Origin of the sequence: Acinetobacter sp. NIPH1876 (assembly GCF_022808535.1) — a bacterium.
In the GTDB taxonomy this organism is placed as follows: Bacteria; Pseudomonadota; Gammaproteobacteria; order Pseudomonadales; family Moraxellaceae; genus Acinetobacter; species Acinetobacter higginsii.
Genome location: NZ_JALGBR010000005.1, coordinates 115,343 through 230,685 on the forward strand (window position 1 = coordinate 115,343; position 115,343 = coordinate 230,685).

Below are 115,343 nucleotides of genomic sequence, written 5' to 3' on the forward strand. Positions count from 1 at the left end.
AACATGAAAGTCGTTACCAGTTTAATATTACGGTCAAGCAAGGATATGAAAAACCAGTGCTCTTGCCTGTGGCAGCACAGCAATTACGGGAAGGTGAACGTTTTAGTTTACAACTGGCAGGTAATCTACCTCATGGACTGATGCAGTATTCTGGACAGGAAATCAAACTAAGCTATAGTGCAGAGTGGCTACCAAGTGGCGCTATCCTGAATAAAGAAACCGGATGGTTAGAATGGACCCCAGGTTATGCTCAGGCGGGTAACTATGAGATCCCAATTCGTTTAGTGGCAACTTATACCCCAACTAATGGGGGCATTCCTGTACGTACTGTTGTAACTCAAACACTCACATTGGTGGTAAACAATGCCAATGCTGCGCCACAGTTCGAATCTAGCCCGACATGGACGGTATTGGAGGGGGCAAGTCTCCGTTTAAGTGTTTTTGCATTTGACCCAGATAACCCTGGCTTTGAACCCGCGTTTAAATCACACCCTCAAAGCCAGGCTGTTCAGATGTCTGATGTGCCTGCCTCGGTCACATATCAAGTGACAGGTTTACCTGAAGGTGCGACATTTGATCCTGAAACCTTGGAAATTTATTGGAATCCGACCTATCAACAGGCGGGTATTTATAAGGTGAAGGTCATTGCAACAGATGATGGCAATGGAACAGGTCAAGTACTGTCGACAGAGCGTACCTTTAGCATTAATGTGCTCAATGCAAACCGTACTCCAGAGATCGGTGCACTTGAAAGTGTAATTGTGGATAAAGGTGCTGTCATTGAGATTCCTGTCTCGGCAACGGATAAAGACGGTAATCCAATTGAACTACAAATTGAAGGCTTACCAAACTTTGCAACCTATACCCAAGTCCAGTCTGGTAGTCATGTTAAAGGGGTGATTCGTTTTGCACCTCAAGCCGGACATCGTGGTGATTACACCATTACCGTAACCGCAAAAGACAATGGTGATGGTGATATTAATCAAGTTCTGATTGAGCGTAAGAGTTTTGTTGTGACGGTAAGAAGTTATAGCGAAGCACCTAGCCTCAGTGTGCCTACACGAAATGTCGCTGTGGTGGGGCAACAAATTCGTATTCCAGTCGCAGTAATTGATTTAGATCAAGATACCTTGAATTATATCGTGCAGGGTCTACCTGCAGGTGCTCAACTTCTGCAAAGTACCACTTATGGTTATGCTGAAATTGTTTGGACTCCAACTGCGAGCCAAATTGGCCAATATGATTTAAGTGTCCAAGTTTCTGATCAGGGCTTACCACCTAAAGATTTAGGCTATGCCGTGCCTGAAGGCTTTGTTGCTGTACCGAATGTAGTAGCACAGGATATTCGTATTGTCGTACGTGCAAACAATCTTGCACCAGAATTGCTTGATGTTCAGGTACAACAAGGTGGTAGCGTAGAACAGCAAGCTGATCAAATTATTCTGAAGGCCCAAGAAGGTCAGCAGTTGACATGGACGATGACGGTCAAGGATGCAGACTTAGATCAATTGTATTGGTCCTTTAGTGCCTTACCTCGAGGGGTCAATGTTACAACGCAAGCACTAGGGAATGGTCAAAGCCAGCTTGTATTTAAGTGGTTGCCATCCATGTTTGCTGCACAAAGCAGTTTAGGGACAACGCAATTAGGTCAATATAACTTTAGTGTTCGCGTGACGGATGGGAGTGCGCAGCTCAATCGTAATATTCAAATCCAAGTTGCCAATGTGAATCAACAGCCTGTATTTACCAGCGTACCATTACAACTGGTATATGAAGGTGAAACCCTTTCATTTAATTTATTGGCCCAAGATGGCGATAATGATGCGTTACGTTATCAGTTAGTACATGATGCGAATACACCAGCGGGCATCTATGTCGATGCAACCACAGGCTATGTTGAATGGACACCTGCACAAGACACGGTAAATAATGCTTTAAGCGATCAGAAAGCGTTTGATCTTACTTTTATGGTGAGCGATGGTCAGCTTTCAGTACTTAAAACGGTTCAAGTCCGTGTATTGGATATTAATAAAGCACCTACCATTCAGAGCAGTAATCGAACACTATTGGTCGGCCAAGCGTTCCAATTAGATGTGCTGAAAGCTGCTCAAAATAGCCTAAGCGACAAACGTAATATCTATGTTTCAGATGTAGATGGTACAGTACAAACCCAAGCGCTTACGGTCAGTTTTGAACAGTTACCGCAAGGTGCTTACTACGATGCGACTTCAGGGCGTTTGTCATGGACACCAAGTGCGGGTCAAGTTGGAAAATTTGTATTCTATGCACGTATTTCAGATGGTTATGATACGGTCCGCCAAGCAATAACCTTCAATGTTGTTGCAGAGCAGAAAGCATATCAACCCGACTTACATATCGAGACGACCCCAGCTATTCCTGTTGTTGCAGGACAAATTGTGACAGCAACGGTACGAGCAGATAGCTTCAGTGCCATTGCGAATACTGTGATTGAAGTACGTGGTAGTGCATTAGGTACGGATCAATGGCAGGCAGTCACTTTAGATTCGACCGGTCGTATTAAACTGACTGGACAGCAACCAGGATTGATTGAAATTCGGGCGACAACTATTGATATTGATGGATTTAGTCAGCAACGAACTGAAACAATCCGAGTCAAAGATCCATCGGATAACGTCGCGCCTGTTTTAACATGGCAAGGCCAGCTGAGTGGTGCTGCAATCACTACAGCACCGATTGTGATTGAAAGCACGACTGAGCTGATGGCGTTTATCAAAGAACAGCAGTTGATGGGCTATAAGCTAGAAATAGCGCGTAACAGCACTGGGACATTACAATGGCAGAGCCTACAAGAGATTGCACTTAAAGCAGTACAAACTAATCAAAACCTCAATATTTTTGCTTTAAATCCAGCATTACTTGCGAATGGTGTTTATCAGTTACGTTTGACAGCGTGGGACCTTGTTGGTCGTGTTGAAGAACTTTATGCCAATATTGAAATTAGCAGCAGTGCAAAACAATTGAATCAAGCCAGTCATGTGGATGCAACGTTACAGATTGGGTCACAAACACTTGATTTAGTTCGTTCAATTACCGCAGGTGTACAGGGCGATTTCTCTAACTGGAGCAGTGCATTATTTGATACTCAGTTGACACATAATCAACGGTTGACCAATAGTGTGGGCGGCGTTGCAGCATGGCAAACTGGAGCAAAAGTCTGGCTGCAAATTCCTCAGGCAATGACAGGTGCCCATGCAATACAAACGCAATATCTAAGCTTTAGCTTGAATTTACAGACCCAATATGTAAATGGGGCAAGTACTGGTATTCGTCAACTCACTCCACAATTTAGTAATGACCAAGGCTGGCGTTTAACCGCACATACAGCATTTGATTTACATACAGATACGCTTGTTCAACAAGGGCAAAGCTTATATAACGAAACGACAGGACTCGCATGGGCACCAAGCTATTTCAGCTTAACTGCACCAAATGGTACGCGTTATGTACTAGATCAAACTGGCAAAGTATTGTCTGTCACATTCACCAATGGTGAACAATGGTTGGTGAGCCAAAACAATATCGTATTGGTCGGTGGTCAAAGCTCACAAAGTATTGAGTTTAAACGTGACAGCCAAGGGCGTGTCAGCCAAGTGATTGGTCTAGATGCGCAAGCGAAGGCGATCAGCTTAGTCTATAAATACAATCAATCGAATCAGCTGGAATTGGTGCGTAACCTGATTACAGGTGAAGTGGTTCAACGCTATAGTTACTCATCTACAGGTGAAGTCCGTCTGGAAAAAACCACAGCTTATTTGGGTGCAAGTGTAGATTGGCTCAACCAAAACCAATCTTTGCCGCAATGGCAGGGTGAGTTGACCAGTCAAACACAGTATTTTGACTTTGCGATTCGTGAGTCAGAATTGGCATCTACCATTAAAGCAATGGGTGCTACTGGTGCTGTGTTAGTGGCAATAGAAACACAAGGTAATGTTCAAGACATTGTTGTTGCAGATACAAACATTGTGTCGCAACAGCGACATGGTGATCGTACCATTACCTTGGTTCGAATCACTTCGGCAGGCTTTAAGCAGTTGGCTGTAAAAGGAACAGGTTCAGTTGCGGTTCGTTTATCTATAGTGGGTGATTTAAATCGTGATGGCTATGTCGATGGCTTAGATAGTGCGTTGTGGCAACAAGCACAAGCAGGACAACAGCAATTTGATTTAAATGGTGATGGCGTTGTCAATAATACCGATTTACAAGTTCTCTATGCCAACTATGGTTGGAAATCAAACCAAGCCCCAGTCAATGTGGTCGAACAGGGCAAACAAGCTTTAAAAACGCATACAGATTTATCGGTGAGCGGTGCATTGGAGCAGATTGCAGTTGATCGTGAGGGTGATACGGTTTACTGGAATATTCTAGGTAATACACATGGTATTGCTCAACTTTCACCAAATGGTAAGAATCTTAGCTTTAAACCAGAAGCAGGCTTCTCAGGTTATGCGACAGTAACACTACAAGCAGATGATGGTTATAGCAAAGGTCAGCCAATTGAACTGAAAATCTATGTGAGTGATGCCAAGTTAGTTTTAATTCATGTCGAACGTTTGGCGGCATTGGCGCTGGGTAATGGAGCAACCTTACAAGTCAAAGGTGACTTTGAAGATGAAAGTGGCGTTATCTTAACGGCTGATTATTTGCAGTTTGTCAGTGATAACCCGAATGTGCTCACTGTAGATGCGCAAGGTAATATCACGACCAAAAAAGCTGGTATCGCAACAATTCATGTATCTGCTCGTGGTATTGAAGGGGTGAATGCAATTTCAGTCAGTTTATATGGTGATGAACCAGAGCTGGATGACAATGGCTTTGAAGTGGATGTTTATCCAAAAGCAGTGACTTTACCACTCAATGGTGAGCGTCAACTTAAAGTGACCGATGTTGATGGGAATAAGGTTTCTGCGGCTTCTGCTGGTACTAAATACTATATCAGCGACAGCAGTATTGCAGAAATTAGTGCTGATGGTCTGATTCATGCAAAAGCAACAGGTATTGCACAAGTTACAGTGATCAATAAAGGCCACCAATATACCTTTAGCCTGATTATTCAACAGCCTGAAATTGGTTCTGCGGTCGTAGATGCCAAGAAAGGTGCTGTGGTTCAGGATGAACAAGGCAATATTTTAATGGTTGCGCCAGGTGCTGTAAAAGAAGGTACTGAAGTTTCGATCAAGGCTAGATCATTGGATGAGTTGGGAATTACTCCTCCAGCTAAGGATTACTTAGCTGCGTTAGCTGCAGTTGAAATTAATGTCGGTGATAGCCAAGCCAACTTACCAATTCAGCTATCACTAAAAGTTGGTAGTGAATATATTAATCCTATGACAGGTAAGGCTGAAATTATACAAGAAGGAATGGAGGTACAGTTCTGGAGAAAAGGAGTCATTACTGATGAAAATGGTATTGAAAAGGAGATTTGGTGGTTAGTCGATAATGGCTACATTATGGCAGATGGAACAGCGAAAACTGCCAGCCCGCCATATACTGGTGTTCAAGTTAGTGGAACATTAGTTGTTACTACAGCAGTTTCATCTATAAATAAACAGAACGGTGAAATGAAAGTAAGAGGTGCTTCTTTTGATTATGGAGTATTCATTAATAACCTCATGAATATCGCTTTTGGTGGGGGGTATTTAGCTCTCATGGGAGCATTTATGTGGGATTATTCAACTAATTTTAATTTTATAAATTATACGCTAGAAGGAAGCTATCATTCCAAGCCAATTATAGAAATGAAAGACAATGAAATTTCTGTTGAAATTCCTAAAAGTAATATTCAGAGAAACACTCCGGAAATAAATAAAATTACTTATAAAATTAATGAGGATAAGGATAAAAATACAATTAAACTTTCAATGGATAAATTAATACCATTGGGTGCTAAAATTGATGATTTTAATTTCAAAGTTTGGATTATTCCAAAAGGTGAAAGTGGTGTTATTTCAACTGAAGAAAATCCAGACAGAGGGTTGATTAATCACATCTATGATATTGGTAGAAATAATATTAATTTGTCTAAATCGGAAATAGAATTAGATGTTAGTAAGAAAATATCTTTATCTCAGCATTATATTTTAGTACAAAGATACTCAATTTATGTTGATGAGAATGGAGTCAGAAAACAATATAGTGTTCCCGTTAATAGTGAGCTTGTATCCTACTACAGTGAAGAAAATATAAAAAATTACTCTGTATTAACTTCAGGGCGAGATTCTATAAAGATTGTCAAACAGACTAATAAAGTCGATGAGCTTGAGGTGGTTAGAAAAATTACTGAAGATGAAAAGGGTCAACCTTTAAATTTTGTCAGTCATTACGATGATCAAATAGCATTTAGTCTTGATGGTTCTACTGCATTTATTGCAGGTGTTAAGGGGTTAATCTATGTAATGGATATGCACTCTCATAATATTGTATATACCATTCAGTTAAAGAATATCAGTAGTGTTCGAAGTCTTATTGCCACCCAATCTTGGTTATATATAGCGGAAGGAAATGATGGTAATTCGTTAGTTCGTGTGAATATAGATACGTATGGTGATGATTATTTAAATACTGAGCAAAAAATTAACGTAAAACTCCCATCTAAGTTTGGATTGTCTGATATGGCTTTAAGCTATGATCGCTATCTTGCTATAGCTGCAACCAATATCCGTGAGGCTCTAGGCTTTAAAACAAATTTTGACCAAGGCAATATTTATATTCTGGATCTAAATAGAATCGATGTTGATGGTAATTATGTAGATGAAGTAGGGCTATCTAAAGATCCATTTGTTGTTGATAGTTCTAAACTTCCATCTTATAAAGGTAGAGGTCCAGATAAGTTAATTACAGGAGTATTACCAGGGGAGTTCCTATTATCAACTACGAATGATCATGGGCGAGGTTTTATGGCAATAAAACTAGATCTTGATGTACGTACTGGCGATATTAAAGATGCAACAACTCTAGCACCGAACTCGCTTCGACCTGAAGTACCTGGAACGAGCTATTCTTATAGAGATTATTTCATGAGGTTAGATATACAGCGAGCAACAGATATGGTGCTAACTGTATACAAAGGTAAATTATATGCCATTGTAGCTGATTATAATTTTGACTTTAATGAATTTGATTGGTTAAACCAAACTAAACCGGTCCAATCAGGAGGTAAGCTTGGAATTATCGAAGATCCTTTTGGTGTTCCTGTATATTTAGGTGCTACAACTCCAATTGTTGGTGGAGCTGTACAAACATTAGCAGTTACTGCACAAGGTCTGTTACAAAGTATTGTTTGGCAATATGATGAATATGTACCAGAAGAAAAAGTCTGGAGATCTTATAAAACGCTATATTCATGGGATTTGAAGGGGCTTCTCGATGCAGCAATTAACCATCGAGATAAAGGCTTAGGAATGGACATTCCGCTTGATCGATCTGGAAAAAAACGAGTATTAAATGAACTAAATCGTTACGAAACACGTTATATAGAAATTCCAGAAGCTATGCCGAAAAAATTTGATTTAACTGAAAACCAGCAAAGTGTTTTTGAATGGCACAGAAGCTATCAAAATTACTATGATGATCAAATCGGTATTTTCTCTTTAGATGATCTTGAAGATAAAGATGGCGATAAACAGAATGAAGAGGATGATAATATTGAGTTAACTCAAGAAGAGGAGGTTAATTTAATCCGAAATCAAGCTTCTACAATGTATTTCATCGCAGCTGTTCAGAAAGAAATTCTGAAACTAATTCATACGGACTATACAGCTGAAGATGAAAGAATGGTTTTAGCATTAAAGCTGCTAAAAACAATTACTGTTGATGCTGATAAGTTACAAGAGAATACTGAAGAAATTGTTTCTCATACTCGAGAGTTTTTAAATCAGTTAAAGAATACTTTAACTAATGATTTACACACTGCTGCAATATTAATGGAGTTCCTACATCAAAAGGAAAAAGAATTACTCGCTTATATCATTAAGAAATTTAATATTGAGATTCCTAAATCTAAGCTTAAAGTTGTAGATGATTCGGGGAATCCACTAGATTTTTCTAAAATCTCACTTGAGCAAGTTATTGAAGATTTTAAATCGACTAGTGATTCTGATGTTCAAAAGGCTTCAATCGCACTTGGGTTCCCTGCTGGAAAAATTGTTGGTTCTACTGGAACTGGTAAAACATCATTAGGCATTTTTAGACCAACAGAAATGTTGATCAACCAAGCGAAGAATGTATTAAAAGCTAAAGAACTCCAAGATGCTATGAAAAAGGCTGGACAGCAAATAAAATTGGCAAGAGAAATGCTGGTAAAAGCAGGAAAGGCTGTGGATTATAAAGCTGCTCTCCAGATTATCAACAAAGCAAATTATAAGCGGGTCCTAACCGTTGGAGCTGTAACAGGTACAGGTGTCATTGTTGGTGGTCCAATTTTAGATAATAAAGATCTTAAATCACTACAGATTTTATTACTTGCATTAACTGTTGGAACTGTTCTTACAGATGTTACGACTGGGGAACCAGAAGCGAAAAAGAAAGAACCTAATACTATTTCTATAGGTGGTACTTTCTATCTTGAAGAACAAGGATATCAGGCAATTTATAAGGAAAATGGGGAAAAGAAAACTCTCGAAACCATGTTGGAAAGTGCGAAAAAGGAGCTTTTTGGATTTGCCTCAATTGGGGTGACGGATAAAGAAAATATATCGAATCCAAGTACTTCTAAAAAAACAGCGACCTTTCAGGAGGTTAGTTATGATGTAACAATAAGCTTAAAACAGCTTGCTGATCATATGAATACAACTGCTGAGAGTTTATTTAGTATTTTTATTAGCTTGAAACAGTATTTTAATGACTATTTACCTGATGAGCTAAAACAGTTATTAGATCAGTTATTTAAAGATGATGTTAAAGGGAATAAAGTAGCGATAGAAGCTTTGTCTTATACAATAAAAGTTGTGTTTGAAGAGGATCGTTCTGACGCTATTTTAAACCAATATGTTACAAACAATGAGTTTTTAGATGAAAAGAGAAAAAATGAAATAACTGCAAAATATAAGAGTGGTCAAGCGACGTTATTAGCAGGACATTATTTACGTTTTACGAAGTGGGGCGATTTTATTAACCCCTTACAATTTTTCTTGCAACCATTAAAGATTAGTATTAGTACTGTGGCTCTTAGTAATCAAGAACGATTTAATTCAATTTTAACTCATGAATTTAAAGAGATCGTAAATAACTTGGGCTATGTTGTTGATAAGGCCTTTAAGTACTCTTCAATTGTGAAAGGATTAAATGCAAAAGAAGATGATAAAAACCATAGTGACGCGGCTGCTTATGCAGACTCGTATTGGGCTGAGCTTGAAGCTGAAGCGAAGATAAATGGTGATGATGTTTCAAAGATAAATGGTCAATGGTTCTCAGATCTAGCTTCAATCAGTAGAGAAAATGAAAAACTTACAGCTAAAGCTTTATTAATTTCACAAGTTGTAGGTAAAGCATTTGAAAATGACTTAGAGAGTATTTATCAAGGGAGTGGTCGTAAAATATTATCTCAGATTGGTTATACTTTATATGAGAATGGCAGTAATGTTATTCCTTATCAGACGAAGAATGGACAAGAATCTTCGGGGATTTTTGATTTCCTTGAATGGAATAGCACTGAGAAAAAATTTACCATTATCGAAGCGAAATCAACTCGTGATGATCGTATGAAAAATATAATAGATGGTAAGAAAGATGGTAAGGATATTTATGATGCAGTTGCTTTTACAGACAATCAACGTTATTTATATCGGGCTTTATTAGATTCCAGTAGGAATTTACAGCTAAAGCTAAATGTTAACTCAATTGATTTAATTGAAAGATTAATTAAAAGTGATAGTGGCTTGAGTGATATTGAGCGTCAATTAATTTTACAAGATTTATTTATTGATGGAGTTTATTTAAATATAGGGAAATACCTAAGTCGGAAAGAAATTAAACTGGAAGTCAGAGCTTATGATTTAAATAAAGCAGCGGCAGATTCAATTGCAATTGCAGCTGGATTTAGTTCGGATGCAGCAGAAACAGCTGTTCAAATCTATGTCAATAATGCAAATTCACCGCATAAAAGCTATCTCTTAGATGACTACAGCAAAATCAAACTACCTAAAAAGTCAGGGCAAGCAATGTCATTGCTGAGCTTGAATAATGGCGTTGTGGATATTATGCAATGGTCCGAGATTGAGGCTGTATTTGAACAAGCCAAACAATATTGGGTAGATATTGGTATAGATGCATCGTTATTGGAGAATATTCGACTGCAATTAGACCAGAGTCTTAATGATAGTACTATTGCCTATACAACAAAAGATAAGGAGATTTACCTTTCTCAGAATGCAGGGGGATGGGGATGGTTTATTGACCAGACCCCAGGTGAATCTAGTGAATTTAATTTTATTAACTCTTATTATAGTGTGGCAAATCGGGCAGATTTAGGAAAACAAATTGATTTGTTAACTGTACTGATACATGAGTTGGGGCATGTTATAGGTTATGCGGATAATTATAGTCAAAATAACATTATGACAGGTCTGATTCAGCCAGGAGTGCGGATATTACCAAATTTAAATGATCTGAGTCATATGCATGAGTTAGATAATCATTTCAAAGTTGGACATGAATTTGTAATTAGCCGTTTAGTTGTACCAAATTTAAATGCAAGAGAATGGGGTGAGCAACATCTGAATATTCAGGATATGTTTAACAACGTAAGTTCTACATTAACCGGATGGAAGCATCTAGGTGCGGTGCAGATACAAGGCAATGAAGATATTATCCTTACTGAAATTGAGCAGACTCATACCAATCTATCCCAAGCCTTTAAACTCGGGGCACAAGATCGAGTCCTTACATTTACGGTAAAAGATCAGCATCTAACAGACTATAACAATGGTCCAGATGATGCCTTTGAGGTTGCGCTGCTGGATGCAAAAACAGGCGAAGCACTATTTAAAGTGAATGATCTGAGTCAATCAGATGCACTCTTTAACCTGCAAGCCAATGGTCAAAACTATTTGGCACAAGGAATTGAGCGAGTTATTAACAGTGATGGTAGTCAAACATTCTTTATCAACCTAGACCAAGCTTTAGCTGGTAGAGAAGTTCTATTATCTTTTGATTTACTTGGCTTTGGGGCAGCAGATAGTTCAGTCACGCTTAGCAATATCCGTTTAGTTGCTGAAGCATTGGCAATGAATGATCACTACCAGTTTGATGAAGATACAACCCTCACGGGCAATGTGTTGGATAATGATTTACTGATTGGTAAATCAATTGAAAACGTGGTACTCGTGACTGCACCGCAACATGGTGAGCTGGTCTTGCTTGCCAATGGTGAATTTAGCTATGTACCGCATGCCAACTATTTTGGTGCGGATCAATTTAGCTACTACTTTGTCACCCTCGATGGGCAGCAGTCTAAAGTTGCGACTGTACAATTTGATATCAACCCAGTAAATGATGCACCGATTTTTAGCCAACAACCAAATTGGGAAATTATTGCGGGTGAACCACTGGTCTTAGATTTTGATAGCTACGTTAAAGATGTCGAAAGCAATCTAGTGACAGTACAAATCACCCAACAGCCACAATACGGCACAATTAGTTATGATGCTGCGACAGGTCATTATGTCTATTTGGTTGATAAGGATTTTGTGGGTGATGACACATTTACGGTTATACTCAGCGATGGTATAGATTCTTCCCAACCTTATACCTTTAGTATTCATGTTTTGGCATCAAATACGGCACCCGTATTAAATACACAAGATATAGAGATCGATGAAGATCAAGCGGTGATCTTTGATCCATTGGCAAGTGCTTATGATGCCGATGGTGATGTACTTGGCGCGCATATAACGCTACAGCCGCTATATGGACGTTTAGAACAATTGGCGGATGGGCGTTATCAATACGTACCAAATGCCAATTACTTTGGTACAGACAGCTTTAGCTACTATGTCACAGATGGAAAACTGGATTCACAAGTGGTCAGCGTGACGATTCATATCAAAGCTGTGAATGATGCTCCGATGCTACAAGCACAAACGCTGATCACAGACGAAGATACTGCGGTCTTCATTGATTTACTGGCGACAGCACAGGATATAGAAGGCGATGTATTAAATGCCGTAATTGTGACGGAACCTGTCCATGGACAACTGGTACGATTGACGGATGGACGTTATCAATATGTGCCACATGCAAATTATTACGGTACGGATAGCTTTAGCTATTATGTGACTGATCATGCACTAAACTCGCAGGTTGTAACCGTATCGATTACTGTAAATGCAGTAAATGATGCACCGACATTGTTTGCACAACAGATAGTGACGAATGAAGATAGTGCGGTAACGATAGATCTTCTTTCAACAGCTCAAGATGTGGAGCATGATGTCTTAACGCCTGTACTAGTTTCACAACCTCTCAATGGTCAGTTGAAACCATTAGCAAATGGACAATATCAATATGTACCGAATGCCAACTACTTTGGTGCAGACAGCTTTAGTTACTATGTAACGGATGGTGAGCTTAAATCTCAGACGGTTGTGGTTGCTATTACGGTTAACTCTGTAAATGATGCCCCAACTGCAAACGCTCAAACTGTTCAAGGTTTAGAAGACCAAGTCCTGATTTTAAAATGGTCTGATTTTGCTGTGCTCGATACAGATGGCGATGTCTTAAGCATAGAAATTAGTGCTCTCCCTCAAACTGGTTTATTACAACAGTTTATCCATGACCAGTGGGAGTTAGTGAGTGTAGGCACACGTTTCAATCAAGCCGATTCTAATGCTGGGCATATTCGTTTTGTGCCAAGTTTGAATGAGGCCAGTGATCGTGCAATTGCAGGTATTGGTAATCAAAAAGCAATTTATGCACAAGTTGGTTATAAAGCTTTTGATGGGCAGCTTTACAGTGCAATGACCTGGTTGAATATTGAAATCGAGGCTGTTGCAGATCAACCGATTCTAAATATTGGTTCGACTACTAATCAAGAAATTTTGTTCCAGACCAGTTGGGAAACTGCAGCAAACCCAGACCTGACTTCAACCTTGATCGAACAGAATATGTTTGAGGGTTGGACATTACTTAAAGGATTGGATTGCAACCTGTTTGGTACAGATGGTTTTGAAATCTGGGGCAATGGCGACCGCATGGAGAATGCCTATGGTCAGCTTAAAACAGTTCAAGCAAAAGCTGGTAATGGTAATAACTGGTTAGAGCTCAATGATGCAGGCTTGTTCCAAGCTCAAACCTTGGGGATTGCGCGTAATGTACAAACTGAATTCGGGCGTAGCTATAATCTCAGTTTCGATTATGCAGGGCGTTTAGGCTTTAGCGAATGCTTTACCCAAATTGGTATTTATGTTGATGGTAAACGTATTGCGACTTATGCCAATACCAGTCCGAATGATCAGCTGAATTGGCAAAATATCCAATTTAGTTTTGTGGGTACGGGTAAACTGCAAAATATCCAAATTCATATTGATGCGCCATTGACACATTTAAGTGGGCGAGGTGCGATGATTGATAACATTGTACTTTCGACCAATAAGCCACTGAATCGAGGCAAAGAAGACTTGGCAATGCAGTTGTCTAGTATCTCAGCTCAGTTGCAGGACAAAGATGGTTCAGAACAGCTTAAACTTGCGCTTGCAGGCATGCCATTAGGTAGTAAGTTAACTGATGGTTCACACCAGTTTGTGGTGACCGATCAGCATACGGTTGCTGACATCAGCACTTGGAATCTCAACACACTACAGTTCACACCACCTAAAGACTTTAGCGGTGAACTGAAGTTACAAGTGGTGGCAAGCAGTATTGAAAAATCTAATGCAAGTCTTGCGTCAGCGATTCATGAGTTAACGGTATATATCGAAGCTGTTGCAGATGCGCCAAGTTTAGAAACTCATCAATCACAAAATGCTTTAACGAGCCGTGAGATTTTCCATACTGAATGGGGAGGTGTTTATAATGCCATTCTCAATAAAAACCCGTCAGTGGTGTATGGCTGGAGTTTAGATGGTTGGATGACTCAAAAAGATCAGTTACTTAAACTCGATGCTTTTGAAGTATGGCACTCTGGCGATCAAATGAAGAATGCTGCGAATCAAAATATAAGCTTACAAGGCGTGGGTTCAAATGCTTGGATTCGTTTGAATGATGGTAAGGATGCACTGTATCAGCAAACTGCGATTGAACGTCAGGTAAATACGGTCAACGGGACGACTTATACCTTAAGCTTTGATATGGCAGGCTTGTTAAGCCAAACTGCAAATATGGGGCGTGTCGGGGTATATGTCGACGGACAACAGATCGCTGTGTTTGACGCAGCGAGTGGACAAACCGCATTGAACTGGCAGGAGTATCAAATTAGCTTTGCGGGTAATGGGTGTGACCGAACTATCCGTTTGCAGCTTGAAGGAAATCTGAGTGGTCGTAGTGCCTTTATCAACGATATTCGTTTAGTTGAAACCTATACTTCAACTGCAAACCAAGTCTATGCTGTTGTCGGCCAGACTACGTATTTACCAATTATTGCGGCACGTAGTAATGATCTCGATGGTTCTGAGCGAATGAAATTAGAACTGACAGGTTTTAGTCAAGGTACGGTCGTGACGGATGGAACAAACTACATCACGATTAACTCAACTCAGCAGTGGATTGATATTAGTACATGGGATTGGACGCAGTTACGCTTTGCAAGTAGCCGTAATCAAGATATGGCGATTCAAGTAAAAGCGACGGCAATCGAGCAGAGCAACCAGCATAGTGCGAGTAGTCTCAAGACGATTGCAGTGAAAATGTTGGATGGACAAGCGTGTATCAACCCTTGGCGATTGGTCAACGGTTTTGTATCGACATGGGTCAACCATATCGCATCGATTCCTTTGACGGTGAAAGCACAGTGGGCTTGTTCAATTCCATTGCTTTCAACTCAGTTAGAGTTGAGCATCTTACCAAAAGACGAAGATGAGGATCTGATTCTACTCCGTCAAGAAGAACAGTCAGATGCATGGTTGAAATCTTTGGAACAAACTGCACAACAGAACTGGAAACAATTGTTTTAATTGAAAAGATTGGCCTCATGCTTTTAAAAGTATGAGGTCTTAATTAAATTAATAAGATTATTTAATTTAAGGACAAAGAAATGTCATTAGGTGCAATTTATTTATGGGAACCTGAGATTTTTACAGCTCAGATTCCTTCGCTGAATGAATCTGAGCGCGTAGCTTATGAGTTATACCAACAGCATCGAGATACGCCTGCAGCGGGTAAAAAGCTGCAAGATTGGGCGGAATATATGGTTCAAAAAGTCACCAATTCTGACTACAGCGAATATTTTTCAAAGGAAGTTCAGCAGTGGTGCATTAATTTACAGCATGGTCTCACCGCTGAGCCATGTGCGATATTAGAATTAGAACATTTTGATATAGTTGCACAGGGCGATGCTTTGTACAGGGTATTTTATGAGGCTGTCCAGAATTCAGGGGTTGGTTTTTATGAACCACGCTTTTCAGTGTGGGGAATCGGTCTTGTACAAGTTCCTGATCATGCAGTCACAGCTGTTTTAACGTCTTTTCTGAAACCTCTGAGTGCTGAGCAGCAGTCTTTTGAGCTAGACAAAATTGAAGCACCTCGCAATATAAAGAAAGCAGAAGAATTGTTTAAGTTATGGTGTTTACATCATCCTATTTTAAAAAATCTGGAGTTACATCGGTTTTATCGAAACTATGATTTTATTGAGCCTCAATGGAATCGCCCTGATGCTGAAAATAATATTAATAGTGGAATGAGACATTTCATATTTATTAGTGATAAAAACAGTATTTTTTATCAACTTAAAGTTATATTGTGGAGTTTAACTCAATCTCCAGACATTGATCTGACTTTGGATATTACAAATCATTTCTTAACAGAGGAAATGAAACATAAATTTGCGAAGAAACTTAAAATTAGAATAGATATCCCGGATATTAGAAATACTATGCAAAGACTATCAGGTGCTGAACAATTTTATGCATTAAATTTTAACTTGAATTCTAGATGGGAAAGCAGTTATGGGCTTAAAATATTTTTTCAGGAGTTTGATCGATTTATAAACTTTTTGCATCAGCATTTCGCAAACGGCAATTTAAGAAGTCTACAAACCTGGGCATATGGAGATGTTATTGATCATATTCTCGTGCAAATGCATTGGTCACAGGAACTCATGATTATTGCACTTGGGTTAGATAAGGATTATCTCGAAAAACGTTATCAATATCATTGTGAAATTCTTCGTAATGAAAAAAAAGACTCTGAGCTTGATTATTTAAACAATAGTTATGCAGAATATAAAGTATTAATGACTCTTGTTGAAGAGGCGGGTACTGCATTACCTCCATATCAGAAAATAGTTGGTTAAAGTTTTTAGAAAAATAATCATTCTTGGGTAAGATGTATTTTTATAAATACATCTTACAACGAATCCCACTCGGGAATTTAACACTGTTACTTTTGATGGTTGCACCCGCACTAAATGTACCAGAGCTTGCATCAATGACCTGATCGACATGGTCAAGCTGAATGATTGCTGCATATTTTTCAAATGGAGCTTCGGGAATCAATTTTAGCTTTTGTCCCTTTCTAACTGTATTAAAATACTTTAATGGAATAATTGCATTAATTTTAAATTGGTCTGTTTGTGCAATTTTTAAAATTGGATTTTTTCCTTCGGTTGGATTTACCAGACTTCCAGCATAAATATATTGTTGTATCACGACGCCGTTAAAAGGACTATAAATGGTTCTGCGATTTAAATCGGCCTGACTTTGTTTGTATTCATATTCAGCCTGTTTAATATTTTCCTGTGCAGTCTGCAATTCTGAACGGGCTTGCTGTAGCTCACTATATGCATCGTCATAGGCTTGTTTTGAGACAAAATTTTCCGCCAGTAGTTGTTTCATACGATTTACTTTGCTTTCGGCATGTTCGATTTTAGAACGTGCCGTATTGGCTGAACCGCGTAATTGCGTTCGAAAATATGCAGTTTGCGTAGCGGATTTTTCTACACTTGATTCGATTTGTGCCAGAACTTGTCCTTTTTTAATTGGCATACCGGATTTAACTGGAATATTTTGCAAAATACCTGTAATCGGGCTGCGAATTTCAACAATTTGTGCAGGCTGTACCATACATGCAAAATTTAATGAATCTGCAAGCACTGAGGTAGAACAGCTGAGAGTGGCGAAGAAAACAAGTGCGTATTTCATTTAATAAATTTTTCCAGCAAAGCCAATTTGAGAGTTTAATTTTTTATCTTGTTTAAACATTGAGATACGATTGCGATAAGCTCGTTTCTGACATTTCTTCTGCATATGTTTGACTGCAAGACTTAAAAAATAGTGTCTAAGTACATAGATAGGGATGAGATTGAGTAGATAGATTAACCCTTGGATATTTTGTTGCATGAGTTGATCTTCACCTGAAACATAGGCAACGCATGAGCCTTGATCTCCCTGACGTCCAGCTCGACCATAGAGTTGACGGTCAATACGAGCGGATTCATGAAATTCAGTTAAAATGACATGTAGACCACCGGCTTGTTTAGTTTCTGGGCGCAGTTTAATATCGGTACCACGCCCAGCCATGTTGGTCGCTACCGTAATTTTTCCGCTGTGACCCGCTTCAGCAATGATGGCGGCTTCCTGTGCATCTTGGCGCGCATTTAATACAATATGCTCAATGTTGAGTTGTGTCAGGGCCTCGGAAATAGCTTCTGAGGCTTCGATACTACGCGTACCCACCAAAACAGAACGATTTGCATCTGCCATTGTTTTTGCATGCTGGGCAATCGCGATATATTTCTGTTGATTATTTTTAAAATAATGATGTTTAAATTGCTTACGCTTAGATGGAATATTCGGCGGGATTTGGCAAACTTTTAAGCGATAAATCATCCAGAGTTCTTTTGAAACTTCTAAACCGGTTCCTGTGAGCCCAGATAACAGTAAATATCGTCTAAAAAAACGCTGAAAGGTCATGCGCGCTAACGTATCTCGACCTTTAGTCAGTTCTACCTTTTCTTTTGCTTCAATCAGTTGGTGTAGACCTTGCTCCCAAGAACGATCAGCCATGATTCGTCCTGTGGATTCGTCTACAATCTGAATTTTATTGTCTTGAATAATGTAATGTTGGTCTTTATGGTAGAGGTGTAATGCCGTCAAAGCTTGTTTAATCAGCAGCATTTTCCAAGCATGGTTATACCATATTGGGCGTACATTCTGAGGAAGTGGAATTTCTTTATTGACAGGGATTTTTTCAATATCAACATGATGCTCAGCTTCGAGTATTGAAAAATCAACGTCTGCAACAAGCTGCTGTGCTTGTTCAATTGCCCAGTGAATTATGGCTGCTTCAATAAGCCCTTCAGCTTCTTGAGAGATAACCATAGGGGTTTGAGCTTCATCAATAAATACGCTATCCGCTTCATCCACGATACAGAAGTGCAGTGCAGGAACAATCATCCCGTCATCAGAAGTTTGTCCCGTTGCCAATGCACGTAAGTTTTCAATTTGGCGTGGTTGAGTACCTTTGCCTGAAATATGGTCTTTTAGATAATCAAAAACAATTTCATTGGCACTCACATAGCAAATTTGCTTGTGATAATTTTCCTTTCTTTCTGGAATTTCCATTTCACCATAAATGGCAGCGCTACTCAGTTGAAAAAACTGAAATAAAGAACGTAATTCCTCTTCGTCACGTTGTGCTAAATATGCATTGGTCGTGAGAACATGAACAAAATTTCCTGTTGCCGCCATAATAGTTGCTGCCATACCAGCAACCAGCGTTTTACCTTCTCCAGTGGGCATTTCAGCAAGGCGGCCCGTTAGTAGAATATAGGCACCCATAAATTGAACAGGATGTGGGTAAATATTGAAGACACGGGAGATGCCTTCTCCTACGCAAGCAAAAATTACAGCGATTGCGGTATCATGTGAGGGCTGTGTTGATAAATCGTGAATGGCTTGTTGAAATTTTTGTATGAGCTGTTCTTGATCAAGCTGTTTTAATGCGTCTCGGAGCGGTGAAATTGCTTGAGCAAACTTTTGAATATGTGTTCTGGAAATTTTTTTTGCGGGAATCCAGCCTAAAAGGTTGGCAAAGAAAATTTCTAATTTATGCAATTCCTGATCTTTTTGTTCTACACGCGCAACGTTAGATAGATGAAAAGGGCGCAAGGATAAGCTCTGAACCACCCGTAAATTAGACATAGAACTGCTCCAAAAATAATTGATGCAATTTTCTGATCCACTGCCATGCCAGTGGCGAATAACCTAAATCATAACGAACGTATGCGACATCACCAAATACGGAAGAGTCCAACGGTTGTGATAATTGAATATCGAGATCGAAATAGTTTTGTAAAGCTGTTGTACCTTCCTGATCATTGGGGTCAACGGTGATGTTTCCTCCCGCCTGACTACCTAATGCTGAAGAGAGAAGTTTCTTTTGTGTTTGTGGTGTACTTCGAATAATTTTGCCTGTATAAACCACATCAAAATGGTTTTTAAATCGGATTTCGATTCCTTTTAACCTTGTTTGAATCAAATCATAATCTTGTTGTAAAACGGCACCACGAACAATCTGAGCGGGTTGATTGATGACGTAACCAATGATATCCCCACGCTTGTAAAATCTTTGATTGAGTTCAATGCTATCTTTAGCAAACCAGTGACCAGCAAGTGGGCTATAGACTTGAAGTTGTTCAAATTTGGTCTGATATTGTTGAAGTTGCTGCACAGCACCTTGTTTTTGATACTCTAATTTACGTTGTTGCGATATATCATCAAGTGAAGCTTGTCTGAGTTTATAATCTAATTCTTCAACCTGTAGTTTTTGTAGTTCATATTTTTCGGTGAGTTCAGCATTAGACAGTTGAAAAAGCATTTGGTTTTGCTGAATTTGATTGTTTTTCAAATTGATTGTTGCAATATGACCTGATTCATTGGCTCGAATGATTGACTCTTCAGGCATCCATACGATGGCCTGCTGAGTACTAAAATAAGGAAAGGGGAGAATAAAAAAAATCACGATAAGCGTGGCAAGAATTCCCCAGAAACGTCGGACTGCCTGATCACGATATTTTGACAATGTCGCTCCTTGATAGATATGTTTAATGCCTTTATAGAGAGGTAAAACAATGGTCATAAATCCAGAAATAAAGGCCAGAATGACACCAAAGAAAAAATATTTCTGAGCCACAAACCAAATTAAGCTCACCATGATGGTGATGCGGTAGATTGGAGAGATAAAACCATAACTAATTAGCCAAAATTTTTCATTTTCAGCAGCATAGGGAGGTTGAGCTGTTTTAGCGCCCAAAAGATAACGGTCAGATAAATAAACCCAATATTTTGTTGCTCGACCTGCTAAATTTGGAATTTCAAGTAAATCAGACAAAATATAGTAACCGTCATAACGCATCAATGGATTACCATTGACCAACACGGTGGAAACAGTTGCGATAAAGATGACGTTATAAGCAAAAGCATGAATGAGTCCAGATTCGGTGGAGACCCATAGGTAAATGGCAATTGCACCCAATAATAATTCTGTCAATATGCCTGCAATAGATACAGCAATCCTTTGCCACTTGGAAATAAAGTGATAGGACGAGGTGGCATCAACATACGGGATGGGAATAAATAGAATGAACATCAAGCCCATTTCTCGAACATTACCATTCCATGCTTTTATGGCTAAGCCATGAGCGAATTCATGAATTAATTTAACAATTGGATAGGTAAACCAAAGAATTAACAGGTTACTTGTAGACAATACCCGATCTGACAAATTATTGGTTAGGCTTTGCCAATGTTCGGCAAGCAATAATAAGGCCGGGCATACGATCATCAACCAAATGAGTAGACCCCAGATGCTAAAAACTGATTGAGCGACTTTTTGTAATTGATTAAAAAACCGATCTGGATAAACCAATGGTATTTTGAGACTCATCGGATTTAAGAACGATTGCTTTAATTTATTGAATTTATGCTTCTTAAACCGTTTAAACATTTCCTCTGCATCAAAAGATACTTCAGTTTGTAGCAGGTCGTTGTTATAGAGCTGAGTCAGAAGCTGGACTAATTCATTTTGGCTAATTGCTCGATATTGTTTATTTAAATGAATATTTTGTTGTTCGATATATTCTGCTGCTTTATCCCAAATTTGTTCTACATTGGATTGGCCGTCTAATAAGGTAATGACATACCATGTTTCAGGGTTAACTCGCACAAACCGCTGCGACATGGGTTCAAACAACAGAAACCACGCACGACCTCTTAGCGTGCGTGGTAGAACCTCAATATTCTGGCGTAATTGGGGTCTAAGATGCCGCACCAGATGCCAATGTTCAGAGAATAAGCTTTGCATCGCTTTACCAGTTCGCCCAGATTTTTAATTTCATCCAGTTGATGAAATCTCGTGACCAGCGAAGCAGTAGGTTGGTTTTACCAACCGTAATTTTTCCAACACCTTGCATACCTGGGGTCAGGGCAGGGGGAGAATCTAACCAAGCAGCCTCAACTTTAAAGCCATTCACATTACTTTGAACAGAAGCGACTGGTGTAATACGGGTAATACGAATAGGGAAAGTTTGATCTGGCAAACCTGTCAGTTTTAAATTTCCCTTTTGATCTTTTTCAATCAAGTGAATGTCTTTATCTGCCACATGTAAGATCACTTTATAGGCATCTTGTGATGCAATCTGGAAGAGTTCCTTACCATCTTCAATAGGGGTTCCAATTTGTTGAATCCAGTCTCCATCAATAACTGTTCCTGTTATTGGGGCGGATACTCGGGTTTGATTGATCTTTCTTTGTAGTGTTTGGATTTTGGTTTCTTGCTGTTTAATTTGATTTGCGGCTAAACCACTATCTGTTAAATTTTGATCTGCCATTGCGATGCGAAATTGATGCTGTGCTTGATCCAATAGGCTTTGTTGTTCAGCCAGTTGAATTTTTAAATCGGTATTATCGAGTTGAATTAAGGCTTGGTCTTTTTGGACTTTATCTCCAGGACGAACAAATACCTTTTCTATAAAACCTTGCGTTGGTGCAGGAATAATCCAGCGAGTTTTACCTTCAACATTTAGGTTGGCAGTGACGAGTTTGTCGACAGGAATTAAGGTGATACAGAGTAAAAATAAGATGATAAGACTGGTGAGAATTTTCCAAGTATAGTGGCCATCTGAACTGTATTTTTTGAATAAATTACGACTAGATTGAAGGCTATGGCCAATTAAACTCTGTTCTGATTGATACCAATGTTGAAGTAGTGGCTGAATTAAATCACTGTTACTTTTTAAATAGATACTTAACTCTGCTTGAGTATTTTGGTGTTCAAACGCGCGGTCATTTGCCACAAGTATTGCTTGGATCTTTCCTTGGTTAAAAATAGGGTAACCAAACCAACTATGCTCATGTAATTCATGTTGTAAAAATAAGGTTTGCAACGCAATTTCATTTAATTTTTGCATATCGGCAGCGCCTTTTTCTGTCCAAGACAGCTCAGACGAGACGATCCATTTGACTTTATGTGGGCCTTCGACCATTAAATAATTTAGTTGAATGTTCGTATGCTGGGGAAACCGATGCCGAATATAACTTGTTGTTTGATTAATCCATTCTTGTGCGGCAACCCTAAATTGGTCTTGATTCACGACGTGAGCAAAAATCTCAAGTAACTGTTCTGCTTGAAAAGCGTGCTGTAGTTTTTGGCTTTGCTGTTCGTAGAATAACCAGCCCATACTGGTACGTATTAGTTCCAGAGTGACTTCATTAATAGGAGGAGCTATTGATAGGCCAATAATAGATGATGTATTGGAATATGTTAATAAATAGCCAATGATGTAAGTCGACTCATTTTTTTGAATAACAACTGGCTGTTCTGCTGTTAATTGAAGTTTGAGTGATGCCCATAACTCCTGTAGCTTCTGATCCTGAAAAGCATGCGTACCTAGATCGATTAAATTTTCAAAGCATATATCTAATACATTGACGTTTAAACGCTTTAAGTTAAGTATCCAAATCTGAATAGAATTAGGTAAGTCATTCATTTTATTATTGAGCATGGTTGTAACTTAATTCTGTAGAGTAAGGGAGGGATGGAAAATTTGATCAAGATCAAAAATTTCTTGTTCTATCAATGTGCCTGTCGTTATTTTTAACTTGAGATAGTTTTGCCATGCTTCATACCATGCAGATACGCGTTCTTGTCTTGCTTCAAAATATTTGGCTTGTGCTTCTAAAACCTCAGCATTAACACGCATGCCAACCTCATATGCCCGTTTGTTGGCTATCCATGCTTTTTGAGATGAAGATTCAGCATCTTGCATGCCTTTGGTTTTTGATATAGCAGCTAGCGAGCTGTAAAAGTTATCCAGCATTTGGGCTTTCTGCTTTTGAGTCGTTAACAATAACTCATTTTTATTTTTTTCTAATGACGCTTTTTGCTCTTTAATTTTGAAGTAGTTTTCGGAATTATACATCGGAATGTTTAATTCAAGACCATATAAATAATCTAAGCCATTCTGTTTATTGGTAAATGCGGAATCTTGAGAGTCAAAATTTCGACTCATTTTCGCGGAAAAATTAAGTACAGGATATTTTTCAGCTTTGGATTGTTTTATTTCATTTTGAGATACTTTTAAGTTTAGCTCAGAGATTCGAATTTGATGATTATTTGTCAGCAAAAATTGGTTATATAAGGATTGATCCCCATAGGATAACGGTGGCAGTGTTTCAACGGGAATCTTATTTTTAGTAAACGCAACGTCATCTGTACCTATAAATTCAGCCAGAATACTTAATTCTTTATAGATCTCGAAATTGGTACTTTGCTCTTGACTTTGTAAGGTTGAAAACTTGGCTTCTGCTTCCTTTAGATCGGTAATGGACACCATACCTTGATTAAAGTTTGCAATTGCCATTTGCTTTTGTTCTAGAACCAAAACTTTTTGTTGCTGTATCAGTTCAAGTTTGGACTTTAGGCTGAGTATTTTAAAATACTGGTCTACAATATTCTGCAATAATTCGTTATAGCTCACTTGGAATTGTTCTAAAGAAATTTCTTCCCCAATTTTGGCTGTTGAAATCGTTTCATCTTGTATTTTATTGTAAACAGGTATTGAAAACTGTATTGCATAATTACGTACACGGTAATCTATTTCACTTTGCCCTGGGCGTTTATTTTGGCCCATTTTTTCTTGAGCACTGAAATTAATCTTAGCCTCTTTACTTGCTCGCGCCTGATTTAATTTTTGCTTGGCTATTTCCTTTTGTGCTTCAGCGAGAGGTAAATGAGGAGAATAGAGTTTTGCTTTCTGGAAGAGTGTAAATAAATTATCTGCACAGGCTTGCTGTGTAAACAAGATTGTTGCCATTGCACAGAGGAGACTTTGTGTAAAAAAATGTCGGTTTTTATTCATGATGTAATGAATTGTATGTTTTTGTAATTTTTGCATAAAAATTAAGAATTGAATAGAGGGCTTTATAAAAGATTTACTGAAGCTATGATCGTAGATAAATTTTATGAGAATTCTTCACCATTAAATTAATTTGATACTTTGATTGTTTATTATTTTTAATAAAATATTTAATTTTTGATTGTTTTAAAGACTAAAGTGTTGTAATTGGAGGGGGATATTAAATTTTTTATTTAGTGGCAAACTCCATATTTTTATTTTATCAATTTGGATTCTATTAGTGGGTGTTTTTCAACATCAAATTTCTGTAAGGGTTTATTCATCTGTATAATCTTTAGATAAGTAAACCAGCATCTAAAACTTATGAGTGCAACTAATTACCTTCCTTTAACAATTTGGTTGAATCTTGGTTAGGTATGGTATTGTGAATTAAGCTAAGGCCTATACTAAAAGTCTTTAACTTTGTGGGTCAAAGAGGGGTAATTTTGAATTCTGATACAAATAAAATCTGATGTTATTGCTATAGTTTAACTAAGGCCATCTCTAGAAAATATCTAAATTTATATACCGGTATACAGACTTAACTAGTAATAGGCTGGGATTTTTATACCTATTGCATAACTTTATATGCCAACTTATAGCGTTATTTTCTGTATATCGCTTCCTGAGTGGATTGCACTCTCTAAAATTTAGATGGTAATACTATTCTGTGAAACAGTATTACCATCTAAAGACAAAAAATCTGGCTTTGTATAGAGCTTAAGTCAGAATTACGGAATTGATGTTATTAAACAATTTTCTTTGTTTACCTATCCAATCTAAGAGTTAATGGTCATACAAATATCATAATGTTTTTTCATAAATTTTTTAATAAGCTCTTTCTTTTCGGCTTTGCTTTTACCCATTTTCTCCTGGTAAGCCATTGTTAACAATGAGTTATAATAGCGGTAATTTTGTGTAGAAAGTCTCCCCATTCCATATACAATGTCTAGATTTTCCCTACTTTCCTTCAATGTTTTACCTGTAGTCCGCCATCCCATAACTTCTCCAGCCACGTTTGCATGTTCTAAACATGCTTGATTAGCTGCCTGAACCGTTGTCACTGTAAAGTAAAACAAGACAGATAATAAAATTTTAATTAAATTCATAGGTTGTTCTATTTTCTAGCCGCTTCGCACATCATTAAGTTCAATTGACCAAATGCTTTGGCACGTTCTTCCTTAATCTTTTCCGTTTCACCTACTGAACTTTCCCAAGCGAACTCCAGCATCTGATTAACATATTCATGTTCAAGTTGGCTTAGTTTACCATTAGCATATCCTTGATCATTAGCCGTTTTATATGCTGCCTTAGAATTCTTGTTATCCTGGCGTAACTGCATTATTGCTTTAGCTAAACTTGCCACTTCATTACAATCTTCTGCAAGTTTATCAGCCCCTTCAATTGGGAATGGCGTTGGGTTTTCTGTTGGCATCTGTACTTCTGCATCAGCCGTAGTTTTTCCTGGTGGAAGTGTTTTGCTACAACCAGCCAAAGCAAGCATTAATCCAATTATTAATAATTTTTTCATGTTTTACCCATTTTCTAATGTTTAAAACCCCATACCTTAGTCGGGATGTTTAAATTTGTCACGAAATTTTAATTAAATAGAAAACATTGTTTTTTATTAAAAATAATATGTTTTTGCATGTAAACTTAACCACTTGATAAAATAAATAGATCGAGAATATTTAAGCTAAGAGTTTTTTTGTAGATGGTTACAACAGGTTCAGTAACGATTTGGGTAAGTGCTGTTCACTTGTCATGCCTTACTCTCATTCCTCATCCGCCACATAAACAGGCGACATCTGCCTGGCATCAAGAGGCTGCTTGCAACAATCACAAGTTAGGCTTGGGCTGGTCACATGCCCACAGCTTTTGTGCAGATAACGCAGCTCAGGAAATTGCTTATTTTCATTCTGCCAAATATTGCCCCATGTACTCATGGTGACAATAATCGGATATAGCGCTAAACCCTTTTCAGTCAGCTTATACTCATAACGCTTCGGTGCTTCGTGATACAGCACTTTCTCAAAAATCTTGTGCTCCACCAAGCGGTTAATACGTTCGGTCAGCAAATGACGGGTGATGCCCAACTGCTTTTGAAAATCATCAAAACGACGGGTTTTCATAAAAGCATTACGAATAATCAGCAGGGTCCAACGGTCGCCAAAAATTGACAAAGTCCGTGCAATTGGACAATTCATTTCACCGAGTTCATGCCATTTCATCGCAATACCATCTATATGTCTTTACAGGAAGCAGGCTGTCATTTTAGGACAACTTGAACGATTAAGATATCCGCTTTATTGACAACTTATCATAGCAGCTATATTTTTCAATTAAGTTCTTTTTTGGAACTTAATATTTTGAGATCTATTCTTGAGGTGAGTTATGTCTGCGTCAGCGTTAAAAGAAAAATCAAAGCAAAAGATACCTGCATCATTTCCAGTCCGCCGTATGGATTATGAATTTCAGGATATGCCTAAATATTGGTGTAATGATGAGCCAACCTTTACTCATTATTTCACGGGACTTTCCACTCTATTTCCTGAAGGAGAGTCTTACTTTGTCCGTTCAGTCAGGGCTTTGCGTGACCAAGTCAAAAGTAACCCACAACTGGATCGTGATATTGGTGCATTCATTGGTCAGGAAGCCATGCATTCCAAAGAACACCATGCCTTTCATGTTAGTGCACAACAATATGGGCTAGATCCTGAATCATTGGAAAAAGCGACAGGCATCATCCTCAAAGCGATTGAACGAACTTTCCCGAAAAAGTGGAATCTCTTGGTGACGGTTGGGCTGGAACATTACACCGCAGTACTGGTGGTGGAGATGATGAAAAACGTCAATGAATTAATGACCGATACTACCATTCGAAATCTCTGGCTGTGGCACAGTGTGGAAGAAACCGAACACAAAGCGGTTGCCTATGATATGTATGAATATCTCTATGGCAAAGGGCTTGATGCCTATATCCCACGGGTTGCGATTTTTAGCCTGAGCTTGGTTCTTATCACAACCTTCTCGAATGTCTACCAAGTGGTATTGATGTCCAGAGATAAGCAATTACTCAATCTAAAATCGTGGGCTAAATTTGCAGGCTTTACTGTGCAGGCCTATCGAAAATTGGTGCCACAATTTTTTTCTTATTATCGTCGTGACTTCCATCCCAACGATACCGATGAGTCTGACATCGTGGCAAAAACCAAAATCAAAATTGGCCTGTCTCCTGAGCAGTCGACTTTCGTGCATTAATAAATTGTAGAGAAAATCATCTACATGAATGCATCGCCAAAGGGACAAATATCTGTAAGATAAGTGCAGTGAGCGCCAAGCTGCTCACTTATCACCGAGATGAATTCAATAAAAAATGGATAGATAACAATGAGTACAGTGGTCTTACATCAATGGGAAATTTCACCGTTCTGCAAAAAAGTCGCACGCATGTTAGCGTTTAAAGGCATTCCATTTGAAACTGTAAATTATAACGGTGTATTGGGGGCCAAAGTCCCAATGTTGAGTAAAGTCGGTAAAGTCCCTGTGCTGGACATTAACGGACAACGCATTCAGGACAGTACCCGCATTGCGCGTTATTTGGATGAAGCTTATCCAGATTTGCCACTTTTATATCCTGTAGATCCACTACAAAAAGCCTATGTCGAATTGTGGGAAGACTGGTCCGATGAGTTGTTATATTTCTATGAAGTGTATTTTCGGGTCAGTGATGCTGATGCCTTGAATCAAGCGGTGGCCATCAGTGCAGAGGGTCGTCCCAAGCATGAGGTTGTACTGATGAAACCTTTGCTCAAGGCTGCTTTGAATATGCAAGTGAAGATGCAAGGTACGGGGCGAATGGCAAAGGCTGATATCGAAGCAGAATTTACACGGCACTTAGAACGCATTGAATTGGTATTAGGTCAAACGGGTTGGCTGGTTGGCGAAGTCAAAACCATTGCCGATATTGCAGTCGGTTCTCAACTGTTAGAAGTGATACGCACCAGTAAAATCTGGGGGCCAAAAATTAACAGCTATCCGCATATTCAGCATTGGATACAACAATTATGAATCAGGTCGATCAAGCTCCAACTCAGCCAACAGGGATTGTCGTCGTGATTGGCGTTGGAGCAGAACAAGGCATTGGTGCAGCGGTGTGTTGCCGTTTTGCCCATGAGCAATTCAAAGTTTATGTGGTGGGGCGAACGCTCAATAAAGTTGAAAAAGTGGCTGCGACAATTAATGGTCAAGGTGGGCAAGCAGTGGCTTATGCACTGGATGCTGAAAATCAGCAACAGGTCCAGACCTTGTTTGAGCATTTAAGCGATCAGCCAGAAGCATTGGCAGCAGTGATCCATAATGTGGGGGGGAATATTCCTTCGATCTTTTTACAGAGCAGTTTAAAGTTTTTTAGCCAAATGTGGCGTTCGACCTTTTTATCTGCGGTATTGGTGGCGCAGCGTAGTTTGCCCATTTTTCAAAAACAACAGCAGGGCAGCTTGATTTTTACTGGTGCCAGTGCCTCATTGCGCGGGAAACCTTTTTTTGCTGCATTTACCATGGGTAAGTCTGCGCTGAGAAGCTATGCCTTAAATTTGGCAGCGCTATATCGTTCTCAAAATATCCATGTGGCGCATGTGGTGGTAGATGGCATGGTCGATGGTGATCGTGTCAATAAAGCCTTATGGGGCTTGGGGCGGCTGGCGCGGTTAACTCGTGGCACAGGTGGTTTAAATATTGAGGCAATTGCCGAAAATTACTGGATGCTCTATCAGCAAAATGCTGACTTATGGACGCATGAATTGGATCTACGTCCTTATCAGGAGAAATTCTAAGATGAGTAAGTTGTTACCACAATGGTTTAAATCCAAACGAAAAACCAAGGGCTGTATTGTGATTGTGGGCAATGATGTCCAGCAACTCAGCCAACTTTTTGCTGAGCAAGTTCAGTGCGATGCTCTGCCTGTTTATCAACTGCAGCATGATGCGATACAAACACAGCCAAAAATTGAAGTTCAAGCGGAGGGGCTGATCGCTGTTCGACTCAATCTACTTGATGCTGCTTCGCTAAAAAGTGTTATGCAGCAGATTCAGAAAGCAGGGCATTTTGTCGATTTATGCATTTTTCAGCCTGACTTTGTGCTACCTGAAAATAGTCATGCATTGTCCGCTGAACAGCTTGAGAACTATTGGCAAAACACAGGTTTAACGGCGGTGAGTATTGCCCAAGCTGTAATTCGGCAGATGCTGCCGAAACAGCAAGGCACCTTGATCTTTTTAGGGACTCAGCAGCCCGTCGAATCGGAGCAGGATTTATTTAGTCAAAGCATGTCTGCCAGTATTCGCGCTTTAGCACAGTCCTTAGCCAGAGAGTTCCACCCCAAGGGCATTCATGTGGTCTATTGTGTGGTGCCACATTTGCAAAATGAAAACAATGAATTAATGCAATCATTGCAACAGACCTGTTGGCATTTGTACCAACAACCTAGGTCGACATGGAGTCAGGAACTGCGCTTAGGATTATAAAATCATGCGCATTCAATCGTCGGGCTGAAATGTGCCATAGAGCAAACGGATGATGTTTGAAATTTCCGTTTCATTAATGGCAGCATAACCAAAGCGGATATGAAAATGCTCATTAGATTGCTGACCTTGCTCCGAAAAATGCGCTTCGGCATCAATATGCAATTGATTCAGTAGCTCGGCATATTCAGCACGATAGGGAAATTTAAATTTGACCCATAAGGCCATACCCCCCAATGGTGAGTTGATTTCGACCTGATCTTTAAATACCGCTTGCAAGCGACCCAGCGCAAAGTCGCGCCGTTGTTGATAAACCTTGCGCATCTTGCGGATATGCCGTTTGATTTCCCCCTGTTGCATCAGTTCCGCCATCGCCAGTTCAGTGATGATATTGCCTTGTTTATCGATCAATAAAATATCCTGATTCATGGCGTGGATGATGTCTCGATTGGCGACCACATAACCAATTCTTAGGCTTGGGGCAAAGACCTTGGACAGTGAACCAATATGAATCACCTTTTCTGCATGCGGTAAGCTGATCAGCGGTGGAATTGGGCGGCTGTCATAATGAAACTCATGGTCATAGTCATCTTCAATAATATAAAAATCAAAAGCCTTCGACAGTTCCAATAGTTTCAGGCGTCGATCCATGGCCATGGTTACGGTGCTGGGATATTGATGATGTGGGGTGGTATAGATTGCAGCCAGAGCATACTTTTCTAATATTTCTTCCAGATGTTCAATATCAAGACCGTGTTGATCTAGTCGAACCCGAACGATGTGATAATGATGCGATAAAAAGGTTTCGACAGCAGGTGGATAAGACCATTGTTCCACCACAATCACTTTGCGTGATGAGCTTTGTTTAGCCAGCACACGAGCCGCTAAAAAAATCCCCATTTGGCTACCACGAACCACACAGATATTGTCAACGCTGGTTTTAATAAAACGTTCCATCGACAGCATTTGCAGCAATGCCTGACGTAATTCAATACTGCCTTGAGGATCGCCATAGCCCATGATCTGAGAACGGGTCACTTGAATCAGGGCATGTCGATAAGCACGGGAAAATAATTCATAAGGGATGAGGCGCGTATCTGGAATGCCATCATTCTTAATTGCTACTAGACTGATTGTATTGGATGAAGGATTAGGTTCTGCTGCTGCATTGATCTTTTTATGTTTTAACTCAGGCAAATTCTCCGCCACAAAAGTGCCTTGGCGTGGCTTAGAGATCAACCAACCTTGTGCCTCTAAATCCTCATAAACCGACTGTACGGTTTTACGATTAATTCTTAATTCATCGGCAAGCGAGCGCGAGCCAGACAGACGTGAACCTGAGCTGAGCCGTCCAGACAGAATCTCTTCAATAATCTGATTGGCCAATTTGAGAAAGATGGTTTTTTCTTCTCGGTCTTCAAGATGAAGACGAATCTTCCATGGCTGCTGCATGCTGATCTGGACCATATAAGTTTTAAAAACTGGATATTTTAACTCATCCACTGACTTCGTATTCTGCATCTGTCCCATCCACAAATCAACCGTAGCGAGGTGGTCTCATGCAAACCGCATTACTCAGCAAACAGCAATTGATGCAAACTGCGCAGCAGAATATGAATTTGATCCAAGAGGTCAATTACACGGATCGACAGAAGCTAGCTTTGACCTGTCGTATTTTATTTGATCATGGTCATGATGCAGGCTTGGCAGGACAAATTACCTGTCGTGCCGAACAAGAAAATAGCTTTATTACGCAACGTTTTGGTTTGGGTTTTGACGAAATTACCGCAGCCAATTTATTGGTCGTGGATCAGGACCTTAAACCTTTAGATCAGCAAGGCATGGCCAATCCAGCCAACCGTTTTCATACCTGGATTTATCAGCAACATCCTGAAGTGAATTGCATTATCCATACTCATCCCACTCATATTGCAGCCTTGTCGATGCTACGTGTGCCACTTGCCATCTCGCAAATGGATACCTGTGCCTTGTATGAGGATTGTTCTTTTGTCGATGAATGGCCGGGAGTACCAGTCGGTAATGAAGAAGGCATTTTTATTTCTGAAGCTTTGGGAAAAAATCGGGCGGTGTTGCTGTCTCATCATGGTCAATTGGTGGCAGGAAAGAGCATTGAAGAAGCCTGTAATTTAGCGCTGTTGATTGAACGTGCCGCACGTTTGCAACTGTTAGCCATGTCTGCAGGACAAATCCAACCGATTCCGCATGAACTGGCAAAAGAAGCGCATGACTGGCTGTCTACCGATAAGCGTAACAAAGTCAATTTTGCCTATTACGCACGTAAGGCGTTGAAAAACCATCAAGATTGTATCGAGGAGTAAATCTCATGAAAATTGAAGGCATTATTGCTTATCCCGTCACGCCATTTAAAGCAGACGGCCAACAGCTTGACCTTGAGGCCTTGAGCATCAGTCTAAATGCATTGCTTGAATCACAATGTGATGCGATTGCACCTTTAGGCAGTGCAGGGGAAAGTGCCTATTTAACTTGGCAAGAATGGCAACAGGTGGCGCAAACCACAATTGAAGTGGTGAATCAGCGTGTTCCGGTGATTGTTGGGATTTCTGAACTGACCACTGCAATGGCGATTCAAAAAGCCAAAAAAGCAGAAGAATTGGGTGCAGATGTGATTATGGTGATTCCTGTCTCTTACTGGAAACTCACCAATCAAGAAATTTATGATTATTATCAGCAGATTGCCGCATCGGTAAAATTGCCGATTATGGTCTATAACAATCCTGCCACCAGCGGGATTGATATGTCACCTGAATTGATCGTGAAAATGTTTAATGAGATCGACAATGTTTGTATGGTCAAAGACAGCACTGGTGATATTCAGCGCATGCATAAGTTTCATGCATTGAGCCGCGGAAAATTGCCTTTTTATAACGGTTCTAATCCATTGGCGCTAGAAGCCTTCTGTGCTGGAGCAGCTGGTTGGTGTACTGCTGCGCCGAATTTGTTGGGTGACCTGCCAAAGCAATTGTATCAAGCGATTCAACAAGGTGATCTGCCAAAAGCGCAGGCGATATTTTATCAGCAATTACCTGTGCTGAGCTTTATTGTCAAAGGTGGCTTACCGAAAACAGTGAAATCAGGGCTTAACTTACTGGGCTTTTCGGTTGGTATGCCAAGATCGCCTTTGCAAGGTGCGACAGGAGCTGAAATTGAGCAGTTAAAAGGCTTGATACAAGCGGCTGTAAAATAAATAAGTTAAGTCAGGTCGACATCGAGCGACCTGACTTAAATATATTCTGAGCAGCTTAAGTTTGAGTTTGACGAAATTGACTGGGTGTAAGCCCACTCCATTTCTTAAAGGCACGGGCAAAGTTGGCAGGTTGTAGATAGCCTAAGTACAGTGCGATATCCTGTACTTCCATGTGTGGATTGAGTAACAGCTGTTTTGCCTCTTGATATCTGACCTCATCTAATAAACCCAGATAGGAATAACCTGCTTCATCTAACTTTCGTCTTAAGGTTCTGCTGGATGTATGCAAGCGCTCAGCAACGCTATCTAAACTCGGGTAGCCTTTTTGTGGCGTGAGCTGCAACTCGGTTTTGACCCTGAGTCCAATATCTTGAATGGTTTCGGAAAAACGGATTTGTTCAGCTTCACATTGGGCTAAAGCCTGCTGGAAAGCCATTGGATCTGCCATTTTGGTGGCATGATTGAGCACTAAGCTTGGATAGCGCACTTGATTTTGCGCCTGATTAAAGTGGATCAGAGGAAGTTGTGCTTGAAATCTGGCGTGATAGGGTGGTTCAGGCCAATCTACCCACAGTTCAACATCGGCAAAACGGTGATCGATTAAGCTTCGGCCTGTTTGGATAATACCAATCATCAAACATTCATAAAAAAAACGTCTTAGGATGTCTGCCTGTTCAGGGTGCTGGCTGACCACAGGATGGGTCTGCTGAATTTCAATAATCGACTGCTGGGCTTGTTCATAACAATCAATACGATAATCTTTGAGCCGCATATTAAAAAACTGACTGGCCAAGGCAATAGCATGTTTGAGCGAGGGGCTACTCATTAGTGCAAAGCCCATGGCACCATGCGCGGTTAAACGAAGTTTGAGTCCATATTCATATCCCAGACCACAGTCTTGCGCTAAGCCTAAACTGACCCATGCCAATTTTGACCATTGGATTGGAGTAATACGGGCATCGACTTGATGCAGAAGTGCTGACGGTATTTTGCTTTGGTATAGAATTTCGGAAGCAGAAAAGCCTTTTTCAACCATGATTTCTAATAATAAATGTGCATATGAAATCGGGATAGTCGCTTTGGACAAGCCATAGGGATCTTTCATTTTTAGTTTTAATTGGCCGAAAATGATTAGCAGTATGGCTGAATTACCGCTCACGCTCAAGTTTTAGCTCTTTGATACTAGGGTTATTCTGTTGATCTGAGTATTGGTAATGAGTTTACCTCTTCCTATTAAAGATTCCCCCGTTGTGATTACTGGCGCATCGTCTGGTATTGGCGAAGAACTCGCAAAACAATTCGCTGCACGTGGCTATTCGCTTGTTCTGGTGGCACGACGAGTTGATAAACTTGAGGCTTTAGCGCTTCATTTAGGTCAAAAATATCAAGTTGACGTGATGTTACGTCCCTGTGATCTCGCGGATCGCGAGGCAAGAACTCAATTCCGTCAAGAACTCGAGCAGCTGGATGTCGCGATTTTATGTAATAACGCAGGCTTTGCCACTTTTGGCCGATTGCAGGACTTAGATGCAGATCGTGAACGTGAACAGACCGAGCTAAATGTAGTGGCTGTACAGGATCTGACATTGGCAGTATTGCCCAATATGATTCAGAAACGACGGGGTGCCATTCTTATTGTTGGATCTACCTCAGGTCATCAACCCACACCAGCCAATGCCACTTATGCGGCAAGCAAAGCCTTTGCTAACTCTTTTGCCGAGTCGCTGTATAGCGAGCTGAGCGGTACTGGGGTGAGCTGCACCTTATTGGCACCTGGTCCCACTATCACCGGTTTTAATGCAGTGGCAGGGATCAGCAAGATTAATGGAATTGGTGGCAGTCTGGTTTGGGTAACTGCAGAACGGGTTGCTAAAGAGGCCATTCAAGGCATGGCTTGCAATCGCCGTATTGTGATTCCCGGCTTAATTGCACAGGCACAGACTCTAGGGGGACGTTATACCCCGCGCATTATTTTATTACCGATATTAAAGCACGTCTTTTCGAGATTAAAAGCATGAGACAGTTGATTCAAGATTTACGCACACCCATAGGTCTCGCCAATTTGGGCAATAAGCTCTATCACAATGCCCAATATTTAACTGCGGTGGTCGAAGTCGATGAGAAGCGAATGGCACGTTGGCTGCCTGCTGGAATGAAGCTGGCGAAACCAGCCAGAGCGGATTTGTTTTGTGCTTATTTCCCTGAAAATGTGTATACCGGCGCTTATCACGAAGCGGGACTATTTGTGCATATTCAGGTCGGCAATAAAACCGGCATCTTTTGCCCGTGGATGATACTGGATGATGATCGCGCCATGATTATTGGGCGTGAGTTGCTCGGTTATCCGAAAAAAATTGGGGAAATCAGTTGGGATAATGATGGTTCACGCATCATCAGCCAAGCATCACGCCGTGGGACGGTGCTGATTGAAATGGAAGCTAAATTGGGTGAAGTACTACAGGATGCACCGCCTATTTTAGGTTTGCCGCATCGTAATATTACAGGTGGTTTGGGGTTAGGTTTACCTCGAGAAGTTCGATTCACCCCGAAAGAGCATGTTGTTGAAGTGCGTCGTGTGGAGATGGAATTATGCTTTAGGGGAACGGTGAATGATCCTTTGCATGAAATGGGCTTAGGCAAAGTGGTGGATGCGCGCTTACATCGGGTGGATTTATCGGGTGGCTTGATTCCACCGATTCAAATTCCTCGATTACGGACTCCGTTGTTTTTATTGCGTCAATTTAATCCACGGGTTTTATAGAGGATAAACCCCAGATTGACTTATAGATTTACTCAGAAAAATGAATAAAACAGATGACATCGATCTATATCGATCAGAGTTTGAGGAACAGCAAAATGACACAATCAAATGTTAGCCATTCACCCTTACAACAACCATTAGCTTTGGCATGTGGCATCACTATTCCAAACCGAATTGCAAAGTCTGCCATGAGTGAACAATTGGCTGATCGACATGGCTCGCCCACCACGGATTTACAGCAACTCTATGCGGCATGGGCCAGAGGCGGTACGGGTTTATTAATCACTGGCAATGTCATGGTTGACCATCGTGCCTTTGTTGAGCCAAGAAATGTGGTGCTGGAAGATGAACAATTCTTACAAGCGCATAAACTTTGGGCCCAAGCGGCACAAGCCAATGGCAGCAAGATTATTATGCAAATTAACCATCCGGGGCGGGTTGCTGTACTGCCGTTACTTAAAAAGCCGATTGCACCTTCAGCAGTAGGCTTAGATTTACCCGCAATGAATCTGATTCGTGTCCCGCGAGCCATGTCTGAAACAGAAATCCTAGAACAAATCCAACGTTTTGCCACCACAGCGGCATTGGCGGTACAGGCTGGCTTTGATGGTGTACAAGTCCATGCGGCACATGGCTATTTGTTATCTCAATTTTTATCGCCTTTGGTCAATACCCGTACCGATCAATGGGGCGGGAATCCAGAAAATCGTCGTCGTATCTTGATTGAAACAGTTCGAGCTGTGCGTCAGGCCATTGGCAAAAATAAAATCCTCAGTGTCAAACTGAATTCTGCCGATTTCCAGAAAGGCGGGCTGAGTCAGGAAGAGTCACGGCACATTGCTTTGGCATTAGAAGAGGAAGGGATAGATTTATTGGAAGTGTCTGGGGGCAATTACGAATCTCCAGCGCAACTGGGCTATGCCCCTGATCGTCAGGTTCAGCGAGATGCTTATTTTCTAGATTATGCCACCGCATTGCGCCAACAAAGTCAATTACCACTGATGTTGACTGGTGGACTACGCGATGTAGACGTAATGAATCGTTTAGTCAGTGATGGCACGGTAGATGTCGTCGGTTTAGCTCGTCCTTTCGCCTTACAGCCAGATCTAGCCAAACAGCTCATGGCAGGAAAATCAGTCACAGCGCCTACAAAAATTCCTGCAGTTGGCTATAAACCTATCGATGCTTATCTGCAATTGGCTTGGCATGCAGCTCAATTCCGTCGTATTAGTAGTGGTCAACAACCGAAGGCGATTAAGAGTCTCGTCCGTACTTTACTGGCATTTGGACCGCGTATGGGCTTTAACATTTTGACGCAGGATTAGTGCTCAAGGTTTTATTGATACAAGGAGTTCTTTTATGCGCGGATTAATCAAACAAACCCATCACATTGTTCCTCGACGTCCCGTATTTGATTTTACAGAAACACCGAGCCATTGGATTTATGATGATCCTTTGGCGTCGCAGATTCTTAATGTCATCAACCCAATTACCCCCGCACCTGAACGCTGGTTCTGTCAGACCTTCAGAGATGCACTGCCACTAATCCAGGATGAACAGTTAAAAGCAGCAGTCATCGCTTTTATTAAACAGGAAGGGGCGCACAGTCATGGACATATCTTGGGCACGCGACATATTGAGGCCTTGGGGATTGATCTGAGTCAATATAGTCAACTGATGAACTGGATATTTCATGACATGCTTGGGCAGAAACCATTCGGTTATGAGCTGCATCACTCAGGCTTGAAACAGACATGGTTACATACCCGCCTTGCTATGGTTGCAGCAGCGGAACACCTTACTGGCGTATTAGGACATTGGGTACTCAATGCACAAGGTTTACAACAAGCACCTGTCGATGAGGAAATGCTACGCCTATTGCAGTGGCATGGTGCCGAAGAAGTAGAACATCGTGAAGTCGCCGATGCCCTGTTTCGGCATTTAAGTAATAACTTACTGTTACGAACAGGTACAGCTGCTATTACCTTTCCTTTATTTATTATATTGGCTTATGTTGCTGTGGAAACCTTGGTTGCAAAAGATCCGCAATTACCGCAGCGTTTTCGCATCAAAGACTATTTACGTGCCGCACGACAGGATCGCGTGCCGCGCGTGGGTGATGTCTTGACTGCTTGCTTACGCTATTTTAATCCCAAACACAGCCCATTACATGAAGGGGCAACAGAGCAGGCCTTGGCCTATTTAAATCAAATGCCAGCATTTAAGCCACATAAATCACAAGCCAAAGTTGAGTTTTAAGCGATGCCCGCCATCATCATTTGAATTGCAGCATCGCTATATTTTTTTAACAGATTGGCATCTTCAGGTGCAGATAAGAACTTAAATGCGCCGGCGATAATCATGCCGACAATGGCATGTCCTGTCATTTCAGTATCTAGATCTGCTTTTAAATAACCGCACTTCACCCCATTTTTTAAATAGTCTGCAGTGAGTAAACCTCCAAGGTGCAGCAGGTTATGCACTTGGGCGGTCATTTCTTTATCAATCGAGGTCGCTTCAAGCAAAATCAAACGTACCGCACGTGGATTGTCCTTGGCAAACTCCTGAAATTTACTGGAAATCCGTTCGCATTGGATACGATAAGCCTCCAGTGTGGATACCGCATCTGGTGCATTTTCATCGGCCAATAAGGCGGTTATTTTGAACATGGTATCGACAATGACTTTATCTAGGATGTCTCTTTTATTCTCAAAATGACGATAGAAAGTGCCGTGACCAATACCGAGTCTTTTGGCAATGTCAGAGATCGCAGTTTGATGATAACCGCGTTCAGAAAATTCCAAAAAAGCAGCTTCAATAATTTCTGCTTGTAATTGAATACGTTGGCGTTCAGCACGCGAGAGAGTTGTTTGATCATTCATGCTAAAAATTTTATCAGAACTTTATCGGAAATACGATAAAACAAAATCAACTAAAATTGACACTTCATTCCGTAAATGACATTATATTCCGAATTGGTGGTTTTTTGACTGGCGAAAGGAACTGGACATGGGAAAAAAATACAATTTTTTAAACAAAGTGGTGCTGATTACCGGTGGTGGACGAGGGATTGGTTTGGCCACCGCCGTTGCCTTTAGGAAACTTGGCGCCAAAGTGGCGATTGGCGATATTGATCTAGAGTTGGCTCAGCAAGCCGCCACTAAAGTGCAAGGCTTTGGCGGCTATTTGGATGTACGTTCACAGAACTCATTTCATGACCTCATTGCGCAGATTGAAAAGCAATTGGGTCCCATCGATATCTTGGTCAACAACGCTGGCATTATGCCAATGGGGGCGATGGTCGAGGAAAGCCAAGCCATTACCGATGCGCAAATTGATATCAATTTACGTGGAGTGATTCATGGTATGAAAGCGGTATTGCCCAAAATGCTGGAGCGACAAACAGGGCATATCGTCAATGTGGCTTCGCTAGCAGGTAAATATCCGATTCCGGGTGCCAGTATTTATTGCGCGACCAAATTTGCTGTGGTGGGTTTAACCGCATCGATGCAACAAGAGCTTAGAGACACGCCGATTGGCTTATCGGCAGTGCTACCGTCCAAAGTCTTGACTGAGTTGTCGTCTGGAACTGGAGACAGTTTGCCGATTCCGACGGTAGAACCCCAAGATGTGGCGAATGCGATTATTCAAGCCATCGCACATAATCTTGCTGAAATTGCGGTGCCGAATTATTTAACCCATACCCCGAAAGCCTATGGATTGGTCCCGCATTGGTTGAATACTGGATTCCGAAAACTGATCGGAGATGATCGTATTTTAAAAGGCTTGGATCAGAATGATCGCAAAGCATATAGCCAACGTTTAAGCCAATTGGCACAGACAAAATAAGGATTAAAACTCATGGCGAAGATCGAAAAATTTCACGTGGTGATTATCGGGGCTGGCTTTGCAGGGATTGGTGCAGCCATTAAGTTACAGCAAGCAGGTTTTACAGATTTTGTGGTCTTGGAAAAAGCCGATGAAATTGGCGGTGTCTGGCGTGCCAACACTTATCCAGGTTGTGCTTGTGATGTGCCGTCGGCGTTATATTCCTATTCATTTGCACCGAATCCACAATGGAGTCGGGTGTTTGCACAGCAACAAGAAATTAAGACCTATATACAACATGTTGCACAGCAATTCGATGTGCAAAAGTATGTACGCTTTGGCTATGAAATGCTGGAAAGTGCTTGGGATGATCAGGCTAAACATTGGGTGGTGAAAACCAATCATGGCCTTATCCATGCCCGTTTTGCGATTATGGCGGGTGGGCCAATGCATCAACCTGTATTGCCTAGGATTAAAGGTTTAGAGACATTTAAAGGGGCTCAGTTCCACTCGGCAGAATGGAATCATGATGTTGACTTAAATGGTAAAAAGGTTGCCGTTGTTGGTGCAGGTGCATCTGCAATTCAATTTGTACCTGAGATTCAAGCCCAAGTGGAGAAACTCACTTTACTGCAGCGTACCCCACAATGGGTATTGCCAAAAATGGATCAAAGCCTACCAAAACTTGCTCAGGCACTGTTTAAAGTACTTCCAGTCACTCAGCGTTTGACCCGTTATGGCGTTTATGGCGTATTTGAATCCTTAAATTCCAGTATGCACCATCCAAAACTGGTCAGCCAGATTGAACGCTTAGCCAAATTGAATATTCGCTTAGGGGTGAAAGATCCTGCGCTACGAGAAAAACTATTGCCTGACTTTACCATCGGTTGCAAACGGGTATTACAGTCCAATCAATGGTATCCAGCATTGGCAAAGTCGAATGTAGAGGTATTGCGTTGTGGGGTGGAAGAAGTGCATGGCAATACTTTGATCGCCAGTGATGGATCGCAACATGAGGTCGATGCGATTATTTTTGGTACAGGCTTTGAAGTCAGTAATCCGCCAATTGCCAAACAGATTCGTAATAAACATGGTAAAAGCATGGACGAAGTATGGCAAGGCAGTGCCCAAGGCTACCTTGGTACGGTGGTCGAAAGCTGCCCAAATGCCTTTGTCATGTTTGGTCCTAATATTGCGGTCAGCTCATCGGCACTCATCATCATTGAAGCACAATTGGCATATATCTTGGATATGCTGAAAAAAGTACAGGCGCAGCAGATTGAAACTGTTGAAATTCGTGCTGAGGTATTGCAGCAATACAATGATGAAATCCAAGCGGCATTAACGAATACGGTGTGGAATACCGGTGGATGCAGCAGCTACTTTATCGATCGGAATGGTCGTAACAGTACTTTATGGCCATGGACCACCTTTGAGATGCGTGCTCGCTTGGCACAATGCGATCTGAATGATTATGTACTTGGTTTTACTGAGTCTAAAATGGATCAAAAAGCCAGTTAAATGATGACTCGGTGATGCCATCAACAGGAGCATATGATGCAGCAAAAGCTGATTGAAACAGGCGTGAAACTGGGCTTGCGGCTGAGTTTTAAGCTGGCCAGTGGTCTGGCTTTACCTTTTCCGATCTTGCGTGGTGCAATGGAGCTTGGATCACGTATTTTTAAACCCAGAGCCGATGTTGCTATACAGCAGATTAAATTAAGAGATGCACGGGATCAACGTATTGTTCCCGTCGAAGTGGCAAGGCCTGCGGGTGAGGTGCAAGGGATATTATTGCATTGTCATGGCGGTGCTTTTTTTGCAGGTTCATCACGAACCCATCGAGCACTTGCTACCGAATTGGCTGCACGGGCCAAGGTCAAAGTATATATGCTGGATTATCGACGTGCGCCTGAACATCCTTATCCTGCGGCATTGGAGGATGTGAGGTCGGTCTATCAACATTTACTGAGTGATGGCTGGACGCCTGAGCAAATTATTTTGGGTGGAGATTCTGGTGGATGTGCTTTGGCCTTAGCATTCGCGGTGGAATTAAGAGAGGCAGGGCAGATTTTACCTGCTGGGATGATCATGATTTCGCCCTATGTGGATATTACTTTGAGTTCAGCTTCGGTATTTAAAAATGCCAAACGAGATCCGATGATTCGTGCTTATGCTTTAAAACGGGGTGGGGATGGATATCGCGGGCAATTACGATCTAATGATCCACGTATTTCACCTATTTTTGCTGATTTAAATGGTCTTCCACCGTTATTGATTCAAGCAGGCAGTGAAGAGATTTTAGTGGATGATGCGATCAATCTGGCTGAGCGTGCCCAACAAGCGGGTGTGCAGGTTCATCTGCATGTCTATGAAAATATGTGGCATAACTTTCAGATGTTTAATCGCTTTGTGCAAAAATCTGAACAGGCCTTAGATGAGATTGGTGATTTTATTCAAGCGACATTGGCAAAGACATAAGCTTCACGTTTTAGACTTTTTAAACGGTTCATTTTAATTTTTTAACATTTATATAAATCGCTGATTGATCTTAAAAATAGACAATGATTCACAAATAAGAAATAAAACATCGGCTTAACTCGATTATAGGCTGCTCTTTTGGTTCCGGTTATTAGCCTAGCTTATCTTTGGTTGGTTGGATGAGGTTTTAAGAACAGCCGTAGCCATTCTTAAAACCCGTTGCGGTGATTATTGTGTTAAGCCTCCACCCAATACTTTATAGAGTTCAATCTGATTGTTGAGCCGTGCCTGTTCCAGCAATAGCAAACTTTGCTCAGCAGCATAATGAGAGCGTTGTGCATCCAAGACACTTAAATAACTATCAATCCCTGCACGAAAGCGGGTATTAGACAGTTTGTAGTTCCGATTGGTCGCATCGACTAGGCGCTGTTGTGCAGTAATCCGTTCATCCATATAGGCACGTGTGGCAAGGCTATCATTGACTTCTTTAAAGGCAGATTGAATGGATTTTTCATAATTCGATAGGGCGATTTGCTGCTCGATTTTTGAAATTTTAAGATTGGCCTGACGGGTACCCCAGTCAAAGATCGGCAGATCCAGACTCGGGCCAATCGACCAGACCGCATGACCAGATTTAAACAGATCACTGAGTTGAGTCGATGCATAACCCGCTGAGCCTGTTAATCGAATGCTGGGAAATAAGGCAGCTTTGGCAACCGCAATATTGGCACCTGCTTCGTGCAATTGATATTCAGCGAGCTTGAGGTCAGGACGATTATTGAGTAAATCACTGCTTAAACCTGTGCTTAAAACTGCGTTGGTACTGATGTTTTTAACGGGTTGTTGTGGCAAGAGATCTACAGGAAGCTGTTGTCCCACCAATAGATTGAGTAAATTCTGCGCCTGCAGCACTTGCGTTTGATAGTTGGCCGCATCATGACGTGCAGTTTCGACTGAGATCTGTGCCTGACGTAAGGGAATTTCACTGTCAGTGCCCGCATCGAAACGTTTTTGATTGAGCTGATAGGCATTCAATTGTGTCGCAAGCGTTTGTTGGGCAAGTTTTAACTGTGCATGGGTAAAGGCATAATCCAACCAAGCTTGGCTGACTTGACTGACCAAACTGATTTGCATGGCATCACGCGCACTTTGGGTCGCCAGATAACGATCCAGTGCCGCATCTTTCAGATTGCGAACCCGTCCCCAAAAATCCAGTTCATAAGCTGTCAAACCAAGGCCAACTTGCAAGCTTGAACGGGGATTGTTTGGATCAAGTGTCGGAGAGACTTGGCGAAGCAGCTCTGCACGGCCAGCAATCATTGGAAACTGATCATTTTTCCTGATCTGATAATATTGCTGTGCACGCTGAATATTCAGGCTTGCACTGCGTAAATCACGATTATGACTGAGGGCTAGTTCAATCACCTGCACTAAACGCGGATCAGCAAGAAACTGCTGATAGCCTTGGGATGCAATGGAGCTGCCTTGAATCGAATGGTCGTAACTGTTCGGAATATCAGCACTGACGTTGGGTGGTTGTGGTTTAAGATTTTGGCAACCACTGAGTGACATGGCCAAAGCTGCCATGATGAGTCCAGTGCTGATCATCTGCTTGTATGAATGATGCTGGGAGCTTTTGGTGAAGACTGGATCGTTATTCATGCTTGAGACTCCATTGCATCAATTTTCTGTAGTTCCTGCACACGAGCCGAACTTTGGTTATGTTGACGTGCCAGCAGACTATAAATGGTGGGCAATACAAACAGGGTGAAGAATGTGCCAATCAACATGCCGCACACAATCACCAATCCAAGACCAAAACGGCTATGTGCGCCAGCACCCGTCGCAAACAGTAGTGGAATAAGACCAAATACCATCGCCGCCGTGGTCATCAGAATCGGGCGTAAGCGAATTTGTGCCGCTTTAAGGATGGCGGCCTGTTTATTCAGTCCTTCATGCAGTTGCAACTCATTGGCAAATTCAACCATGAGGATGCCATGCTTACTAATCAAACCGATTAGGGTCACCAGACCAATTTGGGTATAGATATTGACGGTGGCATAACCGAGTGCCAAAGGAATCAAGGCACCGCAAATCGATAGGGGCACGGTAATTAAGATAATGAACGGGTCGACCAGACTTTCATATTGCGCGGCCAAGACCAGATAAATCACCACCAATGCAGCCAAAAATGCAAACAACAGCGTATTGCCTTCTTGCATATACTGGCGGGCATCAGCTTGCCAGTCATGGCTAAACCCTGTCGGTAACTCAGCCGTGACTTGCTCAAGGAAAGCTAAAGCTTGGCCGAGAGAAACACCGGGCGCAGGAATGGCTTGGAAGGTTGCGGCATTCTGCTGGTCAAACTGTGTCAGTTTATTCGGCTCAACCTGTTCATTTAGATGGACGACGGTAGACAATGGAATCAATGTCCCCTGATCAGTGCGTACAAATTGCTGGGTCAATGCTTGTGGGGTCAGGCGCTGGCTTTTGATACTTTGAGGGATCACATCATAAGCGCGGCCCAGCATACTAAAACGATTGACATAGTTTTCACCCACGAGCGTGGCGAGTGCTTCGTCGATGTCCTGCATCCGAATGCCCAAGCTATTGGCTTTAGCACGATCGACTTCAATTTTCAGCATCGGATTGTTGAAATCCAGATCACTGTCTACCACCACAAACAGACCGCTTTCACGTGCTTTTTGTTTGATATTTTCCATGGTTTGATAAATGGTGGCATAGTCTTGCGCACTACGCAGCACCATCTGTACTGGTAAGCCACCTGTTGAACCGGGCAAAGCTGGATTTTGGAATACAAAAATACTGCTACCTTCTACTGCACCGACCTTGGCTTGTAATTCCTGTTGAAGTTCATCAGCAGAGCGCGTACGTTCAGCCCATGTGGATAGGGTAGTGCCCCCGAAACTGGCTGCTGGGCCATCCGTACCATTAATAATCCATGTGGTGCTGGTTTCAGGTAGGGTCCAGAACACTTTATCTAATTCATAGTTGAAGTGTTCGGCATAGTTTAAATTGGCATGTTGTGGTGCCTTAATCGCGGTCAGCACACTGGCTTGATCTTCCAGTGGGGCCAATTCCTTTTGTGGGAGTTGATAAAGAAAAGGTAGGCTGGCAAAAACAGCAACGGCAAAGACCACAGTGATCCAACGATGCTGCAATGAAAATTGCAGTAAGTGGTGATAGACATGAGTTAAACGTTCAAAGAACCATTCAGCAGCTTTGGCCATTCGGCCTTCGTCCTGCTTGGATTGCAGCAGATAGGAACTCATCACTGGGGAGAGGGTGAGGGCAATAATCCCTGAGACCAAAACTGCGCCTGCCAAGGTCAGTGCAAATTCCTTAAATAATGAACCCGTTAGTCCACCCATCAGGCCAATCGGCGCATAGACCGCAGCAAGGGTAATGGTCATGGCGATTACGGGGCCTGCGACTTCACGTGCACCGACCAGTGCAGCAGCAATAGGTGACAAGCCTTCTTCAATATGGCGGTGTACGTTTTCCACCACTACAATGGCATCATCCACCACCAGTCCAATTGCTAGTACCATCGCCAATAAGGTCAGTAAGTTAATACTAAAGCCAAAAATCAGCATCAAGCCTAAAGCACCCAGCATTGAAAGCGGAATTGTCACCACAGGAATCAAGACACTACGAAGTGAACCTAAGCACAGATAGATCACAACAATCACAATAATTAGGGCTTCGATAAAGGTATGCAGCACTTCATCAATTGAAGCATCAATAAAACGTGCGGTTTCATAGGCTAGATTGGCTTTGACACTGGGGGGTAAGGTTTTCTGTATCTCAGGCAATTTATCCTTGATGCCTTGAACAATCACCAGTGGATTACCTGTTGGAGTGGCCTGTAAACCAATAAAAATTGCGGGTTGCCCGTCCATCGAGGCACTGGTTTCGGTAGATGCTGCCCCAAGTTCAACCGTGGCGACATCCTGCAAACGAATCAGGTTCTGCCCATCATTACGAATCACCAGATTTTTAAAGTCCTGAATACTGGTCAGCTCGGTTGACACATTGACATTGGAAACCACCAACTCACCTTTGATTTGGCCGGGGGCGGCTTGGTAGTTGTTTTGACGAATCGCACTAGCGACATCGGCAGCGGTCACACCACGACTGGCCAAACGGTCTGCATCTAGCCAGATCCGCATGGCAAGGCGTTGGCTACCATAGGTTTGAACTTTTGCCACGCCATCAATGGTGGATAGCATCGGTTCAACCACCCGTGACAGGTAGTCGGTTAGCTCGGGCATAGACAGCTGTTCACTGGAAAAGCCGATATAGGCTACGTCGGTCGATTCGCCTGAGGAGCGTTCAATCACAGGGTCAAATGCCTGTTCAGGCAATTTGTAGCGAACTTGATTGACCTTGGCCATGACTTCGGTCAGGGCTTGAGTGGAGTCTCGGTTGAGTTGCATACGTAAGGTGATGACACTGCGGCCTTGTACTGAGGACGAACTGAGATAATCAATGCCTTCAACCGAAGAGACCGCTTGGGCAATCGGTTGCGTGACAAAACCTTGCATCAGCTCAGCCGATGCACCCGGATATTCAGTGCTGATGCTAATGGTTGAACTTTCTAATAAAGGATACTGGCGAATCGGCAATTTATTCAGTGAGAATAAACCCGCCAATAAAATCAGGGTACTGACCACCAGAGCCAGTACAGGGCGTTTTACAAAAAGATCGGTAAATTTCATCTGAGTGTCTCCCTAAAGCTTGGCTTTGGCTTGGGATGATGAAGTTTGCTCTAGGCTATTCACCGTCGGTTCGATTTGCATACCATCACTAAGTCGGACTTGTCCTGAAACCACCACTTGGTCACCAGCTTTAATACCCGATTGTACTTCGACCCAACCTTGATGACGTTCGCCGAGTTCGACCGCAACCCGTTGTACCGTTTGTTTTTGTGGCCCATGTTTCACCAGAAAAACAGTGTTGCCATAGGCGGTATAAGTAATTGCAGTTTCAGGGATGACCAAACTGGGTAGATTGGCTTCCTGTATTTCTATTTTTGCGTACATGCCTGGTTTTAATTGTTGATGCTGATTATTGAGCAGTGCCTGTCCAGTCATGGTTCTAGATTTACTCACCATTGGATCAATTGCATTTACTACGGCAGTGAAACTTTGTTCGGGAAAGGCATCTATTTTTAATTGAACGGCTTGGCCGGTTTTTAACCGTGCCGCCAGTTGTTCATCCAGTGTGAAATTGGCAAGCAGTTGCTGTGTATCCACTAAATTGGCAATACTGATGCCTGCTTCAAGGTATTGCCCTTGATGAACTTGGCGAATCCCGATCACCCCAGAGAAGGGCGCACGAATGGACTTTTGTTCAATTAGCGCTTGCAATTGCTGGATTTCAGCACGGGTCATATCTCGATCGGCTAGCGCCGTATCTAGTTCCGCACGTGAAATCGCATTGCTATCAATCAGTTGTTTGGTGCGGTGATAGGTCATTTCTGCCTGTTTCAGCTTGGCTTGTAGCCGACCTAAATTGCCTTGCTCGACATTGGTTTTGAGTTGAACCAGTAATTGTCCCTTTTTGACGAATTGTCCTGACTGGAAATAAATCTGTTCAATCACGCCTGTTGTTTCCGCTGAAACTTGAACTTGCCGTACAGCCTCCAACTCACCAATACTGGACAGAATACGCGGTGTGACTTGTTGTTTGACTGTTGTCAGCGCGACTTTTACGGGTGGATAACTGTAGCTGGAAGCATTCTCTGTGGAGCGGGATTTAAAATAAACATAAGTGGCTACAGCAATCACAATTAAAATACTGATAATCAGCAAAATACGCAGTTTGGTTTTCATGCGATCACTCCAACCTCTTGCAGCTGTTGACGAAAATGGCTGGCAATAGCCGTACCGATTAAGCCACCAATCACCGAAATGTGTTCAAGTGCAAAATAAAGCGAGATTTGTGCTTGTCCCCCAGACAGATTCCAAAAGGTGTGTACCAATACAATTGTAATCACTAAAAAAACAGAGAGCAGTGCAGCACCTAGCCAAAGGTAGCGATCAAACAAAATACTGTATGCACCCACAAGTAAAACCAGTGCCGAGGCATAATTAAACAGCCATGCAGGTTCTAAACCTGCAGCTTGCATTTCCTGAAAGCCAGTATTGACATCCAGTACTTTGCTGAGACCTGAGCTAAAAAATAACAGTGCCAGACAACACCGGCTAATGATCCATAACCATTGACTTTCTAAACTTGATTTAATGAAGTACGGCATAGGCGTATTTCCTGAGTAGATTCAGACTGACTGCTGAAAAACATTAAAAATGAATTGCTTAATTGCATTTGATAATGCAGTGCCAAGTAGTCTAAAACCTCAAGTTATATTGAGGTCAATGGGGTGAGCTCGAAAATTAAAGTCTGGAAAAAGGCATTTTTAGCAGGAGTGTCAGCACAATTTGTGTCGATGCTTCTGCATTTTTTATGGAGCTGAGCTTAAGCAAATGGCTTGTTCTGACTCATGATGGGAGGCTTTAAATTGACAAACTACTTTGCCATACACTATAAAACCTAAAGTAATCTTGAGATATTGAATCATGACACTCGAACGAAAAATTGATATCAATCGGATGCTGACGGTTGGGGAAGTCGCCAAACGAAGTGGTGTCGCGGTTTCCACCCTACATTTTTATGAATCCAAAGGACTGATTAAAAGTATTCGAACCAATGGCAATCAACGTCGTTATCCTTTGGCTGTGCTGCGCTATATCGGCATTATTAAAGTCGCGCAAAAAGTTGGCATTTCATTGGAGGAGATTAAAAAAGCATTGAGTGTTTACCCAATAGGTAGCAAGTTAACGGCTGAGCAGTGGGCAGAATTATCGACCTGTTGGCGTAAGGACTTGGATGAGCGAATCCAGAAGCTGACTCGTTTAAGGGATGAAATGGACTGGTGCATTGGCTGCGGATGTTTATCTTTGGAACAATGCCGTTTGCGTAATCCAGAAGATATTCTGGCAGAGCAGGGCTCAGGTCCGCGTATTCTAGAGCGCGAGGATGATTCAATATTAGAGCTTTAATTGATTGAAAAATAATAATTAACCTAGTTTAGATTGGAAAAATATACTTTATATCGACTACAGAAAGTATAAGTAAAAAAATTTTAACTGAGCTCCTGTCCTGAATCGAAGTACATTGGTGCTTCGATGTATTTGATTATCATCTTGATCTCTATGGATGATTCGTTTTCCTTTTTTGGCCCAAAAGATCAAATAAATATTAAGTAATTGTGAATTCTGCATTTATTTTTGTATTGATATTGATAATAATAATGATTCTTATTTATTAATTTGTAGCATTATGAACAATCAGCTTAAACAATCTGCTTTAAATATTGCGATAAAATCGATTCTGATTTTCGGGGCATTTTCACATCACGCTTGGGCGCAAGAACAGGGCGCAAGCGTACTCCCAACCATCAAAGTTGCAGCCGAGGATGAAAAAACAGAAGGTAGCGAAAGCTTTCAAGCGAAATCATCTCGTACATCATCCAAGCTAAAACTTTCCTTAAAAGAAACACCACAATCCGTCAGTGTCATTACGCGGGAACAGATTGAGCAACGGAATCTCAATATTATTGATGATGTGCTTGCGGCCACGCCAGGGGTCACGGTCACTAAAAATGATAGTGAACGCTCAAATTATTCTGCGCGAGGCTATGCGATTAGCAATCGTCAAATTGATGGCATGCCAATTGGCGAGAATAGCCCACGGGTTGATAGTTTTTTCTTTGATCGTATTGAAGTCGTGAAGGGGGCAACAGGTTTAACAGGATCTACGGGAAATCCATCTGCCACCATTAATATGATTCGGAAACGTCCTGCAAAGGAACTGACAGGCTCGGTTGCCACCTCATTTAGTCGCTGGAATACCATTCGCAATGAGGCGGATGTTTCAATCCCTTTGACGGCTGATGGCAGTGTGCGCAGCCGTGTGATGGCCGCACGTCGAGAGGGAGAATCCTATATGGATTATTACTCTCTGGAAACCTTGGCGGCGATGGCGATGGTTGAAGCCGATATCACGGACAAATTAACAGGCAGTATTGGTTTTCAATATCAAGACAACCAACCACGGGGTTCGACGTGGGGAACTGTACCGTACTGGAATCAAGATGGTTCGCTGGCCAATTTACCGCGCAATTTCAGCTTGGCCAATCGCTGGAATACCATTAGCCAAAGTGACAAAACTGTATTTGCTGATTTGACCTATAAATTTGAGAATGACTGGATGATCAAGGCGGCAGCTTCACATTCATTGTCCAAAAGTTTCTGGCTGATGTCTTACGGCGGTTCTGGTTTTCCTAACCAAAATGATGGAACGGGCGTTGGGGTTTGGTCAACAGTATATCCAACATCTGAATCTAAAAAGACCAGCTTAGAGTTGTTCGCCAGTGGGCCGTTTAAATTATTTAATCGTGAGCATGAATTGGTGATTGGTGGAAATGGCTTTGATCGTTCTACAGATAGTCCGGGTGGAGCTATTGACGGTATTGCCAGTAATCAATTGACTTGTACCAAGAAAGTGGACGGGGTAACGCTACCTTCTAATAATATTGGTGATACTTGTGTGATTAATGATTGGCGTACATGGAATGGTAATACAACACCTAAACCAGGCTACACGGTTATTCCTTCGACTAAAGATGCGAAACAACGTAATTATGGTGCATACAGTACCTTAAAGCTAAACCTAACAGATGATCTAAAATTGATTGTCGGGGGACGTTATAGTGATTATTCGGCAACGAATGGTACCAAGAGTGATGTGAAAACCGATGCTTTCACACCTTACTTTGGTACCACTTACGCGATTAACGATATTGTCACTGCTTATGCCAGTTATACCGATATGTTTAATCCAAGCAGCCAGAAAGACCGCAATAACAGTTTCCTAGATCCTGAAACAGGTAAAAGCTATGAGGCGGGTTTAAAAGCCAGTTTATTGGATAACCAACTTTTGGCAACCGCTGCTGCGTTCTGGTCGAAAAAGGAGAATGTTGCAGTTCGTGATGAAGAGGCGATCGCAGCAGGTATTAAAACCGATGATGGCGGTGACCCAATGAAAGCCTCGGGTGAAGGCCTAAAAATTGAAGGCTTTGAGTTAGAAGCCATCGGTCGAATCACACCGACGTGGAATATTACGGCGGGTTATACCTATGTGAACAGTATTAGTTCAGAAACTGTGAAGGCTTCAACCACGCTTCCTCAGAATCAAGTCAAAATCTATACCAATTTCAAACTCCCTGAACAGCTCTGGGACGGCGCCAATAAGTTCAATATTGGCTTTGGTGTGAATTGGCAAAGTGAGGTGGTAAGTAAGTCGAGCAGTGCACCTAAAAACTCAGATAGTTATGTGCGACAAGATGCTTACTTCTTGGCAAGCGCCAATATGGGCTATACCTTCAACGAGTCATTCAGTGCAAACTTACAAGTGAATAACTTATTTGATGAAAAATACTATCAACAGGTCGGTTTCTATAATGGTGTTTATTGGGGCGAACCACGTAATGTAACTTTATCGCTACGTGCCAAATTCTAAACAGCAGAAAATAAACTTTTAATCGTGAATAAAGGCCTAACGATCAGAATAGGCCTTTATTCAAAAGATTTTTTAGATGCCATAGGTGCAAGTTGCAGCAACGTTTATTATAAAAATAGCTAAAGTGAATCAAAGTATTTTAAGTAAAAAACAATCTAACTCAAAAGCATAAATTTAATTACCCTGACTCGATAATATAAAGCGAACAAAAAAGTGACGCAAATTGTCATAAATAGACGGTTCTGTATGGACAGTAAAACGATATTTTGAGTAAAATGCGCTAAATTCAAGCAGATAATCTATAAAAAAAGATGGCGAATAATATCTTTCAAGCTTTAGAAAGCTTGGGCCTGACAGCACAAAAACGTGCGATTCACGCTCAATTTTCAAACACATCTTTAAATAATCAAGTTTTCTTACAGCGTATTGAGGGTCTGCATCAGCTCAATCATGGCCTTGACCTACAATTACTCTGTCTTTCGACCAATGCAGTCATTCCTTTAAAAAGCTTTATTGGCAGTCAGGTTGCCATTGATATTGTGACCGATAAAGCAGAGTTGACGCGTATCTCAGGGATTATTACTCAAGCCGATATCGGCGCCAGTGACGGTTCGCTGACTATTTATCGTTTAGGTGTACAAGACCCCACCGCCTTGTGGAAGCAGCGTCGTAACAGCCGTGTTTTTATGGCGAAATCCGTCGTTGATGTGATTCAGACCATTTTTAAAGAATGGCAGGCTAAAAGTCCATTGTTTGCGGCCAGTTTAAGTCTGGACTTAAGTGGCTTAAGCAAACAATATGACATTCGTCCATTTATTATGCAGGCCAATGAACTTGATTACGACTTTTTGACACGTTTGATGCGAGCAGAGTCGATTAACTGGTTGATTGATGAAGCACAACTGAAAGTATCTAGTTCCAGCGAACAGATTCAGCCGCAGAAACTCAGACTCATTGATGACAATAATCAATATAAAGCCCTAGAGCGCCGTCATATCCGCTTTCATCGCAGTAGTGCAACCGAAACACAGGACAGCATCACCGCATTTGTAGCGCAGCGTACCCTTCAACCGAGTGCAGTGCATGTACAGCGTTGGCAAGCCGATGCCTTGGAGCAAGAAGAAGGCGCAGGCAGTGTTCAGAGTAAACATCAGCATAGCGATCTACATGATAACCAACAGCTTGCGTTAGAACAGGCATGGCATTTTTCCCCTGCTTGGATTCAGGATTTAAAGGGGGAGGATGGCGCCACCAAATCGGGCAATGCTCAAATTGAAAAACTGAATCAGAACTTAAGCCAGTATTATGATTCACAGGCCAAGCAGTTTATTGCGACATCGACTGTTCGCGATACCCCAGTGGGCTATTGGTTTGAACTGAATGAACATCCTGAAATTGATCAGCATGATGGCGCAGACAAAGAGTTTCTGATCAGCTCAAAAACGTTCTATAACCAAAATAACCTACCTAAAGATTTAACGGATCAAGTCGCAGCTTTGCTTCAACAAAGCAATTGGCAAAGCAGTCCTTTTCAGCATGTGGTTTCTGATGAGCGGCAAGCCAATCAACTGACATTGCAACGACGCAATATTGGTCTGGTTCCTGAATATAACCCGCTACAACATCGACCTGCGACACATCCACAACGTGCCAAAGTAGTAGGGCCAAGCGGTGACGAAATTTATGTGGATGAATGGGGGCGGATTAAAGTTCGTTTCCTGTTTACCCGAGCAGATGACCACAGTCATGATAGTGGTGCAGGTGCCAATGACAATGATACTGACTCTGCATGGGTGGATGTATTAACGCCGTGGGCAGGTGAAGGCTACGGTGCACGATTCTTGCCGCGGATTGGTGAAATCGTGGTGATTGATTTCTTTGATGGTGATATTGATCGACCTTTTGTGGTTGGGCGGATTCATGAAGCACAGCGTAGTCCGACTAAGTTTGACCATGTGGGCAAGTTGCCTGATACCAAGAAACTGGCAGGGATTAAATCCAAAGAATACCAAGGTGAAGGGTTTAACCAACTACGTTTTGATGACACCACGGGACAAATCAGTGCGCAACTACAAAGTAGTCATGCCGCCACTCAACTGAATCTGGGTAAACTCAGCCATCCAAAAGATAAGGCTGAAAGTGAAGATCGGGGTGAGGGTTTTGAGCTACGGACCGATCAATGGGGTGCAGTGCGTGCAGGCAATGGTTTACTGCTCAGTACTCAAAAGCAGGATCAGGCCCAAGGGGAGCATCTCGATGCAGAACCTGCCAAGCAACAGCTAGAAGGCAACCAGAACAATGCCAAAGCTTTAAGTGAAGTCGCCAAAAATCAGCAAACTGATGAAATTGAATCTTTAGAACAGTTAAAAGAATTTGCAGAACAGATTGAAGCAAAGATTGCCAAATTTAATAAAGCGTTGTTGTTGCTTCATTCGCCAGCAGGTATTGGTCTAAGCAGTAATGAGGATATTCATGTATCTGCAGATGGGCAAATCAATCAGATTGCAGGCGATAGTATTAACTTAAGTACGCAAAAAAATTTGATTGGTCATGCTCAAAATCGAATCAGCCTGTTTGCTGCCCAGAATGGGATTAAGCAGGTGGCTGCCAAAGGCAAGTTTGAGGTTCAGGCACAGTCAGATGGACTGGATTTGCTCGCCAAACAAGGCATCCAGATCATTTCCACTGAAAGTCAGATTCAGATTAGCAGTCCGAAAGAAATTGTAATTACCGCGGGTGGTTCTCAAATCAAGCTGAATGGCTCAGGTATTTTTCCTGTGACGGGTGGCAAGTTTGAGGTGAAGGCGGGGCAGCATTTGTTTATGAGCGGCTCAAGCGTTAGTGCACAGTCTAGTTTGCCACCACCACCAAAGCGCGGACAAGGGGTACTGGAATTGCTGCACGATTACAAACATGGCGAGTTTGTGAAACAGGGTGGCTATCAGGTTATTGATTCACTGGGTCAGCAGTTTTCTGGTCAATTGGATGATAAAGGTTTTGTTCGGGTTTCTGGGCTGGCAACGGGTGCAGCTAAAGTTGTATTTGAAGATGATAAACGTGATCCGTGGGCGGAATCCAGTGACTTTAAACGCCCGCCAATGTGGCCAAATGAAAATGACCCTGATGCGCAAACCTTATTGGGCAAAGCAGAGACAGGTCTTAAAAATGCGGTTAGCAGCGCCAAGAATGCTTTAGGTCAATCCTTTACCAGTCCTTCTTCAGTGTTAAAAACGCTTGAGACTGCAAAGCAGTTGAAGGAGGGTGGAGCAAAGGCTTTATTGCCAATGCTACAGCAGGGGGTTCAGTCGAACCTGACAGAACAAGCAAATAAGCTATTGGCTGATCAGGTCAAGGACAACCCATTGGCACAAAAAGTGATGAAAAATATAGGCAGTCCTTTGGACAGTCTATCCCAGTTCAAAAATCCATTGCGTGCGCAACAAAACCTAATGGCAAGCGATAAAAAAACCAAAGATCCGTTCGATCTAACGCGTTTTGATTTTAAAAATTAAGCTTTGAGAATGATGAAAGATGGCGACACCACCTAAGAAGACCAACAATCAGCAAAATAAACAGAGTGTAAGAACCAATACTGGACAAGTTGCGGTTGTGCCTTTAAACAAAATGTATGCTGCTGATGTCAAAGCAGGTATGAATAAAATCAATTCATGGTTGAAGAAGAACACCAAGGACTATGTCGACTTAAATACCATTAAAAGTGTAGCAGGCTCGCTTCCAGTGATTGGTAATGCGATTGCTTTGGTGGATGCCGTTTACGATGTTATCGATATCAGTAAAAAACCAAACCCGGGTTTTGGGGATTGGCTGAATCTTGGTTTAGATGTGATTGGGATTATTCCTGTACCGCCAACCATGGCAACAATGCGCATGAGCTTGAGACCGACTTTGAATCTGGTTCGTCAAAAAGCAGGTGGGGTCATTTCCGATACCATTTTGGTGATTTTAAGTGATCACTTAAATGAACGTATTGCAGGTGAACTCGATCAGTTTGCGGCAAAAGCTCAACCGCTTGTCAAAGATATGATGCAGCACTGTGGAACAAAAATCACCAGCATCAGTAATGATTTTGCCAACGGCATACAAAAAATATTAAATGGTCACGTCTTTAGTTCAGCAGGTAATGTCAAACAAGCACAGAAACAACTTAATAAAGTCAATCTAGATAATTTACAGCGTAATCCGAAAGCTACTTTTAATAATGCTGTAGATGGTTTGACGAACTTATGGAAAGCGAGCGTTAAGGAAAATATTAACACGGTTGCCAAAGGTGTTTCATCGGTTGTGCCAGCCAGTGCGAAACAGCCGATTCAACTGGTTATTACAGGGATTCGTGGTTTTGGTAAAAAAGCGCCGCAGTTCTTGATGACTTTAGCCGATCCGGGCAAAGCAATGAGTATTGCTTGGTTATTAAATGTCTTATTAAAAGCTGTGCAAAAATTCAAATTAAAGAAAAAAGCCACAGCTAATATTACTCAGAAACAGGTCGCTAAAAAAGAAAAGAGTCGACCGAGTGGGGAACTGGAAAAAACCAATCACCAAGCCAAAGCTAAAAACAATCCAAATGAAGTGTCATGTCCACTGAATTTAGGTGGTGGAAAGACCAAAACAGGTACTAAAAAACATATTACTTATGCATTGGGAACTGAGTTTTTAACTCATCAGGATGCCTATGTGTCTGCGATTGAAAGTTTTATTTTAAATCGAACCTATGCATCGAACTTGTATCAATTAGACCAAGGAGAGTTCGGGGCAAGATGGTTGACCTCTTTTACCACCCGAATTGTGCCGCAAAGTGAATATATTGAAGAAACGGAACAACAGGCCGCATATATCAAACCGTTGGCAGGGCTAGAATATATTGGTCCAGACGCACGCCCAGTCAAATTACCTCAATTAAAAGTGGGCGAAAGCTTTCACAATCAAACAGAAGATTTTTATTATAGTGTGATCTCTGAACATATTCAGATGATTTCTTATCAAAAAGAAGAAAAGCATATTTTTGAAAAGTATCAAGATTATTATCGCTTATCTGCGATTGAATATAAAAATGGGGTGACCTTAGCGGTTCGTTATGACCATCAATCGGGTGATCATTCATTTATTTCGGATGTATTGATTAAAGAGAAGCAAAAATTATTGGCGCATGTCGCTTTCCAAGTCGATGCGCAAGGCCGTATTGACGATGCATGGTTGGTGGGAAATGGGCAATTGCTTCGTCCACTTGCGAGTTATAACTATAACCATAAAGGCGACTTAATCGAGGCCATTACTGAAAATGGCGCAAGCTATCATTATCAATATGAGCATCACTTATTAAGCCGTTATACCGATCTGACTGGTCGTGGTATTAATCTGGAATATGACGGGATTGAACCCACATCGAAGGCCTTTCACGAATGGGCTGATGATGGCAGCTCTGAGAGCAGACTGGCATGGGATGAAAATATCCGTTTAACCTATGTAACGGATGCCTATGGGGCAGAAACTTGGTATTACTATGATATTGATGGCTATACCTATCGCATCATTTATCCTGATGGATTGGAAGAATGGTTCTTCCGTGATGATTTTGCCCGTGTTACCAAGCATGTTGATCGAGACGCCGCGGTAACCATTTATGAATATGATGAAAGTGGCAATATTGTCAGTGTTACCCAACCTGACGGTTCAAATTTATATTATGCCTATGATGACAAGCGTCAATTAACAGGTATGGTCGATGCTGAGCAAGGGCGTTGGTTTAAGGAATATGATGCTCAGGGCAATATCAGCAAGGAAATCGATCCGCTAAAACGTGTAACAGAATATAGTTACAATGCTTTAGGTTTACTCACTTCGATAAAAGATGCCAAAGGGGGTTCCAAGCAGTTAAAGTATGATGATCAGGGTAATCTGATCAGTTATACCGACTGTTCGGGCAAAACCACAACATGGCAGTATGATGAACGTGGGCGAGTAAAATCAGTTGAAAATGCCTTAAAACAAAAGGTTGAATACTTCTATAGTGACCTAACCACAGAACAACGTGAACCGATCATTCAAGGTTTGCCACTGAATGCTTTTGGTCAACTTGAAAAAATCAAACATGCCGATGCCACAGAAGAACAGTTTGTCCATGATGCCGAAGGGCGTTTATTGGCGCATGTCGATGCCAAAGGACAACTCACACAATATCAATATGACGCAGCAGGACTGATTTCATCTCGTACGGATGCCTTGAAGCACACGTTGAAATATCAATGGGACAAGCTGAATCGTCTGAAACGTTTGACCAATGAAAATGGGGCAAGCTATGAATTTTTCTATGATGTTGCCAGTCGCCTGATTAAAGAAATTGATTTTGATGGTAAAGAAACCCTTTACAAATATGATGAAACAGATGGTAATTTATCCAGCAGTATTGAGGTAGCCTCTGCATTTGGGCAGGACTTAAAAGATCGGGCTGCACCGAAAGATCGTATTCAACAATTCTTATTTGACAGCATGGGACGACTGGAACAGCGTCAAGCAGGCTATGGCTATACCGAGCAGGAATTAGAACAAAAACAGGTTGAAGAATTTGCCTATAACAATAATGGCCAATTGATTCAGGCTAAAAATAATGAGAGCAATCTCCAGTGGTATTACGATGTCGTCGGTAATCTGGTGAGAGAGCATCATCAAGATCATCAAACGCATAAAACTGCGGTGTGGAAACACAGTTATGATGAAATTAGTGATCGGATTAAAACCATACGCCCAGATGGACAACAGGTCGATTGGTTAACCTATGGCAGTGGGCATGTTCATGGTTTGGTCCTGAATGGTGAAGATACTGTCAGTTTTGAACGAGACGATTTACATCGTGAAACTGTTCGCCACTATGCCAACGGGATTAGCCAAGAGCAGCATTATGATGAACTGGGGCGTCTGACTCAGCAACGCGTGCTGAATGGGCATGAATTTGCATATACATCGCCGCAGCAGGCAATACAGAACAATGCCATTCAAGAAACTGAACAGTTGATTCAGCGTTTATATCAGTACGATAAAACGGGGCAATTGCTCAGTATTGCAGATACTCGCCGTGGCAATATCCAGTATAAATACGATCCTGTCGGTCGTTTACTGGAAGCCAATAGTAAGCTGGGCAAAGAAACCTTTAGTTTTGACCCTGCAAGTAACATCATTGACCGAAATCATCATCAAGAACCGAGTGTAGCCGCAACAGCAAGTAATGCTTATGGTTATAACCGTTTGGTGAATAATGTTGTTAAAGCATATCTAGATCAGCAATATCAGTACGATGCTTATGGTCAATTGGTGCGTCAAAAGTCATCTAAAGGGGACTTGTACCTTGAGTGGGATGCTTGTGGGCGGTTAATCAAGAGTCGTAATACAGAATACACTGCGGAGTATCGTTATGATGCTTTAGGGCGGCGTATTCAAAAACGTAGTAAACACCATCATACAGGTGAAGAGCAGAATGTGATTTATGGGTGGGATGGCAATACTTTGGCCTTTGAATCCAATGATCAGATCACCAAGCATTATGTGTATGAGAAGGATAGTTTTGTCCCTCTATTGCAAGCAATCTATCGTGAACCGATTGAGCTTGTACAAACACCTGATTGGACAGATCAGCCTTATCATATTGCCAAAGATCCTTTATGGCGTAAGACTGCACCAGCAAAATCTTTAGATGATATTTGTTTCTATCATTGTGATCATTTGGGTACACCTCAGGAGATGAGCGATGCCCAAGGTCAAATGGTCTGGAAAGCTGAATATAAGGCATGGGGTGAGCGTGTATCAACAAAGTCAGCATCTAACTTTTTTGAAAATTCAGAAATCGTCACCAATAATATCCGCTTCCAAGGTCAGTATTTTGATGAAGAAACGGGTTTACATTACAACCGTTATCGATATTATTCGCCTTATGTAGGACGTTTTATCTCTAAAGATCCGATTGGGTTGTTGGGTGGTAACAACGTTTATGCTTACGCGCCAAATCCTGTAAGTTGGATTGATCCTCTGGGGCTAAATAATACTAATCCTATATGTGTTTTTGGTAATAAAAGTGAACCAAAAGGTATAAGGGATAAAGATTTACAACCAGATGAGAATGGTATTTTACCTTCTCAAAAAGATAAAGCTATGCCAGAAGGGAAGTCTGCTACTCGATTACCTGAAAAATCAGGATTATCTGGACATTATCATCAGGTATCTGCAGATACCCCAATGCCTGAAGGTTTAGCCATCAAACATGATGGTAAAGATATAATTCCAGGTAGCAAACGTGGTGAAGGCCACTCAACTATTTATCCAACTAGAGATATGCCTCAATCAGAGTTTAATGAAAAACTTCAGTCAATGCCTTGGAATTATGGAGGAAAAATATAATGATAGTTAATGAGAAGGAAATTCTGCATTTAGTTGATGAAAATATATGTGAATACAGTGAGCTTCAATATGCAATTGTAAATGGTGATGGTAATGTTCTTTCTGAAGGTTATTCTATATTTTCGCATAGAATAGGAAAGTATTATGAAAATTCTAAAATATTAGCTAATAGATTAACTTGTGATAATTATCTTTCTCTTTTAAATGATAAAAGTAAAGACGTAAGGTGTTCTGTTTTGACCCTTATTAGGGATAGTTTTACATTGTATGATTCTAATGTAAGTTTGATGGAGTGTGTTTTAAATATTTCTGTTGATGGTAGTGATGAGGAAAGAGTGATAGTTAATACGATACTAACTAAAGAAGTAGTGAATTTTTATAAAAAAGAAGTTGATCGTATTTTGGTTGGCTTTGTTGAAAACTCTGGAGGTAAATGTTTTTTTGACTACTACACATTTAATTATTTGTATGAATTGTTGGTTAGATTTGAGAGGAAGGATTTAATAGATAAACTGCTCATGATAGGGAAGGATAGTAATATAAGTGATATCAAAGAAGCATACGAAGAAATAATTGAGGATTTAATAACAAAAAATATATGAAAATGATGTTTTTTTAATTTTAAAGATTTTTATTTATGATTTATTTTTTTTGAAATGAATGTTAATAACCTGGAATTGGTCGTGTTTAAAAGCTTTTTAGGTGCTATTGCAAATAATGTAAGAGCAGTAGCATTCGACTTTAATGATGAAACTATATTTATTTATGGGTATTTAAATGTAGAACCCAAAGATGAAGATTATGAAATAATTGATATTGCTGTTACAGAAATAATGGCAGCTTACCCACAGTTTTTAAAACAAAAAATTTATTTAGAAAAGTCAGAAAAGCCAATAGGAAAGTTGCTTTCATATAAAGGTTGGGTTTTTTGTCGATATGAAGAGTAAAACTAGTCTAGTTATGGTTAAGTTTTTTTATGAAGCTGGAACAAATTGAAATAGCAGATATGGATATAAAAAGTATAAAGATTTATGGTGATAAGTTTTATATTTTATTTTCAGCAGTTTATGATATATGTTTAAAATAATATGTAAAAAATGTAGAGTTGGTTTTTTTTAATTGGACTTCATTCAATGTTGAAATGTATGATAGTAGTATTGAAGAATACAAACAACTTGATTTACTTGAAACAAATAAAGGTAAAGATTTATTTACTTTAATTCAGGTTGTAAATATCTCTGATGATAAGGTTGAGTTAGAGGGATTTAATGACGATGGTGTGTGGAATAAGGTTGTCTTTTTCAATACTTATTATAGTTTGAATGTTATTGATATTACTTGATTAGAAGTAAATATGAGTGTATTAAATTTTAAAAATAAAATAGTTTGGCTATTGGAAAATAATGGTGATGATGAGGATATTGATAATGTATTAACTGACTACATTAATGAAGGGGGGACGAGAAATGAAGTTTATAAATCTTTAAATGAAATTTTTTTGATGGAAGAAAGTATGATTCAAAAAAATATAAAATTACAAGATCAATTTGATTATTTGGGTGAGTTACAAACAACAATCACAGGATATTGTTCACCTAATTCTATTGTAAAATTTAAAAATGAACCTACAACTAATATGGATGATTTTTTAAGTTATGTTCGAGGTGAGAAATGGAAGGTTTAAAATGGTACATGAATGATAGATAAAAATATTGAATTGAATATCTATAAAACTGTAGATTTTTTCTGAAATGCATAAATGAAAAAGATAAGAATGGTTTGTTATCTGATTTTGAAGTTACTTTAAAAATGTATCAAGAGTTAGAGGGTGTTCTTAATAATTATTTTGATGGTGATTATAAGCTATCATTGATTCCTTTTGATGAAGTTCATTTACAGGAAGTGGAAAACATGCCTATATTTGAATTGAATGAAATGGACGATGGTGAATATGTTTTAGAGTGTGCAGTGTATAACTATGAGAAAGATACTTCATTGATACTTCAAGGGAATGTTGATTTAACTAATGGTAATGTACATTGCGGATCGCATCCACTATATTCAGCAGCAATTAATCAAAAGCTAACACAGATTGAAAGAGAGTTTGGAGATAAAAAAATAACTGCTTCACAAGCTAGGGATAAAGTTGCGAATTTACAAAAAAGTATGAGACTTGCTTTATCAGTACCAGGGTCTAAACCAATTAGATTAAGTTAGGTTTAATAATATGAATTATTATGTATTAAGTGCTACACAGAGTGACATCTGTCCAATTTCACTTTCTGAAGAAGCTGTTCTATATAATCATAAAGAGCAGATTGATTCTGAATTTGAGTATGGTTCTCTTCCATGGTATAGCTATAAAACTAGCAAAAACTGTGAACTACCAAGACATGGGGTTTTAGTATTAAAAAATAGAAATACTAAAATTTCTTTTAGGAATATTAATGCTGATATTTATGTTGTAGATGGTTTTTTTAAAGAAATTTTGCAAAACTATATTAATGTTGATTTCTTTAAAGTTGAACTGGTTTCCAGTCAGTTGGATAAGGTTGATAATAATGATTATTATTTTTTTAGGTTTAACGAATTTTTAAATTATAGTGATGTTTTTGATTTAAATAAATCTGTGTATAGGTTGGATGGAGATTTTTTGGTTTTGGAAGAACCTCATTTGTTGGAAGAAGTAAGTGTAAATATATTTAAGATAAATAAAATTGACTCAGCACAAGATACTTTTTTTATAAATGAAACTGTTAAAAGTGAAATTGATAGAATTAATTACAAAGGTATAAGAGTTGAAGATGTTACTACTGCAAAGTGGAGAGATTCTGGTGATTTTAGTTTTATGCTCTTAGAGGAAAGTGAGGTAAATGAATTTATATGGCCCATCTGATAGACTAAATTCATAAGCCTGACGCTTTACTGTTACTAAAGATACGTGTGTGGCTAAAGGTAGAACAGCTGCAAATCCTCATTTAGGTGCAGAAGAAGGGCCGCAAAACTTTATCGAAAACTCAGATAAAATGAACTTGGTTTCTACTGGGGCGTTATTTAGTTTGAGAGGTAATAAATTGAATTTAAATGTTTTAATTGACCAAAGGGTTTTAATGGTTGGTAATTTTTTTCTTGATTTTGATGTTGAAAATGACCGAGGAACAATTAGGTCTAATTTAGTAAATAAAGATGATTTAGATAGCCTTATCTATTTGAGTGATAATGTATGTGTGGAAATTCTTAGTGAACAAGGAAGAACTATTTATATTTTATTTAATACGCCTGAGTTCTTTGATGCTAATTTACTTCACTCAAAAATTTTAAAAAGATTTAAGAATAAGTATAAATTTAATGATGAAGATTTTATTGTTATTCATCCTGCGAGAGTTGCTTTGAAGCAAGATAAAACGAAATGGAATAAAGTTGAATTCACTTATGATCCCAAGCAGGGAGATATATCTTTAATACTTGAATATTAAATTTTTATATGTGGGGTAAATTAATTTTGATTTGTATGTTTTTAGTTGTATGGTTTTTAATGGAAGTCGAAAGATAAGCATATAATCTAATGGAATTAATTTTAATGGAGAGTGTGATGGAGTGTTTGAATTTTGATCTTAAATACTTAGGAACGTAAATTAAGAAAATGGAAAATACAGAGATACCAGTTTGTGAATGTTTGGAGAGCATTATTATAAAGGAAATGAAATTAGGAAACCCTATTAGATCTTATAATTCAGATCCTGAATGGCCTGAAAAAGATAGTAAATTTGTTTTTCTAGAAAACAGAATAAATTTAACATATTTAAGAGAATTTCCTGATTGGGTTTTAGTGAGAGTTAATAATGATATGCATTATACTTGGTATAATGAGATTTATTGCAAAGAGCATCATGACTTATTAGTAGCTGGTGATATGTAGTTGTTTGGTTTTTTTAATAACTTATTTAAAGAATTAGGATTTTATGTATTATATGGATTTATAATTTTCATTTTCTAGGTGTATTGAAAAAATTACCCAACACATACATTTATAATTGTTCGAAAAACTGACGATAAAGCATGGGATGGGAGTCAAATTTTACAGAGAAAATCTACATCCTTGTATATTTTCCCAATTTAAGCCTTATTGCCGTACCAACTCCACTTGCCCAGTATGCCAACCACCACCTAAAGCCCGAATAAGATCTACACTAGCAATCATTCGACTGCCATGAAGCTGTGCAGCCAATTGCTCTTGCTGCAAAATGCTCCGATCCGAATCAATCACATCCAGATAACTAATGCTGCCTTCACGATAACGCAAATGTGAAAGCTGATTGGCATGTCGGGATGACGCAAGTGCTTGCCCCTGTGCCTGTATTTGCTGATCCAGAATACGCTGATCAGACAAACCATTTTCAACTTCACGGAACGCATTCAGCACGGTCTGCCGATAATTAGCCACACTCTGCTCATAGCCTGCACGTGCCTGAGCAACGCCTGCCTTACGTTGCCCACCATCAAATAACGGTAAAGACAAAATTGTGCCCGCAACAGGGCCGAGTAAAAAAGTTCGACTCGACCATTTACCCAAATCGCCTAAACTTGCTGATTCATAACCTAGCGCACCAGTGAGATCCAGTTTTGGGAAAAAGGCAGCACGGGCAATACCGATGCGTGCATTATCAGCGGCCATAGCCCGTTCAGCAGCAGCGATATCGGGACGACGTTCAAGCAAGCTCGAAGGCAAACCCGCAGGCAGGCGAATCGCAGTAGCAAACAAGGGTTGAATGGCTAAGCTAAATTCAGCAGGCGCTTTCCCGAGTAATACTGCCAATGCATGTTCGGTATTGGCTCGATTCCGTGTAATGCTGAGTGCAGTGCTTTGGGCGGTCGAGAGTTCAGTTTGCGCACGTGAAACATCCAGATCACTGACGAGGCCATTGCGATAACGTGCTTGAATCAAATTTTGATTCTCAGTCAGTAATTTGATGTTTTGCGCATAGATGGCTTGTTCAGCATCGAATTGGCGAATCAGAAAGTAAGCCTGTGCCACGTCAGCTTGTAAGGCTAGCAGTGCAGAATGATACAACGCTTCCTGTTGCTGCACATCTGCGGTTGCTGCATTGACACTGCTAGCAATCCGTCCAAATAGGTCCAGTTCATAAGAGGCATTGGCTTGTGCCCGCCATAAGGTACGTGCAGATGTGGATGCATCCGAATCAAGTCCTAAAGAAGCGGGTGAGGGCTTTTGACGGGTTGGCCCAAAACCTGCACCAATACTGGGTAAACGTTCAGCTTGTGTAACAGACCTTAAAGCTCTTGAGGCCTGAATATTGGCTGCTGCCGCCTTTAGATTTTGGTTACCAGCAATGGCCTGCTGTTCCAGATCATTCAGTTGCGGATCATTAAAAATACGCCACCATTCACCGCGAGACTGCGCATCGGCAGGTTGCGCAATGGTCCAATTGGGATCGTTCAACTTAGCATCGGCTTCCTTAAATTGCAGTGGAATAACCAGCTTGGCAGGCTGATATTCAGGTGCCAATGAGCAGCCTGCAAGCAGCAGGCTTCCCATCAGTGAGGAGAGTATCCAGTGGGGTTTGAATCCTGTCATGTCCTGCTCCTTAGTGATCGTGTGAACTGTGCAGTGGTGCTTCATGTACCGCTGCTGAATGCAGTTTATGTTTGCTGTTCAGGGTACGAATCAATACATAGAAGGCAGGCGTCAGGAACAAACCAAAGAAGGTTACTCCGATCATACCAAAGAACACCGCAACGCCCATGGCATGGCGCATTTCAGCACCAGCACCTGTAGATGTGACCAGTGGAACCACACCCATAATGAAGGCGATTGAAGTCATCAAGATCGGACGCAAACGTAAACGGCTGGCTTCAACCGCAGCATTGAATGCGGTCGCGCCTTGCATTTCCAGTTCTCGAGCAAATTCGACGATCAAGATGGCATTCTTACAGGCCAGCCCGACCAGTACCATCAAGCCGATTTGGGTAAAGATGTTGTTATCACCGCCTGTGAGCCAAACCCCGGTCAGTGCCGCCAAGATACCCATTGGCACAATCAGAATCACGGCTAATGGCAAGGTCAGGCTTTCATATTGCGCCGCCAAGACCAAGAACACCAACAGCACACTGATCGGGAACACCCACAATCCGGCATTACCTGCCAAGATCTTTTGATAGGTCAGATCGGTCCATTCAAATTTTACCCCACGTGGCAAGGTTTCAGCGGCAATGCGCTCAACCGCAGCTTCGGCTTGGCTGGATGAATAACCCGGTGCAGGACCACCATTAATATCGGCAGCGGTATAGCCGTTATAGCGCACCACCATTTCTGGGCCATAGGTTTGAGTCACATTGACCAGCGAAGACAGCGGCACCATTTGCCCTGCATTGTTACGGGTTTTAAGCTGTAAAATATCTTCAGGATTGGCACGGAACGGCGCATCGGCTTGGGCACGTACCTGATAGACACGACCAAAACGGTTAAAGTCATTCACGTATTGTGAACCGAGATAAATCTGCATGGTATTAAATACATCGGTCACAGCAACGCCTTGTTGTTTGGCTTTGACTCGATCCAGATCAACATTTAGTTGAGGTACATTGATTTGATAACTGGAGAACATTGGCCCCAATTCAGGTGCAGATTGTGCCGCTTTCATAAAGGATTGGGCTGCGTTATTTAACTCGGCATAGCCTAAAGCACCGCGATCTTCGAGCTGGAGTTTAAAGCCACCCATGGTGCCGAGACCCATCACCGGTGGTGGCGGGAATACTGCAATATAAGCATCTTGAATCGCGGCGTATTTCTGATTTAAAGCACCTGCAATGGCATTGGCAGAAAGATCGGCTGCTTTACGTTCAGCGAAAGGTTTTAAGGTGACAAATACAATCCCTGCGCTAGAGCTGTTGGTAAAGCCATTAATCGATAAGCCGGGGAAAGCCACTGCACTTTCTACGCCGGGTTGTTTCAGCGCGGCATCGCTCATTTTACGAATCACGGTTTCGGTTCGATCCAGTGAGGCACCATTCGGTAATTGGGCAAAGCTGATCAGGTATTGCTTATCTTGTGCAGGCACAAAACCACCCGGAACGATATAAGAAATCCCAATGGTCAGACCGAGTAGTACTGCATAGACACCCATCGCTGAGGTTTTATGCGAAATCACCCGACTAACGCCACGACCATATTGATCCGATGCGCGTGAGAATACGCGGTTAAACAGGGCAAAGAAGCGTCCGAAGACACGGTTCATCACGCGGGTCAGGAAGTCAGGTTTGGCATCATGACCTTTGAGTAACATGGCGGCCAAAGCTGGAGACAGGGTGAGTGAGTTGAATGCCGAAATCACGGTGGAGATGGCAATGGTCATGGCAAATTGTTTATAGAATTGGCCTGTTAAGCCGGTCATAAAAGCGAGAGGGACGAACACGGCAACCAGTGTCAATGCAATCGCGATAATCGGTCCACTGACTTCACGCATGGCACGGTAGGTGGCATCTCTTGGACTGAGTCCTGCTTCAATATTCCGCTCGACATTCTCCACCACCACGATGGCATCATCGACCACGATCCCGATGGCGAGCACCATCCCGAACAGGGATAGCGCATTGATGGAATAACCAAAGGCCAGCATTAAGGCGAAGGTACCAATGATTGAAACAGGCACTGCCAGTAGAGGAATAATCGAGGCACGCCATGTTTGTAAGAACAGGATCACCACCACAACCACCAGTGCAATCGCTTCAAGCAAGGTATGAATCACCGCTTTGATACTTGAGCGTACGAATTGGGTTGGGTCGTAAACGATATCGTATTTAATGGATGCTGGAAAATCTTTGGACAGTTCCGCCATGGTGCTACGCACTTGGTCCGAGACCTGTAAGGCATTGGCACCCGGTGCTTGGAAAATTGGAATCGCCACCGCCTGTTTATTGTCCAGTAATGAACGTAAGCCATATTGTGAAGCGGCCAGTTCAACACGGGCCACATCACCCAAGCGCGTTACTGCACCATCTGCTGCTGTTTTTAAAATAATATCGGCAAATTCCTGTTCGGTACTTAAACGGCCTTGTGCATTCACCGAGAGCTGTAAAGGTGAATTGTTTGGCGCTGCACCGATGGTTCCTGCGGCAACTTGAATATTTTGCTCACGGATGGCATTGACGATTTCAGTGGCCGTGAGATTACGTTGAGCCACTTTTTGTGGATCTAACCATACACGCATGGCGTAATCACCCGAACCAAACAGACCAACTTCACCTACACCCTGTAGGCGTGCCAGACGGTCTTTGACATTGAGTACGGCATAGTTACGCAAGTAGGTCATATCATAGCGATTATCCGGTGAGGTCAGATGCACCACCATGGTTAAGGTTGGTGAGCTTTTTAGCGTGGTCACACCGAGACGTTGTACATCTTCTGGCAAACGCGGCAGGGCTTGAGAAACTCGGTTCTGAACCAGTTGCTGGGCTTTATCGGGATCAATTCCGAGCTTGAAATTGACGGTAATGGTCAGGTTGCCATCGCTGTTGGCTTGAGACTGCATATACAGCATGTTCTCTACGCCGTTGATGGATTCTTCCAGTGGAGAAGCAACGGTTTCAGCGATTACTTTAGGGTTAGCACCCGGATATTGGGCACGCACCACGACAGAGGGTGGCACCACTTCTGGATATTCAGAAATGGGCAGTTGGAAAAGGGAGAGTAAGCCCGCCAGTAGAATCAGGACGGACAGCACCCCAGCAAAGATCGGACGATCAATAAAAAATTTAGAAATATTCATGAGGATTAACCTTTTGCCGAAGTTGGGGTTTTATCTGTAGGCTGAGGTTGTTGTGCTGTGTTATCGGTGATGATTTGAGGATTCGGCATAGGAACGAGTTGAGGTTTGACAGGATCACCTGGACGGATACGTTGTAAACCATTCACCACGATGCGGTCACCGACTTGCAGGCCGCTATTGATGATTTGTAGGCCGTCTTGTTGTGCGCCGAGTTTTACTTCACGGTATGCAGTTTGGTTTTTCGCATCGACCACCACGACAAAGCGTTTGTCCTGATCGACACCAATTGCCGTTGGGCTAATCAGAATCGCTGCGCGAGGTTGTCCACCGCCCAGACGAATGCGGGCATACAGTCCAGGGAGCATCACACCTTTGGGATTATCAAAGGTGGCACGAACCCGGATGGTGCCTGAGGTGGTATTTAAATTATTGTCGATCGAGCTGATATAACCTTCACGGCTAAAACCAGATTCATTGGCAAGACCTAAATAGACAGGAACTTGAGCCGAATTGCGTTGATTGCTGATGTATTTTAAATAAGTCTGTTCATCGACATCGAAAGAAGCATATAGACGTGACACCGAAACCAAACTGGTCAGCACCTGTGCGCCATTGCCTGCGGAGACCACGTTACCAACCGTGACTTCTGCACGGGAAATACGCCCACTGACAGGGGCAGTAATACGGGTATATTCCAGATTCAAACGGGCGGTTTCCACTGCGGCTTTAGCGGCTTGCAAGTTGGCATTGGCTGAGCGGGCTTCATTTTCCGCTTGATCGAGTTCTTGATGGGCAATCGCATTACTTTGGATTAAACGCTGGTTGCGGCCTAAGTTAGCTGAAGAGTAAGTCACTTGCGCTTCAGCCGAAGCCAGTTGTGCTTTGGCGCGATTCAGTTCTGCTTCAAAAGGCCGAGGGTCAATGGTAAACAGCAGGTCGCCTTTGTTAACTAAACTGCCATCTTTAAAATGCACGGCAATCAGTTTTCCTGAGACTTGAGGGCGAACATCAACCTGATCAATCGCTTCGAGACGTCCTGAATATTCTTGCCAGTCGGTAATGGTCTGACTGACCACACTGGCGACATCAACGGTTGCAGCAGGTGCTGCACTTGCTGTTGGAGTGGCTTTCGCATCTGCATTTTCTTGGAAGAGAATAAAACTGCCACCCGTTGCAAAAATAGCAAGAATGACGGCAGACAGCGTTAGCTGTTTGCGAGAAAGTGACATGGGATGCTCCTGGTTATTTGAATCCCTGTTTTCAGACTTTTTGTTGTGGTCTGTATGGGAGAAACAGGTTTATGGAATGAAAGGAGCATAAAAGTTTGTCAATTACGAATAAATATACTAAATTTGATAACACTATTCGTATTTTTATAATAATTGTTGTGTGAAACTGGAAAAATACAACAATGGGAGTGGGCCTGTGGATCTATTTCATGCAATGAGAGTCTTTAATAAAGTGGTTGAAACCAACAGCTTTAGTCTGGCTGCAGACAGTCTTGGGCTACCGCGTGCTTCGGTGACCACGACCATTCAGGGTTTAGAAAAACATTTACAGGTTCGTTTACTGAATCGTACCACGCGTAAACTAAGTTTAACGCCCGATGGTGCGGTGTATTATGACCGTAGCTTGAGAATTTTGGCGGATGTTGAAGATATCGAAGCATCTTTCCATGATGAGGAACGAGGGCCACGAGGCCGTTTACGGATTGATGTGCCTGTGTCGATTGGTCGCTTGATTTTAATTCCAAGGTTAAGAGAGTTTCATCATCGTTATCCCGATATTGATTTGGTGATTGGCATGAATGATCGGCCTGTGGACTTGGTGGGCGAGGCGGTGGATTGTGCGATTCGGGTGGGAGAGCTACAAGACTCGAGCTTGATTGCTCGCCGTATTGGGACGTTTCAGTGTGCAACAGCAGCATCCGCATGCTATTTAGAAAAATATGGTGAACCGAAGACACTTGAAGATTTACAAAAAAATCATCAAGCCATTCATTTTTTCTCCAGTCGTACAGGACGTAATTTTGACTGGGATTTTGTGGTTGATGACTTAATCCAAAGTGTCAGTGTTAATGGGCAGGTGTCTGTCAATGATGGTGATGCCTATATCGATTTGGCGCTGCAAGGCTTTGGCCTGATCCAAGGTCCACGCTATATGCTGACCAACCATTTTGAAGCGGGAACTTTAAAGGAAGTGTTACCGCAATGGACGCCTGCACCGATGCCAATTTCGGTGGTGTATTTGCAAAGTCGGCATCTATCCCACAAAGTTAGAGTCTTTGTCGACTGGGTGGCTGAGCTGTTTGCAGGATGTCCATTATTAGGCGGTAGTGCTTTGCCGTTGGATCAGAAATGTGAGTTTGCCTGTGACCAAAAAACCAATCATGAATATACCATTCGGACTTTGGTGGAGCAGCATAATATTGCTGAGGCGCGTGCTTTAAAGACTTAAAGATCAGTGATGCAGTTACGAGCTTAGTCATCACTGAATCTATAAAAATGCGTAAAAAGGAGATCAAAATGCGACGATCTTCTGCATGCGCTTTATCCGAAAAATGATAAAAAATGATCAGAAAAATAAAATATATGGTAAAAAAAATGCTCAACAAAAAGTTGAAATAATATTAAAAATCAAAGGGGAAGTATAAGTGAATAAAGTTTATAGAATTGTCTGGAATGCGACGCATCTTTGCTGGCAAGCCGTGAGTGAGAAGGCCAAAGGTGGCGTTGTTGCAACGCAATCAACAACAAAAATCAAATCTAAAAGCTCAGTTGCTCATACAGCAAAACTAGCAGCATTCTTCGCGATGAATGTACTGAGTGCAAGTATTGTTTTTGCAGGACCAACAGGTGGCGTGGTTAGCTCTGGAACAGCGAGCATTTCAAGCGCAGGTACCACCACCACGATTAACCAGTCCACCGCAAAAGCTGCAATTGACTGGAGCAGCTTTTCCACCAATAGCAATGAAATTGTGAATTTCGTGCAACCGAATAGCAGCTCGATTACCTTAAACCGCGTTACAGGTACAAGTGCATCCAACTTCAATGGTCAGTTAAATGCCAATGGACAAGTGTTTATTATTAACCCGAATGGGGTGTTATTTGGCAGTACCTCACAGGTCAATACCGCGGGTTTGGTGGCATCAACCTTAAACCTGAGTAATGCTGATTTTAATAACAATCTATTTAATTTTAACAATCCTACCAATAACAAAACTGTTGAGAACCGCGGCAAAATTACCGTGCCTACAGGCGGTACGGTTGCCTTAATTGCGCCAACAGTAAAACAGACAGGTACGATCAAAGCACTGCAGGGTAATGTATTATTGGCAGCAGGCGGTGATATTACCCTGAATTTAAATAATGGTAGTTTGTTGGGTTACACCATTAATCAAGGTAAAGCACAGGCCTTGATTAACTCAGGTGGAATGATTCAGGCCGATGGCGGTAAAGTGATCCTTACTGCAAAAGGGATTGATGAATTAAGTAATGCGGTGGTGAATAGTGTTGGGGTGATCCAAGCACAAACGGTGAATAATGTTCGTGGCGTGATTGAGCTTGGCAGTGATTTAAGCAGTGGTACCGTGAATGTGAGCGGTACCTTAGATGCATCAGCCCCAAATGGTGGTAATGGTGGGCAGATTAAAACTTCTGCGGCAGAGGTAAACATCAATTCTGGTACGAATATCACGACACAGCGAAATAGTACCAGCAGCTTACCGCCGACCACCAGTGGCTGGGAACTGAAAGCTAAAAATATCGATGTCGATTTCTTTGGTGGTAGTGTCAGCAGTACCACTTTGGGTGATGCTTTAAATAAAGGCAATGTCACTTTGAATGCGATGGGTACAGCAGAAGGTCAAGGCAATATTAATATCAATGACGCAACCAGTTGGAATGCCAATACTGCACTGACACTAACCGCAACTAAAGATATTAACTTTAATAGTGATTTGGACTTAAGTGGAGATAAAGCCAAGCTTGCCATGAACTATGGTGCAGGCTCGGATTACAACTTAAATAATGGTGCCAAGATTAATATTAGTGGTTCATCCCCGACGTTGTTGATCAATGGAAGTTCTTACATTGTGATCAATGACCTAGGCGAAGAAGGTGATGCCAATATCAATACCTTGCAGGGGATGAACAATAACCTGACTGGGAATTATGTCCTGGGAAGTAATATTGATGCATCAGATACGGTGAATTGGAATGATGGGAAAGGCTTTGATCCCATTGGTAGTTTTGGCATCATCGTTACGATATTGAATGATCCAAATAATCCAGGTGGAATAACTGCAACTCAAACAACGATTGATAAACCTTTTACAGGGGAGTTTCATGGACTTGGGCATACGGTTAATGGACTCTATATAAACAGGCCTAGTCCACTACTGTATGAAATTCCGACACAGCTACCAGCAATTTTTGATGCTTATTCAGTGGGTTTATTTGGTGCAACGACAAATACGCTGAGGGATGTTGGAACGATTGAAGGAATGGTAAGCGGTACTAGTAATGTGGGGAGCTTGATCGGGTTCCAAAAATCTGGTGTCGTAAAGCATGCTTTTAGTTCCAATGCAGTGCAAGGAACCTCAGGAATAGGTGGACTCATCGGTGTAAGTGGCTACCGAGATGAAAATCATCAACAAAGCACAGCTTCTATTTTGAACTCTTATGCGACGGGTGAAATTACCCTGTTAAGTCTCCCTGATCCGCTTATTGGAACCAATGCTGGTGGATTGGTCGGTAAAAGCTATAGTTTAATTAAAGAGAGTTATGCGACGGGAAATATTCATTCAGAACAAAGCAACTCCTCAACAGTTGGTGGACTGGTTGGGCAGCAAATAAATAATGACATTATTCAGAGTTATGCAACAGGCAATATTTCTGGAAACATTGACAGCTTAGGCGGTCTAGTGGGTTCGTTATTATTTTCTCAAGGAAATACCAAAATTTTGCAAAGTAATGCCACAGGAAACTTGAATGGAAAATCTGCGGTCGGTGGCTTAGTAGGTTCGATTGGTCTTGAGGCTGTTTACAATAATCCGACGCGTGATATCAATGCGATTGCTTCCATTGAGGACAGCTTTGCCGCAGGTAAAGTAACAGCTACTGATGATAGCTATCTGTCATCAGCAGGAGGGTTAATTGCTTCAGTTAATGGTGTTGTCAAAGTTAAAAATAGTTACTCTACTGGAGAGGTGATTGGGACATCTAAAACTGGAGGTCTCGTTGGTTCAATCAGTAATAGTTTCCCAAGTTTGCAGAATAAGACTGAAATTGAAAATAGCTATGCAACAGGGAAAGTCACTGGAACTGAGTATACAGGCGGTTTGGTCGGCTTTAATTTATCTGAAAGTATTATCAAAAATAGCTCTGCTCAAGGCGATGTTCAGGGAACAAACAGTGTAGGTGGTTTAGTTGGATTTAATGCCACAGAAATTTTGAATAGTTCAGCTCAGGGGCATGTCACTGGGGAAAAAGATGTGGGTGGTTTAGTCGGGAAAAATTTACAGGGGGTAAACAATAGCTTTGCGACAGGCAATGTAACTGGAACCGAGAATGTTGGTGGCCTCGTCGGCTATAATGAAAAGTGGGCAAATGCTGAAGAGGGTGTAATTTTTCGTAGTTATGCCACTGGTTCGATTAACGGAAGTACCAGCGTCGGTGGTTTAATTGGTCTGAATCATTTAGGGCTTGTGTCCTCAAGTTATGCCACTGGTGATGTGAAGGGCTATCAATATACGGGTGGATTAGTTGGGAATACGCAAGGAGGGCATCTTCTCAATACCTATGCTTTGGGTAATGTTATTGGGCAAAACTCTACTGGTGGATTACTTGGAGGTAGAACAACGAATTACTTACCAAAAGTTGAAAATAGCTTTTCTGCTGGTTCTGTCAGTGGCGTAACGAATACAGGCGGACTGATTGGCAATACCAATGGAATCACGATTGATGTAAATAGCTATTGGAATAAAGAGACCTCCGGACAAAGCCAAAGTGCTGGAGGATATGGAAAAACCACGGCTGAACTGCAACAAATTCAGACTTTTGCAGGTTGGGATATTGCTGATGTTTCAGATCCAAATTCAACCTCGACGTGGGTAATTGATGAAAATAATAGCACCCCACGGTTGCGTTATAATCACTAATATTCAAAACAAGAATACATAGATAAAACAAGAGGTTTCGGCCTCTTGTTTTGATGAATTGTTAATTTAAACGATGATTTAATCTGAATACTCATCGATTAAACACGTTGTATTCCAATGCTGCATCGGATTATGCTTTTGATAATGAAAAAATAAAACATAAGGTAAGCGATGTCGACTCAACTAAAATGGTTCATGTTCGGAACCAGTATTGTTCTCGTACTTGCAGGCTGTAGCGCCGCATCTAAATATCCGATTTCAGCAAGTTATGACCCTCAACCCGTATTGCCCAAACCTCAATCGAGTTTAGTGCCTACTGTTAATATTGCTCCTGCTAAAGGTTGGCCGAAGGGAATGATGCCGACGCCAGCAGAAGGTTTAAAAGTTCAGGCATACGCGCAAGGGCTAGACCATCCAAGATGGCTCTATGTATTACCAAATGGTGATGTGTTGGTAGCTGAAACCGATGCACCACCTAAGCCAGATGATAGCAAAGGGATTCGTGGAAAAATTGCGAAAAAGGTGATGCAACGTGCAGGGGCATCTTTTCCAAGTGCCAATCGTATTCGTTTACTGCGTGATACCAATGGCGATGGGATTGCTGATAAAAATACGGTTTTCCTCGAAAACTTAAATTCGCCGTTTGGTATGACTTTGGTGGGGAATACACTTTATGTCGCCAATACGGATGCCTTGATGCGTTTTCCTTATCAGGATGGTGCGACAAAAATTACGGCGCAGGGAACGAAAGTTTTGGAACTACCCGCAGGAAAACTCAATCATCATTGGACGAAGAATGTGATTGCAAATCCAGAGGGTACCAAACTATATCTCTCTGTTGGGTCGAATAGTAATGTGGCTGAGAATGGACTGGATAAGGAAGTTGGTCGAGCGCAGATTTTAGAGTTTGATATTGCCACTGGCAAAGCCAGACCTTTTGCGACAGGACTGCGGAATCCGAATGGAATGGGTTGGCAACCACAAGGTGGTCAGCTCTGGACGGTCGTAAATGAGCGTGATGAGTTAGGTAGTGATTTAGTGCCTGACTATATGACCTCAGTCAAAGACGGGGCATTTTATGGTTGGCCCTATAGCTATTACGGTCAGCACGTCGATACGCGAGTAAAACCACAAAATCCTGAGATGGTGGCCCGTGCACTTAAACCTGATTATGCTTTGGGAAATCATACTGCATCTTTAGGATTGGCCTTTTATGCAACGGAATTAATGCCACAGTATCGAGGTGGCGCATTCATTGGTCAGCATGGTTCATGGAATCGTAAACCGCATAGTGGTTATAAAGTGATTTTTGTGCCGTTTAGAAGTGGTCAGCCGTATGGGCAACCACAAGATGTATTGACTGGCTTCTTAAATGACAAAGGTGAGGCATATGGAAGACCTGTTGGCGTTGCGATTGATTTTTCTGGTGCACTTTTAGTGGCTGATGATGTTGGGGATGTGATTTGGCGTGTATCGCCTATCGCTCAAACCACGTACGAAAGTCCCATGCAAGAGCCTAAAAGCAGTCATTTAAAATAGTAAATGTTTAAAATAAAAATATGCTTAAAGCTTTAGTTTGAAGCTGGGTGTTGAAAGTCTTAGATAGACAGTTATGTATTGTTTTTGTGATTAGTTATGCATTTTTATTGTATTTGGTGATATAAATAACGAATTCGCGATAAGCTTCTCTGTGGAATGTCTATATCGTAATCTCATTCTCTTCCCCAAGGGTTTGAGATTTTTTTTGTTTGAAAAATATAGATCAATTATATTTAGACATGAAATGGAGGTTGTAAAACAGCCGATCAGCCTTATTGAACAAGGATTTGATTTAGATGCATTTGGAGAACTGATTTAAAATCTGTTCCCCAATTGATTTGGAATAATAAATGGGGGCTTATTTCTTTTGTTTAAAACGATATTTGCACTTTAAGCAACGATAATCCTGAAAAATATTCTTATCGACCATCACACCCGCTTTTTTTCCAAAAATATTACCAACGACGCCCCCCGTAACACCTGCACTGATTGCACCGACAAAAGTGCCTACCGTACCACCGACAATCACACCAAGAGGTCCAGCAACCGTACCAATTGCTGCACCTATGGATGCACCACCTGCAGCACCACCGACTGTACCCGCAGTCGTACCTGCGGCCGTCAGTAATACACCGCCCGTAGTTCTCAATAATTTGTCATGATTACGTGTTTCAATTTCAGTCGAACCACATTTAGGGCATTCGATAGGTTTTTCCATAAAACGATTTATCCTGTATTTCTTTATTGAGTCGCACAGTCGATTTTGCTCAATAACATGAGTGAGTCAATATCATACTTTGGAAGAAGATATGTTCTGATGAGAGAAATCAGCGACATCACTTTTTCAGTTTTGATTTTAGCGGAACAATGGCATAAGTATTTATGGTTCATGTAAATACTTGTACTTTAATAATTATCCAGATATCGAAGTCAGGATATCAGGGCAGAGCAGCATTTGCTGCGCACCTGATTCATTGATTTTAAGCTAAGGGTTAAACTTGAAGGGAGAGCATTGTTATAGTCGATTTTAGATCTGTTTGGTATGTAAAAACTCTTGTTTTTACAAGAATTTTTACATGATTTATTTAGGCTAAAAATGTTTCTTGCAAATAGCTCCAGACCATTTTTCCGTTAATTTCTTCAATTAAAGCGCATGAGCGTCGAATTAAAATACCTGTGTCTTTGGTGTGCTTTTCGGTATAGGTCAGAACAATTGCATCTTGTTTTTGCATTAAGACTTGCTCGTCATAGATTTCAATTTTGATATCAGGCATTTTCCCTTGATTGTTGCTAAATAAGCCTTTGACATCTTCAAGTGAAAAACGTTTTCCTGCTGCACCGACCATTTCAAAATGATCAGCAAAATAATTAATCAGTAGGGGAAGGTCTTGTTCAGCATGTTTTCCATTAAAAATTTTCTCAATCAGGACATGCATGCTATGAATGCTTTCGATTGCTTGTTCTTTGATAAGTGCCATATTCATTTCCATTGAAAATCGAGTATCTCGCTTTATTTTAAACCAAAAATAAATGTAAAATTCAATATAATTTTAAAATAAAATAAGCATCAGTATTTTTCACGATTCAGGAAACTTTGATGCAATATTTTAAAAATTATATTATATCAAACATTTAAACCATAAGTAATCATTTAGCCAAACGTTTAAGTCGCCAAGATCGCAAAAAAGGTATAACTTTATACCTGAAATATTATGGAAAATTCCATGTAAAAATAATAAATATAGAGAAGGATGATTTACCTTATTGAGGACAGAGCAGAAACGGATTCTGGTCATATTGTCTCCAATAAGAAGACGCATTAGAAAAATGGCATGGACAAGGAAGCAAAATGGATACGCAATCTACTGAGCCGAAACAAGCTCAATCAAATCTCTATGCATGGTATGTGGTATTACTGTGCATGTTGGCTTATATCTTCTCATTTATTGATCGGCAAATACTGGCGCTGATGATCGAGCCAATTAAGGCTGATCTCGGGCTTTCAGATACTCAATTCAGTTTATTACACGGTTTAGCCTTTTCTCTGTTTTATGCCTTTATGGGTCTACCCTTGGCATATCTGGCAGATCGTTTCTCCCGTCCGAAAATTATTGCCATCGGGGTGGTCTTTTGGAGTATTGCAACGGCATTTTGTGGGCTAAGTAAAAACTTTCTGCAACTATTTTTGAGTCGTATGGGCGTTGGTGTCGGTGAGGCCGCTTTGTCTCCAGCAGCCTATTCAATGTTTAGCGATATGTTTAGCAAGGATAAGCTTGGACGCGCTGTCGCCGTTTATTCGATTGGCTCTTTTGTCGGTGGCGGGATTGCTTTTCTGGTCGGTGGCTATGTGATTGGCTTGCTCAAAAATATGGATACCATCATGGTACCTGTTTTTGGTGCGCTTAAGGCATGGCAAGCGGCATTTATTATAGTTGGTTTGCCTGGTGTCTTTATCGGTTTACTGGTGTTGTTGACGGTGAGAGAGCCGCAACGTAAAGGTCAGCGCCTAAATGCGCAGGGGCAAGTAGAAAAAACCAGTATGAAGGATGCATTCAAGTTTATTAAAAAGCATGGTCGTACCTTCAAATGTCACTATTTAGGTTTTACTTTTTATGCAATGGCCTTGTATTGCCTGATCAGCTGGTCACCTGCGTTCTATATGCGCAAGTTTGGTCTCACGCCGACTGAAGCGGGCTATATGTTGGGCAGCGTGTTATTGGTGGCGAATATCTTAGGTGTATTTTGTGCCGGTTGGCTGAACGACTGGTTTATTCAAAAAGGTCGTAAAGATGCACCGATGATTACTGGCGTGATTGGGATTGTGGGTTTGATCATTCCGATGATGGTGTTTACGCAAGTGAATGAGTTATGGTTATCCGTGGTGTTCTTAGTGCCTGCAATGTTTTTTGCTTCATTCCCGATGCCGATTTCAACGACTGCTATGCAAATGTTGGCACCGAATCAGTTACGCGCACAAATCTCAGCGGTGTTTTTATTGATCAGTAATCTGGTTGCGGTTGGGATTGGGACGACATTGGTGGCTTTGATTACCGATAAAGTTTTTGAGAATCCACTCATGGTCGGGATGTCCCTGTCGATCGTGGGTACGATTTCCTGTGTATTGGCCTTTATCTTATTGAAAAAAGGCTGTCAGGCATTTAGTGACAGTATGCAGCAGGAACATGGATCTTGATTTGATGTTGCACTGAGGATGTCGCAGGCCCATTCTTCGTAATGGGCTTTGTGCTTTGTCCGTGGAATCTTTAGCAAGGGAGTGAAGTGATGCAATCATCTTTTAAGCTGGATCATTTGCATTATCTGGATGAATTTTTATTATTTAAATCTGATGATTATCAAACCATTAAAGATCAAATCAGCTATTACCTATGCCCGCATCGTTTTGATGTCGAAGTACGAGAACCTCTAAATACGCGTTTGAATGGCTTTAGCTTTGGTAATGGCGCGCTGTACGATCTGAAATATAGTGCGCCAGTCATGATTAACATTGAGGATAGTGCTGACTTTTATTTATTTAGAATCACGCTGGAAGGACAATGTGAGCTCAAATTTGATCGGCAGCAGATCGTGCAATCTGCAGGAATCATGTCGGTCACCCATCCGCATACCCGACAGCAGATCATCACCAATCAGCATTGCCGTAATATTATTTTAAAATTGGCGCAACAGGATATCGAAACTCAATTATTCAACATGTTGGGATGTCGTAGCCAAGAACCATTACGCTTTAATTCCTCTTTGTCCTGTAGTTTAGAAGGGATCGATGCGATTATTGAAACACTGAATTATCTGTGTCATGCCTATTATAATATTCGCAACTGGAGCTTTATTTCAGCCAGTTTTAGCCAGTATTTGATCGAGCTGATTTTGCTTAAAATCCCGAATAATTATACCGAACGGTTGAATGCTCAACGGCAACAACTGCTGCCAAGCTATATGAAAAGAGCACAGCAATACATTCAGGAACATGTACAACTGACCATTTCATTAGCTGATTTAAGCCAGTATTGCGATGTGTCGATACGAACCTTGCAAAAAGGTTTTAGTCAGTATTTACAGCAAAGCCCAGTGGAATATATCCGTGAGCAGCGCTTGGAACGGGTGCATTTGGCTTTACAACAAGCACCATCTCATGAAACTGTCACCGATATTTTACTGGATCATGGCATCCAAAGTTTTGGGCATTTTTCCAGCCTATATAAAAAACGTTATGGCTGCTTGCCTTCGCATACTTTAAAAAAAGATGCCGTGCCAGTTCTTCAAATGCGTGCGTAAATGGAATATTCACTGCGCATTTGGATAAGCCATTAAGCTGTGGTCGTTCTATGCTGAATGACAAATCAATCAGCAGGAGCGCACATGAAAATTACAGTACTCGGTGGCGGACACGGATGTTATGCAGCAGCGGTAGAGATGGCAGAAAAAGGCCACGATGTAGTGTTATGGCGTCGTGACCATGAAGCCTTGCAACAGTTGGCTGCTACAGGTGAGCTTAAAATCAAAGATTATCAGGGTGAGCGCATAGTGAGTGTTGGCTTTGAAAACAGCCAGATTAATCTCTCGAATTATTTAGAAAAAGCCATTCGGCATGCCCAGTTGATTATTATTCCTTTACCCGCAACCACGCATCTGGATTTGGCTCAGCAGGCCGCGCCTTTCTTTCAAGCGGGTCAGGTGGTGTATTTACCGCCTGCAACCTTCGGTAGCTTTGTCTTTGCCAAAGCCATGCGCGAAGCAGGTAACACAGCTCAAGTGGCTTTTGCCGAAACAGGCACACTGCCTTATCTGGTGCGTAAGCATGGGGTCAATCAGATCGTGATAAGTGGCTATGCGACCCGTTTACCAACGGGGGTATTCCCAAGCAGCTTGTCCGAGCATGCATTTCAAATTTTAAAACAGGCGTATCCAAGTGTCGAGCCGATTGAGGACAGTTTAAGTGGTGCATTAATGAATGCGGGACCGATTATTCATCCACCGTTGATTTTGATGAATGCGGGACCACTCGAACATTTTGAGGCCTGGGATATTCATAATGAAGGGACACAACCATCGATTCGCCGTGTCACCAATCAGCTTGACGCAGAGCGTATGCGTGTAAGGGAAGCATTGGGCTATGCTGCACCGCATTTTCCATTGGCTGATCACTACAATAAAGACGGTGAGGGTGATGAATGGATGTATGGCCGTGGAGCACATGGCAAATTAACCGATAGTGGAGACTGGCGTGAGGATATCGACTTACAGACCCATCGTTATATGTTGGAAGATACGCGTCTAGGATTATCCTTTCTGGTTTCGGTCGGGCGTTGGGCAGGTGTCGCGACACCTGTGGCAGAAGGGCTACTGAATATTGCTTCTGCGGTGACAGGCAAGGATTTGTATCAGGACGGACGGACGTTTGAGAACCTAGGGCTTGCCGATAAAAGCAAGGCTGAGTTGCAAGTGACTTTGCAGCAAGGAGTCTAAGATGAATCCAATTCAACAAGTTACGGTACTGGGTGCTGGTCGTATGGGTAAAGCCATTGCGCTTGCCTTTGCCTATGCTGGGTTAAACGTGGCTTTAGTCGATACCCGACAACGCAAGGAGGCTGAGTTTGAGCAATATCAGGCTCAGGTCCAAACCGACTTCAAACAAGAATTGCAATTGCTGGAAAGTATCCAGTTTATTCAATCTGAACAAAGCATCTTTATTCTGGATCAGATTAAGATTTTAAGTCGTGCGGCTTCAATATCAGTCTTAGCACACTGTGATCTGGTTATGGAAGCTGTACCTGAGCTCAGGCAAGCCAAAGAAGATATTTTTACTTGGCTTGATCAATATATTACACCGACTTGTATTGTTGCATCGACAACATCGACCTTTCTGGTCACTGATATTGCGCAGATGATTTCTCATCCAGAACGGGCGGTGAATGCGCATTGGCTCAATCCAGCCTATCTGATTCCGCTGGTTGAGTTAAGTCGTTCTGAGCAAACTTCAGATGAGGCAGTAAATACCTTGAAAAGCTTCTTACAGGCAATTGGCAAAGTTCCTGTGGTGTGTCATGCCAAAGCGGGTTATATCGTGCCACGGATTCAGGCCTTGGCAATGAATGAAGCGGCACGGATGGTAGAAGAAGGTGTGGCTTCCGCAGAAGATATTGATATCGCGATTCGGACTGGGTTTGGTTTACGTTTTTCGGTGTTGGGCTTGCTGGAATTTATTGACTGGGGTGGTGGCGATATTTTGTATTACGCTTCACAATATTTACAAAAGGAGCTAGGTGAACGTTATCGCACGCCTGAAATTATTGCCGAGAATATGCGACAGCAACGCAATGGCTTACGCGAGCAGCAGGGTTTTTATAATTATCAGCAGATCGATATTGCTGCTTATAAACAACGGGTTTTACAGACATTTTCAGATCGGATTACCGCAAATCAGCTTAAACCGCCGTTTAATATTTTAAATCAGTAATCAGCTTGGTCCACACTTTTGCCCATCTCTGCATAGACATGGGCTTTTGTCGTTGCTTTAGCTTGAGGGCATTAAATCAAACAGCTTTTTTAATTGACCATTCAACTGATGCAGTTCAGCATCATCAAAGGCATTCAGAATCCCAGATAGGGTGACTTGACTGATCTGGTTAATTTGTTCAACCATTTCTTTACCTTTCTCGGTCAGTTTCACCATGGAGATACGTTCATCCGATTCGGATGAAAACACCTGCACAATATCATCTTCAACTAAGCGATAAACGGCTTTGGTTGCCGTGGTTAGCTTGAGGGTAGAGAGGTTGGCAATCTCGGTAATACTGGCTTGTTCAAGCGCATTGGTGCTTAAAATAATTTTACGACGTGTATTGTCGATACCTAGTTTTTTAATTGATTTTTCAATAAGTTGTGTGTATTTACCATTCACTTGAGAGATCCAGAAAAAAGGATAGCTCTGTAAGCTGCTCGGTTCATTGTTGGGTAGAAATTGTTCTAAATGAGTAAGCATAGCCAAGTCATTACTTTTATAAAAATGGACATTCAGCATTATACAAAAATTAGAAACATTTTCTTTGTTCTTAATCATGAAAAATACTTGACAATTACATTACTTTTTCCGATATTTGTGATAAGTATAAAAATACATGGAAAAGTGAATGAATATTATTGTACAAGAGGTACAAAAAGGAGCAGGTGCTTTGAAAGTCATGGTGAAAGATTCCATTGATATTCAAGGTATACAGACCATGGCAGGCAGCAAAGCCTTAATGCGCAGCCAACCTGCAAGTACAAACGCAGAAGTGGTAAACCGTATTCTCGCAGCGGATTGCCAAATTACAGCAAAGACCAATCTGCATGAACTGGCGTTTGGGATCACAGGGATTAACCATCACTTTGGTACGGCACTTAATCCAAAATATCCTGAATTGATTCCGGGTGGATCATCTAGCGGTTCTGCGGCTGCGGTTGCAGCTGGTCTGGCAGATTTCACCTTAGGCACCGATACAGGCGGTTCGATTCGTATGCCCGCAGCATGTTGTGGGGTTTACGGTTTAAAACCGACCTTTGGCCGTGTCAGCCGTGCAGGTGTACATCCAGCAACAAGTTCATTGGATTGCGTTGGCCCTTTTGCAAATTCAGTCAAGATGATTGAAACCGCAATGCAAATCATTGATCCCACTTTCCATCAACATACTGAATTGACTCAGGTACCGAAACTGGCATGGCTCAATGTCGTTGCTGATTCAGTCGTCATTGAGACGATCCAGCAATATCTGACCCAAGCCAATCTGACAGTATCAGATGTGACTTTGAAAGGCTTTGAAGCTGCTTTTAATGCAGGGATGCAGATCATCAATTATGAAAATTGGCAAGCCTACGGTGAGTTGACTCAAACAGGCTTGCTGGGTGCTGACGTCAATGCTCGTTTACTCAAAGCAGCCGACACCACATTGGCCCAAGTCAAACAGGCGGAGCAGGTGAAAGCTGATTTTACCGCCGAGCTTGATGCCTTACTGACTCAATACGATGCCTTGATCTTACCGACCTTACCACAGCTTCCACCTAAAGTTGCTGATGCTGAAAATACCGTAGCTTTTTTAAACCTCAAGGGATTGGTTCGACCTTTTAATCTTTCTGGACACCCTGCGATTTCAATCCCACTGCAAACCAGTGAAGGATTACCTGTGGGCTTACAAATCGTGGCGAAACACAATGCCGATGAATATTTATGTGCTGTTGCGAAATATATCGTGAGTGCAGCGCAATAACCGAAAAGGAATGAGGGAATGAATAACTTATCGATAAAGGAATTTGTCATGGACACAACTACAACGGAATTAGAGCGCTTGTGTCAAGAAATTCGTGAACGTGCCTGCACAGGGGAGTTCGATAATCAGGCCTATGTCAGTCAGGACATCATCGACAAACTAAAACAGATTGGTGTTTACCGTGCTTTGGTTCCAAAACGTTTTGGCGGAAATGAATGGTCTCCAAAACAGTTTTGTGAATTGATCGAACAACTCTCCAAAGCTGATGGCTCAGTTGGTTGGGTCGCAAGTTTTGGTATGAGTCCTGCCTATTTGGGCAGTTTGCCAGAAGCAACGCTTGAGCAGTTGTATAAAGATAGCCCTGATATTGTGTTTGCAGGTGGTATTTTCCCTCCACAACCCGCCGAGATTACCGATGCAGGCGTGGTGGTGAGTGGACGTTGGAAATTTTCCAGTGGCTGTATGGGCGCGGATATTGTCGGGGTCGGGATTTCGCCACAAAAAGACAACGAAGCCCAAGGTCTACCGCGCATGGCAGTGATGCCAGCCAATAAAGCTCAAATCGATATGACGTGGGACACGGTCGGTCTAAAAGGTACAGGCAGCCATGATTTGGTGGTAAAAGATGTGCTGGTTGCGAAGGAATGGACTTTTGTTCGTGGTGAACCGTCCAAGTTACCTGAGCCATTTTTTAAATATCCATCTTTATCTTTAGCCACTCAGGTCTTAACCGTGGTGGGGATTGGTGTTGCTGCCGCAGCGATCGAAGAATTTCAAAAACTGGCACCGGGCAAGTCTTCAATTACTGGTGGTGCGGAAATTGCCAGCCGACCTGTAACCCAATATGAATTTGCCCAAGTCGAAGCAGAGTTTAAGGCTGCACGTGTGTGGTTCTACGACACCATGCAGATTGTCTGGAATGAAGTGCTTGCAGGGCGTACGCCAACTGCAGAACAAATCAGTGACATGCGTTTGTCTTGTACCCATGTGGCACGTGTGTGTGCCCGTGTCACCCGCAAAATACAGATGCTGGCAGGGATGACCGCGATTTATACCCACAATCCATTTAGCCGCTTTGTGAATGACACCAATGTGGTGACGCAGCATGCCTTTATGGGAGATGCCACTTTACAGAATGCAGGTTTGGTCAGCTTCGGCATGAAGCCAGCACCTGGCTATTTATAAGCTTAATTTTATCAACCCGTGTGGCAACAAGGATGAGTGACATGAATGCGCCAATGGATATAACGGAACTGTTACAACGCCTGCAACAGCTTGAAGCCCAAAATGCGATCCGTAACTGCATTAACCGTTATATGGAAATTTGTGATGCCTTGAATGCCGATACCGACCTGAATGAATTGATGGATTTATTTGATCAGGACAGCATTTGGGAAGGCATAGGCGAAAAATATGCCGAGTCTTTTGGTCGCTATGCGTCATGGCAAGCCATTTATGACATGTTCAAAAGCTATACCCAAAAGCAGTCGCATTTTGTTATGAATGCGCATTTTGTCAGTTCAGAGCAAATGTATATCGAAGCGGATCAAGCCAATGCCAACTGGTTGATGTTGCAAACCTCAACCTTCCATGATGGTCGTAGCCATTTAAATGCCGCCAAACTCACGGTGCAGTTTAAACAGCAACACGATGGACGTTGGAAGATCAAACATTTTCAGACTGAAAATATTTTCAGTCGTCCTGTATCTCACTGGGACAGCACAGCCGCATTGCCAGTGCCGTCTCAGCAATAACCAATGGATAGACCGAAAAGGATAGTGGATATGAACAGTATTATTCCAATGCAGAATATTGAAATGGATTACAACGAGTTAGTTCAAAGTGATCGTGCCCATACCTCATTGTATAAGGACGAAAAAATCTTTGAAGATGAGATGGAAAAGATTTATTACAGCACTTGGGTGTGGGTAGCACATGCCAGCGAAATTCCAGATGGTGGTAGCTATAAGACCATCAATATTGGTAAGCAACCTGTGGTAGTGGTGCGGGATCGTAAGAAAAAAGTCCATGTACTGCTGAATCGTTGTCGTCATCGTGCTGCAACAGTGTGTGAACATAAAAAAGGTAAAACCAACAGTTTTGTTTGTCCATACCATGGATGGAGCTATGCGCTAGACGGTTCTTTACGTGGTGTACCTTCACCTGAAAGCTATGGCGAATGTTTAGATAAATCTGAGTTTCCATTGATTAGCCTGCGCGTTGAAGAATACAACGGCATGATTTTCGCGACATTTAAACAGGATATTGAACCTTTAGAAGATTTCTTGGGTGCTGCGAAAAAATGGATCGACTTGTTTATGAAACAAGGGGCTGGTTATCCAATCAAGGTCTTGGGTGAACATCGTTTCCGTTTTCCAGGTAACTGGAAAATCCAATTGGAAAATACGACCGATGCTTACCACTTTCCATTGGTGCACAAGTCATTTTTAAGTTCAGTCGATGAAAAAACCGAAGAACTGTTTAACTTTGAAAATCAGCCGGGTTATGTCGAAGACCTCGGTAATGGTCACAGTGTCATGGTGATGATTCCTGAACTGGTTGATCTGGATGAAGAATTAATGGAGCGTCCAATTCAGGAACGTTTTGAAGACTTGGCTCAAGCCTTGCGTGATGAAGGACATGAAGAACTGGAAGTGCGCCGTATTGTGCGTGCAGTGGGTGGTTCTGGATTTAACCTGAACCTGTTCCCGAACATTGCCTGCTCAATGGCGTTCTTCCGCGTGATGCAACCGATTTCTGTCAATGAAACAGAGATTCATCATTCCGTCATTACCATGGATGGCGGTCCACAAATTGCCAACCAGTATCGTTTACGTCTGCACGAACATTTCCAAGGTCCATTTGGCTTTGGTACGCCAGATGATTCGGAAGCATGGGAGCGTGTACAGCATGGTGCCAATGCGGGGAATGACCTGTGGATCATGCTGAATCGTGGCTTGTCAGGCGAAGTTAAAACTGAAGATGGCTTAAAGAGTGATGTCAGTGCTGAAACAGGGATGCGCGCTGCTTATCAGCAGTGGAAAAAGATGATGACGGCTTAAGGAGAGCGCCATGAAAATCGATTTAAATTTACTGAATGAAGTGACCGCTTTTATCTGGGCAGAAGCCGATATGCTGGACCATTCTGAGCATGATACTTGGTTGGACCTTTGGAATGAAAAAGGTGTGTATATCATCCCGATCGATCCAAAACTGACCGATTATGAAAATAATTTGAACTATGCCTATGACGACCATCATATGCGTAAGTTACGAGTACAGCGTCTGGAAAATGGTGAAGCGATTTCAACTGCACCTAAAGCCAATACCGTGCGTAGTGTTTCGCGTATCCGCATCGTCAAAGATCAAGAGGGCGAAATCATTTTGCGTTGTGCACAAAACCTGCGTGAATTCCGTAAAGAAAGCCTCAAACATTACACCGCTGATGTGACCTTCCATTTGGTTCGTGATGTGGAACAAGGCTTTAAGATCAATCGTAAAATTATCAACTTAGTTAACTCAACCGATACCTTGGCGGGTATCAGCTATATTCTCTAGGAGCGAAAAAATGAAACAGGTTGTTTTAGTCACAGGTGCCGCTTCGGGTCTAGGGAATGTCATTGCTGAGTATTTTGCAACACAGGGACATCAAGTAATTGTATCTGCCAGTACTTTAGAAAAGGCTGAGCAGGCTAAAGCTCGTAGCCCGTATGCAGAAAATATGTTTGCCTTAAAACTGGATATTTCAGTTGAAGCCGATTTCCATGCCGCAGTGCAATGGATTCAGCAGAAATTTTCGAAGCTGGATGTGCTGATTAACAATGCCACCATGACCAAGGCAACCCCAGTTTTAGAGATTAGCGCGGCGGATTTTGACATGATCACGCAAGTGAATCAGCGTGGCACGTTCCAGTCATGCCAGATCATTGGCAAATTTATGGCCGATCAAGGCTATGGCCGTATCGTCAATATGGCGTCTTTGGCTGGACAAAATGGTGGGACTGCGACGGGTGCACATTATGCCTCTACTAAAGGCGCAATCATTACCTTGACCAAAATCTTTGCCAAAGAGTTTGCCGCCAAAGGAGTGACCGTGAATGCAATTGCCCCAGGACCGATGGAGTCACCGATTGTGCATAGCGTGGTCTCAGACGAGAAAATGGCGCAGTTTATTCAAAATATCCCCGTTAAAGCTTTGGGCAGCATGGAATTTATTGCCGAAACCTGTGCGCTATTGGCCAGTCCAAGTGCTGCCTTTGTAACTGGGGCAACATGGGATATTAACGGTGGATTATTTATGCGTTAAGCCTTAGGCGAGATGCATATCAGGGAGAGAAATCATGACGATACTGTATAACGTGGTGGTAAAAAACCGTCATGTCGAAGGTGGGAATGTTGCAGTCATGGAGTTTGAATCTGCAAATTCGACCGTATTACCCAAAATTGAAGCAGGTGCGCATATTGATGTGCACCTTCCGAATGGCATGGTGCGTCAGTACTCATTGTGCCAGAACCCGAATGATGTCGGTAAGTTTCGACTCGGCATTCTACGTGATCCCGAATCACGTGGTGGTTCAGTATCGGCTTTTGATGATTTAAAAGATGGCATGCAGATTCAGGTCAGTGAACCGAAGAACCTGTTTCCTTTAGTGAAATCTAAACATGCGGTACTGGTGGGTGGGGGGATCGGGATTACCCCACTGATTACGATGGCTTATCAGTTGGCACAGGAAGGTACTTCTTTTGAACTGCATTACTGCGGCGCAAGCCCAGAACGCTGTGCTTTTGTCGATGAAATTAAACATGGCGTCTTGGCGCCTTTCACGACCTTTCATTTTAAATCGGAAGGAGCGAGCCACCGTGAGTTTTTTCAATCCGCCATTCAAGACATTGATCAAGATAGCCATATCTATACCTGTGGTCCGAATGGATTTATGGATTGGGTGATCAATTTAGCCCTGACACAGAATTTCCCTGAACAGCAGATTCATAAGGAATACTTTCAGGTTGAGGTTGAAACAGGCGGCGATGCATTTGAAGTTGTGGCACAGCAAAGCGGCAAGATTATTATGGTCAATGCAGAAGAAACCATTTTGCATGCCTTGGCGCGTGAAGGCATCGAGATAGAAATGTCATGTGAACAAGGCGTTTGCGGAACCTGTATGTGTGATGTGATCGAAGGAGAACCTGATCATCGTGACGTGTATTTTACCGATGAAGAAAAGGCCAGTAATGAACAGATTCTGGTGTGCTGCTCACGTTCTAAGTCAGCACGATTGGTACTGGATATTTAAGCGATTTAATCAGGATAAATCGCTATCCAATATCGGCCAGAAACAGGATAAAAGATTCAGGAGAGAATAATGAATTCACTAAAATCAATGGATGAAATCACAATAGATCCAATGCAGTTCAGACGTGCTTTGGGCAATTTTGCCACAGGTGTCACCATTGTGACTGCGCAAAATGAACAGGGTGAAAAGGTAGGCGTGACTGCCAATAGTTTTAATTCAGTGTCGCTAGATCCACCGCTGATTTTATGGAGTATTGATAAGAACTCATCCAGTTTTCCTGTGTTTGAGCAAGCCACTCATTTTGCAGTGAATATTTTATCGGGCTCGCAGATTGAATTATCGAATAAATTTTCACGTCGCAATATCGATAAGTATGAAGGCACCAGTTATCAGACGGGTTCGGGTCAAGCGCCCATTTTAGACCATTGTTCTGCGGTATTTGAATGTGAACGCCATGAGATTATTGAAGGTGGAGATCACTGGATTATTATTGGTAAAGTGGTGCGTTTCCGTGATGAAGGGCGTAGTCCATTGGTCTATCACCAAGGTGCTTATTCGGGTGTGATTCCACATCCGTTATTACAGTTAAAAGACTCAGTGGAAGCTGAAGATATCGGTGAAATGCATCAAGGGCATTTATATAGCAATGTCTGTTATTTGATGAGTCGGGCTTTTAAATTCTATCAAACTGATTATATTCCCAAGCAGCTAGTGACAGGATTCCGCACCAGTGAAGCACGTTTATTATTGGTACTGGGCAGTGGTACTGCGTCGAATAAAGCAGATTTGCCTCGTGATATTGCTATGCCGATGCGTGAAGTGGAGCAGGCAGCGACCATTCTGAAAAAAGATGGTTTGCTGATTGAGAGTGATGGCTTTTTCAAACTCACCGAAAAAGGTAAGAAAACTGCGCATTATCTATTTGATATCGCCGATAGCCATCAAAATGAGGTGTTTGAAAAATATTCTGATGAGCAAAAGGAGACCTTTATCACCATGCTGAGAGACTTTGCTGGTGTAGCATAAGCGGAGTGAAGCTGATAAATTGAGTTCCATTTATCAGCTTTGGACCGAGCTGATTCTAATCAAAAAAGAATTCCAAGGATGAGGAATTTTTGGCACGCAACTTGTTTATTGATCAAACATGATTGCATACAAGCCAAAACAGAGCACCAGCGCTAAAGAACAAACTTTAGCAATTGTGCAGCACAGGGGAGCGAAGGGATGAATCAATATGTGAGTGATGCACTGTTAATGTGGACACATCATATCAAGAATGTGTGCGGCAATTTTGAAACAGATTTTGATGGCACACGGAATTTATTTATTGGTGAAGTGCAATGTTTTTTACTGGGTGATACCGAGATTGCCTTTATTAAAAATAATGCCAATAAAATCGTCCGAAAGGCGGATGAAATCGATCGGGTCAATAATCGTTTCTGTTTTTTGATTTTGCAGAATTCGGGCAAGATGTTGCTGCAATATAAAAATGAAACTTTGACCTTAAATGAGGGTGATATTGTCTTGGTTGATCCCGTCGAAACCATTTCGATGTTTCCACAAGGTTTAGTCAGTCAAATTTCAGTGCATCTGTCACGGGAAAAGTTGCTGAAAGAGAATATTAGTTCTGAATATTTTGGTAAGTTGATCACCCAAAATATGAGTGGTTTTTTGCTTAAGAATATTTTGAAAAATATGTCGCCTGAAAATATCAAGCTTTGGTATGCATCGGAAGATGGCAATGCCTTTGAAGATGCGTTGATTGCTCTCATCAAACCAACCATTAATTATAAAAATATCAATAATAATCAGAATCATCTTTTGGAAAAAGCAGAGCGCTATATTATTGAAAATCTGACAAAACCTGATCTCTCTCCCAAGTTGATTGCCGCACATATCGGGGTATCGTTACGGCATTTGTATCGATTATTTGTGCAAGAAAATTTATCGATTAATAAATACATACAGATCAAACGACTCGAGAAGGTCAAAACAGATCTGCTGGATAAAAGAAACAAGCAGAGTTCGATCACTCAAATCGCGCTGAAATGGGGCTTTTGGGATGGTGCTCATTTTTCAAAGATCTTCAAAAAAACCTATGGCATCTCTCCGAAAGAATTTAGAGAAACGATGTTGGCTTAAACATTTTAGATGTCATTTTTAGACAAGTTCCGCGTCATTCTTGGACAAGCTAGACCCATGTAACTGTGTTGAAATTAAACCAATAAGGGAAGATTAAAGCGCTTCAATCGACTTGGAATATGAAGTTGATTTTAGCCGCTACACACAGAGCAAAGAGCATTTTAACGATCTGATACAGATCGCTCAGGGATAGATGAAAAAGGATCAACGTGATGCGTAAACAAAGATTATTCAAAGAGATACAAAAAATACTGGCGTTTAACCTATCCATCGCTGCGAGTTTGTGTGGTGTTCATAGCACGGCTTATGCGCATGGTGAGGCTGCCGAATTGGTGCCACTGTACCAAAACATGACTGAACAGGGTGCCAAAGTGGTCAAAGATGACTTCACGAATAGCTATACCATCTCCAAAGGTTCTATTGTGGTCAGAGCCAAACCCAATTCAGATCAGGTCTTGGTGAATGGAAAACCCTTAAAGCTGAGTGTTCCAGTATTAATCAAAGACGGTAAACCTGTTATTGGGAAAGATTTTTTCAATGAGGTGTTTCAGTCGGGTTTAGATCAAACCTTTAAAATTGAAAATACCTTTCATCCGCTCAATAGCTTAAATACAGATGAAATTAAAAAGACCTTTGACGTCATTAATCGCTCAAAGTATGCCTATAAAAATATGCGTTTTGCCGAGCTGAAGCTGAAAGAGCCAGAAAAGGCCAAAGTCTGGGATTTCTTTATCAATCATAAAGAATATCAAGATGATCGGGTGGCATCTTTCATTTTATTGAAAGGCAATCAGGCAATTGAAGGCGAAGTGAACCTGACGACGCAACAGGTTAGCAAATGGAATGTATTAAAAGACACGCATGGCATGGTGTTACTGGACAACTTTGAGACCGTACAGCGTGTGATTGAGGCCAGCAAAGAATATCAGGACGCTTTGCGTAAACGTGGTATCACCGATGTGAAGAAAGTGATTACCAATCCATTAACGGTGGGCTATTTTGGTGGGAAAGATGGCTTGGATAAACAGCTTAACGTCTTAAAAGTGGTGTCTTATCTGGATACGGGAGACGGTAACTATTGGGCGCATCCGATTGAAAACCTTGTCGCAGTAGTGGATTTAGACAAAGAAAAAATTATTAAAATTGAAGAAGGAGCAATGATTCCTGTACCGATGACAGACCGTCCTTACGCCACCAAGAATACCCAGCCACCGAAAATCAAACCGCTGAATATCAGTGAACCTGAAGGCAAGAACTTTACCATTACAGGACAAACCGTACATTGGGGGAATTGGTGTTTCCATGTCGCACTAGACTCTCGTGTTGGCCTGCAACTTTCAACCGTGACCTATAAAGATAAAGGTGTAAAACGCAAGGTCATGTATGAAGGTAATCTGGGCGGCATGGTGGTTCCTTATGGCGACCCAGATATGGGCTGGTACTTTAAATCTTATCTGGATTCAGGCGAGTATGGCATGGGAACCCTAACCTCAAATATTCAACTGGGTACCGATGCACCAGAAAATGCGGTGTTACTGGATGCCGTCATTGCCGACTATAAGGGCCAGCCGCAGATTATTCCGAATGCCATCGCCATTTTTGAGCGTTATGCAGGACCTGAGTATAAACACCAAGAAATTTTTGGTGATCAGGATGCTAGCGAAGCACGCCGTGAACTTGTGGTGCGCTGGATTAGTACGGTGGGTAACTACGATTATATGTTTGACTGGGTCTTTGCTCAAAATGGTGTGATTGGGATTAATGCAGGTGCGACAGGGATTGAAGCGGTGAAAGGCGTTAAAGCACGAACTATGCATGACAGTACCGCCAAAGAAGACACCAAATATGGCACCTTGATTGACCATAATATTGTCGGAACCACGCATCAACATATCTATAACTTCCGCTTAGATATGGATGTAGATGGAGAAAATAATAGCTTTATGCATATGGACCCTGTGGTGAAGGCCAATGACCGAGGTGGTGTTCGTACAAGTTCGATGCAAATTGACAGTAAAGTGATTAGCAATGAGCAAAACGCGGCTGAAAAATTTGATCCATCGACTATTCGTTTACTCACCAATTTCAACAAGGAAAATAAATTAGGCAATCCCGTTTCTTACCAATTGATTCCGTTTGCGGGCGGAACTCACCCAGTGGCGAAGGGTGCTAATTTTGCCCCGGATGAATGGCTATTTAAACGCCTTAACTTTATGGATAAACAAATTTGGGTGACACAATACAATCCAGATGAACGCTATCCAGAAGGGAAATATTCGAATCGTTCAACTCATGACACAGGTTTAGGTCAGTTTATTCAGAACAATGAAAATATTGAAAATAAAGACCTTGTGGTCTGGATGACCACAGGAACCACCCATGTGGCACGCGCTGAAGAATGGCCAATCATGCCGACGGAATGGGTTTATACCTTGATCAAACCTTGGAATTTCTTTGACAACACCCCAACGTTGAACTTGGGTGATGAACAGGAACATGCCCAACACGAGCATCACTAACAACGCAGATCAAGTTATATGGGTAATCCAAGATTACCCAAAACTGAGCGTTAAGTAGATAGCTGACAAAAAAGGAATTTTGTATGAAAACTTTAGTTTCTCAAGTCGTGAGAGGGACGCTGTTTGTCTCATGTTTTTCCACTGCATATGCAGGTGAGCTTGAAATTAAACCGATTTTTGAAGCCACTTTTGGTGCTTTTAGCAGTGCTAAAAGCTATAACGGTGAAAACATCGATGACCAACGGATCAATTGGCAAGAAGGCCACCTTAAATATGGTGCCAAAGGGCAACAAACATTTCAAAACCATCAGCTCTATGCCAGTTTAAGCGGAATCAGCTCAGCGACATGGGGCGATGGTGATGCTGGTCAAAATAGCAATGGTCAAGAACATAAAACCGATGTGAATGAATGGGTGATTGGTTTTAAAGATGGTACCCATAAAGATGAATTGACGACCTACAATTTCAGTATCGGTCGGCAAAATATCATGATCGGTGATGGTTTTTTTGTTGCGGGTGATGCCTTAAATCTGGGTAAAGCACCTGCGGATGGGGCACTCGATCGAGGTGGGGCCTATTATCTGGCAGCACGACGCAGCTTTGATTTTAGTAGCCTGCTTCAATACAAACCGCAACAGGATACAACGCTAAAACTGGCGTATTTAAAGTCGAATAACAAAGCACAATTTTCATCAGAACTGTTTGTGACGGATCTGATCTATCAACTTAAAGATAAAGGCATCGGCTTTACTTATTTAAATGTCTTGGACCTTGATGATGCCGAACACATTTCAGGACGTCAGGATCTTAAGAATTATGCCTTACGCTTGAACTATCAAGCCTTAGCTGAACTGCAACTGAAGTCTGAATGGGTCGTTCAGGATAAACAGGACAGCACGGAAAATGCGGGCTATCTGGGACTGAACTATAACTTCTTATCTACAAAATATACGCCGTCCCTAGGTTATCGTTTCAGCCATTTTTCCGATCAGTACGACCCCATGTTTTACGGCAATACGGTTGGATTTGGAACATGGTTTCAGGGAGAAGTCGCTGGAAACTATGCAGGGCCCTTCAATAAAAATGCCGATATTCACCAAGTTTCTTACAGTATTAATTTAAAAGAAAATTTTATGCTGGGTGCATTGGCTTATAAGTTTCAAACCGTAAATAAGTCATTTGCAAATGTGGATGGGCATGAGCTGGATGTGTTTTCAGTCTGGTCAGTCAATAACAATCTCACCGTTATTCCGCTGATCGGACTATATAAGCCAAAGCATGATATCCACAGTGGTGGCACTCAAAATTATGATGACAAAACCAATTTATATGCCCAGTTGATTCTGCAATACATCTATTAAATCAGTGCGAAGCAGACCGTATTTATTGGCGGTGCATTCATAGAAATAAAATGAGGGTGAAATCAGATGAATACACAATATGACTATATCGTGATTGGTGCTGGCTCGGCAGGCTGTGTTGTTGCAGCACGACTATTAGAAGCCAAGGCTGGGCGTGTTCTCGTTCTAGAGGCAGGAAGTCGAGATAGCAGTATGTTTCATACCATACCTGCAACCGTGATTAAAGTATTCCAGCAGAAATCATGGCAATACATGACCGTCCCACAAAAGTATTGTAATCAGCGAGAGATGATCCTTGCACAAGGCAAAGTGTTGGGAGGTGGAAGCTCGGTCAACGGGATGATCTATTGTCGAGGTCAACGTCAGGATTATGATTTATGGGCCTCGGAATGGGGATGTAATCAGTGGTCTTATCAACATGTACTGCCTTTTTTTAAAAAGGCAGAAAAAAATGAAAGTCTTGCTGATGAATATCACGGACAAGATGGCATTTTACCTGTCAGTGAAAACCGTTATCGGCATCCTTTGACGCTTGCTTGTATTAAAGCAGGTCAGCAAATGGGGATGAATTACGTCAATGATATGAATGGTTGGGATCAGGCGGGTGTAGGGTTTTATCAAACGACTACTCAAAACGGTTCTCGGGCGAGTACCTCAAAAACTTATTTAAAGTCAGTCGAAAACCACCCAGACCTTACAGTGATTACGTATGCTTTAGTCCATAAAATTGAAACTCAAGGTGATCAGGTGACTGGGGTGACTTATAGTGTTGGCGGAAAATCCCCCATTACTGTACAGGCTCAAAAAGAAGTCATTCTGAGTGCTGGTGCAATTGGCAGTCCTAAGGTTTTATTACTTTCGGGAATTGGTCCAAAACAGCATTTAGATGAACTCGGAATAGAATGTATACGTGACTTACCTGTAGGTGAGAATTTTCACGACCATTTGCATATGTCGGTTAATGCGACAGTAACAACCAATAATAGTTTGCTCGGTGAAGACCAAGGTTTAACTGCGGTACGACACTTTTTACAGTGGTGTTTTACACGTTCAGGATTGTTAACCACCAACATTCTAGAAGGTGGTGGTTTTATTGACACCAATAACAATGGTCGACCAGATGTGCAGTTCCATTTCCTGCCTGTCCTGGATAATTTTGATAATACCCCCGGTGAAAAAGGCACAGCTCAAGCACATGGACTGACCATTAAAGTCGGACATATCCAGCCAAAAGCGCGAGGCACTCTACGTTTAAGCAGTAAAGATCCGAATGCAATGCCGATCATTGATCCGAACTATTTAGGTCACCAAGACGATATTGAGGCCAATATCCGTGCGGTACAGGCTGGGCTGCGCTTATTACAACAACCTGCCTTAAAAGCCATTGTCCAAGACATTATTGAGCCTGCAAATATTGATCCTGAGAATGTTGCCGCGATTGATGCATGGATGCGCCAGAACATTAAAACGGTTTATCACCCTGCGGGCAGTTGCAAAATGGGCAATACACCAAAAGATTCAGTCACAGACCAGACGCTTAAAGTACATGGCTTCCAAAATTTACGCGTCATTGACTGTTCGATTTGCCCACAAGTTCCAAGCGGAAATACCAACGCAATTGCCATCATGATTGGTGAACGCGGTGCAGACTTTATTTTGAATCAAGTCGCTTAGTTGCTGTCATAACAAAATTTTAGAAATGAAAAGAGGAAAAGAAAATGAGTGAAGTTCAGATTTTACAAAGCGTACAGCAATTTATGGCACGTCAACATGGGCATTTTATTGATGGAAAACTAGTTGCTGCTGAGCTTTTAGATAAAGTGGATATTGTAAATCCATCGACTGAACAAGTGGTTGCTCAAATTAGTATTGGTAGTCAACACGATGTCGAAAATGCGGTGAAAAGTGCGGAACATGCTTTTCAAAATGCTTGGGCTGAAACTACGCCCTATGAACGCGGCGTTAAACTGAACAAGCTCGCAGATTTAATTGAGCAACATGGTGAAGAACTTGCACAGCTAGAGTCGTTGTCTACTGGAAAACTCATTAATATTTCCCGCCATCTTGAAGTCGCACAATCTGTTATTTTCTTAAGATATTTTGCGGGTTGGGCAACCAAAATTAATGGTCAAACCATGCAACCTTCTATTCCTTCTATGCAAGGTGAAAAATATACGGCCTTTACTTTAAGACAACCGATTGGTGTGGTTGCAGGGATTGTGCCTTGGAATTTTTCACTGATGATTGGTGTCTGGAAAATTGGTTCAGCGTTAACAACTGGTTGCAGCATTGTGCTTAAACCAAGTGAGTTTGCCAGCTTATCTTTATTACGTTTAGCTGAACTTGCCATTGAAGCAGGGATTCCAGCGGGTGTGATTAATGTGGTGACTGGTAAGGGCGATACAGGACAATATTTAATTGAGTCTCCGCTGGTTAAGAAAGTCTCATTTACAGGTTCAGTGCCGACAGGCATTGCCATTGGTAAGCTCGCGATGAGCAGCGATTTAACCCGTGTCAGTCTGGAGTTAGGCGGAAAAAATGCCATTGCTATTTTGGCAGATGCAAATATTGATGAGATTTTGCCGACTTTATTGCAAGCAACTTTTGTGCATCAAGGGCAAGTTTGTGCATCACCAGAGCGGTTTTTTGTACACCGTACAAAATATGATGAACTGGTCGAGAAACTCTCTAAAGCACTCTCTAGTTTCAAAATTGGATCGGCTATGGATGAGGGAAGTATGTTTGGTCCACTCTCTAATCAGCCACATTTTCATAAAGTAAAATATTATTTAGATATGGCAAAAGCCAACAATCAAATTATTGTAGGGGGAGAGGCTTTAGATCAGACGGGATATTTTGTACAGCCGACTTTAATTTCCTTCAAAAATACCGATGATCCTTTATTTTCAGAAGAAACTTTTGGACCAGTGGTCGGAGTAATGCCATTCGAAACTGATGAAGAACTTATTCAACTGATGAATCAGTCGCGTTTTGGTTTAACTGCAAGTATTTGGACCAATGACTTATCTAAAGCTTTGCGGTTAATTCCGAAGATTGAAGCAGGAACCTTATGGGTCAATATGCATACATTCTTAGATCCATCCGTTCCATTTGGCGGGGTGAAAGCTTCAGGAGTTGGCAGAGAATTTTCGGATGCATTTATTGAAGATTACACCGAATTAAAATCGGTGATGATTCGCTATTAAGTCAATAAAGAGGTTTGTTATTTGAGACATAACAAACCTCAGTCTTTAAAATTAAAATTGGGCTAAAAAGTTAGTAAGTTAAAGTAATGCTTTGTTGAGTTGCTTGGTCGATTTCCTTTTGACTCACTGCATCCTCTTTACATTTATAACTTTCAAATAAAGGAAGCTGATCTGCAAAATGGGCATCAGTTTTTCCATTTTGATTGATAAAGCCACTTTGTCCTGGGGCTAAAATCGAACACATGCTGACTTGATTTGGATTTAACACCACTCTAAACGTAGCACTTCCTGTATTTCCATAAGTACTAAGCTGTTGTTCATGTGATGGATCAGCCCATGGAATACCGACTGAATTTTTGCTGGAAAAGCCCATGGTCGCCACTGGAATTTTCCAGTCATTCGAGTCAGTAGAGTGATACTGTTTTGAAAGTTCAGCCAGTGCGTTTTCTAAAGCTTTTAATACAACCTCATCCGCTGTTTGTCCTTTTAAGAAATCAATATTTTGTGGAACACTTGCCTGTTTACCTTGAAGAGCATTCCAGATTAATTTTGAGGCGCTGGCTGGCTGGGCACTACGTGGATCATTATTGACTGGATAAAGCGTATCGGTATAACGCTGATAAATACTTTCTGATAAGTTCGGTTTTAATACCAAGATAATTATCTGATTCAGCCATGCACGCATAATCGCTGGCGCTGCACCCTGATAATATTTCCCTTCACGATCTGGGCGTAATTTTAGATCCCATTCTGCCAATAGCAGTGCGACTTTTTTAGTTTGGGCCGAGGCTTTATCACTTTGTGCGGCTTTGATCATAGAGGGAATAAAATAGCGTGCATTCAGATCCGACCAAGCACCTGTTTTATTGATGTCCCAAATCTCTTGCTGGCTTAACTTTAGTTTGCTTTCCAAAGGTTCGATCAGTTCATTGACACGATCAACATATGAGAAATTCGAAGAGTCAGAACGTAACCCTGCATACGCTTTATTGTTCCAACTGCTGATATAACCTTTTTCAGGATTATATTGTTTTGGATTCTGCGAGAAATCGTAGAAACCTTGCCATTCCATTGAACCATCGCCAAGTGCAGGAAGTTGAATATGCTGGTTTTCAGGGCGAATCGGTAAACGTCCTAAAGCAGCGACCCCGATATTATTCTTGGTATCGGCATAGAACCAAGTAATAGAGGCTGCGACACGTTTGGCTTGAGCAAGGAACTCTTCCCAATTGCTGGCCTTGGCTGCATTGGCCCAGCCTAACAAGGTTTCAATTTCTACACCTTCCCAGCTACGTTTTTGAGCATAGGCGGTGTGATTTTTTTCATCCCATGTGCTGACAAAGCCTTGTTTGCTCTTATAAACATCTAAAATATGGTCCGCCTGATTTTTCACTTTTATTTTTACTTGCTTGTGTTCAAATGGAATATAAGCACCTTTGTATAAATATTCTTTTGAATTACTTGGGTTTAGAGTGAGTTGGTAAACATCGTTAGTATCGAGTGAGCCTACCGTAGAACCCCATGCGATTTTGCCATTGGTGCCAAATAAAATTGCAGGTAAACCGACAGGGGTAATACCTGTTAGGTCATAGCCAGCGCCGTGCAGGCCAATTGCATAGGTGATGGCAGGGGTATACCAGCCTTGTTGGGGGCCATTATATAAAACAGTCTGGCCCTCAATGGTCTTATCTCCCTTTACTACCCAAGCATTACTGGCAGTGGGTACGCCATCGACCACGCTTTTACCCAGTGCAATACGTGCTTGTGCCAAATATTTTTCTGCTGCCTGATTGGAGATGGGCAACATCTTTTTTGAGATCGCTTGTTGTCGTGCTGAAAGTTGTGCTGCTTGTTCGGACTGAATAATTGTTGGCGCTTTTGGATCATCTAACCAACGTAATTGTTGATAGACTTTCAGACCTTCTGTTTGGCCTTTTTCTTTTTGTAGTTGGGTGAGCAAGTCTAAGTTTGAAACTTCTAAACTTGCTGAAAAGAAGCGATTGAGAATGAGGCCGACCCAAACCATTGCTATGTCTTCTGTTTCCCAGCTTGAGGGTTTAAATCCATAATCAACAAATTCTTTTGGCATGAGTGCTGGATTGGCTAAAACTTCTTTGATGCGTTTATTGAAACCTGCCGCATAACCCTCAAAAATTGCACGGTCTTTAGGAGAGAGTCGCGCAATTTGTTGTCTGATATTTTCTGGATCAAAACGACTATGTGTTGCAATGTCATACTGTAAATAGTCTGGTCCCAGCACTTCGGCGACCGTACCTTGGCCTGTACGTTTTGACATCTCCATTTGAAATAAGCGATCTGTTGCCACTGCATACCCATAGCCATAAAAAAGACCAAAAGTATCCTTGGCATAAACATGTGGTGTTCCATAGTGATCACGCTTAATTGTGATTTGCTTTTGTGCCGAGATAGAGTCGGCCTGTGTTGAGGAGTGACAGCCGATCACAAAAAATAAACAACTAAACATACCAGACTTGAGTAACAGTCGAGTAGGGAAAGGTGGGTAGTTCGAACTTTGATTTTTCAATTGAAATATCCTTGTTTCATTATTTTTGAAAAGAGCGTACTTTTTAAAAGCCTGCTGAATAAAGAATCAGTAAATATTGTGCTGATTCTTTATTTAAAATTATTGTTATTTATCTCTGTAATTTTCCACTATTTACTGGGTATATCTTTATACCTTTTAAATGAGTGAATTGGTTCTAATAGGCTTAATCCTTGAAAAAGAACAATACATTTTTGAAGGTGAAAGTGGAGAAGATCTATTTCGTTGAGCAATAAAAAGGGATAACAATTATCCCTTTTTATCAATCATTAAATCACTATAAAAAATTTTCAAGCGCTACATTAAATGCCTCGGGACATTCAATATTTGAAATATGTGAGGCATTGATTTCTACTAACTGGGCATCTGGAATCTGCTGTTGCATAAATTGTCCATCGGCAACGGTAGTCACAGGGTCTTGTGTGCCAGCGATGACTAAGACTGGAATGGTAATATCCTTCAACTGTTCACGGACATCCGCTTTAGCCAAAGCCTCACAACAATTGACATAACCATTTGCGCTGCCAGCACTTAAGTCGTTACACAGATTATTGACGATTGCAGGGTGACTTTGGATAAAGGGATCTGTAAACCAGCGTGAAGCTGCTGTGGTAACGATAGGAACTAAACCTTGCTTTCGAACCAGTTGGGCACGATCCAGCCATGCTTGTTCCTGTCCAATCTTCGCAGCGGTATTACTCACAACGACACGCTGAAAACGTTCTGGATAATGGATGGCAAGCCATTGACCTGTTATTCCACCCATGGAAATACCACAGAAATTGGCTTTTTCGATCTTTAAATGATCGAGTAGGTGAATCACATCTTCACCAAGTTGTTGCAGGGTATATGGGCCTGTTGGTGTTGAAGATGAACCATGACCGCGTGTGTCATAACAAATCACATAAAAGTGTTCTTTAAAATAATTGAACTGCTTTTGCCACATGCCATAGTTGGTACCTAAAGAGTTAGAAAATACCAATGCAGGGGAGCTGGGATCGCCAAAGGTTTGATAATTAATTTGCGCATCAGCGGATTGAAAAATGGGCATGAAGTCTTCCTTAATTTTGTTCAACACGTTGAATAATTAGCGCAATGCCTTGACCAACACCGATACACATTGAACACAAGGCATACTGACCTTTGATTTGTTCAAGCTGATTCAAGGCAGTGGTGACTAGACGCGCACCCGAGGCACCTAAAGGATGACCCAAAGCAATCGCGCCACCATTTGGATTGACACGTGCATCGTCATCCGCCAAAGCTAAATCACGAGTCACGGCTAAAGCTTGTGCGGCAAAGGCTTCATTCAACTCAATCACATCCATCTGCGCTAGAGAGAGATTGGCTTGTTTCAGTAATTTTTTGATTGCAGGTGCAGGTGCAAAACCCATAATCCGCGGTTCAACCCCAACGGTAGTCGCAGCAATAATTTTGGCGCGGGGCTGGAGCTGATATTTTTCCACTGCTTCGTCCGAAGCAATCAACAAGGCAGCAGCACCATCGTTAATTCCAGAGGCATTACCTGCTGTCACAGTGCCTTCTGCTTTAACCACACCTTTAAGTTTGCTTAGGCCTTCTAATGTGGTTGATGCTCTTGGATGCTCATCGCTATCCACTACAACTGCATCACCCTTACGCTGTGGAATATGGACAGGTATGATTTCATTGCTGAAGAAACCTTTGGCTTGTGCAGTCGCCGTACGTTGTTGGCTGTTGAGCGCAAACTGATCTTGATCGGCACGATTAATATTGAATTGTTCCGCCACGTTTTCTGCGGTTTGTGGCATGCTATTCACACCATACATGTCTTTGAGTTTTGGATTGATAAAACGCCAGCCCATGGTGGTATCTTCAATCTTTTGACTACGGCCAAATGCACTGTCGGATTTTCCCATCACATAAGGCGCACGACTCATGCTTTCGACCCCACCCGCAATAATCAAATCAGCTTCATTGGCTTTAATGGCACGTGCAGCCATCGCAATCGCATCCAGTGATGAACCACATAAACGGTTTACGGTGGTTGCTGGAACTTGATAAGGTAAGCCTGCCAATAAGGCTGACATGCGTCCCACATTACGGTTATCTTCACCCGCTTGATTGGCACAGCCATAGATCACATCATCCACTTGTTGCCAGTCGATACTTGGATTGCGTTGTATAAGTGCCTGAATTGGAATAGCTCCCAAGTCATCAGCACGGACAGGTGCAAGACCGCCTGCATAGCGACCAAATGGGGTACGGATGGCATCGATGATATAAGCGTTTTTCATATTCTTACATTTCCATTTCTAAATCTGTTGTGAGCACTGCCACAAATTATGGGTTTAGTCATTCTTCCTTTGCGTAGGCAATGCCTCACTTTTGACAGGGCAAAAGTGACAAAACCCTTTGTTGAACAGAGGAGGCTTCCTTGCCTCCCTGTTCAACGGGCGACATCCATGTCGCCTGTCACGATAGTCAATTACGGGAAACATCTAAATCTTAGTAAGCAGAAGTTGTATTTAAACCTTACCATTCAAGGTTTCGCGGTAGCGACATGGATGTCGCTTCGTTACTTTTTATCCTTAAAAATCTCCCCTAACCCCTCTTTATAAAGAGGGGAACTCCTCCCTTTTTTAAAGGGTGAGGAACGATTAAAGTTCCGTAAGGGAGAGATTCATTATCCTTGAGTTGCATCAATCAACTGAGCACCCGTCAACGCCTGTAACTCCTCAAAGCTCAAACCATCCACTTTTTTAATCACTTTTAAACCGTCTGTAGTCACATCAATCACACACAGGTCGGTATAAATACGATCGACACATTTCAAGCCTGTGGCTGGATATGAAAGGGTTTCAACAATCTTGGGTTCACCCTGCTTGGTGTTGTGATCGGTGGTGATAAATACTTTCTTGGCGCCTACCGCCAAATCCATCGCACCACCTACCGCAGGAATCGCATCTGCTGCACCAGTATGCCAGTTGGCTAGATCACCAGTGGCTGCGACTTGAAAGGCGCCAAGTACCGCAATATCCAAATGACCACCACGCATCATGGCAAAAGAATCACCATGATGGAAAAAACTGCCACCCGTCAGCATGGTCACATATTCTTTACCTGCATTAATTAACTCAGGATCTTCTTCACCTTTGGCAGGCGGTGGACCAAATGCCAACAGGCCATTTTCCGAATGTAGGAATACATCTTTATCCGCAGGAAGATAATTGGAAATCTTGGTTGGCAGGCCTATGCCGAGATTGACATAAGCACCATCAGGAATATCTTGTGCGACACGTTCAGCAATTTGGTCACGGCTTAATTTTTGATAGCTCATTGTTCTACTCCTGTGCCATTGGCTGTATCAACAGCGACCACATGCTGTACAAAAATTCCAGGGGTAATGATGTGTTCAGGATCAAGCTGACCGAGTTCGACCAGTTCAGACACTTGTGCAATGGTGACATCCGCTGCCATCGCCATGATTGGGCCAAAGTTACGTGCAGATTTGTTATAGACCAGATTGCCCCAGCGATCGCCTTGATGTGCTTTGATTAAGGCAAAGTCAGCTTTGATGGGATATTCAAGTACATAGTCTTTGCCATCGATATGACGGGTTTCTTTACCTTCCGCCAAGAGTGTTCCAAAGCCAGTTGGGGTAAAAACTGCACCGAGGCCCATGCCCGCAGCTTGAATACGGCATGCCAGATTACCTTGCGGCACCAGTTCCAATTCAATCTTGCCAGCACGATAGAGTTCATCGAATACCCATGAATCGGACTGACGTGGGAAAGAACAGATGATTTTACGTACTGCCCCTGTTTTAAGCAGTTTGGCCAAGCCATAATCACCATTGCCAGCATTGTTATTGACGATGACAAGGTCTTTGATACCAAGTTCGATCAATCCATCAATCAGTTCAGCGGGTTGTCCTGCGGTGCCAAAACCACCAATCATGATGGTTGCGCCATCCTTGATCTGTGACAGTGCCTCAGTCAATGTGAGCGTACTTTTATCAATCATAAGGCCAACCTTTTATTCATGTTTTCAAATTTCTATACATACGAATTGCTGTATAAACGGGTATGCATAGAAATTTAAAAACTGTGAGCTAAGGTCTAGCTCACAGTAAATTTGTGGTGTTAAGCACCGACACGACGACGGTCGACTTCAGTGCTTGGTGCACCTGTTTTTTCTGCAACCAATTCAACATTAAAGGTAATGTATTTGAATGGCTTATTCACCCCACGACGAGCAAGTTCAGCTTCATCCGTCACATCAACAGCAGTAGCGACCAAGCCTTCACGTGTTGCAAATGCAAAGTCATCCCACAGATATTGATCGCCTTCGATATTGAACTGCGTGGTTAATTTGCGATAGCCTGGCGCAGAAACAAAATAATGTACATGAGAAGGGCGGTTACCGTGACGGCCGAGCAAGTTCAGCACTGCTTGAGTAGTCCCTTCAGGTGGGCAGCCATAACCCACAGGCATAGTGGTCTGCGCCACATAGTGACCATCAGCATCCGATAAAATGGTACGGCGTAAGTTAAAGTCAGATTGTGACTTATCAAAGAATGAATAGTTACCGAGGCTGTTGGCATGCCAAACTTCGACTTTAGCACCTTCGATAATATTACCTTCAGGATCAGTGACTGTACCTTCAATGAATAAGGTATCGACTTTGTCTGATTCAGAACCGTCATCCATACGGGCAAAACCAACAGATTCAGGCGCGCCAGCCACATACAATGGACCTTCGATGGTACGTGGAGTTCCACCTGTAATGCCTGCTTTGGCATCTGCTTCATCAGCACGTAAATCTAGATAATGCTCAAGACCTAAACCTGCCGCCAATAAGCCAAGTTCATTGGCTTGGCCTGCATCGGTAAAGTATTCTAGACCTTTCCATAGCTCACTTTGTGAGATGTCCAAATCTTCAATCGCCTGAAAAAGATCACCGAGCAGACGAACCACGATTTGTTGTACACGTGGATTGACTTTACCTGTCGCAGTATCCACATTCATTTTTTTAACCAGTGCATCGATTTCTTGACGGTTCATACATATTCTCCTGAAGTATGATAGTTTTTGGTGGCTCGCGGACTTGCTGTTTTGCTGCTTGCTTGGCTTGCCACATTCCTTGTTCAAATTCTGTTGCGATCCTGATGCCACGATGGGCTTTAGCTATCGTCTTCGCGGATGGCTGATGGGTGACGATTCATCGCCATCACTTCAATATTCATGTAGGGATACAATGGCAGCCCCTGTAAAATATTGTGCAGCTCTTCATTGCTTTCCACATCAAAGATACTGATATTTGAGTATTGTCCGGTAATGCGCCAGATATGACGCCATTTACCTTGACGCTGTAAATCTTGTGAATAGGCCTTTTCAACAGCTTTAATTTGATTGGCTTGTTCAACTGGCATATCGAGCGGGATATTTACATCCATTCGTACATGAAAAAGCATCGCAACTCCTTAAATTATTGACGACGTAAGTTGTCGATTTTGTCTTCGTCCAGTTCAATACCGAGACCAGGGCCAGTTGGAATTTTGAGTTCAAAATTGCCATATTGAAGCGGTGTTTTTAAAATTTCTTCCGTGAGTAACAGTGGACCAAACAGTTCCGTACCAGCGGCTAAATTGCTAAAAGTAGAGAAGGCATGTGCGGAAGCAATGGTGCCAACTGGACCTTCCAACATGGTACCACCGTAAAGATCGATCCCTGCCAGATTGGCAATTTTCCCGACTTCACAGGCTTCAATCAGACCACCTGATTGGGCAATTTTTACTGCAAACACTGAGGCGGCATTGCTTTTTGCCAGTTGATAAGCACTTTGCGGACCGGTTAAAGATTCATCTGCCATAATGGCAATATCGAATTTACGGGTCAAACGTTGCATAGCATCAATATTATGAATCGCACACGGTTGCTCAATCAGATCAACACCGCCATCCTGCAGCATTTGAATCCCTTTAATCGCATTCAACTCAGACCATGCACGGTTGACATCGACACGGATCGAAACTTCTGCACCCAATGCTTGTTTAATTGCCAGTACATGTTCAACATCCTGTTCAACTGGGCGCGAACCGATCTTGAGCTTGAATACATTGTGACGTTTTAACGCAACCATTTTTTCTGCTTCAGCAATGTCCTTTTCAGTATTGCCTGAGGCTAAAACCCAAAGTACAGGAACGCTATCACGTAGGCGCCCACCTAACATTTCACTGAGTGGTAGACCTAAACGTTGTGCCTGAATATCCAGTAGCGCCGTTTGAATAGCACATTTAGCAAAGCGGTTCCCATTGATACTGTGTTGAATGGCCTGTAATGTCTGAGCCACATTAAAACTGTCCAAAGTTTTTAACAATGGCGAAAAGTAATGCTCAATATTGGTTTTGACACTTTCAGGACTTTCATCTCCATAACCCAAGCCACCAATAGTCGTTGCTTCACCCCAACCAATCAAACCATCTGCTGTTGTCACTTTAATGAGGACTAAGGTTTGGGTTTGCATGGTTGCAACCGCCATCTTATGTGGGCGGATGGTTGGAATCTCGACAAGTAGGGTTTCTATGGATTTATACATCTTTGGTATTTCTTTCGTCCTAAGCTATTTACATACCCTAAATTAATGTAATATCTATAACTAGGCTGAATTTGGTATTTTTAGATACTTAAAAGGTATATTAAATGGAATTAAGACATCTTCGTTATTTCGTGACGGTGGTCGAGGAACAGAGCATTACCAAAGCCGCAGAAAAGTTATGCATTGCGCAACCACCATTAAGCCGTCAGATCCAAAAGCTGGAAGAGGAACTCGGTATCCTGTTATTTGAACGTGGTTCTCGACCTGTGAAAACCACAGAAGCGGGACAGTTCTTTTATCAGCATGCGGTGCAGATTTTGACCCATACTGCTCAAGCGGCTTCCATGGCAAAACGTATTAGCACGGTAAATAAGATTGTGCGTATTGGCTATGTCAGCTCATTACTTTATGCGTTATTACCGCAAGTGATTTATTTATTCCGTCAAAATCATCCTGATATTCAGGTGGAGTTGATTGAACATGGTACCAAGGATCAGATTGAAGCATTAAAGCTGGGTAAAATTGACTTAGGTTTTGGACGTTTAAGAATTAGTGATCCTGCAATTAAACGGATTTTATTGCGCAAAGAAAAACTTAAATTAGCCATTCATAAAAACCATCATTTAACCCGCTTTATCGATCAGGGGATTTATCTGTCCCAGATTATTGATGAACCTATTTTTTCTTATCCCGCGACCCAAAAACCGAATTTTTCCACCTTGATTCAATCGATTTTTACCGACTTGGGTTTGGTACCTAAAGATATGGTCGAGGTACGTGAAATTCATATGGCGCTTGGTTTGGTGTCATCAGGTGAGGGGATTTGCCTGATTCCAGAAAGTGCCAGTGACATTGGTATGAAGAATCTGGTGTATATCCCAATCTTAGATTTAGAAGCTTATACACCGATTTCATTGGCAGTGCGCAATATGGATCAGAGTCCGTATCTACCGCAGATTTTAGAATGCATTAAGCAAGTATTTGAAGAAGAAGGCATTCCGATCCAACTAGAGGGTGATTAAGCAGCTCTAGGCACCAAGTTTATTTATCAGCGGTCATCATGATCGCTTTTTTAATTGTGGTGAAAATGATCTAAAACTAGACTTAAAAGGTATAACTATATACTTCATTATCTATGGAAAATTACATTAATAATTCAAATAATAGAGTGTGTCCAATATTTGCTCAAATATATCTTTCTGAATTTATGTCAGTTTTAAAGGTATCGGCAAGTATGGTCTCAGTTGTGAGGACGGTCTTAACTCTCAGCGTGAATGAATAAGAATTTCAAATACTCAGGAAAGGATTTCCCATGTTAAAACCAGATACGCTGTATAAAGCACAGCGCGTAGCACTGTATACACTCTTTGGCTGTCTAAATATCAATGTGGCTTATGCAGATTTTTTTGAAGACAGTGAAAAAAGCATTTACCTGCGTAATTTTTATTTAGAACGGGATTTTGAAAATACCAATAAAGATTTGGGTAGTTGGTCTCAGGCGATGACAGGACGTTTTGAATCTGGTTATACCGATACACCAATCCAAGTCGGTTTGGATTTGGGGTTTCAATATGCATTGCGTTTAACAGATCGCTACGATGAACGTCTGGATACCGTATTTAAATACGATCAGCACGAAGGTCGGCAGGAGCGTGATTATTTAAAATTAGGCGCGACTTTAAAATTTAAATATCTCAATACTGAACTGAAAGTCGGTGAGCTTTTCCCCAAAACACCGGTACTGTTTATTGATGATTCTCGGCAATTGGTCACCACTTATGCGGGTGCAATGCTAGAAAGTAAAGATATCAAAAACTTAAAAGTCTCGGCAGGGCGTTTTACCCATGTGAATGCTCGAGATGATGATGAATATCGAAAATTTACCTTAGGCAACTCGACAGACCCAAACAAAAGAAGTGATGGGCTGAATTTTCTGGGTCTCGATTATAATTTTACCCCTCAGTTGACGGGTTCTTATTGGTTTGGGCAGCTCGAAGATATTTATCAACAACAATATTTGAGTGCGGCTTTTACGGAAACGGTCAACAAGAGCAAGCTTAAAGTGGACGCCCGCTATTTTAACTATAAAGAAGATGGGGATGCCTATTTTGGCGATATTGATGTCCAGTCAATCGGTCTGCAAGCCAGTGTGCAAAATGGACCACATACCATTTTGACAGGTCTGCAAAAGCATATGGGTGAGGACAATATTCCCTTGTTGAATGGTTATGTACCACAAGCTTATTTACAGAGTTGGTCTGCAATTGCTTTCTACAAAGCCAAAGAGTTCACTTGGCATGTTTTATATAGTTATGACTTTAAAGAACAAGGTATCCCTGGGCTAAAACTGACATTACGCTATTTAAATGGTAGTGAAATCTATCGTGAAGGGTTTAAGGATAATAAAGAAACCGAGAAAAATGTGATCGTCAATTACACCGTACCTGAAGGTAAACTAAAAGGCTTGGGCTTTGAATGGCGACATATCCGAGCTGATATTAAATATGGTGCAGGCAATAACCCCGGCACAGATTTTGTCGAAAATCGAATTATGACGACGTATACACATAAGTTTTAATTGTAGATTCAATACAAGAATTGAACAGCCCATCTCATTCAAATTCGTGAATAAGATGGGCTTATTTTTTTAATCATAATCACAAAAACCTGCAAACACTTAGCTCCACATTTTTCTAAAATTGGACGTTCTATTCGTTATTAAGACTGATTGATCACCTTACCTGATCTCATAAGCTTTTGTTGTTATTGATCACTTTAAAATATGGAGGAATATGGGGCGCTAATGTTATTATTGATAATAATTATCATTATTATTGTCATTTTTGTTTGTTTTGTGTATTATTCACGAAATTTTTAATAATGAATTAAGGTTCTTACGTGTTAGAACAAAATAACTCTCTCAAATCATCTCAATTTATTAGAACAACACTCTGCACTTCAGTTTTATTGGTGTTGTCATCTCCACACGTATTTGCACAGGATGGCGCAGATAAAGCCTCGACGCTGCCGACCATTGCGGTAACTGCAAGCAAGACCGATGTTGCCTATAAATCGGGCAATATGGATATTCCGCGAAGCGAAGACGATGTCCAAGCCTATACTATGATCGAGCGGGAAGAGATTGAGCGCTCAGGTACTACCACAGTCACCGAGTTGTTGTCTAAAGTATTGCCAATGGCAACCTCAACCAACAATTCCAGTTATTTCTCAGGCACATCAAGTCAAATTAATTTACGTGGACTTGGTGCCAGTCAAACTCTAGTGTTGATTAATGGCCGCCGTAGCGCAGGAACAGGCAGTCGTGGTACTTCTGAATCCACCGATCAACCCAATTTAAATAATATTCCTTTGGCTGCAATTGAACGGATTGAAGTATTACCGACATCAGCTGCTGCGATTTATGGCAGTGGGGCGATTGGTGGTGTCATCAATGTAATTTTGCGTAAAGACTATGTTGGCACCGAAGTGAATCTGCGCTATAGCGATACCGTGGATAATCAACAACCCGCCAAATCTTTTAATTTGGTTTCAGGTTTTTCTCTGGAAGATGGCCGTACCCATGTGATGTTGACGGCTTCCAAAAAAGATCAAGATAGTTTGTTAGCGAGCGAACGTGACTGGAAAAGTAAATCACGCCAAAATATTTTAAAAAATAATCCAAATAGTCTTATTGGGGACAAGGTCAACCCGCCTGCAGGCAATTTAACTAATATTCGTAGTAAAGATGGTTCTGAATTAGTGCCAGGATGGGGCTCATCTATGGCACATCTTCCAAAAGGTTGGAATGGCGATCTGAGCAAACTGGGTCAAGGCTATGCATTGGGTTTGTCAGATGGGGTGAGTGGCTGGTCAGGTAAAGAGGGATTACTTTACGATACCAAGACCGAAGCCTTTGGTCTTTCTTTAAATCGTGATTTTACTGATCGTCTGAATGTATTTCTTGAGGCGGGCTATGAAAAAGAAGAGGGTTGGTCATTTAATACATCACCGCACGGTTATAACGTGGTAACAGTGAGCAAAGATAGTCCGCATAATCCTTTTGGCAAGGATATTCTGGTGAATTATCCAATGCGTTTGGATAGCCTAGGTGGCTTTGCCAAGGACACCTTTGAAACCACCCAGAAGAAAGTTGCGACGGGCTTTACCTTTGACCTGACACCAGAATGGATACTCTCGGCAGATTATGCATGGAGTAAATCGGATATTCGTCAACGTTATACACGTCAAGGCAGCAAAAATCCGAAAGCCAGTGCATGGAACAAAGATACCACTAATAATGCAATTGATTTTTTGCAAGATTTCACCACTACACCAACCGACCTAATTTCAAAATACTGGAACTATCCAAAAAATAATACACAGCAGACCTTAAATGATTTCTCAATTCGAGCCACAGGTCCAATTGCAAAATGGTATGCAGGCGATATTCGATTGGCAACGGGGATTGAGCATCGCCGTTATGAAAGTGAAGGCTTTGCGGATCATCAACATGTCGACAATCCTTGGGTGAAGCCGACTGAACGTAAGAGCAATGCATCCAGTGTTTACACGGAATTTAACATTCCCCTGATTTCCCCTGAGCTGAATTTGCCTTTCGCCAAATTACTGGATGTGCAATTGGCTGCACGTTATGAGGATTTCAATGTCCAAGCCAAGATACCGCAATATGACAGTAAAATTGATCCTGCTACGGGCTACCGTTCCAAGTTCTTAAATTATAGCGATTCGGGTAAATCAAAATTTGATGCGATCACGCCAACAGTAGGTTTCCGCTTCGCACCGAATGACCAATTGATGTTCCGTGCGTCTTATAGTGAAGGCTTTGTTACACCATCAGTTTCTCAAATTTCTCAAGCGACTTCGACCCAAGTGACGGGTGCGACATTAACTGATCCAGCAACGGGAAAAATTATTAGCACCTATGAAAGCATTTCTGGGGGCAATCCAGATCTGACGCCAGAAAGTTCAAAAAGTATTAATGCTGGGATTGTGTTAACCCCAGAGGCGATTCCTGATTTACGCCTATCGATTGATTATTACAACATCAAAAAAACCAATAATATCAGTTCGATCAGTGCGCAATATATTTTAGACAATCAAAGCAAATATGGTAGCCGCATTCAACGCAATCAAGCTGGCGATGTGGTTTCAATTGATATCACGCCATTCAACGCTTTAAACCTTAAAACCAGTGGGATTGATACCAATTTAAATTATCGCTTCGATAGCGTGATTGGAGAAACCACCTTTAATTTGGGCTATACGCATGTTAATGAATATCGCCAACAACATAATTTGATTGACCCAGAGAAGAATTTTGTCAGTGTGGTGGGTGGTGCGGTATCCGATGCACCGCTAAAACATCGTGCCAATGCCTCTATTTATCTACAAGCCAATGACAATTGGGGCTTTGGTTGGGCAAGCCAATATTATGGTTCTTATGACATGGTTAATGCGACTGCGATTTTGAATCAAACGGGTCGTGCCGATCAAAAATTAAAAATCGAAGATCAAATCTACCATGACATTTTTGCCAAAGTGAAATTGCCGAGCAGTAAGTTGCTAAAACACAGCTCAAGCGAACTGAGTTTCGGTATTCAAAATTTATTTAATGATTACACGGTCGACATGTCTGGAACGCAATCATACCTCAGTAAATACAGTGATGTCCGTGGTCGCCAATATTATCTAAACCTTAAGTTTTCTTTCTAATCTTCCTGAAATGCAGGTGGCGATTATTTTGCATCATCGTCGCCTGACTAGGTGTCTTTTATGAATATTGAAGCGTCTGTGCCCTTGGCCACCGCCAAAAGGGTCACGAAAAAGAAGGTGGAACAATCATCATTGATTAAATATCGATTGATGATTTTTTCACGTTTTGTCTTGGCTATTTTTGGTGGTTATTACTTTGCTGCGATTGCTGCAATGTTAATGGGGGCTCTGTTTACAGCTGAACCTTCCAAAGCCAATGCCGTGTTTGGGGCGACCATGCTGGCATTTGTGATCCATTGTGCCGTGTTCATTTGGGTATTTCTGGTCAACTCGACCTTGAAAGTCTGGTTAGGCATTATTGTTCCCAGTGTATTGATGACGTTGATCTATTGGTTTTTAAAAGGGTAAAGTCATGCGTGTTGATGGTAAAAATGAAGGCCCTCGCCAATCCATGTCATGGTTACATACATGGACAAGCCTGCTCTTGGGATGGCTGCTTTACGCCGTTTTTCTGACGGGCACGCTCAGTTTTTTCCAAAATGAAATTACGGTGTGGATGAAACCTGAATTGCATCAGTCTGTGAATAATACTTCTCAACAGCAACAATTGGGTTATGCATTACAGTATTTGCAGCAAAACGGGCAGCCTGCCGAAAGCTGGAATATTCGTTTTGCCAATAAACGTCAACCTGCCATTATGCTGAATATCCGTAAGCCAGGTGAAGGTCGCCGTCGTGGTGGTGAAATCTATTTAGATGCTCAAACGGGCCAAGAGATTAAAGCGCGTGAAAC

General features: G+C 41.7%; 81 protein-coding genes (2 of these 81 running past the window's edge). 52 read left to right on the forward strand and 29 right to left on the reverse strand.

What is annotated here, in order from left to right; genetic code table 11:
- Together MN869_RS06815 and MN869_RS06820 are read left to right on the forward strand one after the other, a co-directional pair.
- Positions 1–15,143: the end of an Ig-like domain-containing protein gene (locus MN869_RS06815; RefSeq protein WP_243307007.1), read on the forward strand. Its footprint begins 23,005 nt before the window's first position; the window shows 15,143 of its 38,148 coding nt (coding positions 23,006–38,148); its start codon lies beyond the left edge, outside the window; the stop codon is at positions 15,141–15,143.
- Positions 15,144–15,223: 80 nt separating this feature from the next.
- Positions 15,224–16,480, forward strand: a complete 1,257-nt coding sequence (locus tag MN869_RS06820; protein WP_033133532.1) for a hypothetical protein — start codon at positions 15,224–15,226, stop codon at positions 16,478–16,480.
- 40 nt (positions 16,481–16,520) lie between these two features.
- On the opposite strand, the gene MN869_RS06825 is transcribed toward MN869_RS06820, so the two are convergent.
- The 8 genes from MN869_RS06825 to MN869_RS06860 all read right to left on the reverse strand — a co-directional run bounded on the left by MN869_RS06825 (position 16,521) and on the right by MN869_RS06860 (position 26,811).
- Positions 16,521–17,327, reverse strand: coding sequence for an efflux RND transporter periplasmic adaptor subunit (locus MN869_RS06825; protein ID WP_033133533.1), 807 nt, complete (start codon positions 17,325–17,327; stop codon positions 16,521–16,523).
- Positions 17,328–19,328, reverse strand: a complete 2,001-nt coding sequence (locus MN869_RS06830; RefSeq protein WP_243307009.1) for a DEAD/DEAH box helicase — start codon at positions 19,326–19,328, stop codon at positions 17,328–17,330.
- Positions 19,321–21,489, reverse strand: a complete 2,169-nt coding sequence (locus MN869_RS06835; RefSeq protein ID WP_241271298.1) for a site-2 protease family protein — start codon at positions 21,487–21,489, stop codon at positions 19,321–19,323. The genes MN869_RS06830 and MN869_RS06835 overlap by 8 nt, the downstream gene beginning before the upstream one ends.
- A 4-nt stretch (positions 21,490–21,493) precedes the next feature.
- A complete protein-coding gene (locus MN869_RS06840) occupies positions 21,494–23,188 on the reverse strand; it encodes an efflux RND transporter periplasmic adaptor subunit (protein WP_033133535.1) in 1,695 nt (564 codons plus the stop codon).
- Between the two features lie 9 nt (positions 23,189–23,197).
- Entirely contained in the window at positions 23,198–24,580 is a 1,383-nt protein-coding gene (locus MN869_RS06845) for a TolC family protein (protein ID WP_033133536.1), read from the reverse strand.
- 779 nt (positions 24,581–25,359) lie between these two features.
- Positions 25,360–25,689 (reverse strand): hypothetical protein, encoded by a 330-nt coding sequence (locus tag MN869_RS06850; protein WP_033133537.1) that lies wholly within the window; start codon positions 25,687–25,689, stop codon positions 25,360–25,362.
- Between the two features lie 8 nt (positions 25,690–25,697).
- Positions 25,698–26,111, reverse strand: coding sequence for a hypothetical protein (locus MN869_RS06855; protein ID WP_033133538.1), 414 nt, complete (start codon positions 26,109–26,111; stop codon positions 25,698–25,700).
- Between the two features lie 244 nt (positions 26,112–26,355).
- On the reverse strand, positions 26,356–26,811 hold the full coding sequence (locus tag MN869_RS06860; protein ID WP_033133539.1) for a helix-turn-helix domain-containing protein: 456 nt from the start codon (positions 26,809–26,811) through the stop codon (positions 26,356–26,358).
- A 163-nt stretch (positions 26,812–26,974) separates the two neighbouring features.
- Between MN869_RS06860 and MN869_RS06865 the strand changes: the two genes are divergently transcribed.
- The 4 genes from MN869_RS06865 to MN869_RS06880 all read left to right on the forward strand — a co-directional run bounded on the left by MN869_RS06865 (position 26,975) and on the right by MN869_RS06880 (position 30,106).
- Positions 26,975–27,841 (forward strand): metal-dependent hydrolase, encoded by an 867-nt coding sequence (locus MN869_RS06865; RefSeq protein ID WP_033133540.1) that lies wholly within the window; start codon positions 26,975–26,977, stop codon positions 27,839–27,841.
- A 129-nt stretch (positions 27,842–27,970) separates the two neighbouring features.
- On the forward strand, positions 27,971–28,651 hold the full coding sequence (locus tag MN869_RS06870; protein WP_033133541.1) for a glutathione S-transferase family protein: 681 nt from the start codon (positions 27,971–27,973) through the stop codon (positions 28,649–28,651).
- Positions 28,648–29,415 (forward strand): SDR family NAD(P)-dependent oxidoreductase, encoded by a 768-nt coding sequence (locus MN869_RS06875; protein ID WP_033133542.1) that lies wholly within the window; start codon positions 28,648–28,650, stop codon positions 29,413–29,415. The genes MN869_RS06870 and MN869_RS06875 overlap by 4 nt, the downstream gene beginning before the upstream one ends.
- 1 nt (position 29,416) lies before the next feature.
- Positions 29,417–30,106, forward strand: a complete 690-nt coding sequence (locus MN869_RS06880; protein ID WP_033133543.1) for an SDR family NAD(P)-dependent oxidoreductase — start codon at positions 29,417–29,419, stop codon at positions 30,104–30,106.
- A gap of 12 nt (positions 30,107–30,118) precedes the next feature.
- Here MN869_RS06880 and MN869_RS06885 read toward each other — a convergent pair whose 3' ends face one another.
- Complete coding sequence (locus MN869_RS06885; protein WP_033133544.1) at positions 30,119–31,624, reverse strand: PLP-dependent aminotransferase family protein; 1,506 nt, start codon at positions 31,622–31,624, stop codon at positions 30,119–30,121.
- Positions 31,625–31,662: 38 nt separating this feature from the next.
- Between MN869_RS06885 and MN869_RS06890 the strand changes: the two genes are divergently transcribed.
- Together MN869_RS06890 and MN869_RS06895 are read left to right on the forward strand one after the other, a co-directional pair.
- Positions 31,663–32,442, forward strand: coding sequence for an aldolase (locus MN869_RS06890; RefSeq protein ID WP_033133545.1), 780 nt, complete (start codon positions 31,663–31,665; stop codon positions 32,440–32,442).
- Between the two features lie 5 nt (positions 32,443–32,447).
- Entirely contained in the window at positions 32,448–33,329 is an 882-nt protein-coding gene (locus MN869_RS06895) for a dihydrodipicolinate synthase family protein (protein ID WP_243307010.1), read from the forward strand.
- A 55-nt stretch (positions 33,330–33,384) separates the two neighbouring features.
- On the opposite strand, the gene MN869_RS06900 is transcribed toward MN869_RS06895, so the two are convergent.
- Positions 33,385–34,434 (reverse strand): AraC family transcriptional regulator, encoded by a 1,050-nt coding sequence (locus tag MN869_RS06900; protein ID WP_033133564.1) that lies wholly within the window; start codon positions 34,432–34,434, stop codon positions 33,385–33,387.
- 109 nt (positions 34,435–34,543) lie between these two features.
- Between MN869_RS06900 and MN869_RS06905 the strand changes: the two genes are divergently transcribed.
- From MN869_RS06905 to MN869_RS06920, 4 genes are all read left to right on the forward strand, one after another.
- Entirely contained in the window at positions 34,544–35,347 is an 804-nt protein-coding gene (locus MN869_RS06905; RefSeq protein WP_033133547.1) for an SDR family oxidoreductase, read from the forward strand.
- Positions 35,344–36,090, forward strand: a complete 747-nt coding sequence (locus MN869_RS06910; protein WP_033133548.1) for an acetoacetate decarboxylase family protein — start codon at positions 35,344–35,346, stop codon at positions 36,088–36,090. Before MN869_RS06905 ends, MN869_RS06910 begins: the two co-directional genes overlap by 4 nt.
- A gap of 95 nt (positions 36,091–36,185) precedes the next feature.
- Positions 36,186–37,415, forward strand: coding sequence for an NADH:flavin oxidoreductase/NADH oxidase family protein (locus MN869_RS06915; protein ID WP_033133549.1), 1,230 nt, complete (start codon positions 36,186–36,188; stop codon positions 37,413–37,415).
- Between the two features lie 34 nt (positions 37,416–37,449).
- Positions 37,450–38,349 carry a metal-dependent hydrolase gene (locus MN869_RS06920; RefSeq protein WP_033133550.1) on the forward strand — a complete coding sequence of 300 codons (900 nt, stop codon included), beginning with the start codon at positions 37,450–37,452 and terminating at the stop codon, positions 38,347–38,349.
- Here MN869_RS06920 and MN869_RS06925 read toward each other — a convergent pair.
- Positions 38,346–38,972: a TetR/AcrR family transcriptional regulator gene (locus MN869_RS06925; RefSeq protein WP_004805327.1), complete on the reverse strand. Its 627-nt coding sequence runs from the start codon at positions 38,970–38,972 to the stop codon at positions 38,346–38,348. The two genes, MN869_RS06920 and MN869_RS06925, sit on opposite strands and share 4 nt — an antisense overlap.
- 127 nt (positions 38,973–39,099) lie before the next feature.
- Here MN869_RS06925 and MN869_RS06930 point away from each other — a divergent pair, with 127 nt between their 5' ends.
- From MN869_RS06930 to MN869_RS06940, 3 genes are read left to right on the forward strand one after another with little or no spacing between them, the layout of a single operon-like run.
- Entirely contained in the window at positions 39,100–39,939 is an 840-nt protein-coding gene (locus MN869_RS06930) for an SDR family oxidoreductase (protein ID WP_033133551.1), read from the forward strand.
- Between the two features lie 12 nt (positions 39,940–39,951).
- Positions 39,952–41,439, forward strand: a complete 1,488-nt coding sequence (locus tag MN869_RS06935) for an NAD(P)/FAD-dependent oxidoreductase (RefSeq protein WP_033133552.1) — start codon at positions 39,952–39,954, stop codon at positions 41,437–41,439.
- A 36-nt stretch (positions 41,440–41,475) separates the two neighbouring features.
- Positions 41,476–42,399: an alpha/beta hydrolase gene (locus tag MN869_RS06940; protein WP_033133553.1), complete on the forward strand. Its 924-nt coding sequence runs from the start codon at positions 41,476–41,478 to the stop codon at positions 42,397–42,399.
- 228 nt (positions 42,400–42,627) lie between these two features.
- On the opposite strand, the gene adeC is transcribed toward MN869_RS06940, so the two are convergent.
- The 4 genes from adeC to MN869_RS06960 are packed head-to-tail and all read right to left on the reverse strand — an operon-like array spanning position 42,628 to position 48,682.
- On the reverse strand, positions 42,628–44,061 hold the full coding sequence (gene adeC / locus MN869_RS06945) for an AdeC/AdeK/OprM family multidrug efflux complex outer membrane factor (RefSeq protein WP_096089475.1): 1,434 nt from the start codon (positions 44,059–44,061) through the stop codon (positions 42,628–42,630).
- The gene (locus MN869_RS06950) at positions 44,058–47,141 is read right to left on the reverse strand and encodes a MexW/MexI family multidrug efflux RND transporter permease subunit (protein ID WP_243307012.1); all 3,084 of its coding nucleotides are present in this window, start codon (positions 47,139–47,141) and stop codon (positions 44,058–44,060) included. Before MN869_RS06950 ends, adeC begins: the two co-directional genes overlap by 4 nt.
- A 12-nt stretch (positions 47,142–47,153) precedes the next feature.
- Positions 47,154–48,257 (reverse strand): efflux RND transporter periplasmic adaptor subunit, encoded by a 1,104-nt coding sequence (locus MN869_RS06955; protein ID WP_033133555.1) that lies wholly within the window; start codon positions 48,255–48,257, stop codon positions 47,154–47,156.
- Positions 48,254–48,682 (reverse strand): DoxX family protein, encoded by a 429-nt coding sequence (locus MN869_RS06960; RefSeq protein WP_033133556.1) that lies wholly within the window; start codon positions 48,680–48,682, stop codon positions 48,254–48,256. Before MN869_RS06960 ends, MN869_RS06955 begins: the two co-directional genes overlap by 4 nt.
- A gap of 316 nt (positions 48,683–48,998) precedes the next feature.
- Here MN869_RS06960 and soxR point away from each other — a divergent pair, with 316 nt between their 5' ends.
- The 12 genes from soxR to MN869_RS07020 all read left to right on the forward strand — a co-directional run bounded on the left by soxR (position 48,999) and on the right by MN869_RS07020 (position 64,327).
- Positions 48,999–49,484 carry a redox-sensitive transcriptional activator SoxR gene (gene soxR / locus MN869_RS06965; protein WP_162180584.1) on the forward strand — a complete coding sequence of 162 codons (486 nt, stop codon included), beginning with the start codon at positions 48,999–49,001 and terminating at the stop codon, positions 49,482–49,484.
- A 280-nt stretch (positions 49,485–49,764) separates the two neighbouring features.
- Positions 49,765–52,005: a TonB-dependent siderophore receptor gene (locus MN869_RS06970; RefSeq protein WP_033133558.1), complete on the forward strand. Its 2,241-nt coding sequence runs from the start codon at positions 49,765–49,767 to the stop codon at positions 52,003–52,005.
- A gap of 311 nt (positions 52,006–52,316) precedes the next feature.
- Positions 52,317–55,517 carry a type VI secretion system Vgr family protein gene (locus tag MN869_RS06975; protein WP_033133559.1) on the forward strand — a complete coding sequence of 1,067 codons (3,201 nt, stop codon included), beginning with the start codon at positions 52,317–52,319 and terminating at the stop codon, positions 55,515–55,517.
- 19 nt (positions 55,518–55,536) lie between these two features.
- Positions 55,537–60,408 (forward strand): RHS repeat-associated core domain-containing protein, encoded by a 4,872-nt coding sequence (locus MN869_RS06980; RefSeq protein ID WP_033133560.1) that lies wholly within the window; start codon positions 55,537–55,539, stop codon positions 60,406–60,408.
- Positions 60,408–61,010, forward strand: a complete 603-nt coding sequence (locus MN869_RS06985; protein WP_033133561.1) for a hypothetical protein — start codon at positions 60,408–60,410, stop codon at positions 61,008–61,010. Before MN869_RS06980 ends, MN869_RS06985 begins: the two co-directional genes overlap by 1 nt.
- An 81-nt stretch (positions 61,011–61,091) precedes the next feature.
- On the forward strand, positions 61,092–61,355 hold the full coding sequence (locus MN869_RS06990) for a hypothetical protein (RefSeq protein ID WP_241304162.1): 264 nt from the start codon (positions 61,092–61,094) through the stop codon (positions 61,353–61,355).
- Positions 61,356–61,549: 194 nt separating this feature from the next.
- Positions 61,550–61,750, forward strand: coding sequence for a hypothetical protein (locus MN869_RS06995; RefSeq protein WP_227505304.1), 201 nt, complete (start codon positions 61,550–61,552; stop codon positions 61,748–61,750).
- A 12-nt stretch (positions 61,751–61,762) separates the two neighbouring features.
- Positions 61,763–62,092 carry a hypothetical protein gene (locus MN869_RS07000; protein WP_162180606.1) on the forward strand — a complete coding sequence of 110 codons (330 nt, stop codon included), beginning with the start codon at positions 61,763–61,765 and terminating at the stop codon, positions 62,090–62,092.
- 95 nt (positions 62,093–62,187) lie between these two features.
- Positions 62,188–62,625, forward strand: coding sequence for a hypothetical protein (locus tag MN869_RS07005; RefSeq protein WP_201772403.1), 438 nt, complete (start codon positions 62,188–62,190; stop codon positions 62,623–62,625).
- 10 nt (positions 62,626–62,635) lie between these two features.
- Positions 62,636–63,304 carry a hypothetical protein gene (locus MN869_RS07010; protein WP_033134769.1) on the forward strand — a complete coding sequence of 223 codons (669 nt, stop codon included), beginning with the start codon at positions 62,636–62,638 and terminating at the stop codon, positions 63,302–63,304.
- Between the two features lie 49 nt (positions 63,305–63,353).
- A complete protein-coding gene (locus MN869_RS07015; protein ID WP_227505303.1) occupies positions 63,354–63,884 on the forward strand; it encodes a hypothetical protein in 531 nt (176 codons plus the stop codon).
- Between the two features lie 167 nt (positions 63,885–64,051).
- Complete coding sequence (locus tag MN869_RS07020) at positions 64,052–64,327, forward strand: hypothetical protein (protein WP_033134768.1); 276 nt, start codon at positions 64,052–64,054, stop codon at positions 64,325–64,327.
- A gap of 204 nt (positions 64,328–64,531) precedes the next feature.
- Here the strand turns inward: MN869_RS07020 and MN869_RS07025 are convergent, their stop codons facing one another.
- Genes MN869_RS07025 through MN869_RS07035 form a run of 3 tightly spaced genes read right to left on the reverse strand, consistent with a single transcriptional unit; the run spans position 64,532 to position 70,423 of the window.
- Entirely contained in the window at positions 64,532–66,004 is a 1,473-nt protein-coding gene (locus MN869_RS07025; RefSeq protein ID WP_241345362.1) for an efflux transporter outer membrane subunit, read from the reverse strand.
- A 10-nt stretch (positions 66,005–66,014) separates the two neighbouring features.
- Positions 66,015–69,194 (reverse strand): multidrug efflux RND transporter permease subunit AdeG, encoded by a 3,180-nt coding sequence (adeG, locus tag MN869_RS07030; protein WP_005205233.1) that lies wholly within the window; start codon positions 69,192–69,194, stop codon positions 66,015–66,017.
- Positions 69,195–69,199: 5 nt separating this feature from the next.
- Positions 69,200–70,423: an efflux RND transporter periplasmic adaptor subunit gene (locus MN869_RS07035; RefSeq protein ID WP_033134766.1), complete on the reverse strand. Its 1,224-nt coding sequence runs from the start codon at positions 70,421–70,423 to the stop codon at positions 69,200–69,202.
- A 196-nt stretch (positions 70,424–70,619) separates the two neighbouring features.
- Here MN869_RS07035 and MN869_RS07040 point away from each other — a divergent pair, with 196 nt between their 5' ends.
- From MN869_RS07040 to MN869_RS07050, 3 genes are all read left to right on the forward strand, one after another.
- The gene (locus MN869_RS07040; RefSeq protein ID WP_004654891.1) at positions 70,620–71,651 is read left to right on the forward strand and encodes a LysR family transcriptional regulator; all 1,032 of its coding nucleotides are present in this window, start codon (positions 70,620–70,622) and stop codon (positions 71,649–71,651) included.
- Positions 71,652–71,847: 196 nt separating this feature from the next.
- Entirely contained in the window at positions 71,848–75,354 is a 3,507-nt protein-coding gene (locus MN869_RS07045; RefSeq protein ID WP_241345361.1) for a GLUG motif-containing protein, read from the forward strand.
- Positions 75,355–75,525: 171 nt separating this feature from the next.
- On the forward strand, positions 75,526–76,893 hold the full coding sequence (locus MN869_RS07050; protein WP_033133200.1) for a sorbosone dehydrogenase family protein: 1,368 nt from the start codon (positions 75,526–75,528) through the stop codon (positions 76,891–76,893).
- A 358-nt stretch (positions 76,894–77,251) separates the two neighbouring features.
- Here MN869_RS07050 and MN869_RS07055 read toward each other — a convergent pair whose 3' ends face one another.
- Together MN869_RS07055 and MN869_RS07060 are read right to left on the reverse strand one after the other, a co-directional pair.
- Complete coding sequence (locus MN869_RS07055; protein WP_004805381.1) at positions 77,252–77,611, reverse strand: hypothetical protein; 360 nt, start codon at positions 77,609–77,611, stop codon at positions 77,252–77,254.
- Positions 77,612–77,978: 367 nt separating this feature from the next.
- Positions 77,979–78,371 carry a hypothetical protein gene (locus MN869_RS07060; RefSeq protein ID WP_004805383.1) on the reverse strand — a complete coding sequence of 131 codons (393 nt, stop codon included), beginning with the start codon at positions 78,369–78,371 and terminating at the stop codon, positions 77,979–77,981.
- A gap of 371 nt (positions 78,372–78,742) precedes the next feature.
- Between MN869_RS07060 and MN869_RS07065 the strand changes: the two genes are divergently transcribed.
- From MN869_RS07065 to MN869_RS07080, 4 genes are all read left to right on the forward strand, one after another.
- A complete protein-coding gene (locus tag MN869_RS07065; RefSeq protein WP_004805385.1) occupies positions 78,743–80,086 on the forward strand; it encodes an MFS transporter in 1,344 nt (447 codons plus the stop codon).
- Between the two features lie 89 nt (positions 80,087–80,175).
- Positions 80,176–81,186: an AraC family transcriptional regulator gene (locus tag MN869_RS07070; protein ID WP_033133199.1), complete on the forward strand. Its 1,011-nt coding sequence runs from the start codon at positions 80,176–80,178 to the stop codon at positions 81,184–81,186.
- Positions 81,187–81,270: 84 nt separating this feature from the next.
- On the forward strand, positions 81,271–82,377 hold the full coding sequence (locus MN869_RS07075; protein ID WP_033133198.1) for an NAD/NADP-dependent octopine/nopaline dehydrogenase family protein: 1,107 nt from the start codon (positions 81,271–81,273) through the stop codon (positions 82,375–82,377).
- 1 nt (position 82,378) lies between these two features.
- Entirely contained in the window at positions 82,379–83,368 is a 990-nt protein-coding gene (locus MN869_RS07080) for a 3-hydroxybutyryl-CoA dehydrogenase (protein ID WP_033133197.1), read from the forward strand.
- A gap of 57 nt (positions 83,369–83,425) precedes the next feature.
- On the opposite strand, the gene MN869_RS07085 is transcribed toward MN869_RS07080, so the two are convergent.
- Positions 83,426–83,893: a MarR family transcriptional regulator gene (locus MN869_RS07085; protein WP_033133204.1), complete on the reverse strand. Its 468-nt coding sequence runs from the start codon at positions 83,891–83,893 to the stop codon at positions 83,426–83,428.
- Between the two features lie 148 nt (positions 83,894–84,041).
- Here MN869_RS07085 and MN869_RS07090 point away from each other — a divergent pair, with 148 nt between their 5' ends.
- The 13 genes from MN869_RS07090 to MN869_RS07150 all read left to right on the forward strand — a co-directional run bounded on the left by MN869_RS07090 (position 84,042) and on the right by MN869_RS07150 (position 99,676).
- A complete protein-coding gene (locus MN869_RS07090; RefSeq protein WP_243307014.1) occupies positions 84,042–85,154 on the forward strand; it encodes an amidase in 1,113 nt (370 codons plus the stop codon).
- Between the two features lie 18 nt (positions 85,155–85,172).
- Positions 85,173–86,339, forward strand: a complete 1,167-nt coding sequence (locus MN869_RS07095; protein ID WP_033133195.1) for an acyl-CoA dehydrogenase family protein — start codon at positions 85,173–85,175, stop codon at positions 86,337–86,339.
- A 41-nt stretch (positions 86,340–86,380) separates the two neighbouring features.
- On the forward strand, positions 86,381–86,908 hold the full coding sequence (locus MN869_RS07100; RefSeq protein WP_005321701.1) for a nuclear transport factor 2 family protein: 528 nt from the start codon (positions 86,381–86,383) through the stop codon (positions 86,906–86,908).
- 30 nt (positions 86,909–86,938) lie between these two features.
- Positions 86,939–88,216: an aromatic ring-hydroxylating dioxygenase subunit alpha gene (locus MN869_RS07105; RefSeq protein WP_033133194.1), complete on the forward strand. Its 1,278-nt coding sequence runs from the start codon at positions 86,939–86,941 to the stop codon at positions 88,214–88,216.
- Between the two features lie 10 nt (positions 88,217–88,226).
- Entirely contained in the window at positions 88,227–88,712 is a 486-nt protein-coding gene (locus tag MN869_RS07110; RefSeq protein WP_033133193.1) for an aromatic-ring-hydroxylating dioxygenase subunit beta, read from the forward strand.
- Positions 88,713–88,722: 10 nt separating this feature from the next.
- Positions 88,723–89,460 (forward strand): SDR family NAD(P)-dependent oxidoreductase, encoded by a 738-nt coding sequence (locus tag MN869_RS07115; protein ID WP_033133192.1) that lies wholly within the window; start codon positions 88,723–88,725, stop codon positions 89,458–89,460.
- A 34-nt stretch (positions 89,461–89,494) separates the two neighbouring features.
- On the forward strand, positions 89,495–90,448 hold the full coding sequence (locus tag MN869_RS07120) for a PDR/VanB family oxidoreductase (protein ID WP_033133191.1): 954 nt from the start codon (positions 89,495–89,497) through the stop codon (positions 90,446–90,448).
- Positions 90,449–90,514: 66 nt separating this feature from the next.
- Positions 90,515–91,474 carry a p-hydroxyphenylacetate 3-hydroxylase reductase component gene (locus MN869_RS07125; protein ID WP_171248647.1) on the forward strand — a complete coding sequence of 320 codons (960 nt, stop codon included), beginning with the start codon at positions 90,515–90,517 and terminating at the stop codon, positions 91,472–91,474.
- 198 nt (positions 91,475–91,672) lie between these two features.
- The gene (gene feaR, locus MN869_RS07130) at positions 91,673–92,590 is read left to right on the forward strand and encodes a transcriptional regulator FeaR (protein ID WP_005205201.1); all 918 of its coding nucleotides are present in this window, start codon (positions 91,673–91,675) and stop codon (positions 92,588–92,590) included.
- Positions 92,591–92,793: 203 nt separating this feature from the next.
- Positions 92,794–95,109, forward strand: a complete 2,316-nt coding sequence (gene tynA, locus MN869_RS07135; RefSeq protein WP_162180571.1) for a primary-amine oxidase — start codon at positions 92,794–92,796, stop codon at positions 95,107–95,109.
- Between the two features lie 83 nt (positions 95,110–95,192).
- Positions 95,193–96,470: a hypothetical protein gene (locus MN869_RS07140; RefSeq protein WP_033133188.1), complete on the forward strand. Its 1,278-nt coding sequence runs from the start codon at positions 95,193–95,195 to the stop codon at positions 96,468–96,470.
- 66 nt (positions 96,471–96,536) lie between these two features.
- The gene (locus MN869_RS07145) at positions 96,537–98,144 is read left to right on the forward strand and encodes a GMC family oxidoreductase N-terminal domain-containing protein (protein ID WP_033133187.1); all 1,608 of its coding nucleotides are present in this window, start codon (positions 96,537–96,539) and stop codon (positions 98,142–98,144) included.
- A 44-nt stretch (positions 98,145–98,188) separates the two neighbouring features.
- Positions 98,189–99,676, forward strand: coding sequence for an NAD-dependent phenylacetaldehyde dehydrogenase (locus MN869_RS07150; protein ID WP_033133186.1), 1,488 nt, complete (start codon positions 98,189–98,191; stop codon positions 99,674–99,676).
- A 70-nt stretch (positions 99,677–99,746) separates the two neighbouring features.
- Here the strand turns inward: MN869_RS07150 and MN869_RS07155 are convergent, their stop codons facing one another.
- The 8 genes from MN869_RS07155 to MN869_RS07190 form a co-directional block, all read right to left on the reverse strand.
- On the reverse strand, positions 99,747–102,161 hold the full coding sequence (locus MN869_RS07155; protein ID WP_050511449.1) for a penicillin acylase family protein: 2,415 nt from the start codon (positions 102,159–102,161) through the stop codon (positions 99,747–99,749).
- A 355-nt stretch (positions 102,162–102,516) separates the two neighbouring features.
- The gene (pcaD, locus tag MN869_RS07160) at positions 102,517–103,290 is read right to left on the reverse strand and encodes a 3-oxoadipate enol-lactonase (RefSeq protein WP_033133184.1); all 774 of its coding nucleotides are present in this window, start codon (positions 103,288–103,290) and stop codon (positions 102,517–102,519) included.
- A 10-nt stretch (positions 103,291–103,300) separates the two neighbouring features.
- Complete coding sequence (gene pcaF / locus MN869_RS07165; RefSeq protein WP_033133183.1) at positions 103,301–104,515, reverse strand: 3-oxoadipyl-CoA thiolase; 1,215 nt, start codon at positions 104,513–104,515, stop codon at positions 103,301–103,303.
- Between the two features lie 389 nt (positions 104,516–104,904).
- Positions 104,905–105,558 (reverse strand): 3-oxoacid CoA-transferase subunit B, encoded by a 654-nt coding sequence (locus tag MN869_RS07170; RefSeq protein WP_033133182.1) that lies wholly within the window; start codon positions 105,556–105,558, stop codon positions 104,905–104,907.
- A complete protein-coding gene (locus tag MN869_RS07175; protein ID WP_005204607.1) occupies positions 105,555–106,244 on the reverse strand; it encodes a 3-oxoacid CoA-transferase subunit A in 690 nt (229 codons plus the stop codon). Before MN869_RS07175 ends, MN869_RS07170 begins: the two co-directional genes overlap by 4 nt.
- A gap of 119 nt (positions 106,245–106,363) precedes the next feature.
- Positions 106,364–107,284, reverse strand: a complete 921-nt coding sequence (gene catA, locus MN869_RS07180; protein ID WP_033133181.1) for a catechol 1,2-dioxygenase — start codon at positions 107,282–107,284, stop codon at positions 106,364–106,366.
- A gap of 119 nt (positions 107,285–107,403) precedes the next feature.
- On the reverse strand, positions 107,404–107,694 hold the full coding sequence (gene catC / locus MN869_RS07185) for a muconolactone Delta-isomerase (RefSeq protein ID WP_005190515.1): 291 nt from the start codon (positions 107,692–107,694) through the stop codon (positions 107,404–107,406).
- Between the two features lie 14 nt (positions 107,695–107,708).
- Entirely contained in the window at positions 107,709–108,818 is a 1,110-nt protein-coding gene (locus tag MN869_RS07190) for a muconate/chloromuconate family cycloisomerase (RefSeq protein ID WP_033133180.1), read from the reverse strand.
- A 104-nt stretch (positions 108,819–108,922) separates the two neighbouring features.
- Here MN869_RS07190 and catM point away from each other — a divergent pair, with 104 nt between their 5' ends.
- The 5 genes from catM to MN869_RS07215 all read left to right on the forward strand — a co-directional run.
- A complete protein-coding gene (gene catM / locus MN869_RS07195) occupies positions 108,923–109,840 on the forward strand; it encodes a cis,cis-muconate-binding transcription regulator CatM (RefSeq protein WP_004654826.1) in 918 nt (305 codons plus the stop codon).
- A 290-nt stretch (positions 109,841–110,130) separates the two neighbouring features.
- Positions 110,131–111,396, forward strand: a complete 1,266-nt coding sequence (locus MN869_RS07200; protein WP_033133179.1) for an OprD family outer membrane porin — start codon at positions 110,131–110,133, stop codon at positions 111,394–111,396.
- 320 nt (positions 111,397–111,716) lie between these two features.
- Positions 111,717–114,551: a TonB-dependent receptor gene (locus MN869_RS07205; RefSeq protein WP_033133178.1), complete on the forward strand. Its 2,835-nt coding sequence runs from the start codon at positions 111,717–111,719 to the stop codon at positions 114,549–114,551.
- Positions 114,552–114,611: 60 nt separating this feature from the next.
- On the forward strand, positions 114,612–114,959 hold the full coding sequence (locus tag MN869_RS07210) for a DUF3649 domain-containing protein (RefSeq protein WP_033133177.1): 348 nt from the start codon (positions 114,612–114,614) through the stop codon (positions 114,957–114,959).
- 4 nt (positions 114,960–114,963) lie between these two features.
- On the forward strand, positions 114,964–115,343 hold the start of the coding sequence (locus MN869_RS07215) for a PepSY-associated TM helix domain-containing protein (protein WP_033133176.1). It continues 1,318 nt past the right edge of the window; 380 of the gene's 1,698 nt are visible here — the first part of the coding sequence; it begins with the start codon at positions 114,964–114,966; its stop codon lies beyond the right edge, outside the window.

Excerpts from the sequence above, each read along its gene's own strand:
- MN869_RS06820 (WP_033133532.1), top strand. The coding sequence starts at position 15,224 with ATGTCATTAGGTGCAATTTATTTATGGGAACCTGAGATTTTTACAGCT.
- MN869_RS06825 (WP_033133533.1), bottom strand. The coding sequence starts at position 17,327 with ATGAAATACGCACTTGTTTTCTTCGCCACTCTCAGCTGTTCTACCTCA.
- MN869_RS06830 (WP_243307009.1), bottom strand. The coding sequence starts at position 19,328 with ATGTCTAATTTACGGGTGGTTCAGAGCTTATCCTTGCGCCCTTTTCAT.
- MN869_RS06835 (WP_241271298.1), bottom strand. The coding sequence starts at position 21,489 with ATGCAAAGCTTATTCTCTGAACATTGGCATCTGGTGCGGCATCTTAGA.
- MN869_RS06840 (WP_033133535.1), bottom strand. The coding sequence starts at position 23,188 with ATGCTCAATAATAAAATGAATGACTTACCTAATTCTATTCAGATTTGG.
- MN869_RS06845 (WP_033133536.1), bottom strand. The coding sequence starts at position 24,580 with ATGCAAAAATTACAAAAACATACAATTCATTACATCATGAATAAAAAC.
- MN869_RS06850 (WP_033133537.1), bottom strand. The coding sequence starts at position 25,689 with ATGAATTTAATTAAAATTTTATTATCTGTCTTGTTTTACTTTACAGTG.
- MN869_RS06855 (WP_033133538.1), bottom strand. The coding sequence starts at position 26,111 with ATGAAAAAATTATTAATAATTGGATTAATGCTTGCTTTGGCTGGTTGT.
- MN869_RS06860 (WP_033133539.1), bottom strand. The coding sequence starts at position 26,811 with ATGAAATGGCATGAACTCGGTGAAATGAATTGTCCAATTGCACGGACT.
- MN869_RS06865 (WP_033133540.1), top strand. The coding sequence starts at position 26,975 with ATGTCTGCGTCAGCGTTAAAAGAAAAATCAAAGCAAAAGATACCTGCA.
- MN869_RS06870 (WP_033133541.1), top strand. The coding sequence starts at position 27,971 with ATGAGTACAGTGGTCTTACATCAATGGGAAATTTCACCGTTCTGCAAA.
- MN869_RS06875 (WP_033133542.1), top strand. The coding sequence starts at position 28,648 with ATGAATCAGGTCGATCAAGCTCCAACTCAGCCAACAGGGATTGTCGTC.
- MN869_RS06880 (WP_033133543.1), top strand. The coding sequence starts at position 29,417 with ATGAGTAAGTTGTTACCACAATGGTTTAAATCCAAACGAAAAACCAAG.
- MN869_RS06885 (WP_033133544.1), bottom strand. The coding sequence starts at position 31,624 with ATGCAGAATACGAAGTCAGTGGATGAGTTAAAATATCCAGTTTTTAAA.
- MN869_RS06890 (WP_033133545.1), top strand. The coding sequence starts at position 31,663 with ATGCAAACCGCATTACTCAGCAAACAGCAATTGATGCAAACTGCGCAG.
- MN869_RS06895 (WP_243307010.1), top strand. The coding sequence starts at position 32,448 with ATGAAAATTGAAGGCATTATTGCTTATCCCGTCACGCCATTTAAAGCA.
- MN869_RS06900 (WP_033133564.1), bottom strand. The coding sequence starts at position 34,434 with ATGAAAGATCCCTATGGCTTGTCCAAAGCGACTATCCCGATTTCATAT.
- MN869_RS06905 (WP_033133547.1), top strand. The coding sequence starts at position 34,544 with ATGAGTTTACCTCTTCCTATTAAAGATTCCCCCGTTGTGATTACTGGC.
- MN869_RS06910 (WP_033133548.1), top strand. The coding sequence starts at position 35,344 with ATGAGACAGTTGATTCAAGATTTACGCACACCCATAGGTCTCGCCAAT.
- MN869_RS06915 (WP_033133549.1), top strand. The coding sequence starts at position 36,186 with ATGACACAATCAAATGTTAGCCATTCACCCTTACAACAACCATTAGCT.
- MN869_RS06920 (WP_033133550.1), top strand. The coding sequence starts at position 37,450 with ATGCGCGGATTAATCAAACAAACCCATCACATTGTTCCTCGACGTCCC.
- MN869_RS06925 (WP_004805327.1), bottom strand. The coding sequence starts at position 38,972 with ATGAATGATCAAACAACTCTCTCGCGTGCTGAACGCCAACGTATTCAA.
- MN869_RS06930 (WP_033133551.1), top strand. The coding sequence starts at position 39,100 with ATGGGAAAAAAATACAATTTTTTAAACAAAGTGGTGCTGATTACCGGT.
- MN869_RS06935 (WP_033133552.1), top strand. The coding sequence starts at position 39,952 with ATGGCGAAGATCGAAAAATTTCACGTGGTGATTATCGGGGCTGGCTTT.
- MN869_RS06940 (WP_033133553.1), top strand. The coding sequence starts at position 41,476 with ATGCAGCAAAAGCTGATTGAAACAGGCGTGAAACTGGGCTTGCGGCTG.
- adeC (WP_096089475.1), bottom strand. The coding sequence starts at position 44,061 with ATGAATAACGATCCAGTCTTCACCAAAAGCTCCCAGCATCATTCATAC.
- MN869_RS06950 (WP_243307012.1), bottom strand. The coding sequence starts at position 47,141 with ATGAAATTTACCGATCTTTTTGTAAAACGCCCTGTACTGGCTCTGGTG.
- MN869_RS06955 (WP_033133555.1), bottom strand. The coding sequence starts at position 48,257 with ATGAAAACCAAACTGCGTATTTTGCTGATTATCAGTATTTTAATTGTG.
- MN869_RS06960 (WP_033133556.1), bottom strand. The coding sequence starts at position 48,682 with ATGCCGTACTTCATTAAATCAAGTTTAGAAAGTCAATGGTTATGGATC.
- MN869_RS06970 (WP_033133558.1), top strand. The coding sequence starts at position 49,765 with ATGAACAATCAGCTTAAACAATCTGCTTTAAATATTGCGATAAAATCG.
- MN869_RS06975 (WP_033133559.1), top strand. The coding sequence starts at position 52,317 with ATGGCGAATAATATCTTTCAAGCTTTAGAAAGCTTGGGCCTGACAGCA.
- MN869_RS06980 (WP_033133560.1), top strand. The coding sequence starts at position 55,537 with ATGGCGACACCACCTAAGAAGACCAACAATCAGCAAAATAAACAGAGT.
- MN869_RS06985 (WP_033133561.1), top strand. The coding sequence starts at position 60,408 with ATGATAGTTAATGAGAAGGAAATTCTGCATTTAGTTGATGAAAATATA.
- MN869_RS06995 (WP_227505304.1), top strand. The coding sequence starts at position 61,550 with ATGTATGATAGTAGTATTGAAGAATACAAACAACTTGATTTACTTGAA.
- MN869_RS07000 (WP_162180606.1), top strand. The coding sequence starts at position 61,763 with ATGAGTGTATTAAATTTTAAAAATAAAATAGTTTGGCTATTGGAAAAT.
- MN869_RS07010 (WP_033134769.1), top strand. The coding sequence starts at position 62,636 with ATGAATTATTATGTATTAAGTGCTACACAGAGTGACATCTGTCCAATT.
- MN869_RS07020 (WP_033134768.1), top strand. The coding sequence starts at position 64,052 with ATGGAAAATACAGAGATACCAGTTTGTGAATGTTTGGAGAGCATTATT.
- MN869_RS07025 (WP_241345362.1), bottom strand. The coding sequence starts at position 66,004 with ATGACAGGATTCAAACCCCACTGGATACTCTCCTCACTGATGGGAAGC.
- adeG (WP_005205233.1), bottom strand. The coding sequence starts at position 69,194 with ATGAATATTTCTAAATTTTTTATTGATCGTCCGATCTTTGCTGGGGTG.
- MN869_RS07035 (WP_033134766.1), bottom strand. The coding sequence starts at position 70,423 with ATGTCACTTTCTCGCAAACAGCTAACGCTGTCTGCCGTCATTCTTGCT.
- MN869_RS07050 (WP_033133200.1), top strand. The coding sequence starts at position 75,526 with ATGTCGACTCAACTAAAATGGTTCATGTTCGGAACCAGTATTGTTCTC.
- MN869_RS07055 (WP_004805381.1), bottom strand. The coding sequence starts at position 77,611 with ATGGAAAAACCTATCGAATGCCCTAAATGTGGTTCGACTGAAATTGAA.
- MN869_RS07060 (WP_004805383.1), bottom strand. The coding sequence starts at position 78,371 with ATGGCACTTATCAAAGAACAAGCAATCGAAAGCATTCATAGCATGCAT.
- MN869_RS07065 (WP_004805385.1), top strand. The coding sequence starts at position 78,743 with ATGGATACGCAATCTACTGAGCCGAAACAAGCTCAATCAAATCTCTAT.
- MN869_RS07070 (WP_033133199.1), top strand. The coding sequence starts at position 80,176 with ATGCAATCATCTTTTAAGCTGGATCATTTGCATTATCTGGATGAATTT.
- MN869_RS07075 (WP_033133198.1), top strand. The coding sequence starts at position 81,271 with ATGAAAATTACAGTACTCGGTGGCGGACACGGATGTTATGCAGCAGCG.
- MN869_RS07080 (WP_033133197.1), top strand. The coding sequence starts at position 82,379 with ATGAATCCAATTCAACAAGTTACGGTACTGGGTGCTGGTCGTATGGGT.
- MN869_RS07085 (WP_033133204.1), bottom strand. The coding sequence starts at position 83,893 with ATGCTTACTCATTTAGAACAATTTCTACCCAACAATGAACCGAGCAGC.
- MN869_RS07090 (WP_243307014.1), top strand. The coding sequence starts at position 84,042 with ATGAATATTATTGTACAAGAGGTACAAAAAGGAGCAGGTGCTTTGAAA.
- MN869_RS07095 (WP_033133195.1), top strand. The coding sequence starts at position 85,173 with ATGAATAACTTATCGATAAAGGAATTTGTCATGGACACAACTACAACG.
- MN869_RS07100 (WP_005321701.1), top strand. The coding sequence starts at position 86,381 with ATGAATGCGCCAATGGATATAACGGAACTGTTACAACGCCTGCAACAG.
- MN869_RS07105 (WP_033133194.1), top strand. The coding sequence starts at position 86,939 with ATGAACAGTATTATTCCAATGCAGAATATTGAAATGGATTACAACGAG.
- MN869_RS07110 (WP_033133193.1), top strand. The coding sequence starts at position 88,227 with ATGAAAATCGATTTAAATTTACTGAATGAAGTGACCGCTTTTATCTGG.
- MN869_RS07115 (WP_033133192.1), top strand. The coding sequence starts at position 88,723 with ATGAAACAGGTTGTTTTAGTCACAGGTGCCGCTTCGGGTCTAGGGAAT.
- MN869_RS07120 (WP_033133191.1), top strand. The coding sequence starts at position 89,495 with ATGACGATACTGTATAACGTGGTGGTAAAAAACCGTCATGTCGAAGGT.
- feaR (WP_005205201.1), top strand. The coding sequence starts at position 91,673 with ATGAATCAATATGTGAGTGATGCACTGTTAATGTGGACACATCATATC.
- MN869_RS07140 (WP_033133188.1), top strand. The coding sequence starts at position 95,193 with ATGAAAACTTTAGTTTCTCAAGTCGTGAGAGGGACGCTGTTTGTCTCA.
- MN869_RS07145 (WP_033133187.1), top strand. The coding sequence starts at position 96,537 with ATGAATACACAATATGACTATATCGTGATTGGTGCTGGCTCGGCAGGC.
- MN869_RS07150 (WP_033133186.1), top strand. The coding sequence starts at position 98,189 with ATGAGTGAAGTTCAGATTTTACAAAGCGTACAGCAATTTATGGCACGT.
- MN869_RS07155 (WP_050511449.1), bottom strand. The coding sequence starts at position 102,161 with ATGTTTAGTTGTTTATTTTTTGTGATCGGCTGTCACTCCTCAACACAG.
- pcaD (WP_033133184.1), bottom strand. The coding sequence starts at position 103,290 with ATGCCCATTTTTCAATCCGCTGATGCGCAAATTAATTATCAAACCTTT.
- pcaF (WP_033133183.1), bottom strand. The coding sequence starts at position 104,515 with ATGAAAAACGCTTATATCATCGATGCCATCCGTACCCCATTTGGTCGC.
- MN869_RS07170 (WP_033133182.1), bottom strand. The coding sequence starts at position 105,558 with ATGAGCTATCAAAAATTAAGCCGTGACCAAATTGCTGAACGTGTCGCA.
- MN869_RS07175 (WP_005204607.1), bottom strand. The coding sequence starts at position 106,244 with ATGATTGATAAAAGTACGCTCACATTGACTGAGGCACTGTCACAGATC.
- catA (WP_033133181.1), bottom strand. The coding sequence starts at position 107,284 with ATGAACCGTCAAGAAATCGATGCACTGGTTAAAAAAATGAATGTGGAT.
- catC (WP_005190515.1), bottom strand. The coding sequence starts at position 107,694 with ATGCTTTTTCATGTACGAATGGATGTAAATATCCCGCTCGATATGCCA.
- MN869_RS07190 (WP_033133180.1), bottom strand. The coding sequence starts at position 108,818 with ATGTATAAATCCATAGAAACCCTACTTGTCGAGATTCCAACCATCCGC.
- catM (WP_004654826.1), top strand. The coding sequence starts at position 108,923 with ATGGAATTAAGACATCTTCGTTATTTCGTGACGGTGGTCGAGGAACAG.
- MN869_RS07200 (WP_033133179.1), top strand. The coding sequence starts at position 110,131 with ATGTTAAAACCAGATACGCTGTATAAAGCACAGCGCGTAGCACTGTAT.
- MN869_RS07210 (WP_033133177.1), top strand. The coding sequence starts at position 114,612 with ATGAATATTGAAGCGTCTGTGCCCTTGGCCACCGCCAAAAGGGTCACG.